Source organism: Stutzerimonas stutzeri (genome assembly GCF_013522825.1).
GTDB classification, from domain to species: Bacteria; Pseudomonadota; Gammaproteobacteria; order Pseudomonadales; family Pseudomonadaceae; genus Stutzerimonas; species Stutzerimonas stutzeri_AK.
In genome coordinates this window covers 1-113,695 of sequence record NZ_JAAMQZ010000005.1, presented here as the reverse complement: position 1 = coordinate 113,695, position 113,695 = coordinate 1, and the positions used below count along the sequence as shown (strand labels likewise).

The 113,695-nt window shown below is 63.4% G+C and carries 102 protein-coding genes and 1 tRNA gene (1 of these 103 cut by a window edge); 43 read left to right on the top strand and 60 right to left on the bottom strand.

Features of this window, described 5'->3' with window-relative positions:
- The 3 genes from G7020_RS05120 to G7020_RS05110 all read left to right on the top strand — a co-directional run.
- Nucleotides 1-343 carry the final stretch of a beta-ketoacyl-ACP synthase gene (locus G7020_RS05120; RefSeq protein WP_181082859.1) on the top strand. The gene continues 884 nt to the left of window position 1, outside the view, so only the last 343 of its 1,227 coding nucleotides appear in the window; the start codon falls outside the window, past its left edge; its stop codon occupies nucleotides 341-343.
- 143 nt (nucleotides 344-486) lie between these two features.
- Nucleotides 487-924, top strand: coding sequence for an excinuclease (locus G7020_RS05115; protein WP_181082858.1), 438 nt, complete (start codon nucleotides 487-489; stop codon nucleotides 922-924).
- Nucleotides 925-1,150: 226 nt separating this feature from the next.
- Nucleotides 1,151-1,447 (top strand): hypothetical protein, encoded by a 297-nt coding sequence (locus tag G7020_RS05110; RefSeq protein WP_181082857.1) that lies wholly within the window; start codon nucleotides 1,151-1,153, stop codon nucleotides 1,445-1,447.
- Between the two features lie 178 nt (nucleotides 1,448-1,625).
- Here the strand turns inward: G7020_RS05110 and hemE are convergent, their stop codons facing one another.
- The 11 genes from hemE to G7020_RS05055 all read right to left on the bottom strand — a co-directional run bounded on the left by hemE (nucleotide 1,626) and on the right by G7020_RS05055 (nucleotide 17,261).
- Nucleotides 1,626-2,693, bottom strand: a complete 1,068-nt coding sequence (gene hemE / locus G7020_RS05105; protein ID WP_181082856.1) for a uroporphyrinogen decarboxylase — start codon at nucleotides 2,691-2,693, stop codon at nucleotides 1,626-1,628.
- A 204-nt stretch (nucleotides 2,694-2,897) separates the two neighbouring features.
- On the bottom strand, nucleotides 2,898-4,316 hold the full coding sequence (locus G7020_RS05100) for an FAD-dependent oxidoreductase (RefSeq protein ID WP_181082855.1): 1,419 nt from the start codon (nucleotides 4,314-4,316) through the stop codon (nucleotides 2,898-2,900).
- Between the two features lie 122 nt (nucleotides 4,317-4,438).
- Entirely contained in the window at nucleotides 4,439-8,887 is a 4,449-nt protein-coding gene (gene gltB, locus G7020_RS05095) for a glutamate synthase large subunit (RefSeq protein ID WP_181082854.1), read from the bottom strand.
- Nucleotides 8,888-9,057: 170 nt separating this feature from the next.
- Complete coding sequence (locus G7020_RS05090; RefSeq protein WP_181082853.1) at nucleotides 9,058-10,587, bottom strand: SPOR domain-containing protein; 1,530 nt, start codon at nucleotides 10,585-10,587, stop codon at nucleotides 9,058-9,060.
- Between the two features lie 10 nt (nucleotides 10,588-10,597).
- Nucleotides 10,598-11,701 carry a 3-dehydroquinate synthase gene (gene aroB, locus G7020_RS05085; protein WP_181082852.1) on the bottom strand — a complete coding sequence of 368 codons (1,104 nt, stop codon included), beginning with the start codon at nucleotides 11,699-11,701 and terminating at the stop codon, nucleotides 10,598-10,600.
- Nucleotides 11,702-11,726: 25 nt separating this feature from the next.
- Nucleotides 11,727-12,272, bottom strand: a complete 546-nt coding sequence (gene aroK / locus G7020_RS05080; protein WP_181082851.1) for a shikimate kinase AroK — start codon at nucleotides 12,270-12,272, stop codon at nucleotides 11,727-11,729.
- Between the two features lie 7 nt (nucleotides 12,273-12,279).
- The gene (pilQ, locus tag G7020_RS05075) at nucleotides 12,280-14,430 is read right to left on the bottom strand and encodes a type IV pilus secretin PilQ (protein WP_181082850.1); all 2,151 of its coding nucleotides are present in this window, start codon (nucleotides 14,428-14,430) and stop codon (nucleotides 12,280-12,282) included.
- 53 nt (nucleotides 14,431-14,483) lie between these two features.
- Entirely contained in the window at nucleotides 14,484-15,011 is a 528-nt protein-coding gene (pilP, locus tag G7020_RS05070) for a type 4a pilus biogenesis lipoprotein PilP (RefSeq protein WP_181082849.1), read from the bottom strand.
- On the bottom strand, nucleotides 15,008-15,631 hold the full coding sequence (gene pilO / locus G7020_RS05065) for a type 4a pilus biogenesis protein PilO (protein WP_181082848.1): 624 nt from the start codon (nucleotides 15,629-15,631) through the stop codon (nucleotides 15,008-15,010). Before pilO ends, pilP begins: the two co-directional genes overlap by 4 nt.
- Nucleotides 15,628-16,197 carry a type 4a pilus biogenesis protein PilN gene (gene pilN, locus G7020_RS05060; RefSeq protein ID WP_181082847.1) on the bottom strand — a complete coding sequence of 190 codons (570 nt, stop codon included), beginning with the start codon at nucleotides 16,195-16,197 and terminating at the stop codon, nucleotides 15,628-15,630. Before pilN ends, pilO begins: the two co-directional genes overlap by 4 nt.
- Nucleotides 16,197-17,261, bottom strand: coding sequence for a type IV pilus assembly protein PilM (locus G7020_RS05055; protein ID WP_181082846.1), 1,065 nt, complete (start codon nucleotides 17,259-17,261; stop codon nucleotides 16,197-16,199). Before G7020_RS05055 ends, pilN begins: the two co-directional genes overlap by 1 nt.
- A 183-nt stretch (nucleotides 17,262-17,444) precedes the next feature.
- Between G7020_RS05055 and G7020_RS05050 the strand changes: the two genes are divergently transcribed.
- Nucleotides 17,445-19,883 (top strand): penicillin-binding protein 1A, encoded by a 2,439-nt coding sequence (locus G7020_RS05050; RefSeq protein WP_181082845.1) that lies wholly within the window; start codon nucleotides 17,445-17,447, stop codon nucleotides 19,881-19,883.
- A 203-nt stretch (nucleotides 19,884-20,086) separates the two neighbouring features.
- On the opposite strand, the gene G7020_RS05045 is transcribed toward G7020_RS05050, so the two are convergent.
- The 3 genes from G7020_RS05045 to rpmE all read right to left on the bottom strand — a co-directional run bounded on the left by G7020_RS05045 (nucleotide 20,087) and on the right by rpmE (nucleotide 22,562).
- Nucleotides 20,087-21,355 (bottom strand): malic enzyme-like NAD(P)-binding protein, encoded by a 1,269-nt coding sequence (locus G7020_RS05045; protein ID WP_181082844.1) that lies wholly within the window; start codon nucleotides 21,353-21,355, stop codon nucleotides 20,087-20,089.
- 173 nt (nucleotides 21,356-21,528) lie between these two features.
- Entirely contained in the window at nucleotides 21,529-22,326 is a 798-nt protein-coding gene (locus tag G7020_RS05040; protein WP_181082843.1) for a thermonuclease family protein, read from the bottom strand.
- A gap of 23 nt (nucleotides 22,327-22,349) precedes the next feature.
- Nucleotides 22,350-22,562, bottom strand: a complete 213-nt coding sequence (rpmE, locus tag G7020_RS05035) for a 50S ribosomal protein L31 (RefSeq protein ID WP_003283472.1) — start codon at nucleotides 22,560-22,562, stop codon at nucleotides 22,350-22,352.
- A gap of 220 nt (nucleotides 22,563-22,782) precedes the next feature.
- On the opposite strand from rpmE, the gene G7020_RS05030 reads away from it, so the two are divergent.
- The 3 genes from G7020_RS05030 to G7020_RS05020 all read left to right on the top strand — a co-directional run bounded on the left by G7020_RS05030 (nucleotide 22,783) and on the right by G7020_RS05020 (nucleotide 27,511).
- Nucleotides 22,783-25,002, top strand: a complete 2,220-nt coding sequence (locus tag G7020_RS05030) for a primosomal protein N' (RefSeq protein WP_181082842.1) — start codon at nucleotides 22,783-22,785, stop codon at nucleotides 25,000-25,002.
- Between the two features lie 103 nt (nucleotides 25,003-25,105).
- A complete protein-coding gene (gene argS, locus G7020_RS05025) occupies nucleotides 25,106-26,845 on the top strand; it encodes an arginine--tRNA ligase (protein ID WP_181082841.1) in 1,740 nt (579 codons plus the stop codon).
- Nucleotides 26,846-27,511 carry an SPOR domain-containing protein gene (locus G7020_RS05020; protein ID WP_181082840.1) on the top strand — a complete coding sequence of 222 codons (666 nt, stop codon included), beginning with the start codon at nucleotides 26,846-26,848 and terminating at the stop codon, nucleotides 27,509-27,511. It begins immediately after the preceding gene.
- A gap of 45 nt (nucleotides 27,512-27,556) precedes the next feature.
- Here G7020_RS05020 and G7020_RS05015 read toward each other — a convergent pair whose 3' ends face one another.
- The 4 genes from G7020_RS05015 to trxA form a co-directional block, all read right to left on the bottom strand.
- Complete coding sequence (locus G7020_RS05015) at nucleotides 27,557-28,528, bottom strand: CDP-6-deoxy-delta-3,4-glucoseen reductase (protein ID WP_181082839.1); 972 nt, start codon at nucleotides 28,526-28,528, stop codon at nucleotides 27,557-27,559.
- Nucleotides 28,529-28,642: 114 nt separating this feature from the next.
- Complete coding sequence (ubiD, locus tag G7020_RS05010; protein WP_181082838.1) at nucleotides 28,643-30,109, bottom strand: 4-hydroxy-3-polyprenylbenzoate decarboxylase; 1,467 nt, start codon at nucleotides 30,107-30,109, stop codon at nucleotides 28,643-28,645.
- Between the two features lie 100 nt (nucleotides 30,110-30,209).
- On the bottom strand, nucleotides 30,210-31,469 hold the full coding sequence (rho, locus tag G7020_RS05005) for a transcription termination factor Rho (RefSeq protein WP_181082837.1): 1,260 nt from the start codon (nucleotides 31,467-31,469) through the stop codon (nucleotides 30,210-30,212).
- Between the two features lie 218 nt (nucleotides 31,470-31,687).
- The gene (gene trxA, locus G7020_RS05000; RefSeq protein ID WP_181082836.1) at nucleotides 31,688-32,014 is read right to left on the bottom strand and encodes a thioredoxin TrxA; all 327 of its coding nucleotides are present in this window, start codon (nucleotides 32,012-32,014) and stop codon (nucleotides 31,688-31,690) included.
- 210 nt (nucleotides 32,015-32,224) lie between these two features.
- Here trxA and ppx point away from each other — a divergent pair, with 210 nt between their 5' ends.
- Nucleotides 32,225-33,724, top strand: a complete 1,500-nt coding sequence (gene ppx, locus G7020_RS04995; RefSeq protein WP_181082835.1) for an exopolyphosphatase — start codon at nucleotides 32,225-32,227, stop codon at nucleotides 33,722-33,724.
- Nucleotides 33,725-33,897: 173 nt separating this feature from the next.
- Here ppx and ppk1 read toward each other — a convergent pair whose 3' ends face one another.
- Together ppk1 and hemB are read right to left on the bottom strand one after the other, a co-directional pair.
- Nucleotides 33,898-36,114: a polyphosphate kinase 1 gene (gene ppk1 / locus G7020_RS04990; protein WP_181082834.1), complete on the bottom strand. Its 2,217-nt coding sequence runs from the start codon at nucleotides 36,112-36,114 to the stop codon at nucleotides 33,898-33,900.
- A gap of 18 nt (nucleotides 36,115-36,132) precedes the next feature.
- A complete protein-coding gene (hemB, locus tag G7020_RS04985) occupies nucleotides 36,133-37,146 on the bottom strand; it encodes a porphobilinogen synthase (RefSeq protein ID WP_181082833.1) in 1,014 nt (337 codons plus the stop codon).
- 290 nt (nucleotides 37,147-37,436) lie between these two features.
- Between hemB and elbB the strand changes: the two genes are divergently transcribed.
- Complete coding sequence (elbB, locus tag G7020_RS04980) at nucleotides 37,437-38,102, top strand: isoprenoid biosynthesis glyoxalase ElbB (protein WP_181082832.1); 666 nt, start codon at nucleotides 37,437-37,439, stop codon at nucleotides 38,100-38,102.
- 228 nt (nucleotides 38,103-38,330) lie between these two features.
- Here the strand turns inward: elbB and G7020_RS04975 are convergent, their stop codons facing one another.
- From G7020_RS04975 to G7020_RS04960, 4 genes are read right to left on the bottom strand one after another with little or no spacing between them, the layout of a single operon-like run.
- On the bottom strand, nucleotides 38,331-38,963 hold the full coding sequence (locus G7020_RS04975) for a LysE family transporter (RefSeq protein WP_181082831.1): 633 nt from the start codon (nucleotides 38,961-38,963) through the stop codon (nucleotides 38,331-38,333).
- A gap of 3 nt (nucleotides 38,964-38,966) precedes the next feature.
- Nucleotides 38,967-39,737 (bottom strand): TerC family protein, encoded by a 771-nt coding sequence (locus tag G7020_RS04970; protein ID WP_181082830.1) that lies wholly within the window; start codon nucleotides 39,735-39,737, stop codon nucleotides 38,967-38,969.
- A 6-nt stretch (nucleotides 39,738-39,743) separates the two neighbouring features.
- On the bottom strand, nucleotides 39,744-40,325 hold the full coding sequence (locus G7020_RS04965) for a mechanosensitive ion channel domain-containing protein (protein ID WP_181082829.1): 582 nt from the start codon (nucleotides 40,323-40,325) through the stop codon (nucleotides 39,744-39,746).
- On the bottom strand, nucleotides 40,322-42,232 hold the full coding sequence (locus G7020_RS04960; RefSeq protein ID WP_181082828.1) for an ATP-binding cassette domain-containing protein: 1,911 nt from the start codon (nucleotides 42,230-42,232) through the stop codon (nucleotides 40,322-40,324). Before G7020_RS04960 ends, G7020_RS04965 begins: the two co-directional genes overlap by 4 nt.
- 67 nt (nucleotides 42,233-42,299) lie before the next feature.
- Between G7020_RS04960 and G7020_RS04955 the strand changes: the two genes are divergently transcribed.
- Complete coding sequence (locus G7020_RS04955) at nucleotides 42,300-42,776, top strand: TIGR02444 family protein (RefSeq protein ID WP_181082827.1); 477 nt, start codon at nucleotides 42,300-42,302, stop codon at nucleotides 42,774-42,776.
- Nucleotides 42,777-42,778: 2 nt separating this feature from the next.
- Here G7020_RS04955 and G7020_RS04950 read toward each other — a convergent pair whose 3' ends face one another.
- From G7020_RS04950 to G7020_RS04910, 9 genes are all read right to left on the bottom strand, one after another.
- On the bottom strand, nucleotides 42,779-43,513 hold the full coding sequence (locus tag G7020_RS04950) for an AlgP family protein (RefSeq protein WP_181082826.1): 735 nt from the start codon (nucleotides 43,511-43,513) through the stop codon (nucleotides 42,779-42,781).
- Between the two features lie 227 nt (nucleotides 43,514-43,740).
- Nucleotides 43,741-44,208: a sigma D regulator gene (gene rsd, locus G7020_RS04945; RefSeq protein ID WP_181082825.1), complete on the bottom strand. Its 468-nt coding sequence runs from the start codon at nucleotides 44,206-44,208 to the stop codon at nucleotides 43,741-43,743.
- 249 nt (nucleotides 44,209-44,457) lie between these two features.
- Entirely contained in the window at nucleotides 44,458-44,949 is a 492-nt protein-coding gene (locus tag G7020_RS04940; RefSeq protein ID WP_181082824.1) for a disulfide bond formation protein B, read from the bottom strand.
- 279 nt (nucleotides 44,950-45,228) lie between these two features.
- Nucleotides 45,229-46,467: a heme biosynthesis HemY N-terminal domain-containing protein gene (locus G7020_RS04935; protein ID WP_181082823.1), complete on the bottom strand. Its 1,239-nt coding sequence runs from the start codon at nucleotides 46,465-46,467 to the stop codon at nucleotides 45,229-45,231.
- Nucleotides 46,464-47,639, bottom strand: coding sequence for a uroporphyrinogen-III C-methyltransferase (locus tag G7020_RS04930; RefSeq protein WP_181082822.1), 1,176 nt, complete (start codon nucleotides 47,637-47,639; stop codon nucleotides 46,464-46,466). Before G7020_RS04930 ends, G7020_RS04935 begins: the two co-directional genes overlap by 4 nt.
- Before the next feature lie 19 nt (nucleotides 47,640-47,658).
- Entirely contained in the window at nucleotides 47,659-48,429 is a 771-nt protein-coding gene (locus tag G7020_RS04925) for a uroporphyrinogen-III synthase (protein WP_181082821.1), read from the bottom strand.
- The gene (gene hemC, locus G7020_RS04920) at nucleotides 48,426-49,364 is read right to left on the bottom strand and encodes a hydroxymethylbilane synthase (RefSeq protein ID WP_181082820.1); all 939 of its coding nucleotides are present in this window, start codon (nucleotides 49,362-49,364) and stop codon (nucleotides 48,426-48,428) included. The genes G7020_RS04925 and hemC overlap by 4 nt, the downstream gene beginning before the upstream one ends.
- Nucleotides 49,365-49,462: 98 nt before the next feature.
- Nucleotides 49,463-50,209: a LytR/AlgR family response regulator transcription factor gene (locus G7020_RS04915; protein WP_181082819.1), complete on the bottom strand. Its 747-nt coding sequence runs from the start codon at nucleotides 50,207-50,209 to the stop codon at nucleotides 49,463-49,465.
- A gap of 5 nt (nucleotides 50,210-50,214) precedes the next feature.
- Nucleotides 50,215-51,288 carry a sensor histidine kinase gene (locus G7020_RS04910; protein WP_181082818.1) on the bottom strand — a complete coding sequence of 358 codons (1,074 nt, stop codon included), beginning with the start codon at nucleotides 51,286-51,288 and terminating at the stop codon, nucleotides 50,215-50,217.
- A 167-nt stretch (nucleotides 51,289-51,455) separates the two neighbouring features.
- Here G7020_RS04910 and argH point away from each other — a divergent pair, with 167 nt between their 5' ends.
- The 8 genes from argH to G7020_RS04870 all read left to right on the top strand — a co-directional run bounded on the left by argH (nucleotide 51,456) and on the right by G7020_RS04870 (nucleotide 59,465).
- Nucleotides 51,456-52,850, top strand: coding sequence for an argininosuccinate lyase (gene argH, locus G7020_RS04905; RefSeq protein ID WP_181082817.1), 1,395 nt, complete (start codon nucleotides 51,456-51,458; stop codon nucleotides 52,848-52,850).
- Nucleotides 52,847-53,392 carry a shikimate kinase gene (locus G7020_RS04900; RefSeq protein ID WP_181082816.1) on the top strand — a complete coding sequence of 182 codons (546 nt, stop codon included), beginning with the start codon at nucleotides 52,847-52,849 and terminating at the stop codon, nucleotides 53,390-53,392. The genes argH and G7020_RS04900 overlap by 4 nt, the downstream gene beginning before the upstream one ends.
- A gap of 18 nt (nucleotides 53,393-53,410) precedes the next feature.
- A complete protein-coding gene (locus G7020_RS04895; RefSeq protein WP_181082815.1) occupies nucleotides 53,411-53,890 on the top strand; it encodes a GNAT family N-acetyltransferase in 480 nt (159 codons plus the stop codon).
- Between the two features lie 35 nt (nucleotides 53,891-53,925).
- A complete protein-coding gene (locus tag G7020_RS04890; protein ID WP_181082814.1) occupies nucleotides 53,926-55,077 on the top strand; it encodes an NnrS family protein in 1,152 nt (383 codons plus the stop codon).
- Nucleotides 55,078-55,168: 91 nt separating this feature from the next.
- Nucleotides 55,169-55,696, top strand: a complete 528-nt coding sequence (locus tag G7020_RS04885) for a hypothetical protein (RefSeq protein ID WP_181082813.1) — start codon at nucleotides 55,169-55,171, stop codon at nucleotides 55,694-55,696.
- Between the two features lie 46 nt (nucleotides 55,697-55,742).
- On the top strand, nucleotides 55,743-56,162 hold the full coding sequence (locus tag G7020_RS04880) for a hypothetical protein (protein WP_181082812.1): 420 nt from the start codon (nucleotides 55,743-55,745) through the stop codon (nucleotides 56,160-56,162).
- Nucleotides 56,163-56,262: 100 nt separating this feature from the next.
- Entirely contained in the window at nucleotides 56,263-56,508 is a 246-nt protein-coding gene (locus G7020_RS04875) for a TIGR02647 family protein (RefSeq protein ID WP_181082811.1), read from the top strand.
- Nucleotides 56,509-56,612: 104 nt separating this feature from the next.
- On the top strand, nucleotides 56,613-59,465 hold the full coding sequence (locus tag G7020_RS04870) for a class I adenylate cyclase (RefSeq protein ID WP_258189247.1): 2,853 nt from the start codon (nucleotides 56,613-56,615) through the stop codon (nucleotides 59,463-59,465).
- Between the two features lie 21 nt (nucleotides 59,466-59,486).
- Here G7020_RS04870 and rnk read toward each other — a convergent pair whose 3' ends face one another.
- Both rnk and cyaY read right to left on the bottom strand, forming a co-directional pair.
- Nucleotides 59,487-59,894: a nucleoside diphosphate kinase regulator gene (rnk, locus tag G7020_RS04865; RefSeq protein WP_181082810.1), complete on the bottom strand. Its 408-nt coding sequence runs from the start codon at nucleotides 59,892-59,894 to the stop codon at nucleotides 59,487-59,489.
- Nucleotides 59,895-60,045: 151 nt separating this feature from the next.
- Complete coding sequence (cyaY, locus tag G7020_RS04860; protein WP_181082809.1) at nucleotides 60,046-60,378, bottom strand: iron donor protein CyaY; 333 nt, start codon at nucleotides 60,376-60,378, stop codon at nucleotides 60,046-60,048.
- Between the two features lie 149 nt (nucleotides 60,379-60,527).
- Here cyaY and lptM point away from each other — a divergent pair, with 149 nt between their 5' ends.
- The 6 genes from lptM (at nucleotide 60,528) to G7020_RS04830 (ending at nucleotide 65,220) form a co-directional block, all read left to right on the top strand.
- Entirely contained in the window at nucleotides 60,528-60,668 is a 141-nt protein-coding gene (gene lptM, locus G7020_RS04855; RefSeq protein ID WP_181082808.1) for an LPS translocon maturation chaperone LptM, read from the top strand.
- Between the two features lie 12 nt (nucleotides 60,669-60,680).
- Complete coding sequence (gene lysA / locus G7020_RS04850; RefSeq protein WP_181082807.1) at nucleotides 60,681-61,928, top strand: diaminopimelate decarboxylase; 1,248 nt, start codon at nucleotides 60,681-60,683, stop codon at nucleotides 61,926-61,928.
- Between the two features lie 10 nt (nucleotides 61,929-61,938).
- Nucleotides 61,939-62,769: a diaminopimelate epimerase gene (gene dapF / locus G7020_RS04845; protein WP_181082806.1), complete on the top strand. Its 831-nt coding sequence runs from the start codon at nucleotides 61,939-61,941 to the stop codon at nucleotides 62,767-62,769.
- Entirely contained in the window at nucleotides 62,766-63,461 is a 696-nt protein-coding gene (locus G7020_RS04840) for a DUF484 family protein (RefSeq protein ID WP_181082805.1), read from the top strand. The genes dapF and G7020_RS04840 overlap by 4 nt, the downstream gene beginning before the upstream one ends.
- A 161-nt stretch (nucleotides 63,462-63,622) precedes the next feature.
- On the top strand, nucleotides 63,623-64,522 hold the full coding sequence (gene xerC / locus G7020_RS04835; protein ID WP_181082804.1) for a tyrosine recombinase XerC: 900 nt from the start codon (nucleotides 63,623-63,625) through the stop codon (nucleotides 64,520-64,522).
- A complete protein-coding gene (locus tag G7020_RS04830; protein ID WP_181082803.1) occupies nucleotides 64,519-65,220 on the top strand; it encodes an HAD family hydrolase in 702 nt (233 codons plus the stop codon). The genes xerC and G7020_RS04830 overlap by 4 nt, the downstream gene beginning before the upstream one ends.
- 478 nt (nucleotides 65,221-65,698) lie before the next feature.
- On the opposite strand, the gene sutA is transcribed toward G7020_RS04830, so the two are convergent.
- The 5 genes from sutA to glnK form a co-directional block, all read right to left on the bottom strand.
- A complete protein-coding gene (gene sutA / locus G7020_RS04825) occupies nucleotides 65,699-66,031 on the bottom strand; it encodes a transcriptional regulator SutA (RefSeq protein ID WP_181082802.1) in 333 nt (110 codons plus the stop codon).
- A 74-nt stretch (nucleotides 66,032-66,105) separates the two neighbouring features.
- Nucleotides 66,106-66,531 (bottom strand): secondary thiamine-phosphate synthase enzyme YjbQ, encoded by a 426-nt coding sequence (locus tag G7020_RS04820; RefSeq protein ID WP_181082918.1) that lies wholly within the window; start codon nucleotides 66,529-66,531, stop codon nucleotides 66,106-66,108.
- Between the two features lie 94 nt (nucleotides 66,532-66,625).
- Entirely contained in the window at nucleotides 66,626-67,879 is a 1,254-nt protein-coding gene (locus G7020_RS04815) for an ammonium transporter (RefSeq protein ID WP_181082801.1), read from the bottom strand.
- Between the two features lie 155 nt (nucleotides 67,880-68,034).
- Nucleotides 68,035-68,265 (bottom strand): hypothetical protein, encoded by a 231-nt coding sequence (locus G7020_RS04810; protein ID WP_181082800.1) that lies wholly within the window; start codon nucleotides 68,263-68,265, stop codon nucleotides 68,035-68,037.
- A 75-nt stretch (nucleotides 68,266-68,340) separates the two neighbouring features.
- The gene (gene glnK, locus G7020_RS04805) at nucleotides 68,341-68,679 is read right to left on the bottom strand and encodes a P-II family nitrogen regulator (RefSeq protein ID WP_003096476.1); all 339 of its coding nucleotides are present in this window, start codon (nucleotides 68,677-68,679) and stop codon (nucleotides 68,341-68,343) included.
- Between the two features lie 379 nt (nucleotides 68,680-69,058).
- Here glnK and G7020_RS04800 point away from each other — a divergent pair, with 379 nt between their 5' ends.
- The 4 genes from G7020_RS04800 to rep all read left to right on the top strand — a co-directional run bounded on the left by G7020_RS04800 (nucleotide 69,059) and on the right by rep (nucleotide 75,205).
- Nucleotides 69,059-69,322 (top strand): accessory factor UbiK family protein, encoded by a 264-nt coding sequence (locus G7020_RS04800; protein WP_181082799.1) that lies wholly within the window; start codon nucleotides 69,059-69,061, stop codon nucleotides 69,320-69,322.
- 32 nt (nucleotides 69,323-69,354) lie between these two features.
- Nucleotides 69,355-70,854 carry a YifB family Mg chelatase-like AAA ATPase gene (locus tag G7020_RS04795; RefSeq protein ID WP_181082798.1) on the top strand — a complete coding sequence of 500 codons (1,500 nt, stop codon included), beginning with the start codon at nucleotides 69,355-69,357 and terminating at the stop codon, nucleotides 70,852-70,854.
- A gap of 160 nt (nucleotides 70,855-71,014) precedes the next feature.
- Nucleotides 71,015-72,988, top strand: a complete 1,974-nt coding sequence (locus tag G7020_RS04790; protein ID WP_181082797.1) for a BCCT family transporter — start codon at nucleotides 71,015-71,017, stop codon at nucleotides 72,986-72,988.
- A gap of 207 nt (nucleotides 72,989-73,195) precedes the next feature.
- Nucleotides 73,196-75,205 carry a DNA helicase Rep gene (gene rep / locus G7020_RS04785; protein ID WP_181082796.1) on the top strand — a complete coding sequence of 670 codons (2,010 nt, stop codon included), beginning with the start codon at nucleotides 73,196-73,198 and terminating at the stop codon, nucleotides 75,203-75,205.
- Nucleotides 75,206-75,476: 271 nt separating this feature from the next.
- Here rep and G7020_RS04780 read toward each other — a convergent pair whose 3' ends face one another.
- From G7020_RS04780 to gap, 4 genes are all read right to left on the bottom strand, one after another.
- Nucleotides 75,477-76,241: an IclR family transcriptional regulator gene (locus tag G7020_RS04780; protein WP_181082795.1), complete on the bottom strand. Its 765-nt coding sequence runs from the start codon at nucleotides 76,239-76,241 to the stop codon at nucleotides 75,477-75,479.
- A 154-nt stretch (nucleotides 76,242-76,395) separates the two neighbouring features.
- Complete coding sequence (locus G7020_RS04775) at nucleotides 76,396-77,898, bottom strand: CoA-acylating methylmalonate-semialdehyde dehydrogenase (protein WP_181082794.1); 1,503 nt, start codon at nucleotides 77,896-77,898, stop codon at nucleotides 76,396-76,398.
- Nucleotides 77,899-77,902: 4 nt separating this feature from the next.
- Complete coding sequence (locus G7020_RS04770) at nucleotides 77,903-79,069, bottom strand: iron-containing alcohol dehydrogenase (protein WP_181082793.1); 1,167 nt, start codon at nucleotides 79,067-79,069, stop codon at nucleotides 77,903-77,905.
- A 137-nt stretch (nucleotides 79,070-79,206) separates the two neighbouring features.
- Complete coding sequence (gene gap / locus G7020_RS04765; RefSeq protein WP_181082792.1) at nucleotides 79,207-80,220, bottom strand: type I glyceraldehyde-3-phosphate dehydrogenase; 1,014 nt, start codon at nucleotides 80,218-80,220, stop codon at nucleotides 79,207-79,209.
- A gap of 204 nt (nucleotides 80,221-80,424) precedes the next feature.
- Between gap and G7020_RS04760 the strand changes: the two genes are divergently transcribed.
- The 3 genes from G7020_RS04760 (at nucleotide 80,425) to xpt (ending at nucleotide 84,460) form a co-directional block, all read left to right on the top strand.
- On the top strand, nucleotides 80,425-81,960 hold the full coding sequence (locus G7020_RS04760) for an alpha-amylase family glycosyl hydrolase (RefSeq protein ID WP_181082791.1): 1,536 nt from the start codon (nucleotides 80,425-80,427) through the stop codon (nucleotides 81,958-81,960).
- A 1-nt stretch (nucleotide 81,961) separates the two neighbouring features.
- Entirely contained in the window at nucleotides 81,962-83,581 is a 1,620-nt protein-coding gene (locus G7020_RS04755; protein ID WP_181082790.1) for an alpha-amylase family protein, read from the top strand.
- A 306-nt stretch (nucleotides 83,582-83,887) separates the two neighbouring features.
- Entirely contained in the window at nucleotides 83,888-84,460 is a 573-nt protein-coding gene (gene xpt, locus G7020_RS04750; RefSeq protein WP_181082789.1) for a xanthine phosphoribosyltransferase, read from the top strand.
- Here xpt and G7020_RS04745 read toward each other — a convergent pair.
- The 5 genes from G7020_RS04745 to dadA all read right to left on the bottom strand — a co-directional run bounded on the left by G7020_RS04745 (nucleotide 84,450) and on the right by dadA (nucleotide 88,112).
- Nucleotides 84,450-84,983, bottom strand: coding sequence for a cupin domain-containing protein (locus tag G7020_RS04745; protein ID WP_181082788.1), 534 nt, complete (start codon nucleotides 84,981-84,983; stop codon nucleotides 84,450-84,452). The genes xpt and G7020_RS04745 overlap by 11 nt on opposite strands.
- A gap of 139 nt (nucleotides 84,984-85,122) precedes the next feature.
- Nucleotides 85,123-85,548 (bottom strand): c-type cytochrome, encoded by a 426-nt coding sequence (locus G7020_RS04740; RefSeq protein WP_058074302.1) that lies wholly within the window; start codon nucleotides 85,546-85,548, stop codon nucleotides 85,123-85,125.
- A 189-nt stretch (nucleotides 85,549-85,737) separates the two neighbouring features.
- Nucleotides 85,738-86,286 carry a cupin domain-containing protein gene (locus G7020_RS04735; RefSeq protein ID WP_181082787.1) on the bottom strand — a complete coding sequence of 183 codons (549 nt, stop codon included), beginning with the start codon at nucleotides 86,284-86,286 and terminating at the stop codon, nucleotides 85,738-85,740.
- Between the two features lie 181 nt (nucleotides 86,287-86,467).
- Nucleotides 86,468-86,839, bottom strand: a complete 372-nt coding sequence (locus tag G7020_RS04730; RefSeq protein ID WP_181082786.1) for a RidA family protein — start codon at nucleotides 86,837-86,839, stop codon at nucleotides 86,468-86,470.
- Nucleotides 86,814-88,112, bottom strand: coding sequence for a D-amino acid dehydrogenase (gene dadA, locus G7020_RS04725; protein ID WP_181082785.1), 1,299 nt, complete (start codon nucleotides 88,110-88,112; stop codon nucleotides 86,814-86,816). The genes G7020_RS04730 and dadA overlap by 26 nt, the downstream gene beginning before the upstream one ends.
- Before the next feature lie 148 nt (nucleotides 88,113-88,260).
- On the opposite strand from dadA, the gene G7020_RS04720 reads away from it, so the two are divergent.
- The 4 genes from G7020_RS04720 (at nucleotide 88,261) to G7020_RS04705 (ending at nucleotide 92,847) form a co-directional block, all read left to right on the top strand.
- Nucleotides 88,261-88,749 carry an Lrp/AsnC ligand binding domain-containing protein gene (locus G7020_RS04720; protein ID WP_014851363.1) on the top strand — a complete coding sequence of 163 codons (489 nt, stop codon included), beginning with the start codon at nucleotides 88,261-88,263 and terminating at the stop codon, nucleotides 88,747-88,749.
- Nucleotides 88,750-88,840: 91 nt separating this feature from the next.
- Nucleotides 88,841-90,151 carry an NAD(P)/FAD-dependent oxidoreductase gene (locus G7020_RS04715; RefSeq protein ID WP_181082784.1) on the top strand — a complete coding sequence of 437 codons (1,311 nt, stop codon included), beginning with the start codon at nucleotides 88,841-88,843 and terminating at the stop codon, nucleotides 90,149-90,151.
- 227 nt (nucleotides 90,152-90,378) lie between these two features.
- Nucleotides 90,379-91,929 carry a phospholipase D family protein gene (locus G7020_RS04710; protein WP_423835557.1) on the top strand — a complete coding sequence of 517 codons (1,551 nt, stop codon included), beginning with the start codon at nucleotides 90,379-90,381 and terminating at the stop codon, nucleotides 91,927-91,929.
- Nucleotides 91,930-92,100: 171 nt separating this feature from the next.
- Nucleotides 92,101-92,847, top strand: coding sequence for a hypothetical protein (locus tag G7020_RS04705; protein ID WP_181082782.1), 747 nt, complete (start codon nucleotides 92,101-92,103; stop codon nucleotides 92,845-92,847).
- 28 nt (nucleotides 92,848-92,875) lie between these two features.
- On the opposite strand, the gene G7020_RS04700 is transcribed toward G7020_RS04705, so the two are convergent.
- Nucleotides 92,876-94,441, bottom strand: a complete 1,566-nt coding sequence (locus G7020_RS04700) for a methyl-accepting chemotaxis protein (RefSeq protein ID WP_181082781.1) — start codon at nucleotides 94,439-94,441, stop codon at nucleotides 92,876-92,878.
- 112 nt (nucleotides 94,442-94,553) lie between these two features.
- Nucleotides 94,554-95,228 carry a RadC family protein gene (gene radC, locus G7020_RS04695; RefSeq protein WP_181082780.1) on the bottom strand — a complete coding sequence of 225 codons (675 nt, stop codon included), beginning with the start codon at nucleotides 95,226-95,228 and terminating at the stop codon, nucleotides 94,554-94,556.
- A 176-nt stretch (nucleotides 95,229-95,404) separates the two neighbouring features.
- On the opposite strand from radC, the gene coaBC reads away from it, so the two are divergent.
- From coaBC to argB, 4 genes are all read left to right on the top strand, one after another.
- Nucleotides 95,405-96,613, top strand: coding sequence for a bifunctional phosphopantothenoylcysteine decarboxylase/phosphopantothenate--cysteine ligase CoaBC (coaBC, locus tag G7020_RS04690; RefSeq protein ID WP_181082779.1), 1,209 nt, complete (start codon nucleotides 95,405-95,407; stop codon nucleotides 96,611-96,613).
- Between the two features lie 5 nt (nucleotides 96,614-96,618).
- Nucleotides 96,619-97,074, top strand: coding sequence for a dUTP diphosphatase (dut, locus tag G7020_RS04685; protein ID WP_181082778.1), 456 nt, complete (start codon nucleotides 96,619-96,621; stop codon nucleotides 97,072-97,074).
- A gap of 1,217 nt (nucleotides 97,075-98,291) precedes the next feature.
- Entirely contained in the window at nucleotides 98,292-99,683 is a 1,392-nt protein-coding gene (gene algC / locus G7020_RS23880; RefSeq protein ID WP_219852582.1) for a phosphomannomutase/phosphoglucomutase, read from the top strand.
- 15 nt (nucleotides 99,684-99,698) lie between these two features.
- Nucleotides 99,699-100,601: an acetylglutamate kinase gene (gene argB / locus G7020_RS04675; protein ID WP_181082776.1), complete on the top strand. Its 903-nt coding sequence runs from the start codon at nucleotides 99,699-99,701 to the stop codon at nucleotides 100,599-100,601.
- A gap of 45 nt (nucleotides 100,602-100,646) precedes the next feature.
- On the opposite strand, the gene G7020_RS04670 is transcribed toward argB, so the two are convergent.
- A complete protein-coding gene (locus G7020_RS04670) occupies nucleotides 100,647-102,140 on the bottom strand; it encodes an aldehyde dehydrogenase (RefSeq protein ID WP_181082775.1) in 1,494 nt (497 codons plus the stop codon).
- Between the two features lie 201 nt (nucleotides 102,141-102,341).
- Here G7020_RS04670 and G7020_RS04665 point away from each other — a divergent pair, with 201 nt between their 5' ends.
- Nucleotides 102,342-103,670, top strand: coding sequence for an aspartate aminotransferase family protein (locus tag G7020_RS04665; protein ID WP_258189246.1), 1,329 nt, complete (start codon nucleotides 102,342-102,344; stop codon nucleotides 103,668-103,670).
- 142 nt (nucleotides 103,671-103,812) lie between these two features.
- Here G7020_RS04665 and ltrA read toward each other — a convergent pair whose 3' ends face one another.
- The 5 genes from ltrA to G7020_RS04645 all read right to left on the bottom strand — a co-directional run bounded on the left by ltrA (nucleotide 103,813) and on the right by G7020_RS04645 (nucleotide 107,945).
- Entirely contained in the window at nucleotides 103,813-105,504 is a 1,692-nt protein-coding gene (gene ltrA, locus G7020_RS04660) for a group II intron reverse transcriptase/maturase (RefSeq protein ID WP_181082773.1), read from the bottom strand.
- An 839-nt stretch (nucleotides 105,505-106,343) separates the two neighbouring features.
- Nucleotides 106,344-106,472: a hypothetical protein gene (locus G7020_RS23980; RefSeq protein ID WP_258189245.1), complete on the bottom strand. Its 129-nt coding sequence runs from the start codon at nucleotides 106,470-106,472 to the stop codon at nucleotides 106,344-106,346.
- A 233-nt stretch (nucleotides 106,473-106,705) separates the two neighbouring features.
- Nucleotides 106,706-106,861, bottom strand: coding sequence for a 50S ribosomal protein L33 (gene rpmG, locus G7020_RS04655; RefSeq protein ID WP_014854577.1), 156 nt, complete (start codon nucleotides 106,859-106,861; stop codon nucleotides 106,706-106,708).
- 11 nt (nucleotides 106,862-106,872) lie between these two features.
- Nucleotides 106,873-107,109, bottom strand: coding sequence for a 50S ribosomal protein L28 (gene rpmB, locus G7020_RS04650; RefSeq protein ID WP_019339373.1), 237 nt, complete (start codon nucleotides 107,107-107,109; stop codon nucleotides 106,873-106,875).
- A gap of 257 nt (nucleotides 107,110-107,366) precedes the next feature.
- On the bottom strand, nucleotides 107,367-107,945 hold the full coding sequence (locus tag G7020_RS04645; protein ID WP_181082772.1) for a TetR/AcrR family transcriptional regulator: 579 nt from the start codon (nucleotides 107,943-107,945) through the stop codon (nucleotides 107,367-107,369).
- A 98-nt stretch (nucleotides 107,946-108,043) separates the two neighbouring features.
- Here G7020_RS04645 and G7020_RS04640 point away from each other — a divergent pair, with 98 nt between their 5' ends.
- Entirely contained in the window at nucleotides 108,044-108,931 is an 888-nt protein-coding gene (locus G7020_RS04640) for a serine aminopeptidase domain-containing protein (protein WP_181082771.1), read from the top strand.
- A 41-nt stretch (nucleotides 108,932-108,972) separates the two neighbouring features.
- Here G7020_RS04640 and G7020_RS04635 read toward each other — a convergent pair whose 3' ends face one another.
- Nucleotides 108,973-110,169: an HDOD domain-containing protein gene (locus G7020_RS04635; protein ID WP_181082770.1), complete on the bottom strand. Its 1,197-nt coding sequence runs from the start codon at nucleotides 110,167-110,169 to the stop codon at nucleotides 108,973-108,975.
- A 97-nt stretch (nucleotides 110,170-110,266) separates the two neighbouring features.
- Nucleotides 110,267-111,715, bottom strand: coding sequence for an NADP-dependent succinate-semialdehyde dehydrogenase (gene gabD / locus G7020_RS04630; protein ID WP_181082769.1), 1,449 nt, complete (start codon nucleotides 111,713-111,715; stop codon nucleotides 110,267-110,269).
- Nucleotides 111,716-112,044: 329 nt separating this feature from the next.
- Between gabD and G7020_RS04625 the strand changes: the two genes are divergently transcribed.
- Nucleotides 112,045-112,500 (top strand): c-type cytochrome, encoded by a 456-nt coding sequence (locus G7020_RS04625; RefSeq protein ID WP_181082917.1) that lies wholly within the window; start codon nucleotides 112,045-112,047, stop codon nucleotides 112,498-112,500.
- 42 nt (nucleotides 112,501-112,542) lie between these two features.
- Here G7020_RS04625 and G7020_RS04620 read toward each other — a convergent pair whose 3' ends face one another.
- Entirely contained in the window at nucleotides 112,543-113,238 is a 696-nt protein-coding gene (locus G7020_RS04620) for a cytochrome b/b6 domain-containing protein (protein ID WP_181082768.1), read from the bottom strand.
- A 202-nt stretch (nucleotides 113,239-113,440) separates the two neighbouring features.
- Between G7020_RS04620 and G7020_RS04615 the strand changes: the two genes are divergently transcribed.
- Nucleotides 113,441-113,517, top strand: a tRNA-Arg gene (locus G7020_RS04615).
- Nucleotides 113,518-113,695: the final 178 nt, after the last annotated feature.

Sequence of the window (113,695 nt, the reverse complement as noted above, 5' to 3'; positions counted from 1 at the left end):
CGGCTACGTCAACGGCCACGGCACCGCCACAGAACAGGGCGACATCGCCGAAACCCAGGCGACCCAGGCGCTGTTCGGCTCGCGCATGCCAATCAGCTCGCAGAAGAGTTACCTCGGTCACACCCTGGGCGCCTGTGGCGCGCTGGAATCCTGGTTCAGCATCGAGATGCTGAACCAGGATCGCTATATTCATACACTGAACCTCGACAGCATCGACCCGCGCTGTGGCGAGCTGGATTACCTGGTCGGCGCGCCGCGCAACATGCAGCATGAATACGTGATGAACAACAATTTCGCCTTTGGCGGGATCAATACCTCGCTGATCTTCCGCCGTTGGTCCTGATTGAAAACGTTGGCGAGGCAGGCAAGACAAGGCAAAAACGGCTGAAGAAGCGGAGTTTAGTTTCTAAATGAGCTTTCTGAGGCCGTTTTTAACGCAGTATTGCCAACGCAGGTAGTTTTCCAAACACCGCAAGGAGATGAACAATGAAAAAAACCACATGGATCAGCGCGGCACTCGTGCTCTGCGCCCTGCCCGGCATCAGCCAGGCGCGCGATACCACCCATTACCTGCCCTTCGATGAAGTCGTGGCCGAAGCCACCGCGGCGGGCCGGCTGGATGGCAGCGTGAAGTTCTACCTCGCCAAGCGTCCAGCGGGTGCGCAGATCGTGCGCAGCGGCGTGACCACCAGCAAGAAAACCAATGCCTTCAACAAGACTGACGAAGCCGCCTGCAGCTGGGCCCTGCAGTCCGCGCTGATCGGCCTGGAAAAATCAGCCAAGGCCGCTGGCGCAAACGCCGTAGTGGACATCGTCAGCAACTACAAACACGTCGAGTACAAGGACAGCAGCAAGTACGAGTGTCACGCCGGTGCAGTCATGGCGGGCGTCGCCCTCAAGGCGAACTTTGCCAAGGTGAAGTAAGCAGCGAAGCAGCTGTGCAGGGCGGATCGCGTTTCAGCGATCCACTGGCGCAGTCATGGTGGATGCAGGAGGCGGCATCCCCTATGACTGCTTTGCCAAATTAGAGTAAACGCCCTGCTCCTCGGCTCCCGACCGTCGGGCAGGCCCCTGGCAAGCCGACATCCCTCGAACGAACAAGTGGACCCGCGAGTCAACAGAGCAGAGCCCAATCCCTTTGGAGACTGCCATGTTCGGAACCAAACCGTCCCACAAGTTCGAAGTGAACTACATCTTCCAGAACGATCCGCGCTCGCAGATCATCGAATCGGACGGGGACAGCCTTTCCCAAGGCGAGGCGGCCCGGCGCCTGATCGAACACCACAACGCCGATGCCGAGAACAGCCTGGTCATGCCCGATGCACAAGCCGACGAAACCGAGCTGCTGCGCCAGGCCGAGGTCGTGGGAATCACCGACATCCGGGTGACCCAGCTGGTGCATGAGCATGAGGCCGGCACCACCCCAGGTCATTATCAGCAGCCTTAGCGAGGCTGGAGGCTGGAGGCTGGAGGCTGGAGGCTGGAGGCTGGAGGCTGGAGGCTGGAGGCTGGAGGCTGGAGGCTGGAGGCTGGAGGCGAATCAGTATGCAAACCGACTCCAAACGCCCATCAAGCCTTTTCGTCTAGCCTTCCAGCCTCCAGCGCTTCTATCGGCTTATCCCCTCTTATCGATGGTATTGCGCCGACAGTTCGTGCACTGCCCCGAAGAAGGCCTTGGCGTTTTCGGGATCGACTTCCGGCGTGATGCCGTGGCCCAGATTGAACACATGGCCGGCGCCATGGCCGTAGGCCGCCAAGATGCGTGCAACTTCAGCGCGGATCGCTGCGGGGCTGGAATAAAGCACCGCCGGGTCCATGTTGCCTTGCAGCGCCACCTTGCTACCCACCCGCGACCGGGCACTGCCGATGTTGCAGGTCCAGTCGAGGCCCAGCGCTTCGGCGCCGACATCGGCCATGGATTCGAGCCACAGGCCGCCACCCTTGGTGAAGAGAATCACCGGCACGCGGCGGCCTTCATGTTCACGGATCAGCCCATCGACGATCTTCTTCATATAGGCCAGCGAGAACTCGCCATAGGCCGCATCAGAGAGGCTGCCGCCCCAGGAATCGAAGATCTGCACCGCCTGTGCACCGGCCAGGATCTGACCATTGAGGTAGCTGGTCACCGACTGCGCCAGCTTGTCCAGCAAGGCATGCATGGCCTCGGGATCGTTGTAGAGCATGGCCTTGCTCTTGCGGAAGTCTTTCGACGAGCCACCCTCGACCATGTAGGTGGCCAGCGTCCACGGGCTGCCGGAGAAGCCGATCAGCGGCGCGCGACCATTGAGTTCGCGGCGGATGGTGCGCACGGCATCCATCACATAGCCCAGGTCCTTCTCCGGGTCCGGGATCGGCAGCGCCTCGATATCGGCCATGCCGCTGACGTTCTTTTTGAAGCGCGGGCCTTCACCGGTCTCGAAGTACAGCCCTTGGCCCATGGCATCGGGGATGGTGAGGATGTCGGAAAAGAGAATCGCCGCGTCGATCTGCGGATAGCGATCCAGCGGTTGCAAGGTAACCTCGCACGCCAACTCCGGATTCTTCATCAGACTCACGAAATCGCCGGCCTTGGCACGGGTGGCGCGGTATTCCGGCAGGTAACGCCCGGCCTGCCGCATCATCCACACCGGGGTGACGTCGACAGGCTGCTTGAGCAGGGCACGAAGGAAACGGTCGTTCTTCAAGGCAGTCATGTCTGGGTTCCAGCAAAAAAGTGCCGAGCATTGTCGCAAAGCCCATGACAAAAGGCACGGCGGGTGCCGTGCCTTTTATGATCACCTTGATTCAGGTCAGATAGGGCGGAGCTGCAAGCTGTCCTCGGCTTTTGTAGGTCGTGTTAGCCGCAGGCCTAACACGACATGCAAGACGTGGACTTTCGCAGTGCCTGGAAGTCTGCTCTACACCTCCAGGAAATCCAGAATTCCTTCCGCCGCCTGACGCCCCTCAAAGATCGCCGTGACCACCAGATCGGAACCGCGCACCATGTCGCCGCCGGCGAAGATCTTCGGGTTGCTGGTCTGGTGCTTGAACGTGCCCATTTCCGGCGCGATCACTCGCCCCTGAGCGTCGGTCTGGATGTCCTGAGCGCCGAACCAGTCGGCCGGGCTCGGGCGGAAGCCGAAGGCGATCAGCACCGCATCGGCCGGGATCACCTCTTCGGAGCCGGGAATCGGCTCCGGGCTGCGACGACCCTTTGCATCCGGTTCACCCAGGCGGGTCTCCACCACCCTGATGCCTTCCACCCGGCCTTCGCCAACGATGGCGATGGGCTGGCGGTTGAAGAGGAACTTCACCCCCTCTTCCTTGGCATTCTTTACCTCGCGACGCGAGCCGGGCATGTTCGCCGCATCGCGACGATAGGCGCAGGTCACGCTCTTGGCGCCCTGGCGGATGGAGGTGCGGTTGCAGTCCATCGCGGTGTCACCACCGCCGAGCACCACCACCCGCTTGCCTCTCATGTCGATGAAGTCTTCCGCGCTCTTCTCGAAGCCGAGGTTGCGGTTGACGCTGGCGATGAGGAAATCCAGCGCGTCGTGCACGCCCGGCAGGCCCTCGCCGGGGAAGCCGCCCTTCATGTAGGTGTAGGTGCCCATGCCCATGAACACGGCGTCGTAGTCGGCCAGCAGCTGTTCGATGCTGACGTCCTTGCCCACTTCGGTATTGAGGCGGAACTCGATGCCCATGCCGCTGAAGATTTCGCGACGGCGGCTGAGTACGCTCTTCTCCAGCTTGAACTCGGGAATGCCGAAGGTCAGCAGGCCGCCGATCTCCGGGTTGCGGTCGAACACCACCGGGGCCACGCCGTTGCGCACCAGCACGTCGGCACAACCCAGGCCGGCCGGGCCGGCGCCGATGATAGCGACACGCTTGCCGGTCGGCTTGACCTGGGACATGTCCGGCCGCCAGCCCATGGCGAAGGCGGTGTCGGCGATGTATTTCTCCACCGAGCCGATGGTCACCGCGCCGAAGCCGTCGTTCAGGGTGCAGGCGCCTTCGCACAGGCGATCCTGCGGACAGACGCGGCCGCAGACTTCCGGCAGGGTGTTGGTCTGGTGGGCCAGCTCGGCGGCGGCGAGGATGTTGCCCTCGGACACCAGCTTGAGCCAGTTGGGAATGTAGTTGTGGACCGGGCACTTCCACTCGCAGTACGGGTTGCCGCAACCCAGGCAGCGGTGTGCCTGCTCGCATGCCTGCTGCGGCTTGAAGGGTTCGTAGATCTCGACGAATTCCTTCTTGCGCTGGCGCAGCAGTTTCTTCTTCGGATCCTTGCGCCCGACCTCGATGAACTGGAAGTCGTTGTTCAGACGGTCAGTCATTTTCTTAAACCTCATAACAGCAGCGGCAAGCTTCAAGCTGTAAGCCGCAAGACGATCACGTTGGGTCGGCAAACCCGGAACTGCTTTTGCCTGCAGCTTGGGGCTTGCCGCTTGCAGCTGCCTTATTGCGGATTCGCGCGGGTGCTCGACAGCAGCGACGCCAGGTTGGCCGCCTTCGGCTTGACCAGCCAGAAGCGGCGCCAGTAGTCGTCCAGGTCTTCCAGCAGTTCGGCGCCCCATGCGCTGCCGGTCTCGGCCACGTATTCGCGTAACACGCCCTGCAGGTGGCTGCGGTAGGCCTCCATCGCCTCGCCGGTGATGCGCTGCAGGTTGACCAGCTCATTGTTCACCCGGTCGATGAAGCTGTTGTCCATGTCCAGCACGTAGGCGAAGCCGCCGGTCATGCCCGAGCCGAAGTTGTGCCCGGTCTTGCCCAGCACGCAGACGAAACCGCCGGTCATGTATTCGCAGCAGTGGTCGCCCGTGCCTTCCACCACGGTATGGGCGCCGGAGTTACGCACCGCGAAACGCTCACCCGCGGTGCCGGCGGCAAACAACTTGCCGCCGGTGGCGCCGTACAGGCAGGTATTGCCGATGATCGCCGAGTCCTTCGAGCGGAAGGCGCTGTCCTTCGGCGGCGTGACCACCAGCTTGCCGCCGGTCATGCCCTTGCCCACGTAGTCGTTGGCATCGCCTTCCAGATAGAGGTGGAGGCCGCCGGCATTCCAGACGCCGAAGCTCTGCCCGGCTGTGCCCTTGAAACAGAAGGTGATGGGTGCGTCCTTCATGCCCTGGTTGCCATGCACGCGGGCGATCTCGCCGGACACGCGGCCGCCGATGGAGCGGTCGCAGTTGCCGATCTGCAATTCGAATTCGCCGCCGCTCTTGGCGTCGATGGCTTCGCGCGCCAGGCTGACCATCTGCTCGGCCAGCAGGCCCTCGTCGAACGGCGGGTTCTTCTCCACTTGGCAGTATTGCGGCTTGTCGAGCGGAATCCGGTCGCTGCCCAGCAGGGGCGTGAGATCCAGATGTGCCTGCTTGGCGGATTCGCCGGGCAGGATTTCCAGCAGATCGGTACGCCCGATCAGCTCCTGCAGGCTGCGCACGCCGAGCCTGGCCAGCCACTCGCGGGTTTCCTCGGCGACGAAGGTGAAGAAATTCACCACCATGTCCACGGTGCCGATGAAGTGGTCCTTGCGCAACTGGTCGTTCTGGGTGGCGACGCCGGTGGCGCAGTTGTTCAGGTGGCAGATGCGCAGGTACTTGCAGCCCAGGGCGATCATCGGCGCGGTGCCGAAGCCGAAGCTCTCGGCGCCGAGGATCGCCGCCTTGACCACGTCGAGGCCGGTTTTCAGACCGCCGTCGGTCTGCACCCGGACCTTGCCGCGCAGGTCGTTGCCGCGCAGGGTCTGGTGGGTTTCGGCCAGGCCCAGCTCCCAGGGCGAACCGGCGTAACGGATCGAGCTCAGCGGCGAGGCGCCGGTGCCGCCGTCGTAACCGGAAATGGTGATCAGGTCGGCGTAAGCCTTGGCGACACCGGCGGCGATGGTGCCGACACCGGGTTCGGCCACCAGCTTCACCGACACCAGCGCCTTGGGGTTGACCTGCTTGAGGTCGAAGATCAGCTGCGCCAGATCCTCGATGGAGTAGATGTCATGGTGCGGCGGCGGCGAAATCAGCGTCACGCCCGGCACCGCGTAGCGCAGCCTGGCGATCAGGCCGTTGACCTTGCCGCCCGGCAGCTGCCCGCCCTCGCCCGGCTTGGCGCCCTGGGCCACCTTGATCTGCAGCACTTCGGCGTTGACCAGGTATTCCGGCGTGACCCCGAAACGACCCGTGGCCACCTGCTTGATCTTCGAACTGCGTGCGGTGCCGTAGCGGGCCGGGTCCTCGCCGCCCTCGCCGGAGTTGGAACGCCCGCCGATACGGTTCATGGCTTCGGCGATCGCTTCATGAGCCTCGGGTGACAGCGCGCCGAGGGAAATGCCGGCGGCGTCGAAACGCTTGAGAATCGCCTCCAGCGGTTCGACATCCTCCAGCGCCAGCGGCCGCTCGGCCACCTTCAGCTTGAGCAGATCGCGCAGCATGGACACCGGGCGCTGGTCGACCAGCGCCGTGTACTCCTTGAACAGTCCGTAGTTGCCGCTCTGCACCGCCTTCTGCAGCGCGCCGACCACGTCCGGGTTGTAGGCATGGTATTCGCCGCCATAGACGAACTTGAGCAGGCCACCCGGCTGGATCGGCTTGCGGTTGTTCCAGGCCTCGGCGGCCAGCGCCTGCTGCTCGGCTTCGAGATCGACGAAACGCGCACCCTTGATGCGGCTGGCAACGCCGCGGAAGCTGAGCGCGACCACTTCGTCGGCCAGGCCCACCGCTTCGAACAACTGGGCGCCACGATAGGAGGTGATGGTGGAGATGCCCATCTTCGAGATGATCTTCAGCAGGCCCTTGGAGATGCCCTTGCGGTAGTGCTTGAACACTTCGTAGAGATCGCCGAGCACTTCGCCGGTACGGATCAGGTCGCTGAGCACTTCATAGGCGAGGAAGGGATAGACCGCCGTCGCGCCGAAGCCGATCAGCACCGCGAAATGGTGCGGATCACGCGCGGTGGCGGTCTCCACCAGAATGTTGCAATCGCAGCGCAGACCGGTCTCGATCAGCCGGTGATGCACCGCCCCCACCGCCAGCGAGGCATGCACCGGCAGCTTGCCGGGCGCGATGTTGCGGTCGCTCAGCACCAGCAGCACCTTGCCGCCGCGCACGGCTTCCTCTGCCTGATCGGCGATATTGCGCACCGCGGCTTCGAGCCCGAGCGCTTCATCGTAGTTGAGGTCGATGACCAACCGCTCGAAGCCCGGTCGGTCGAGTTCCATGATGGTCCGCCACTTCGCCGGCGAGATCACCGGCGTGGTCAGGATCGCGCGGTTGGCGTGATCGGCGGTTTCCTCGAAGACGTTGCGCTCGGCGCCCAGGCAGGTTTCCAGGGACATCACGATGGCTTCTCGCAGCGGGTCGATCGGCGGGTTGGTGACCTGCGCGAACTGCTGGCGGAAATAGTCGTAGGGCGAACGCACCCGGCGCGACAGCACCGCCATCGGCGTGTCGTCGCCCATGGAGCCCACCGCTTCCTGGCCCTGCTCGGCCAGCGGGCGCAGCACCTGATCACGCTCCTCGAAGGTGACCTGGAACATCTTCATGTACTGCCTGAGCTGGTCGGCATCGTAGAAGGCCGAGCCATGATCGTTGTCGTCCAGGGTCGACTGGATGCGCAGCGCGTACTGGCGCAACCACTTCTTGTAGGGATGCTGGGATTTCAGCCGGTTGTCGATGTCGTCGGTGTGCAGCACCTGCCCGGTGTGAGTATCCACGGCCAGGATCTGGCCCGGGCCGACGCGGCCCTTGGCGATGACATCCTCGGGCTGGTAGTCCCAGACGCCGACTTCCGAGGCCAGGGTGATGTAGCCGTTGGTGGTGGTGACCCAGCGCGCCGGGCGCAGGCCGTTGCGATCGAGCAGGCAGATCGCGTGGCGTCCATCGGTGAGCACCACGCCGGCCGGACCGTCCCAGGCCTCCATGTGCATGGAGTTGTATTCGTAGAAGGCGCGCAGGTCCGGGTCCATGGTTTCCATGTTCTGCCAGGCCGGCGGAATGATCATGCGCAGACTGCGGAACAGGTCCATGCCGCCGGTGACCAGCAGCTCCAGCATGTTGTCCATGCTCGACGAGTCGGAACCGCTACGGTTGATCAGCGGATCGAGGCTTTGCAGATCCGGCAGTTGCTCGTTGGCGAACTTCAGGCGGCGCGCCTGGGCCCAGTTGCGGTTGCCGGTGATGGTGTTGATCTCGCCGTTGTGGGCGAGAAAGCGGAACGGCTGCGCCAGCGGCCATTGCGGCATGGTGTTGGTGGAGAAGCGCTGGTGGAAGACGCAGATGGCGGTGGCCAGGCGCTCGTCGCTGAGGTCCGGGAAGAACTGCGCCAGGTCCGCCGGCATCATCAGGCCTTTGTAGATGATGTCCTTGTCGGAGAAGCTGCAGACGTAGAACTGCTTGTCCTCGACCAGGGCCACTTCGGTCCGGCGACGGGCCATGAACAGTTTGATGCCGAACTCACGCTCGGACAGGCCTTCGGCACCGACGAATACCTGCTCGATACGCGGCAGCCGCTCCAGCGCCAAACGCCCCAGCACGCTGGTATCGACCGGCACCTCGCGCCAGCCGACCAGGTTCAGTCCTTGCGCGGCGATCTGCTCGTTGAAGCGCGCGCGGGCGGCATCGGCTTGGGTAATGTCCTGGCTGAGGAAGACCATGCCGACCGCGTAGAGGTCCGGCAGCTCGGCATCGAAGTGCTGGCGGGCCATGGCGCGCAGGAAAGCATCCGGCTTCTGCATCAGCAGCCCGCAGCCATCGCCGGTCTTGCCATCGGCGTTGATGCCACCGCGGTGAGTCATGCAGGTCAGTGATCGGATGGCTGTCTGGAGCAGGTGATGGCTCGCTTCGCCCTGCATGTGGGCAATCAGCCCGAAGCCACAGTTATCCTTGAACTCTTCAGGACGAAACAGACCTGCTCTCATAGGCGCTCCAGCTAAATACGTTGTAAATCAACCCCTTACCGGCCATACAGAGCGACGCCCCAAGATGGACGCGAGCAACGGGGGAGCAGTTTACAAAGCGAACTAGAACGAGACAAATATTTTTTGCAAGCCCCAAAAAGGTGCATTGCGCACTTTTTTGGGGCATTTATTTAACGTGCGCGGTCAATTTCCTGTTGCACACTGGAAAAGTTTCGTATCCAGGGTTTTCCTGCCTGCAAGGCCGGCGGCAACGTCTTGATCGCCTGGGTCGCCGCGTTGCGGCTGGAGAAGCTGCCATGCGTGACCACGTAGAGCGGCTTGCCTTCATGCAGCTTGGTGAAGTAGCGGTAGTCGTTGCCGTACTGCTGCACCAGTGCCTTGGCATTGCCTTCGTTGCGGGTGCCAAGAATCTGTACCAGGTAGTTGCCGGCAGGCTGGCTGCCATACCAGCCCGATGCCGCAGCGGGCGCGGGCCGCGCAGGCTCGCGCGGAGCTGGAGCTGGAGCTGGAGCTGGAGCTGGAGCTGGAGCTGGAGCTGGAGCGACAGGCTGGGGCGCAGGCGCGGGTGGCGCAACAGCACCTGCATTGCCCGCAGGTTGCCCGGCCTCACGAGGCTGTTCAGCAACTGGCGCGGGAGCAGTCGGCGGCGCGTCCTGTAGTGACAGGTCTTCGATATCCGCACTGCCGGCTGCGGCCAGGGGCTCCCGAACAAGCGGAGACTGCGGCTCCGAGCGGGGTGATGAAGCTTCAGGTTCGCTAGGCTCCGGCGTGCCTTGCCGAGGCGCAGGCTCCACAGCTCCGTTCCCGAGCGGCAGGCTTGTGCTGGCAGGCGCCACCGGCTGCTCGTCAGCCCCATCGCGCATGACGAACAAGGCAATCACGACGATACAGAGAACGGCCAGCAACGCCAGCAGGTGCTTCATCGGCAGCGGGAAACCCCATCCGCCCGACTTTTTTGCCCTGGAATGGTGCATCGCATCGATCAATTCTTCGCGCGCAGCCTCATTTATTCCACCCGGCCAGCCACCGGACTGCTCATGAATGCGCACAATCTGCTCTTCAGTGAGGCATTCCAGCCCACTGCCGGCACCTTCGAGGCGCAACGACAGGTATTCCCTGGTTTCATCTTCTTCATACGGTTGAAGTGCGATCGCGTGGAAGCGCTCTTCACCGTCCACCAGTGCGTCCAGCCGCGCCAGCAAGGACTCCTCACCGAACAGGAACACATGGGGCCGGCCTTCCGGGCTGCCTACCGCGAGGCGCAACAACGTCTCCACGGCGGCACCGGTCAGCCGCTCGGCATCATCGACCAGCAGATAGACCTCCTGTCCGGTCAGTGCCAGCTGGATGATCTGCGCCATGATCGAGTCGAAGTCGGCACGTGGACTGCCGAGCGCCTGGGCGACTTGCTGCAGGACGATATTCGAATCCATGGTGGTCTGCGGGGTGATCACCACGCTCTGGACCGACTGCTTGTTGCTGCTCGCGACCAGCGCCTGTCGCACCAGCGTCTTGCCGCTTCCTTCAGGCCCCGTCACCACCAGCAGCAGCTGGCTGTAACGTGCGAGGTGGTGCAACTGCCCCAGCACCGGCTTGCGCTGGGCAGGAAAGAACTTGAAACCGGGAACACGAGTGGCAAAGGGATCATGACTGAACCCGTAGTGGTTCAGAAGCGAATCGTCAGCAGACAAACTGGTCATGAAAAGCCTCTCAGGTTCTCGACTGTTGCGTCAGGGCGTCGTAATCGACGCGCAATGTGGCGTCCAGCACTTCGCGAGGGAAGTCGCCGGTCACCACGGCCTCGCCCAGCCGTTTCAGCAAGACCAGGCGCAACCGACCGTCGAGGACCTTCTTGTCGACCGCCATATGCTGCAGGAAATCCTCCGGCGTCATATCGCTCGGCGGCACCACGGGCAGGCCGGCACGCGCAAGCAGACGCACGCCGCGGTCCCGCTCATCAACGGAAATCCAGCCAAGCTGGCGTGACACTTCCAGCGCCATCACGGTGCCCGCCGCGACCGCTTCGCCATGCAGCCAGACGCCGTAGCCCTGGTGGGTTTCGATGGCATGACCGAAGGTATGGCCAAGATTGAGCGTGGCACGGATGCCCGACTCACGTTCGTCCGCGCCGACGACCGCCGCCTTGGCGGCACAGGAACGCCGTATGGCCTCGGTCAGCGCCGCCTGGTCGAGCGCCCGCAGCCTGTCGACATTGGCCTCGAGCCAGCCCAGGAAAGGTTCGTCGCAGATCAGCCCGTACTTGATGACCTCGGCCAGGCCCGCCGACAGCTCCCGTGCCGGCAGTGTCGCCAGCGTGGACGTATCGATCAGCACCAGCCGTGGCTGGTAGAAGGCGCCGATCATGTTCTTGCCCAGCGGATGATTGATGCCGGTCTTGCCGCCTACCGAAGAATCGACCTGGGACAGCAGGGTCGTGGGCATCTGGATGAAGTCGACACCACGCTGGTAGCTGGCCGCCGCGAAGCCGGCCATGTCGCCAACCACGCCACCGCCCAGGGCGATGACCGTGGTATTGCGGTCATGCCGGGCCGACAACAGGCCATCGAAGATCGTCTGCAGGGTTTCCCAGTTCTTGTAGGCCTCGCCGTCGGGCAGGACCACCGACGTAACGGCGTAGCCGGCAAGGCTCTGTATCAGGCGCTCAAGGTAAAGCGGGGCAACCGTGTCGTTGGTGACGATGGCCACCTGCTTGCCACGGATGTGGGGGGACAACAGCTCGCCGCGCTCGATGAGCTGCTCGCCTATAAGGATCGGATAGCTGCGCTCGCCAAGATCGACATCCAGAGTCTGCATATAGGCCCCCGTGAATTAAAGGGGCTTAGGATAGCGCAGATTCGTCGGGGCTTTCACGGGGCACAAGCGACCTGAGCTGTTCGAGGATTTCACCGACGACCAGACGCGGAGGACGCTCGTCGGTCTCGACGATGATGTCTGCGATTTCGCGGTACAGCGGGTCCCGCAAAGCCATCAGCTCGACCAGCACCTGCCGTGGATTGGGGGTCTGCAGCAAGGGGCGATTGCGGTCGCGCGCGGTGCGGTCAAGCTGCTGCTCGACCGAGGTACAGAGGTAGATGACCTGCCCGCCGTCACGTAACGCCTGACGGTTGTCCTGCCGCAACACCGCGCCACCACCAGTGGCCAGTACCACGCCCTGCAACTGACACAGATCGGCAATGGCGCTGTGTTCCCGCTCGCGAAAGCCCTGCTCACCCTCGACGTCGAATATCAACGGAATGCTGGCGCCCGTGCGCTTCTCGATTTCCTTGTCGGAATCACGAAACGCCAGACGCAGCTCCTTGGCAAGCAAGCGCCCGATGGTGCTCTTACCAGCACCCATCGGGCCTACGAGGATGATATTGGGCATTATTTACTTAGCGGCTGGCCTGAATCGCCTGATTATTCATGATCCGCGGCGTGATGAATACCAACAGCTCGGATTTTCGATCCTGGACCAGATCACGACGGAATACCCGTCCCACGAAAGGCAGGTCTCCCAGGAACGGCACCTTGTCCACCGATTTGCTCTGCGTATTGGAGAACACGCCGCCGATCACGATGGTTTCGCCGTCAGTAACCAGTACCTTGGCATTCACCTCATTCTTGCGAATCGCCGGGATACCGCCGGTACTCGCCGCCTGCGAGAAGTCAGGCTCATCCTTGGTGACCTTGACCTCCATGATGATGCGGTTGTCAGGCGTGATCTGCGGCGTCACCTCCAGCGACAGTGCCGCCTCCTTGAACGAGGTACTGGTTGCGCCGCTGGAGCTGGCTTCCTGATAAGGCACTTCCGAGCCCTTGAGGATCTTGGCTGTTTCCTTGTCCGCGGTGACGACCTTCGGTTGCGATACCACTTCGCCGTTACCGGTCTTTTCCATGGCGGAAAGCTGCAGATCGAGAATGGCGTTATTGGTTACGAAACCCAGTCCAATCCCTGAAGTTGCACCAATTGCACCCATATCAACGAATGGTGTATTCAACGGAGTTTCACGAATTCCCGGGAAACGACCCACTTGTCGTGAGGGTACATACCCCTCGTCTCCAGGGCTGCCACTTGCATCAGGATCGTCAGCCACACCCAGCTGACCATTCTTGCCCCAGGCATTCCACTTGTCGCCCGCCCACAGGTTTCCGCCCCAACGCACCCCCAGGCTCTTGTCGTAATCCACGTTGGCTTCGACGATGCGTGCCTCGATCATGACCTGGCGTACCGGGATATCCAGCTGTGCCACGATACGGCGCAGCTCGTCGAGTCGTTCCTGGGTCTGGTAGGCGATGATGTTGTTGGTGCGGTCGTCAACGGCGATGGAGCCACGATCCTCACTGGCACCATCCCTGTCGGTGACCGACTGGAACAGGCGGGCAATATCGGCGGCCTTGGCATAGTTGACCTGGACCACTTCGCGGCGCAGCGGCGCCAGCTCGGCAATCTGCCGCTGCGATTCCAGTTCCTGGCGTTCACGCGCGGCGATCTCGTCGGCAGGCGCCACCAGCAGGACGTTGCCGACCTGGCGCTTGTCGAGCCCCTTGGTCTTGAGTACCAGATCCAGCGCCTGATCCCAGGGCACATTCTGCAGGCGCAGGGTGATGTTGCCGCTTACCGTATCACTGGCCACCAGGTTGAGATCGGTGAAGTCGGCGATCAGCTGGAGCACCGAACGCACGTCGATATCCTGAAAATTCAACGACAGCTTTTCACCTGAGTAAGTGAAATGCTCGGCCTTGCGCTGCTCGGCCTCGGTTTCAGTCAGCGGCTTGATGCTGATGGTGAGCTTGTCGTCGGTCTGGTAGGCGAGGTAGTCGTAACGACCGGTTGGCTCGATGGCGATGGTTGCGCCAGCCGCCCCGCTGGTCGAGTCGACGAATTTGACCGGCGTGGCGAAGTCCTGCACATCGAGCCGCACACGCAGCGCTTCGGGCAGTTGCGTCTTGGCAAAGGAGACACGGATCTTGCCACCCTGCTCTTCGATATTCGGACTGATCGAAGGGTCCGACAATGTAATGACGACATTACCGGCGCCATCTTCACCACGGCGGAAGTCGATATTGCTGATGGACTTGCCCGCGACCACGCGTTCGACCGGAGCGGTACCGACCACAGGCTGTGCCGACGCTGGCGCGGGCGCAGCCACAGGAGCGGGCGCACTGCCTTCGCCCAGCAGAACGAACAGGTTATTGCCGTCTACGCGCGTCGAGTAAGGCATCAGGGCGGTGAGGTTGACGATCATCCGGGTGCGCCCCTGCGCCTCGACGACGGTCACGCTGCGCGCGTTGCCGACACCCAGCTCACGGTTCCTGGCACCAAGCTTGTTCGACACACCCGGCAGATCGAGAGCGATGCGTGCCGGCTGATCAAGGGTATAGCCGCGCGGCGCGGCCACGGGCTCGTCAAACCCCAGCTTGAGTTCGACCTTGTCGCCAGGGAGGGAGGCCACATCAATGGTATTGAGATTCGCAGCCAGCAACGCGGGCGAAATGAACGCCGCCAGCAGGGACAAGCCGAGGCGAGAGAGGGAGGTATTCATAAAAGGCTTCCGTTGTGCAGACCGGTATAGGTTTTCCATTTTTTGCCCCGCGCTCAGGAGCGCTCTTTCAAGGTCAGGCTACGCGGGCGCTCAAGCCACCCACCCTCTCCGTCAGGAACGATTTCAAGCACATCCACCTCGGCCTCACTGATCTCGACGATACGGCCATGGTTGCGCCCCAGATAGTCACCGACTTTGACTCGGTGAACCCCGTCACCACCTCTTATCAAGGCGTACATGCCTGCCTCATTGGTCAACGTACCGACCATGATGAAATTTTCGATGTTGAAGCCTTCCAGAAATTGCCTGGTGCGTGTCTCATCCGGCTGGATATCCTTCGAACCTTTCTGCCGCTGCATCAGATCGATTTTCATGGGCGGCTGGAAAGGATGACGCAAGGACGCCGCGCTATAGGTAAAGGCCTCATAAGGGAGGAATGCCGGCAGCGGTTCGATGGTTCCCTTGGGCTTGGCCCGAACCTCGTCCATATAGCGCCGCAGGTCGTCGAAGTCAGTGCTGACCCCACATCCGCCCAGCAATGCCAGGCTCAAGCCCAGCGCGACAAGTCGGGCTCCATTCATTTCTGCAGCCCCTTGTCGTTGTAGCGATAAGTCTTGGCCAGAATGCTCATGCGCAGCCTTGATGACGAATCCTTGCTGTCAGGCTTGATCTCGAAGTCATGCAGCGTGACGATCCGTGGCAGGCTCGATACGCCACTGACGAAAGTCGCAAGATCGTGATAGGCGCCGACGACCTTGATCTGGATCGGCAGCTCGATATAGAACTGCTGGATGACCTCCGGCTGCAATTTGATTTCCTCGAACTCCAGCCCGCTTCCCAGGCCGGTACGCGTGATGTCCTCAAGCAAACCCGGCACCTCGGTATCACTGGGCAACTGGCGCAGCAAGGCACCGAACGAGGCTTCCATCTCGATCATCTGCTCTTTATAGGCTTCCAGGTTCGCCGCCTGGAAAGCCTTCGAGGAAAACTGCTGTTTCAGCGTTTCCTCCTGCGCCCGTTGCTGTTCAAGACTGGCCTGCATATCGCTGAGGTAGAAGTAATAACCTCCGCCCAGCACCAGGGTCATCAGCACAATGCCAGCGATGACCTTGACCGCCGCCGGCCAGGAGCCGAGGTTGTTCATGTCGAGATCGGACAGGTCAACGCTGCGCAGACTTTCCAGGGAACTCGCCAGGCTCATGGCTTGCCTCCTTCGGCAGCAGCCGGCTGCGTTTGCTGCACCGTAAGCTGGAAGACATTCTCCTGATCCAAGGCACCGGCAGTGACGGCCTTCACTTCGTTCAGATTCGGCGCTTCAAGCCATTCCGAGCCATCCAGATTGCGCATAAGATTGGAAACCCGGTTGTTGGATTCCGCTGCGCCTACAATGGCGATGTTCTTGCCTGTCATTTTCAAGCCTGTGAAATACACACCGTCGGGCAGAGTTCTCACCAACTGATCGAACACTCGACCGATAATGGGTCGGTTACCCTGCAGGTCCTGGATGATCTTCATACGCTCAAGCAATTGCTGCCGACGCTCTCGCAATTCCTTGATTTCGGAAATGCGCGCATCCAGCACTGCAATTTCCTTGCGGACAAAATCATTGCGCGCATTCTGCTGCTCGATGGAGCTGGTCAGATATTGACCGGCAAGAAATACCAGCCCCCCACCCACGAGCAACACGCCCGCGAGAGAGACCAGAAAGCGCTGCTTGCGCTCTTCACGAAGCTGTTCGCGCCAGGGCAGAAGGTTGATCTGAGCCATCAGTCGAAACTCCTCAACGCCAGCCCGCAAGCAATCATCAGGGACGGCGCATCACTGGCCAGCGCGCCCGCGTTGACCTTGCTGCTCAGTGCCATGTCGGCAAAAGGATTGGCGACCAGGGTCTGCGTGCCGATTTTCTGCTGAATCAGGCGATCCAGCCCCGCTATGGAAGCAGTACCGCCAGCCAGAAGGATGTAATCGACATCGTGGAACTGCCCGGCAGCGAAGAAGAACTGCAGGGAGCGCGACACCTGCTGCACGACTGCATCCTTGAACGGCTGCAACACTTCGCTGTCGTAGTCATCTGGAAGACCACCCTGCTTCTTGGCCAGGCCAGCTTCTTCCATCGACAGGCCATAGCGACGCTGGATCTCCTCGGTGAGCTGGCGCCCGCCGAAAAGCTGCTCTCGCGTATAGATGGTGCGACCGTTGTGCAGAACGCTCAGCGTGGTCATGGTTGCGCCGATATCCACCAGCGCGACGGTCAGCTCGTCGTGCCCGCTGCCGAGCTGCGAGGCCAGCAATCCGTAGGAGCGTTCCAGAGCATAGGCTTCGACGTCGACAACCTTGGCGGTCAGCCCGGCGAGGGCAAGCGCCGCCTCGCGAATTTCCACATTTTCCTTGCGGCACGCTGCCAGCAGCACCTCGACACGCCCCGGCGAGCGCGCCGCCGGTCCTTGCACCTCGAAGTCGATGGCAACTTCTTCGAGCGGATAGGGAATGTACTGATCGGCCTCGATTTTCAGCTGGTTCTCCAGCTCATCATCGTTCAGCCCAGCTTCCATTTCGATGCTTTTAGTGATGACCGCAGAGCCGGAAACCGCAACAGCCGCAGACTTGACCCCGGTCTTGGCCTTGGCCAGCAAACGGCTCAGCGCCTGCCCCACGCCCTCCAGCTCCGCGATATTCTTCTCCACCACGGCATTGGGCGGCAAGGGTTCGACCGCATAGGACTCGACCCGATAGCGGGAGCCCGAACGGCTTAATTCGATGAGCTTGACGGATGTCGAACTGATGTCGATTCCAAGCAGCGTGTTCGCTTTCTTCGTGAAGAGCCCTAGCACGACCGATTTCCTATCTTATCCGCTACTTACGGATTAATTATATTCATCCACATTAGATAACAGCCTTGACAGGAGCGCAAATGGCTCCCCGACAGAAAAACCGCTTATAATGTGATCGGCTTTTCCTTTCAGCATCGTCTGCGGCTTACACCCATTTCCCCATCCTGGATTCAACGAACCCCGATGCGTTTTCTGAAGTTTTTCCTTTGGTCGTGCCTGGCTATTTTCTGCGGACTTCTGCTCAGTCTCAGCGGCGCCTTCCTCTACCTCAGCCCCAACCTGCCATCCGTCGACTCGCTACGCAGCATACAGCTGCAGATACCGCTGCGTATCTACAGCGGCGATGACAAACTGATCGCCGAATATGGCGAAATGCGCCGCTCCCCCATTGGCTTCAATGAAATACCCAAGGACTTCATCGAAGCCCTGCTGGCCGCCGAAGATGACAACTTCGCGAATCATTATGGCGTCGAAGTCTCCAGCCTGATGCGCGCTGCCACGCAATTATTGAAAACCGGCCAGATTCAGACTGGCGGCAGCACCATTACCATGCAGGTGGCGAAGAATTACTTCCTGACCAGCGAGCGAAGTTTCTCACGCAAGATCAACGAAATCCTTCTGGCCCTGCAGATCGAACGCGAGCTGAGCAAGGATGAGATTTTCGAGCTGTACGTCAACAAGATCTATCTTGGCCATCGGGCTTACGGCATCGAAGCGGCTGCCCATGTCTACTACGGAAAATCGATCAGCGAACTGAGCCTGGCGCAGATGGCCATGATTGCCGGGCTGCCAAAGGCCCCGTCGGCATTCAACCCGTTGACCAACCCTGCGCGCGCCAAGGAAAGACGCGACTGGATCCTGGGCCGCATGTACCGGCTCGGCGCCATCGATGAAGCCCGCTACCAGCAGGCGCTGGCAGAAGTCGTGGATGCCGCTTATCACGGCGCATCGCCAGAGCTTGACGCACCCTATATCGCCGAGATGGCGCGTGCCGAAATGGTCGGTCGCTTCGGCAGTGATGCTTACACCGAAGGCTTTCGCGTCTATACGACCGCAACCAGCAAGCGCCAGATCGCAGCCAACCAGGCCCTCGTTCAAGGCCTTGTCGAATATGACCAGCGCCACGGTTATCGCGGCCCCGAAGCCAGCCTGGCCGGCACCGGACGCGAAGGCTGGCTGCAGGAGCTGAACCGCTACCGGGGCCTGTCGGGGATGCTGCCCGCCGTTGTCAGCCAGGTGGGCAAGGATTCGATCAGGGTGATGCTGCGTGACGGCAGCGAACGCAGCGTCCACTGGGACAGCATGAAATGGGCGCGCCCCTTCATCAACACCAACAGCCTGGGACCACAGCCCAAGGGCCCCGCCGATGTAGTCGCAACCGGGGACATCATCCGCATCCGCTTCGTCGAGGGTGTCGCGCTGTTCAGCCAGGTGCCGCTGGCCCAGGCGGCGCTGGTATCGCTGGACCCCATCGACGGTTCCATCGAGGCGCTGGTCGGTGGCTTCTCCTTCGGGCAGAGCAATTACAACCGGGCCATCCAGGCGAAACGTCAGCCGGGCTCCAGCTTCAAGCCGTTCGTCTACAGCGCGGCGCTGGATGCAGGCTTTACCGCCGCGACGCTGGTCAATGACTCACCCATCGTCTTCGTCGAGGAAGGCATGGATCGCGTCTGGCGTCCGAAGAATGACAACAACACCTTTCTCGGGCCGATCCGCCTGCGTGAGGCCCTGTACAAATCGCGCAACCTGGTCTCGATTCGCCTGCTGCAAACCCTCGGCATGGGTTACACCATCGATTATATAGAGCGCTTCGGCTTCAAACGCGAAGACCTGCCGGCAAACCTGTCGCTGGCGCTTGGCACGGCGACCCTGACGCCGATGGAGATCACCGTCGGCTGGACTGCCTTCGCCAACGGCGGCTACAAGATCGAGCCCTATCTGATCGAACGCATCGAGGACAGGGACGGCAAGGTGGTGTTCACCGCCAACCCGCCACGAGTACCCGAAAACGACCAGCCATCGCCACTGAACGATGAAGCCGCCATCGAGACGTTCGCCCAGAACGACAAGCCGCTCGATAGCGACGCCGAGCCAGGGGAGCAGCCTCCGCTGTACGCCGAACGAATCATCGACGAGCGTACCGCCTACATCATGACCAGCATGTTGCAGGACGTCATCAAGCGCGGAACTGGCCGCAGAGCCCTGGCAATGGGGCGGGACGATATTGCCGGCAAGACCGGTACCACCAACGAATCCAAGGACAGCTGGTTTTCCGGCTACAACGCCGACATGGTGACGTCCGTCTGGGCGGGGTTCGATCAGCCGCAGACCCTCGGTCGACGTGAATACGGAAGCACCGTGGCTCTGCCGATCTGGATGGATTACATGAGCGCGGTACTCGAAGGCATGCCCGAGCATGCCCCCGCCGAGCCGGAAGGCATCCTCGCGCTACGCATCGATCCCGCCAGCGGTCGCGCCGCTCCTCCCGGCACCCCGGATGCCTACTTCGAATTGTTCCGCAGCGAAGATTCGCCACCGGACATGGGCGAACTGGAGCCTGGCAGCCCGGCTCCCGGCAGCCCGTTGCCAGCCACCGAAGCGGCGCCCATGGACCTGTTCTGACCGGCAGCCTTGTGACGCGCCGCAGTGGAACAAGAATTCACGGCCATGAAAATTGCTGGGAGCGATGCTTAACGTCGCGCCGCGACAGCCCGAGGGGCGGTCGCCATGGTTGGCAGACCATAAAAAACCCGAAGCTCCTGAGAGCTTCGGGTTTTTCTTTACGCTGCTTTGTGGCAACAAACGATGGTCGGTTGCCGTAGCAGTCAGCTGCCGAATACGTCCGCTACAGACTTGAGCGGATAGTTCGCAGGGTAAGGCAGGGTCGCCACGCCACTGTCGATCGCAGCCTTGGCCACCGCATCGGATACCAGCGTGATCAGGCGCGGGTCCATTGGCTTGGGAATGATGTACTCGCGACCGAACTCCAGACCACAAAGGCCATAGGCCGCACAGACTTCCTCGGGCACCGGCAGCTTGGCCAGATCGCGCAAGGCGTGTGCAGCGGCGATCTTCATCTCTTCATTGATGCGCGAAGCGCGAACATCCAGCGCCCCACGGAAAATGAAGGGAAAGCCCAGCACGTTGTTGACCTGGTTCGGGTAATCCGAGCGACCGGTGGCCATGATCACGTCGGAACGGGTTGCATGCGCCAGTTCCGGGCTGATCTCGGGATCGGGATTGGAGCAGGCGAATACAACCGGGTTCGGCGCCATGCGCTTGAGGCCTTCCGGCGTCAGCAGATTCGCACCGGAAAGACCAACGAACACGTCCGCGCCATCGAGCGCATCGTCCAGGGTGCGCTTGTCGGTTTCGTGAGCGAACACGGCCTTGTACTGGTTCAGATCGTCACGCCCGGCGTGGATTACGCCCTTGCGGTCGATCATGAAGATATTCTCGACCTGCGCACCCATGCTGATCAGCAACTTCATGCAGGAGGTGGCTGCCGCGCCGGCGCCCAGACAGACGATTTTCGCCTCTTCCAGAGTCTTGCCGGCAATCTCCAGCGCGTTGAGCATGCCTGCCGCAGTCACGATGGCGGTGCCGTGCTGGTCATCGTGGAATACCGGGATGTCGCATTGCTCGATCAGCGCCCGCTCGATCTCGAAACACTCCGGCGCCTTGATGTCTTCGAGGTTGATACCACCGAAGGTGATAGAGATGCGCTTGACCGTGTCGATAAAGGCCTGGGGGCTTTCCGCATCGACTTCGATGTCGAATACGTCAACACCGGCAAAGCGCTTGAACAGCACGCCCTTGCCTTCCATCACGGGCTTGGATGCCAGCGGCCCGAGGTTGCCCAGCCCGAGAATGGCAGTGCCATCGGAAATCACTGCCACCAGGTTGCCTTTACCGGTATAGCGGTAAGCCAGTTCGGGGTCGCGGCCAATTTCCCGTACCGGCTCGGCAACACCTGGGCTATAGGCCAGCGCCAGGTCGCGAGCGGTGGAAGTGGGCTTGGTCAGCTCGACACTCAGCTTTCCCGGACGGGGTTGCGAATGGTAGTCGAGCGCGGCGGTTTTCAGGTCAGTCATGGGGCTTTTCCGCTTGTTTTTACTAGGGACAGACAGGCGGTCGAGCATACGCCAAGACTGAGCGCCCTCACAAGTCGATGAGATCGCGGCCTGTCAAGAGCCCACCCTACGACTTTAAGCTGACATACAGGACGACCGCTGCCGCTTCGCCCCGAAGCATCCGGGATACCGCGTCAGGGCACAGGACCGAGCATTGCAGGATGGCTGATCTTCATCAGCCAACGCGCCTGGCGCGACATATCCGCACGCCCCTTGCGGTCGATCACCCAGCCCCGCGCCTCGATCTCCCGTCCGCGTAGACCGGCCAGCGAATTCTGATCGAAGCCTGCCACTGCTTGCCGGGGAATCTGCAGGACCAGCGGGCCTTCAAGCTCCAGCCAGACGCCACCGCGATTCGTCTCCAACCGCTCGACACGCGCCCTGACCACTGCGAAGCCACCACGACGCACCCGTTCTGCAGCAATGACTGGCGAGCGCTGCCAGAGCCCCCGCTTGGCAACGCGGGCCCGCTGCTCGGTACGCCGATGACAATCGGCCAATGCCGTGTTCGGCGCAATGGCCACGAAGTAGCCCAGGCCCTCGGCGAGCAATGCGGCTTCGAGATTCGAGCCCTGGCGATCGAAGGCATGGGCCAGCACCCGCCCGTAATGATCCCGTGCCTGCTGCCCGTGGAGAAGGCCAATGCGACCGTCGCTGGCATCGACCAGCGCCTGCAAACGTCGCTTCGCAGCCTGCGCAAAGGGTTCGGCACTGCGCCCCTTGCGGCCCATCTCGGGCGCATTCAGACCGATCAGACGCACGCTGCGACCGTCACGCAGGCGCAATGTGTCGCCATCGGTGACCGAGGCCACCTCCACCGGGGACAGCGGCCCCGCGACCGGGCACAACGCCTGAGCCTGCAGGCTGAACAGTGCGAAAACGAAAAAGGCGCCCACCAGGGACGCCTTTTTCAGATGTTCGGAAAACCGCATCGGGCTTCCGTCTCGGCAACCGCTTACTTGGCGCCGAACACACCGAAACGCTGCTTGAAGCGGTCGATACGGCCGCCGGTATCCAGCACTTTCTGCTTGCCGGTGTAGAACGGGTGGCACTCGGAGCAGACATCGATGCTCAGGTTCTTGGCCAGCGTGGAGCGAGTCTTGATGACATTGCCGCAGCTGCAGGTGGCTTCGATTTCAACGTAGTTTGGATGGATATCGGCTTTCATGGAAAATCCTCGGGGACTTGTGCCGCCACCCGACCCTATGTCGAGTACCGCACGGAAGGGCGCGAATAATACCAGAGCGCAAAGCTGATGCAAGCGCAAGCCGTCGCTTGTCAAGCACACGTCAGCTCATGCTGAAGCGACAGCCGATCGCACACACCTTAAACAGGCTTCCCGCTTGCTGGATCGTTTACCATCGCCTTTCGCCGTCAAGGACTTCCGCGTGTCTCTCATACTTCGCCTTGCGCTGCCTTCCCCCCTGCGCAGCCTCTTCGATTATCGACCGCCCTCCGGTGTGCCCCATTCGGCGCTGCAACCGGGAGCGCGGCTACGTGTACCCTTTGGCCGCCGCGAAGTGGTGGGCGTGCTGATTGAAGTCGCCTCGCACAGCGAAGTGCCGGAAGCAAAACTCAAGCCCGCGCTGGAATTGCTGGACAGCACGCCCCCGCTGCCACCTGCGCTGTTCAGGCTGTGCCTCTGGACCGCCCAGTACTATCAACACAGCCTTGGCGACACCTTCAGCTGGGCCTTGCCGGTGCTGTTGCGCCAGGGCGAGCCGGCCGAAGCCCGACAGGAACGCTTCTGGCATGCCGCCGCCGGCGCCCGAGCGGACGACCCTCGCCTGAACCGAGCCCCGCGCCAGCGTGAGGCACTGAAAACCATCGCTCAGCACCCTCATGGCGTCGCCCACTCACTGCTGAGCCAGTTGCAGCTGAGCAAGGACAGCCTCGATCAGCTGCTGCAAAAGGGCCTGCTGCGTATCGAGACGCGGCGCACTCACCAGGCCCGGCAGCATCAGGGCAGCTGGTTGCTGCAAGCGGAACTGCCGCTCAATCAGGAACAGCGCGCCGCCTTCGAAGCCATTCGCGCCGGCCTCGATGGCTTCCAGGCCTTCCTTCTCGCGGGCGTCACCGGCAGCGGCAAGACCGAGGTCTACCTGCAGCTGATCCACCAGGTACTCAAGGCCGGCAAGCAGGCGCTGGTGCTGATCCCCGAGATCAACCTCGGCCCGCAGACACTGGCGCGCTTCGAGAAGCGCTTCAATGCCCGCATCGCCCTGCTGCATTCCAACGTCAATGATCGTGAACGGCTCGACGCCTGGCTGGCTGCCCGTGACGGCGAAGCCGACATCATCATCGGGACGCGCTCGGCGCTCTTCACGCCGATGAAGAAGCCGGGGCTGATCATCCTCGACGAAGAACACGACGCCTCTTATAAACAGCAGGAAGGCCTGCGCTACCACGCCCGCGACCTGGCAATCGTCAGGGCGCGCCAGGAGAATCTGCCCGTTGTACTGGGTTCGGCGACGCCCTCGCTGGAAAGCCTGCACAACGCCCATATCGGTCGCTACGCGCTGCTCAGGCTGACGCAGCGTGCCGGTGGGGCGCAGGCTCCGCGATTCCTGCGGCTGGACGTGAAAAGCCGCCCGCTGGATTCGGGCATCTCGGGGCCGCTGCAACAGGCCATGGCGCAGACACTCGCCGCCGGTCAGCAGGTGCTGGTGTTTCTCAATCGTCGCGGCTTCGCGCCTTCCCTGCTCTGTCACGATTGCGGATGGCTCAGCCAGTGTCCGCGCTGCGATGCGCGCATGACCCTGCATCAGCGCCACAACGAGCTGCGCTGCCACCATTGCGGCCATGTCGAGCGCCCACCGCTGAACTGCCCGCAATGCAACAAAGTCGATCTGCGCCCCGTGGGGGCCGGCACCGAACGCGCCGAGGAGCGCCTGGGCATTCTCTTCCCGGATTTTCCGGTACTGCGCATCGACCGTGACAGCACGGCACGCAAGGGCTCGATGGAGCAGTTGCTGAGCATCATCAACCGAGGCGAGCCCTGCCTGCTGGTGGGCACCCAGATGCTCGCCAAGGGCCATCACTTTCCACGCGTCACGCTGGTGGCCATTCTCGACGCCGATGGCGGGCTGTTTTCGGCGGACTTCCGCGCCAGCGAACGCATGGCGCAGCTCATCGTGCAGGTCGCCGGGCGTGCCGGTCGTGCCGAAGAGCCCGGCAAGGTGATCATCCAGACCCACCTTGCCGACCATCCGCTGCTGGTACAGCTGACCGAACAGGGCTATTTCGCCTTCGCCGAGCAGGCCCTGAGCGAACGCCGCGCCGCCGGCCTGCCGCCGTTCAGCCACCTGGCATTGCTGCGCGCCGAGGCGCAGAAGCCAGGCCAGGCCGAAGACTTCCTCGATCAGGCCTGCGGCGAGGCGGAACAACTGCTGACAGAACTCGAACTGACCGGTATCGAACTGCTGGGGCCGGTCCCGGCACCCATGGAGCGCCGCGCCGGGCGATTTCGCGCGCAACTGCTGCTGCAAGGCAGTGCCCGCACACCGCTGCACCGCCTGATGAACGCCTGGCTGCCACGGGTCGAGCAGCTCCCCGGGAGTCGTTCGGTGCGCTGGTCGCTGGATGTCGACCCGATAGATCTGTTTTAGCCAGCTATCCCGCTCGTCAGCTCGGTGAAACGTGACCCGACCTGCCTGCTGCTCCTATAATGTGCGGTTTTCGACCAATGCCTCCGGGCCGACCGAGCAGACGATGAAAGACAGTATTCGCCACCTCATTCAGCAAGCCCTGATCCGTCTCACCGCCGAAGGTGTGTTGCCGGAAGGACTGACGCCCGCGATCCAGGTGGAGAACACGCGCGACAAGACCCACGGCGACTTCGCCAGCAACATAGCCATGATGCTGGCCAAGCCCGCCGGCATGAAGCCACGCGACCTGGCGCAGAAGCTCATCGAGGCGCTGCCGCAGGATGCGCAGGTCACCAAGGTCGAGATCGCCGGGCCGGGTTTCCTGAATTTCTTCCAGAACACCGATGCGCTAGCCGGACGCCTGGAGGCGGCGCTGGCCGATCCGCAGCTGTCGGTATGCAAGGCCGGCGCGGCGCAGCGCGTGGTGATCGACCTTTCCTCGCCGAACCTGGCCAAGGAAATGCACGTCGGCCACCTGCGCTCGACCATCATTGGCGATGCTGTGGGCCGCGTGCTGGAATTTCTTGGCGACACGGTGTTCCGTCAGAACCACGTCGGCGACTGGGGCACCCAGTTCGGCATGCTGCTGGCCTATCTCGAAGAAAAACCGGTCGCCGCGCAGACCGAGCTCTCCGATCTGGAGCAGTTCTACCGCGCGGCCAAGCAACGCTTCGACGAATCCAGCGAATTCGCCGACCGCGCCCGCGAGCTGGTGGTGAAGCTGCAGGCCGGCGATGCGGACTGCCTGCGTCTATGGACGCGCTTCAACGAGATTTCCCTGTCGCACTGCCAAAAGCTCTACGACCGGCTCAACGTCAAGCTGACCCCTATGGATGTCAAGGGCGAAAGCGCCTACAACGCCGAGCTGCCCGGCATCGTCGACGCCCTGCGTGACAAGGGCCTGCTGACCGAGGACAACGGCGCTCAATGCGTCTTCCTCGACGAATTCAAGAACGCCGAAGGCAATCCGCTGCCGGTGATCGTGCAGAAGGCCGGTGGCGGCTACCTCTACGCCACCACCGACCTGGCCGCCATGCGCTATCGCAGTCAGCAGTTGCAGGCGGACCGCGTGCTGTATTTCGTCGACCAGCGCCAGGCACTGCACTTTCAGATGGCTTTCGAAGTCGCACGCCGCGCCGGCTTCGTGCATGACGGCATGCAGCTGGAACACATGGGCTTCGGCACCATGAACGGCGCCGATGGCCGTCCGTTCAAGACTCGCGATGGCGGCACCGTAAAGCTGGTCGACCTGCTCGATGAAGCCGAACAGCGCGCCTACGCCCTGGTAAAAAGCAAGAACTCGGATCTGGATGAGGCTGAGCTTCGCACCATCGCCCGTTCCGTAGGCATCGGAGCGGTCAAGTACGCCGACCTGTCCAAGCACCGCACAAGCGACTACCGCTTCAACTTCGAGCTGATGCTGAGCTTTGAAGGCAATACCGCGCCCTATCTGCTGTACGCCTATACCCGTGTGGCCAGCGTGTTCCGCAAGCTGGGCAAAGGCATCGACGAAATCGCCGGACATATCCAACTGGATGCCGAGCAGGAGCTGACCCTGGCCGCCAGGCTCGCACAGTTCGGCGAAGTGCTGAACAGCGTCGGCGAAAAAGGTGAACCGCACTTGCTGTGCACGTATCTGTACGACCTGGCCGGCCTGTTCTCCAGTTTTTACGAGCACTGCCCGATCCTCGGCGCCGAGAGCGAAGCCGTGAAACAGAGCCGCCTGCGCCTGGCTGCCCTTACCGGCAAGACCCTCAAGCAGGGCCTGGAACTGCTCGGCCTGGAAACCCTGGAGCGCATGTAAGTGGCCGCCCGGAAAAAGCCCGCGCCCAAGCGTGGCGCCAGTCGCTACCAGGCCCCCGCGAAAAAGCCCGTTCCCGGCTGGATCTGGCTGGTCTGTGGCCTGGTGATTGGTGGCTTCATCATGTTCCTGATGAATCTGGAGCCGGGCGGTGAAGAGGTCAAGCGCAACAAGGAAACCCCCAAGCCGGTCCGCGAGCAACCCAAGCGCACCAGTCCGACGGAGCAGCCGCCGAAGCCCAAGTACGATTTCTATACGTTGCTGCCCGAATCGGAAGTGATTCTGCCGCCCGAGATCAAGCAACCCGAGCCGCCACCGAACAAGCCGGTGACACCGGAAGAGGCGGCGAAGATCGATGAAGCCCGCGCCCAGGCCGCGCTCAACGGCGAAGTACCGCCGCCACCACCGACCGTGGCCAAGGCACCGGTGGTCCAGTTCTTCCTGCAGGCCGGCTCGTTCCGCCAGCAGGCAGAGGCCGACCGCGTGCGAGCCCAGATCATCCTGCTCGGCCAGGACGTGCGCGTGGAAAGCGTGCGGGTACGCGACGAGCCCTGGTTCCGCGTGCTGGTCGGCCCCTACAACAGCCGCGAACAGTTGAATGCGGCGCAGAAGACTCTGGCCGCCAGTGGTTACAAGAATCTGCTACTGCAACAGCGGCAGGTGCGCTGAAACAAGAACGCCGGGCTAGCCCGGCGTTTTTCCTTCACGCTTTCCTCAGACTTCGCGCGGTGCATAAGCGAACACATCGGCACGCATCTGATGCGGGTCCATCCCAGCTCCCACCAGCGCATCCAGAGTGCCGTAAACCATGGCCGGCGAGCCACTGGCATAGACGTGCAGCGGCTTGAGGTCGGCAAAGTCCTCGCAGACCGCCTCGTGCAGCATGCCGCAGCGCCCCTCCCAGCCACAGACGTCGCTGACCACCCGATGCAGGTGCAGGTTGGGCATGCCCAACCATTCGCCCCAGTGCGGCAGCTGATAAAAATCCTCGGGGCGGCGCACGCCCCAGTACAGATGTACCGGATGCACGAAACCGGCCGCACGGCAATATTCGATCAGGCTATGCATCTGCGCCATACCGGTTCCTGCAGCGATCAGCACCAACGGCCCCTCGGGCAGCTCCGCCAGATGGGTATCACCGAATGGCAGCTGGATGCGGGCAAAACCTTGTCTGCGGATGAATGCCAGCAGCTCGATGACCGAATCCTCGCGCGCCAGCACATGCAGCTCCAGTTCACGACCAGAGCCCGGCGCAGAAGCCAGGGAAAACGCCGACCATTCACCATCCTCGCGCTGTAGCAGCAGGTACTGCCCCGCGTAATAGCGCGGCTGTCGCCCTGCAGGCAGCCTCAACACCAGACGCACCACATCGCCGCCCAGCTCCTGGCACTCCGCCAGCTGGCAACTCAGTTCCCGCGCAGGCAGCTCGCCCGGCGCCAGCACACCATCCCAGAGCACCACGCAATCCTCCAGCGGCTCGGCCACGCAGGCCAGCAGCTCGCCATGATCACGAATCTCGTCGCCTTGGCGCACGCGGCCTTCCACCAGAAGCGAGGCGCAGATATGGCAATTGCCGTTGCGACAGCTTTGCGGGCATTCGTAGCCCAGTCGCTTGGCAGCATCGAGAATGCGTTCGCCCGACCGGACATCGAGCACGGTGCCGGCAGGTTGCAAGGTTACTTTCATATGTACGTCATCCATTGAACGGGGCAGGCCCGCCAAGGCTCCGGACGAGTTCCAACAGACCATCGAAAACCATCTGCGCTTTCAACGGCCTGTTACTCGCCTCTTTCAGTTATGTCAGTCGATGCCCAGCTGCGACCAGAGTTCATCCACACGCCGCTTCACCGCCGGGTCCTGGACGATGGCGCGCCCCCATTCGCGGCTGGTCTCACCTGGCCACTTGTGTGTCGCATCGAGGCCCATCTTCGAACCCAGGCCGGAAATCGGCGAGGCGAAGTCGAGGTAATCGATCGGCGTATTGTCGATCAGCACTGTGTCGCGCTTGGGATCCATGCGCGTGGTAATGGCCCAGATCACATCGTTCCAGTCACGGGCGTTGATGTCATCGTCAGTGACGATGACGAACTTGGTGTACATGAACTGGCGCAGGAAGCTCCACACGCCGAGCATCACCCGCTTGGCATGGCCAGGGTACTGCTTCTTGATGGTCACCACCGCCATGCGATACGAGCAGCCTTCGGGCGGCAGGTAGAAGTCGACGATCTCCGGAAACTGCTTCTGCAGGATCGGCACGAACACTTCGTTCAGCGCCACGCCGAGAATCGCCGGCTCGTCCGGCGGGCGCCCGGTGTAGGTGCTGTGGTAGATCGGGTTCTTGCGGTGGGTGATGCGCTCGACGGTGAATACCGGGAAGCTGTCTACCTCGTTGTAGTAGCCGGTGTGGTCGCCATAGGGACCTTCGTCGGCCATCTCGCCGGGATAGATATGCCCTTCAAGCACGATTTCCGCTCCGGCCGGCACCTGCAGGTCGCTGCCGCGACATTTCACCAGTTCGGTGCGCGAACCGCGCAGCAGGCCGGCAAAGGCATATTCGGACAGCGAATCAGGTACTGGCGTGACCGCACCAAGGATGGTCGCCGGATCGGCACCGAGCGCCACCGCCACCGGATAGGGCCGGTCCGGGTACTTTTCACACCACTCGCGATAGTCCAGCGCACCGCCACGATGGCTGAGCCAGCGCATGATGACCTTGTTGCGGCCAATCACCTGCTGGCGGTAGATGCCCAGGTTCTGCCGCTCCTTGTTGGGACCCTTGGTGATGGTCAGGCCCCAGGTGATCAGCGGTGCCGCATCACCCGGCCAGCAGGTCTGCACCGGCAACGCGGACAGATCGACATCCTCACCTTCGACGATCACTTCCTGACAGGGTGCATCCTTGAGCACCTTGGGCGCCATACTGATGACCTTCTTGAAGATCGGCAGCTTGCTCCAGGCATCCTTGAGCCCCTTGGGTGGCTCCGGCTCCTTCAGATAGGCCAGCAACTTGCCGATCTCGCGCAACTCGCTCACCGAGTCAGCCCCCATACCCAGCGCAACACGTTCAGGCGTGCCGAACAGGTTACCCAGCACGGGCATGTCGAAGCCGGTCGGGTTCTCGAAGAGCAGCGCCGGCCCCTGCCTGCGCAACGTACGGTCGCAGATCTCGGTCATTTCCAGAACGGGGGAAACCGGCACGGCTATGCGCTTGAGCTCGCCGCGCTGTTCGAGGACGCGAATGAAATCGCGCAGGTCGGTGTATTTCATCAGGCTTCTCGATAAAAGCGCCGAAGGCCGGAGGCCGGACGAAAAACCAGGTCTCGTCCCGCCTCCAGCCTTCAGCCTCAGGCGGCTCGCCGCCTGTCGATCACTTACGCTTCATGGACATGAAGAATTCGTCGTTGGTCTTGGTGTCCTTGAGCTTGTCGAGGAGGAACTCGATGGCGGCACTTTCATCCATCGGGTGCAGCAGCTTGCGCAGAATCCAGATGCGCTGCAACTCTTCCTCGCTGGTCAGCAACTCTTCGCGGCGGGTGCCGGAGCGGTTGATGTTGATGGCCGGGAACACGCGCTTCTCGGCGATGCGGCGATCCAGCTGCAGCTCTAGGTTGCCGGTGCCCTTGAATTCCTCGTAGATCACCTCGTCCATCTTCGAGCCGGTTTCCACCAGCGCGGTAGCGAGGATGGTCAGGCTGCCGCCCTCCTCGATGTTGCGCGCGGCGCCGAAGAAGCGCTTGGGTTTTTCCAGCGCGTGGGCATCGACACCACCGGTGAGCACCTTGCCGGAGCTGGGAATCACGGTGTTGTAGGCACGCGCCAGACGGGTGATGGAGTCGAGCAGGATGACCACATCCTTCTTGTGCTCGACCAGGCGCTTGGCCTTCTCGATGACCATCTCGGCGACCTGAACGTGGCGGGTCGGCGGCTCGTCGAAAGTGGAAGCGACCACTTCGCCGCGCACGGTGCGCTGCATTTCGGTCACTTCTTCCGGGCGCTCGTCGATCAGCAGGACGATCAGATGGCACTCGGGGTTGTTGCGGGTGATGTTGCTGGCGATGTTCTGCAGCATGATGGTCTTGCCCGCCTTCGGCGGGGCGACGATCAGGCCGCGCTGGCCCTTGCCGATCGGCGCGCAGAGATCGATCACGCGACCGGTCAAGTCTTCGGTGGAGCCGTTGCCGGCTTCCATCTTCAGGCGCTCGTTGGGGAACAGCGGCGTGAGGTTCTCGAAGAGGATCTTGTTCTTGGCGTTTTCCGGACGATCGAAGTTGATCGAGTCGACCTTGAGCAGTGCGAAGTAACGCTCACCTTCCTTCGGTGGCCGAATCTTGCCGACGATGCTGTCGCCAGTACGCAGATTGAAGCGGCGGATCTGGCTGGGCGAGACGTAGATATCGTCAGGGCCGGCCAGGTAGGAAGAATCCGCGGAGCGCAGGAAGCCAAAGCCATCCTGGAGGATCTCCAGCACGCCGTCACCGGAGATTTCCTCGCCGCTTTTCGCGTGTTTCTTGAGCAGGGAAAAAATCACGTCCTGCTTGCGCGAACGGGCCATGTTGTCGATGCCCATCTGTTCGGCCATTTCCAGCAGATCGGTGATGGACTTTTGCTTGAGTTCGGTCAGATTCATAGGAAGAGATCAGGAAGGATGAAGCGATTAGCTTGAGAAGCCGCGCAGCAGAATACGAACGGGTCGTTGTGCGATATGAGGCTGAAGTGCGTCGGCGACGAATGCAGAGGGCGACGGAAGAATCGTCGCGAGGCCGAATTTAGCATCGCTCAGGCGAGGCGTCCACCCCGTTGCAGCAAAAAGCCCCCGCGATTGCAGGGGCCTTAGCGGAGCGAGGCTCAGATGTTGCTGTCGAGAAACGCTGCCAGCTGAGACTTGGAAAGTGCCCCAACCTTGGTGGCTTCGACGTTGCCGTTCTTGAACAGCATCAGGGTCGGAATACCACGCACGCCATACTTGGGCGGTGTTTCCTGGTTCTCGTCAATGTTCAGCTTGCAAACCTTGAGCTTGCCTTCGTACTCCTTGGCAATCTCGTCGAGTACCGGCGCGATCATTTTGCACGGGCCACACCACTCCGCCCAGTAATCGACCAGAACAGGACCGTCCGCCTGGAGCACATCCTGCTCGAAGCTGCTGTCGCTGACATTGTTGATGTGCTCGCTCATGGAATGTCTCCAGGGTGAAAACCGAAAGTGACGCCATGATAGCCCGGCTTGGTAAGGACCGAAAGTCGCAGTCCATCGCCAAGCCCATTGCCGCATGGCGGCCCACTAGACCACCAGACAGACCCCAACGGGAAGTATTGCAGGGTGTTGCGCGTTGGCGTATGCCGATGATCGTGTCAGGATGTCACGATTTTTCACAGAGATCAGCCCATGCGCCAACCAGCCGCCGAACCCTTTCCACTGATCGCCGGCCTCGATCTGGGATCGAACAGCTTCCACATGGTGCTGGCACGCATCAGCAATGGTGAAGTGCGCATCCTCGAACGGCTCGGCGAAAAGGTCCAGTTGGCCGCCGGCATCAACGAACAGCGCATGCTGGACGAGGATGCCATGGAACGCGGCCTCGACTGCCTGCGCCGCTTTGCTCAACTGGTCAATCATCTGCCCCAGGGGGCTGTGCGCGTGGTCGGCACCAACGCCTTGCGCGAAGCCCGCAACAGGGCGCTGTTCATCCGCCAGGCGGAAGCCATCGTCAATCATCAGGTCGAGGTCATTTCCGGACGCGAGGAAGCGCGCCTGATCTACCTGGGGGTCGCCCACACCTTCCCGAGCGCAGCCGGCAAGCGCCTGGTGGTCGATATCGGCGGCGGCAGTACCGAATTCATCATCGGCGAAGGCTTCGACTCACACCTGCGCGAAAGCCTGCAGATGGGCTGCGTGAGTTTCACCCAGCGTTTTTTCCGTGACGGCAAGATCACCCCGGCACGTTACGCCCAAGCCTACACGGCAGCTCGCCTGGAGTTGATGAGCATCGAGCATGGTCTGCGCCGACTCGGCTGGCAGGACGCGGTCGGTGCGTCCGGCACCATCCGCGCGGTCGGCCTGGGCATCAAGGGCGCCAGCCTGGGCAACGGCGAGGTCACCCGCGAAGGCATTGGCTGGCTCAAGCGCAAGCTGTTCAAACTCGGCGACGTGGAAAAGATCGACATCGAGGGCGTCAAACCGGATCGGCGCAGTATTTTCCCGGCGGGTCTGGCGATCCTCGAAGCCATCTTCGACGCTCTGGAACTGAACGCCATGGCCCATTCCGAAGGCGCCCTGCGCGAAGGCGTGCTCTACGACCTGATTGGCCGCCATCATCAGGAAGACATCCGTGACCGCACTCTGAGCTTCCTCATGGAACGCTACCACGTGGATACGGAACAGGCCGCGCGCGTCGAGAGCAAGGCGCTGGAAGCCTTCGATCAGGTCGCGACCGACTGGGGCCTGAATGAGGACTGGCACCGCGAACTGCTGGCCTGGGCCGCGCGCGTGCATGAGGTGGGCCTGGACATCGCCCACTATCACTACCACAAGCACGGCGCCTACCTGATCGAGCACTCGGACCTGCCGGGTTTTTCCCGCCAGGATCAACTCATGCTGGCCCTGCTGGTACGCGGCCATAGACGCAACATCCCGCAGGACAAGTTCAGCGAAACCGGCGCCGACGCCGATACCCTGGTACGCCTGTGCATCCTTCTGCGCTTCGCCATTCTGTTCCACCATATCCGCTGCCACACCGCTTCCGAGGTGCAACTGAAGCCGGCTGAGCGCAGCCTCGAACTGGTTTTCCCGGATGGCTGGCTGGAAGCCAACCCGCTGACCCGCGCCGACTTCGAAGCCGAAGCCGCTTGGCTGGCACGGGTCGGTTATGAACTGCGGGTGAAATAGGCTGCCGAGGCCCTGGAAAGCCAGGGCCTGCTGAAAAGCCGGGAAAGCTGCGTGACTGAAGTCACTCCCACAGGCAACGAACCTGTGGGAGCGGTCGGGCGGCGCTCCGCTTTATCCACGAATATCGCGGCTGAAGCCGCTCCCACAGAAGCCAGCATACTAGCTGATAGCGCTCAGCGCCCGCCGACCGGCGGGCTGGTCAGCCGCTCCAGCAGGGTGCCCTGAACGTTGCGTGGAAGCTGGTTGCCACTGGGGCTGTTACGCACGTAGCTGCCGTCGGGTTGCAGCAGCCAGCTCAGAGTGTTGTCGGTCAGGAACGCTTCCAGTTCCTTTTTCACCCGTGTCAGCAGTTTCTTGCCTTCCACCGGGAAGCAGGTTTCCACTCGCCGGTCGAGGTTGCGCTCCATCCAGTCGGCGCTGGACAGGTAGAGCTTCTCGTCGCCGCCGTTGAAGAAGTAGAACACCCGACTGTGTTCGAGGAAGCGGCCAATGATCGAGCGCACCTGGATATTGTGCGACACCCCGGCAATCCCCGGACGCAGGCAGCACATGCCGCGCACCACCAGATCGATGCGCACGCCCGTCTGACTGGCCTTGTACAGCGCCTTGATCATCTTCGGGTCGGTCAGTGAGTTGACCTTGAGCATGATGTGCGCAGGCTTGCCTTCGGCGGCATTCTGGGTTTCCTGGGCGATCAGGTCGAGCAGGGTCTTCTTCAGGGTGAAGGGCGCATGCAGGAGCTTCTTCATGCGCATGGTCTTGCCCATGCCGATCAGCTGGCTGAACAGTTTGGACACGTCCTCGCAGAGCGCATCATCGGAGGTCAGCATGCTGTAGTCGGTATACAGCCGCGCGTTACCGGCGTGGTAGTTGCCGGTGCCCAGGTGCGCGTAGCGACGCAGCTCGCCATTCTCGCGCCGCAGGATCAGCATCATCTTGGCGTGGGTCTTGTAGCCCACCACGCCATAGATGACCACCGCCCCGGCCTGCTGCAGGCGACTGGCCAGCTGCAGGTTGGATTCCTCGTCGAAGCGCGCCCGCAACTCGATCACCGCGGTGACTTCCTTGCCGTTGCGCGCCGCCTCGACCAGCGCATTGACGATTTCCGAGTTGGCCCCGGAACGATACAGCGTCTGCTTGACCGCCAGCACGCAGGGGTCCTTGGCGGCTTCGCGCAGGAGGTCGATCACCGGCGTGAAGGACTCATAGGGATGCAGCAGCAGGATGTCCTGCTTGCCGACCACGTTGAAGATGTTCTCGCTGTTCTGCAGCAGCTTCGGGATTGCCGGAGTGAACGGCGTGTATTGCAGCTCCGGGTGGCTGTCCAGACCGGTGACGCTGAACAGCCGGGTCAGGTTGACGGGGCCATTGACACGATACAGCTCGCTCTCGCCCAGGCCGAACTGCTTGAGCAGGAAGTCGGCAAGGTGCGCCGGGCAGGTATCGACGACCTCCAGACGCACCGCATCGCCATAGCGCCGCGACATCAGCTCGCCACGCAGCGCGCGGGCAAGATCCTCGACATCCTCGGTATCCACCGACAGGTCGGCGTTGCGGGTCAGGCGGAACTGGTAGCAGCCCTTGACCTTCATGCCATGGAACAGATCGTCGGCGTGGGCGTGAATCATCGACGAGAGGAACACATGGTTGGCGCCCGGCCCGCCCACTTCCTCGGGCACGCGGATGATGCGCGGCAGCAGTCGCGGCGCCGGAATGATCGCCAGGCCGGAGTCGCGGCCAAAGGCATCGATACCTTCCAGCTCGACGATGAAGTTCAGGCTCTTGTTCACCAGCAGCGGGAACGGGTGGGTCGGATCGAGGCCAATGGGGGTGATGATCGGTGCGATTTCCTCGCGGAAATAGCGCCGTACCCAGGTCTTGATCTTGGCCGTCCAGTGACGCCGGCGGATGAAACGCACCTGCTGCTTGGCCAGTTCGGGCAGCAATACCTCGTTGAGGATGCTGTACTGGCGGTCGACCTGCTCATGCACCAGCTCGGAAATACGCGCCAGCGCCTGATGCGGTTGCAGGCCATCGGCACCGGCCTGCTCGCGGGCGTAGGTGACCTGTTTCTTCAGGCCAGCGACACGGATCTCGAAGAACTCGTCGAGGTTGCTGGAGAAGATCAGCAGGAACTTCAACCGCTCCAGCAGCGGGCAGGATTCATCCAGCGCCTGTTCCAGCACGCGAATATTGAACTGCAGCTGCGACAGCTCGCGGTGGATATACAGGCTGCTGTCGTCCAGGTTCGGCACCGCAATCACCACCGCCGGTGCTTCCTCGACCACTTCGGGCTGCGTCACCAGCTCCGCCTCGGACACCGTCTGTTCCAGCACTTCACCGTTGACGATCTCCTGCAGGCCCTGCTCGCTGAGTTCTTGACTGTTCATCGCTCTGCCTCGGAGGGCTCACTGCCCTCGTTTCAACTGTTGTGCCGCCTGTTTGGCGAAATAGGTGAGAATGCCATCGGCTCCGGCACGCTTGAAGCCGACCAAAGACTCAAGGATCACCGCTTCGCTCAGCCAGCCATTCTGGATCGCCGCCATGTGCATGGCGTACTCGCCGCTGACCTGATAGACGAAAGTGGGCGCCTTGAAAGCCTCCTTGACCCGCCAGACGATATCCAGATAAGGCTGGCCCGGTTTGACCATCACCATATCCGCGCCTTCGGCCAGATCGGCGCCGACTTCGTGCAGCGCCTCGTCGCCGTTGGCCGGGTCCATCTGGTAGGTATTCTTGCTGCCCTTGCCCAGGTTCGCCGCCGAGCCCACCGCGTCGCGGAACGGCCCGTAGTAGGCGCTGGCGTACTTGGCCGAGTAGGCCATGATGCGCACGTTGTGATGTTCGGCCACTTCCAGCGCCTCGCGGATGGCCTGGATGCGACCGTCCATCATGTCCGACGGTGCCACCACCTGAGCACCGGCCTCGGCGTGGGACAGCGCCTGCCTGACCAGCGCATCGACGGTGACGTCGTTCTGTACGTAGCCGTCCGCGTCGAGGATGCCGTCCTGGCCATGGGTGGTGAAGGGGTCGAGCGCCACATCGGTGATGATTCCCAGTTCGGGGAAGCGCTCACGCAGCGCGCGGGTGGCGCGCTGGGCGATACCGTCTGGATTCCAGGCCTCAGCGGCGTCGAGCGATTTCTTCTCCAGCGGCGTGACCGGGAACAGCGCCAGCGCCGGGATACCCAGCGCCACCAGTTCCTCAGCCTCCTTTAGCAGCAGGTCGATGGACAGCCGCTCCACACCCGGCATCGAGGGCACCTGCTCGCGGCGGTTTTCGCCGTCGAGCACGAACACCGGCAGGATCAGGTCATCGACTGTCAGCACGTTCTCGCGCACCAGGCGCCGGGAAAAATCATCACGACGATTACGACGCAGACGAGTGGCGGGGAACAGCCGGCTGGCGGGAACGAGACTCACGACGAACTCCTGGCCCGCAGAACGGGCGAACATGACAGTTATAGGCCGCCCATATGACGAGAACATGACAGCGATATGGGCGCGACGCCAAAGCCCGACCATTGTCGCCAGCCATGCCGATGTCTGCCAGTGCTTTGAGCATTCAGCGCGCAGCAATGAACGCGCGCACCTGCAGCGAATCCAAGACTACAGAGCGGGATTTACCTTGATCCGCCCCAGGCAGTAGCATCGAATACATTCTGCAGCGCCCTGTCAGACCGGGCCGTTTGAACTTGACCAGGAGTACCACCATGAACAAGAAAGTCGCCGTGATTCTTTCCGGCTGTGGCGTCTACGACGGCTCGGAAATCTACGAGAGCGTCATCACTCTGCTGCGGCTGGATCAGCGCGGTGCCAAGGTGCAATGCTTCGCACCGAACATTGCGCAGCTGCACGTGATCAATCACCTCACCGGCGAGGAAATGCCCGAGTCTCGTAACGTACTGACCGAATCGGCGCGCCTGGCCCGTGGCGAGATCAAGGACCTGCGCGAGCTGGATGCCGTGGAGTTCGACGCCCTGATCATGCCGGGCGGTTTCGGCGCGGCGAAGAATCTGTCCGACTTCGCCAGTCAGGGTGCCGACTGCAAAGTTTTGCCGGATGTCCTCTCCGCCGCCCAGGCCTTTGCCCAGGCAGGCAAGCCCGTCGGAATGATGTGTATCGCACCGACCATGGCCGCACAGGTCTTCGGCCCCGGCGTGGTCTGCACCCTGGGCAATGATGATGATCCGGCAGCCGCTGCCGCGCGCACCATGGGCGCCGAACACCAGCCCTGCGAGGTCAGCGAGATCACCGAGGATTCGAAACACAAACTCATCACCACACCCGCCTATATGCTGGCGCAATCGATCAGCGAAGCAGCCTCGGGCATCTACAAGCTGGTGGACCGGGTGCTGGAGCTGACGGTCAGCAAATAAGGCTCACCGGGCCGGCAGCTACGGAGGTGGGTCACGCTGCTTCAACGGAAACCGTCACCCACCGCCGTAGGGCCGAACTTGTTCGGCCACCTGTCGCAAGAGGCCGAACAAGTTCGGCCCTATGGGATGTGAGCAGTTGTAGGTCGGATTAGCCAAAGGCGTAATCCGACGGTTGAACCCGAGGGAAGCCTCAACTCCGCTCGTCGGGTCGGTGAAGCGTGACCCGACCTACGCCGCCGCTTTTCGCACCGTCGCCAATAATGCCGCGGCAGCGGCGAACATCGTCGCGAAGCTGCGGTTGACCAGGCGCTGCTGGCGCGGGGTGCGCAGCAGCCGCAGGACCCTGGCGGCCAGGCCCGTATAGCCGGCCATCACCACCAGATCGACCATCACCATGGTCGCCGCCATTTCCACGTACTGCAGCACGAGCGGTCGTTGCGGGTCGAGAAACTGCGGCAGCACCGCCAGGATGAAGACGATCGCCTTGGGATTGCTGGCATTGATCAGAAAGCCCCGGAACACCAGTGCCAACGGACGCCCGATGGGCCGTGGCATGGCCGAATCGTCCAGCGCCTCGGGAATCGCCTGCCATTGCCGGAACGCGAGCCACAGCAGGTAGGCGACACCGAACCACTTGATCAGGCTGAACGCCAGCGACGAAGCCGCCAGCACCGCGCCCACCCCCGCCGCGACGACGGCAATCTGCAGCACCAGCGCCAGCTGCAGGCCAATGGCGTTCCAGTAGCCGCGCCAGAAGCCATAGCGCAACCCGCAGGACATCGAGGCGATGGCGCCGGCACCCGGCGACAGGCTGATCACCCAGCAGGCGACGAAGAAGGCAAGCCAGGTTTCAAGCGACATGGCTCAGTCCTTCAGATTGGGCATGTCCCGGCCCAGTTTCACCGGTTCCTTGAGCGGGCGTTTCATGGCCTTGCGCATGCGAATGTTCAGCGCCTCGACGCCCAGCGAGAAGGCCATGGCAAAGTAGACGTAGCCCTTGGGCACGTGCACATCGAACGCTTCGGCCACCAGCAGGGTGCCAACCACGATGAGGAATGACAGCGCCAGAATCTTCAGGGTCGGATGCTTGTCGATGAAGTCGCTGATGGTGCCGGCAGCCAGCATCATCACACCGACCGCGATGATGATCGCCGCCACCATCACTGGCACATTGTCCACCAGGCCAACCGCGGTGATCACCGAGTCCAGCGAGAAGATGATATCGATGACGGCGATCTGCAGGATGATGCTGACGAAACTCGCCTTCACCGCCCCGCCCGCAGCGGATTGCTCTTCCTCTTCGCCTTCCACGCTGTGCCAGATTTCCATGGTGCTCTTGAACAGCAGGAACAGGCCGCCGAAGAACAGGATCAGGTCGCGCCCGGAGACGCCTTCGCCCCAGACGGTGAACAGGTCCGCGGTCAGACGCATGACCCAGGTGATCGAGAGCAGCAGCAGGATTCGCGTACCCATGGCCAGCGACAGGCCGAAGAACCGTGCCTTGGGCTGCTGCGCCTTGGGCAGGCGGCTGACCAGAATGGAGATGAAGATGATGTTGTCGATGCCCAGGACGATTTCCAGGGCGGTCAGGGTCAGAAACGCGACCCAGATTTCCGGGCTGCTAAGCCATTCCATGAAAGGCTACTCGTTGGATGTAGATTTGATTGGTTGAATCTCGGCCCCGCGCCAGCGGCGCACGACCTTCTGGAAGAACAGACTGTTGGGCACCTGCACGGTCGCGCCGGTTCCGTCTTCGTTCACCTCTTGCAGCGTAGTGTAGAGCAGGTTGATATCCATCACCCGGCCCTTGACGATCGGCTTCTCGAAGCTCTCCACCAGCTCCACCAGGTCGCCGAGGCGAAAGGGGCCGACGGTCATGATCAGCACGGCGCAGAGCAGGTTCGACAGCACGCTCCAGATGGCGAAGAAGGCGATGGCCGCCACTGCCACGAAACCGGAAAAGGCCGTCCAGAGCACCGTTGCCGAAACGCCAAAACGCTCCAGCACCATGATCAGCGCACCGCCGATGATGAACCAGCGGATGCCGCCACGCAGCGGCAACAGCAGCTCGGGCGGCAGCGGATAACGACTGCCCAGTCGGGTCAGGCCGCGTACCACGAAGCGCTGCAGGATATAGGCGATCAGCAGGATCAACAGCACCTGCAAGCCCAGCAAGAGCTGATCACCCCATTCTTGCGAAAGAATCAGCAACTGTTCGTTCATGGGTTGGCCTCAAGTTGACCCTGCAGGGCTTCCAGCGCCTCGAGCGCCTCCATCCAGGCATCTTCCAGCGCGCTTTCGCACGCCTTCAACTCCGCCTGCCTGGCCAGCAGGTCACGCAGTTCGTCCTTGCGCGCCACTTCGTAGAGCGCGGTATCGGCGAGACGCGCCTCGACCTGGGCGAGCTTTTCATGCACGCCGGCCAGGTCCTTTTCATGCTTTTCCGCCTGCCGCTTCAGAGGCGCCAGTTGCTGGCGCAACGCCGCAGCCGCCTGGCGCAGCATGCGTTTGTCGGTCTTCTCGCCTGCCGAATCGGTCGTAGCGACGGGCTGCTGGCGAACACGGTATTCGGCCAGCCAGCGGGCATAGTCTTCAAGATCGCCCTCGAACCCGACGACCCGCCCCTCGGCCACCAGCAGAAATTCATCGGTGGTGCTTTTGAGCAGATGCCGATCATGCGAAACCACCAGCACCGCGCCCTCGAAATCCTGCAGGGCCAGCGTCAGCGCCAGGCGCATCTCCAGATCCAGGTGGTTGGTCGGTTCGTCCAGCAGCAGCAGGTTGGGCTTGCCCCAGGCGATCAGCGCCAGTGCCAGGCGCGCCTTCTCGCCACCGGAAAAGTTGAGCACCGGCTCATCACAGCGGTTGCCGCGAAAATCGAAGCCACCGAGGAAATCGCGCAACACCTGCTCGCGCTCGCCCGGGGCGATACGCTGCAAGTGCAGTAGCGGGCTGGCTTTGGCGTCGAGCGCATCGAGCTGGTGCTGGGCGAAATAGCCGATGACCAGGTTCTCGCCGCGCTGCAGGCGCCCGCCCAGGGGTTGCAGCTCATTGGCCAGGGTCTTGATCAGCGTCGATTTGCCCGCGCCGTTGGGGCCGAGCAGGCCGATGCGCGCGCCGGGCACCAGTTGCAGCTTGACCTTGTCCAGCACCCGTTTGCCGGGATAGCCGAGCGCGCCCTCGGTCAGGTCCAGCAGGGGGCTGGAGACCTTGTCCGCTTCGCGGAAGACGAAGTCGAATGGCGAATCGACATGCGCCGGCGCCAGTTCCTCGAGCTTTTCCAGCGCCTTGATCCGGCTCTGCGCCTGGCGCGCCTTGCTCGCCTTGGCCTTGAAGCGGCGGATGAAATCTTCCATGTGCTCGCGCTGCGCCTGCTGTTTCTCGAACGCCTGCTGCTGCTGCGCCAGGCGCTCGGCACGCGCCCGCTCGAAGGCGGAATAACCGCCGCGATAGAGAATCAGCTTGCGCTGATCGACATGCACCACGTTGCCGACCACCTCATCGAGGAAGTCGCGGTCATGAGAAATCAGCATCAGGGTGCCGGGATAGCTCTTCAGCCAGGCCTCCAGCCAGAGGATCGCATCGAGATCCAGGTGGTTGGTCGGCTCGTCGAGCAACAGCAGGTCGGAGGGACACATCAGCGCCTGCGCCAGGTTCAGGCGCATCCGCCAGCCGCCGGAAAAACTGCTCACCGGCAGCAGCATCTGCTCGTTGGCAAAGCCAAGGCCGGCGAGCAATTTGCGCGCGCGCGCGTCGGCGCTGTAGCCGTCGGCGTTGTCCAGCTCGGTGTGCAGCCGCGCCAGCGCGCTGCCGTCATGCCCGGCCTCGGCAGCCGCCAGCTCGGCCTGAATCCGCCGCAGTTGAACATCGCCATCGAGCACATAGTCCACGGCCAGGCGGTCGAGCGTATCGACTTCCTGGCGCATATGGGCGATGCGCCAGTCCGGCGGCAACTGGCAATCGCCGCCATCGGGGGTGAATTCACCGCGCAGCAGGGCGAACAGGCTGGATTTTCCGGCGCCATTGGCACCGACCAGCCCGACTTTCTGGCCGGGATGCAGGGTCAGCTCGGCGCCTTCCAGCAGACGCTGGGGGCCACGCTGTAGAGTCAGGTTCTGAAGTCGGATCATAATGGCGGCGGAGTTTATCAGTTCGCCTGGAATCCATCCGGGCGCCCATGAAAAAAAATCACCACCGATGAGCCACGACGATTTGCGCGATTTTGCTCTGACCTGCTACGCACAGCCTGGCGTGGAAAGCGCCTGTCTTGAGCTGCAGGCCGCCGGCGCGGATGTCTGCCTGTTGCTCGCGGGCGCCTGGCTGGAGCGCCGCGCCGTCGCCTGTACGGCAGAGCGCCTGCAACAGCTGAGGCGGCTTGGCGATGACTGGCAGTCTCAGGTGATCACGCCGCTACGCGGCCTGCGCCAGGCCTGGCGCCAACAGGCTGCGGCGGATGGCGCACTGAGCGCCTTGCGCGAGCGGGTCAAGCAGCTGGAGCTGGACGCTGAATATATCCAGCTCGACCGGCTGCAACAGGCAACGCAGCACTGGACGGAGGAGCTGGGATCAGTCGACTGGCTGAGCGCGCTTTGCCCTCTGAACACTGATACGCGTGCGCCGCTGGAAAAGCTGCGGCGCACGGCGATGGCTCTGCAAGCAGGCCAAGACAGCTGAGATCAGGACTCTATCGTCGGTTTCGTAGCCGGCTTGCGGGTAGCCGGCTTCTTTGCCGCCGCAGGCCTGGTTGCAGCGGGCTTTGGCGCAGCGGGGGCTCTGCTGCGGCTGGCGGCTGGGCGGGCAGCAGGCGCTTTCGTTGCAGTCGGTTTGTCTTCAACGGGCCGAGCGGCAGCAGCCGGTTTCGGCGCCGCAGCAGGCTTGCGGGCACGGGTAGCGGCTGCGGCTGAACGGGTCGAAGCTGCTGCAGGCTTGGCTGGAGCAGCCTTGGTTGCAGGCTTGGCAGTCCGAGCAGAAGGCCGTGCCGGTGCTTTCGCGACTGGCGCAGAAGCCTTGTCGCGCGCGGCCAGTGCCTGCACGGCAGCCTGCCCGACCTTGGTAACACCCTGGGCGAGCGTCAGACTCTTTTCAGCATCACGCTTGAGTTCGGCCAGATAACTCAGGGTTTCGTTTTGCCGCGCCTGCAGCAGCGCCAGCATGTCATCCAGTTCGGCCAGTTTCGAGCGCGCCTTGGCCTGCGCTTTCGACTTGCCAGCATTACCCGCCTCGTCGAGCCTGGCCCGAGCCTTGACCAGTTTTTCCTGAACCTTGCCACGCTGCTTTTCGAGCTTGGCAAGCAGCAGCTCCGGCTCTTTCTGCGCGTCGTCGCAGGCTTTCTGCAAATGTACCACCAGGCTGCGCGAGAGCTGCTCGAGCAGATGCAACGGAGTGGTAACCGACTTTTTCTTCGCGGGCATGAAGACGCCTCCTGGCGATATGGGTCCGGCCATATTAGCAGGCCGGTGAAAAGCTATGTCCCTGTTGGCTGCTGCCGATGGACGCCCCCCTGCGGAGCGGGCCATGCCCGCGAAGCTTTTACGCGCTGAATATTCGCGCGCATGACTCGGCGTCCCTGCCCTCTACGGACTTTCGGAACGCAGCCGCACTGCGAGCAACACGCTATCGGACAGAGCCGGCGTGCGACTCAGACGGTCGCAGCTGCGGCCTGCTTGTGCGCCATATGCAGAACTTCGATCAGGCAATCTTCAAGCTCGAAACGCTCGTGGAGCAACTGTCCGAGATGCTGCAATTCGTCATGCAGACCTGGGCTGTCCAGGCAGTCGCCCTTGTCACAACGATCGTTGAATGCCACGGCGACATCGGTAATGGCCTCGATGCGCGGGTATATCTGATGGGCCAGCTCAAGGCCACGTTTGTCGCCGAAGGCCTCGGCTTCCTGAAGCAGCTGTTCGTATATCTCGAAATGCCCCGCCGAGACATAGTCCAGCAGGATCTGACAAAAGCTCTGCAAAGCCGGACGGCTCAGCGCAGCCTCTGCGCCCTTCAGCTCATCGAATACCTTGATCAGTGCATGGCGCTCCTGCAGCCAGCGGTCGATCAGCAGGTGTACACCTCCCCAGCGTTCCTGGGCGTTCCGACAGCTCTCGAGCATGATGACCTCACTTCCCTAATCGATATTGTCTGTTACGCCTTCCGAGACATGTTTGTCTGGTGATATCGCCTTGGCCGAGTGATCGCGCAACGGCGGAATCAGACGCTGTCCGAGCAGACTAAGCTCCGGCGATCGAAGCTTCAAGCTGCGCGGACAATTGTTCGGCGCTCGAGCAGGCTAGCGGAACGCGCCGATCTGCAATCTTGACCACCCAGCGCAGCGATCATTCACGCGCGCAGACAAATTACCTCAATCGCGGCGCAGCAACTGCCAGACACAGAACAGCGACATGCCGATGAACGACAGCAGGGTCCATTCGGGAATGCTCATGCCGAGCAGGGTCCAGCTGACTTCGGCGCACTCGGCCGTGCCATGCAGCACCAGGCGGGCAATCTCCTGGAACGGCAGTGCATCCATCATGTATTCGAGGCTGGGCAGGCAACTGGGCAACTGGTCGGCAGGCAGGCCTTGCAGCCAGATTTGCCGAATGGCCGTCGCGCCACCCGCCAGCGCGAACAGCAGGGCCAGGATCGAATAGCCACGCCGTCCGGCCTTGCGCGGCCCGTGCAACGCGGCGACCAGGCAGACCAGGCCGAAGCCGATCACGCAGATCCGCTGCACGACACACAGCGGGCATGGCGCCAGGCCGACCACATGCTCCAGGTAGAGTGCGGCGATCATCATCAGCACGCAGCCGATGAATGCCAGAAGAAAGAGAGAACGAGGGCTGGCCAGGTTCATGATGGCTCCGCAGGCAGGAAAAGCTCGCTACGGTATTAGCCTGCGTGGCAAGCTGCAAGCGTGCTCATCGTGACAGCAGGGCGATCGCGCCATGCGCTCAAAGAGCCGAAAACAGCGCTGGAAAGCTGGAGGCTGAACGACAAGCGATCCAGGTTCGAGCGCACATGGCGTTTTTTCGTCCAGCCTCCAGCGCTTTTATCGAACGACCATCGCAGAATAACGCCATAGCGCAATCGCCCTGATCGTGACAACAGGCGCCCTTGAGCGCCTGTCCTATTGCTAACTGTTGCTGATTACCGGCAATCGGCTGTCGCTCGCCCCCTCGACCAACCCGAGCCCCTCCTGAAACAGCCGGTTGCTGCGTTCCTTGTCACCGAGTCGCGCCAGCAGCCGAGCCAGTTCGGCGCAGGTTTGCGGGCGGTGCTCCAGGCGCAGGCTGGCTTCGAAATAGTCGCGCGCCTTGCCCCAGAGTTCGTTGCGCAGGCTCAGCCGGGCCAGCGCCAGCAGCAGCTCGGCATTGCCGGGATGATCCTTCAGCCAGCCTTCGGCATGGTTCAGCTGCCGCGACGGCTCACGCCCCTGGACACGCCCATAGCGCTCGACCAGGCGATCATCGAACTGCCGCTTGAGCGCCGCATGCAGAACCTCCTCCGCCCTGGCCTCATCCCCGAGGCGCGCGAGGCCATCGGCATAGGCACGTACCAGCGCGGGCTCGTTGCGCAGGCCGTTCGGCACGCTCTGCCAGCGCTGCCCGAGCGCCTGCCGGGCTTCTTCGGCAGTTGCTTCGGGAAGCAGCACAGACTGTTCGATGGCCGCCGTCCACGCCAGCAGCTCCAGTTCGCTCAGGCGTGCCGGTGACAGTACACGGTGCTTGCGCAGCTCCGGAAGCAGGCGGCACAGGGCGGGCCAGTCGCGCAGCTGCACATAGAGCTGTTGCAGCAGGGTCAGCACCTGATGATGACGCGGATGCTCGTCATGCAACCCGTTCAGCGTTTCCCGCGCCTCGGCATACTGGCCCCTGGCGATCTGCAGCTGCGCCTGGGTCAGGCCGATAGCCAGGCCGGCTTCGGGTTCACGCTCGCGCGCACGGCGCAGCAGTTCGTCGCTCTGCTCATGCTCACCCAGCTCACTGGCTGCCCGGGCAGCGCCCAGATAATGCACCAGCGGCTGCCGGTCATGCTCGGCGGCGACCCGCAGATGAACGAGCGCGTTGCTCCACTGGCCTTCAGCCAGCTCGCGCAGCCCGCTACGCGATGCCTTGGCGATACGGCGCTCGCGATGACGGCGCGACCAGGGATTGACCAGCGCACCGGATGCCTGCAACAGGCCCAGCACCCAGTGCACCAGCACGCTCAGCAGCCAGAGGCAGGCCAGCAGCCCGAGCAGAACCCAGAGGCTCGACTCGTAGCGAAAGCGGTCATAGCTGATCAGGACATAGCCGGCGTCCTTCGACACGGCCCAGCCGACGGCGCCGACAATGGCCAGCAGAACGATAAGGAACAGGGCCAGCCGCTTCATGAGCGCACATCCTCTTCGCCTGCCTGTTCGGCCTCGCCGGCAGGCGCTTCGTCACTCTTGCCGGTCTGGCGTTTCTGCACATAGGCCTGCAGGGTCTGCAGCGCGGGAGCAAGATCCGGCAGGGTGACCGATACCTGCCGCGCGGACAGCGCTTCGATGCGGTCGCGCAGACCACGGCTCTGGCCGTTGTCCTCGTTGAAGTGATCCTCGATCAGGCGCACGGCCTGGGCCAACGACTGCCGATAGACCTCGGTGTTGCCGTTGAGCACGGCCCATTGCGCCTGCTCGATGGCCAGCGAAAGGGCCAGTCGCACCTGCGCCAGGCTTTGCCCGGCCAGCAGCGGCTTGACGTCGGTGCCCGCATTGAAATCGATCCGCACGTAGCGAGTCAGCTCGTCCAACCACTGCCGCCAGCGACTGTCGCCCTGGCTCTCGCGGGCCTGGCCAAGCTGGAACTCCGGCGCCAGGGCGCTCAGCTGGTTGGCCTGGCCGCCGAGGGCGCCAAGCTGCAGGAACAGGCCGGTACGGTCCAGTTCGGGCAGGCTGCGCAAGGCCTCCAGACCTTCCAGCAGCTTCTGCCGGGCGGCGTAGGCGCCCGGATCATCCTGCCGGCGCAGGATCAGGTCCGCCTCTTCGACCAGCGAAACGGCGCTGTTCACATCCTGCATGGCCGACAGACGCAGCATGGCCATGCGCAGCAGGTGCTCGGCTTCGGCAAGCTGCCATTGCTCGCGACTGGCGCCCAGCACCTGTTCGACACGCCCGGAAAGCCGTTGCTGATCGCTTTGCAATTCCGCCAGCAAACGCCGCTGCTCGCCCAGCTGCTCCGCCGTGGGCAATTGCTCCAGGCGTGTCAGGCGCGTGACCAGTTGCTGGCTGCGCTCGTTCACCTGGGCCGCCTGCTGACGGGCGGCCTGCAGGCTTTCGCTCCGCTGTTGCTCCTGGCCGGCCAGTTGCTGCATCTGCCAGAGGCTGTAGCTACCGGCGGCCAGACCGGCCAGCCCCACCAGCAAGGCCAGAGCGGCCAGCGTGCCGCGACCATTCGTGTTCTTGTGCGTGGTGCCGGTCTGCGTGGTGCCGGTCGCTGTGCTCGATGGATTTTCCCTGGCGGGGGTAACGGGTTCCGGCTTCGAGGGTTGCCGAGGCGTCTTGTCGGACTCTACTTCGCTCACATTTCCATCCTTTGCATCGTTAAGCGGGCTCGGGAGTTGCCCGCAGCGCCGCCAGCAAAGCCGCGATTCCGGCACCGCGGCAGTCCACTATTTTTTTCGCGCCCAGCGCTTCAGCCATTTTTGCAACGCGGGGACTGGGTACGAACAAGGGTAGCTCACAAAGTTCGGGCCAGTCCGAACCCGCCAGCGCGTGCAACGACTCCAGCCCCTGGCCGCTGCTGACCAGCAGTGCATTGAGTCGCTGCGAGCGCAGGGTTTCGATCAGCGTTCCGGGCGGATACTCCGGCAGGTAGCGCCGATAGAGTTCCAGTTTGTCTACCTGGACGCCCCGGCTGCAGAGGGTATCGGCCAGGTGCTCGCGACCGCCCTGACCACGCAGGATCAGCACCCTGGGGTCCGTTGCGGCCTCCAGCACCTCGTTGAAGCGCGGCAAGGCCAGCAGTGCTTCGCTATCGTCGCCGCTGACCGGCCAGCTGGCATCCAGACCAAAGTCTTCCAGCAGCGCGCCGGTGGCGCCGCCGACACTGAACCAGACCTGCGCGTGCGGCGGCTGTGGCCAGTAGCGATCCAGCAGCTCCAACCCCAGCCTGGCCGCAGGCTTGCTCACCACCACCACCGCGCAGTAGCGATCCAATTCGAGCATGGTCGCGCGCTGTTCGGGCGTTTCCGGCAGCCCTTCGATGGCGAGCAGCGGCAGGCTGCTACTCTGCACACCTTCTGCCGACAGCGCCGCCGACAGCGCGGCGCACTCCTCAGCCGGGCGCGTCAGCAGCAGACGCCAGCCGCTCACGCCTTGCCGGCCTCGCCGTAGATGTCCTGAAGGATTTTTCCCGCACCCTGCGCCAGCAGCTCTTCGGCGATGCGCACGCCCAGCACTTCGGCCTCGGTGGCGGGCGCCCGGCCCTCGGCACGCAGCAGCACCTCGCCATCCGGCTGGCCGACCAGGCCACGCAGCCAGAGCTGGTCGTCTTCGAGCACGGCATAGCAGGCGATGGGCACCTGGCAGCCGCCATTCAGATGACGGTTCAGCGCACGTTCGGCGGTGACGCGCAGCGCGGTTTCGGGGTGATTCAGACATTCCAGCAACTGATGCAGTTCGCTGTCGCCGGTACGGCATTCGATACCGACAGCGCCCTGCCCGCCTGCCGGCAGGCTGTCCTCGACGCTGATGCTGGAGCGGATGCGCTCACCGAAGCCAAGGCGGATCAGCCCGGCGGCGGCGAGGATGATGGCGTCATATTCACCGGCATCCAGTTTGGCCAGGCGGGTGTTGACGTTGCCACGCAGGAACTGGATTTTCAGGTCCGGACGCCGCGCCAGCAGCTGGGCCTGACGGCGCAGGCTGGAGGTGCCGACCACCGCGCCCGCCGGCAGCGCGGCGAAATCCTCGAAGCTGCTGGAGACGAAGGCATCGCGCGGGTCTTCCCGCTCGCAGATGCAGTACAGGCCGAGTCCCTCAGGGAACTCCATCGGCACGTCCTTCATGGAATGCACGGCGATATCGGCCTCGTTCTCCAGCAACGCGGTTTCCAGCTCCTTGACGAACAGGCCCTTGCCGCCGATCTTCGCCAGCGGCGCATCCAGCAGCTTGTCGCCACGGCTGACCATGGGCACCAGGCTGACCGTCACATGGGGGTGTTCGGCTTCGAGGCGCGCCTTGACGTATTCGGCCTGCCACAGGGCCAGGGCACTCTTGCGGGTGGCGATGCGGATTTCGCGAGACATGGACAATTCCAGAACAGTGAATTGCCGGTGATGATAACAGGCCCGGCCCTGTCACTGGTTTGGCAGGAATCAAGGAAGCAGCTTCAAGCCAGGAGCTGCTATAGCGTATTCATCAACTTACGCACACCCGCGACATGTCGGCGACTGACGGTCAGCGGCTCGCCTTCGAGTCCCTTGAGAAACAGCTGGAAATGGCCAAGCGGGGTGCGCTGCAGGCGCTCGATGCGGTCGCGGTAGACCAGCGCATTGCGGTGAACGCGCACGAAACGCTCGCCAAATTCATCTTCCAGCGCTTTCAGTGGCTCATCCAGCAGCACCTCGCCGTTCTCGTGCCGCAGGGTGACGTACTTGTGATCGGCAATGAAGTAGATCACCTGAGCCAGCGGAATCAGCTCGATGCCCTTGCGCGTGCGGGCGCTGATATGGCTGCGCGGGCCGCTGCCGGCAATCGCCGCGGGCCGGGTCAGCGCCGCGAGCTGGACGCGGTTCGGGCGCTCGGCCTTTTTCAGCGCCTCGGCCAGATGCTCCGGGCGTACCGGCTTGACCAGATAGCCGACCGCACTGACCTGGAACGCTTCAAGGGCAAATTCGTCATGGGCGGTACAGAAGATCACCGCCGGCGGCGCATCACGTTCGCACAGTTTCGCCGCGACCTGCAGGCCATCGAGGCCCGGCATGCGGATATCCAGCAGAACGATATCAGGCCGCAGCTCCTCGATCAGGGTGAGGGCTTCTTCGCCATTGCTGGCAGAAGGCTCCAGGACACGATAGCCGTCAAGTTCACCTACCAGGCGACCGAGGCGCTCGCGTGCCAGAGGTTCGTCATCGACAATCAGCACATTCATATGGATCAGGCTTCCTGCTTTTGTGTCGCACATGGATAGCGTAGACACGTGTAGTAACGGGCGTTACGCCACTCCACGCTGAGACTCGCCGCAGGGCCGAAAAGTGCCGTTAGTCGTGCGTCTATATTGTGCAGCGCCTGCCGGGTGCCCCGGGAAGGCTGTGCTTGAGCGGTCCCGTCGAAGGGATTGCTGACCTGCAAATGAAAAACGCCATCGGCATAATAGGCCGTCACGCCAACCGTACCGCCCTCGATGCGCGGCTGGATGCCGTGGATCAGCGCATTTTCCAGCAACGGTTGCAGGGTCAGTTGCGGAATGGGCAGGTCATCCGGCACGCCATCCACCTGCCACTCCACCTGTAACCGCTCACCGAGGCGGTAGTGTTCGATGGACAGGTAACGTCGCGACAACTCCAGCTCTTCGCGCCAGGGCACCAACGTACCGGGCCGGGCCAGACTGGCGCGAAACAGATCGGAAAGGTCCAGCACCGCCTGCTCGGCCTGTCGCGGATCGGTTGCCACCAGGCTGGCGATGCTGTTCAGGCTGTTGAACAGGAAGTGCGGGCGAATCCGCGCCTGCAGCGACTCGATGCGCGCGCGCAACTCGGCCTGTTCCTGACGTCGCCACTGGCTCTGCAGGTAGAAATAACGCAGCAGCAGGCCCGACATGATCAGGCCGATCAACGCATGGCGCAGATACAGGTTCACCTCGCCCTCGCGCGGCAGCGGCCCGCCCAGTTGATAGATATCGGCAACCGCCGTGCAGGCCAGCGTCAGGCCCACCACCAGCGCGCAGCAGGCGAGCCCGGCCAGCCAGGGCGACAGCCTGGCCAGCAGTGATCGCAGCCGGCAGGTAAGCCCGACCGAAAGCAGCATCACCCACTGCACGAACAGTGACGTCAGCGCCAGCCGTACCCAGTCGAAGCCCGGCTGCATCGGCTGGGCCAGCACCAGTACCAGCACCAGCAGCTCGGCCAGCAACACCAGGCCGAGCAGCGCCTCGGGCTGGCACAGCTCGGGCACGAAGAAATCATCCACCGCAGCCATCGGGCGCGCGGTTTTTTGCGGGATTGTTTGCATGCCGGCAGTGTCGGCGGGCCTCGGCACGACCGCAAGGCACCCGCGCACCGAGTTGACGACAAAGTTCGGAAATGCTGCGCAGCTCACTGTTCGCCGCGCCTCCGGGTCACCCGCCAACCCTGTTATCATCCGCGCTTTTACAGTTCCCGATTTCAGCGAGCGCATTCATGAGCACCGACAAGACCAACCAGTCCTGGGGCGGCCGTTTCAGCGAGCCCGTCGACGCCTTCGTCGCCCGATTCACCGCCTCCGTCGAGTTCGACAAGCGCCTGTACCGCCACGACATCATGGGCTCGATCGCCCACGCCACCATGCTGGAAAAGGCCGGCGTGCTGAGCAGCGATGAGCGCGACCAGATCATCGCCAATCTCAAGGACATCCAGGCCGAGATCGAGGCCGGCCGCTTCGACTGGCGCGTCGACCTGGAAGACGTGCACATGAACATCGAGGCGCGGCTGACCGACCGCATCGGCGTCACCGGCAAGAAGCTGCACACCGGGCGCTCGCGCAACGACCAGGTGGCCACCGACATCCGCCTGTGGCTGCGCGACGAAATCGACCTCATCCTCGGCGAAATCACCCGTCTGCAGCAGGGCCTGCTGGGCCTGGCAGAAGCGGAAGCCGACACCATCATGCCCGGCTTCACCCACCTGCAGACCGCGCAGCCGGTGACCTTCGGCCATCACCTGCTGGCCTGGTTCGAGATGCTCTCGCGCGACTACGAGCGCCTGGTCGACTGCCGCAAGCGCACCAACCGCATGCCGCTGGGCTCGGCGGCGCTGGCCGGCACCACCTACCCGATCCAGCGGGAGATCACCTGCGAACTGCTGGGTTTCGAAGCGATCTCCGGCAATTCCCTGGATGGCGTCTCGGATCGCGACTTCGCCATCGAATTCTGCGCCGCCGCCTCGCTGGCGATGATGCACCTGTCGCGCTTCTCCGAAGAGCTGGTGCTGTGGACCTCCGCGCAGTTCCAGTTCATCGACCTGCCCGACCGCTTCTGCACCGGCAGCTCGATCATGCCGCAGAAGAAGAACCCCGACGTACCCGAGCTGGTACGTGGCAAGACCGGTCGCGTGTTCGGCGCGCTGAGCGGCCTGCTGGTGCTGATGAAGGGCCAGCCGCTGGCCTACAACAAGGACAACCAGGAAGACAAGGAACCGCTGTTCGACGCCGCCGACACCCTGCGCGACTCGCTGCGCGCCTTCGCCGACATGGTTCCGGCGATCCGCCCGAAGCGCGAGATCATGCGCGAAGCGGCGCTGCGCGGCTTCTCCACCGCCACGGATCTGGCCGACTACCTGGTGCGCCGTGGCCTGCCGTTCCGTGACTGCCACGAGATCGTCGGCCATGCGGTGAAATATGGCGTGGACAGCGGTAAGGATCTGGCCGAAATGAGCCTGGACGAGTTGCGCCGCTTCAGCGACCAGATCGACGACGACGTGTTCGCCGTACTGACTCTGGAAGGCTCGGTGAACGCCCGCGACCATATCGGCGGCACCGCGCCAAATCAGGTGCGCGCCGCCGTCGAGCGTGGCAAAGCACTGCTCGCTTCGCGATGATCGCACCCGGTCGCCGTATCTCGGTGGTCGGCTGTTCGGGTGCCGGCAAGACCACGCTGTCACGCCGGCTGGCGCATCGGCTCGGTTATCGCCATATCGAGCTGGATGCGCTGTATCACCAGCCCGACTGGCAGCCACTGCCGACCGACGCCTTCCAGCAGGCCGTAGCCGAGGCCATCAAGAGCGATGGCTGGGTGGTCGAAGGCAACTACTCCGCCGTTCGCCCGCAGATTCTCGAACAGGCCGACATGGTGATCTGGCTGGACCTGCCGCGCCCCACCGTGATGCATCAGGTGCCGTGGCGCACGCTGCGGCGCCTGTTCAGGCGCCAGGTGCTGTGGAACGGCAACCGCGAGCGCTGGACCAATCTGTTCAGCCTCGAGCCCGAGCAGTCGATCCTGGCCTGGTCGTGGACGCGCCATGCCAAGTACCGCCAGCGTTATGGCGAGGAAATGCGCAACGCCCCGGCCCATCGCCATTACCTGCGTCTGGACTCGCGCCAGGCCATCGATGACTTCCTGGCCAGGCTGCCAGCCCGATAACTCTCAGGAACTCCTGCCATGTCGCTCAACATCCGCCCCGCGGTACGCGAAGACGCCGCACTGATCCTGCGTTTCATCACCGATCTGGCCATCTACGAAAAGGCCGAACACGAGGTCAGGACCGATGTCGCCGGTATCGAGAACAGCCTGTTCGCCGAAGGCGGTAGCGCCCATGGCTTGATCTGCGAACTGGACGGCGAACCCATCGGCTATGCGGTTTATTTCTTCAATTACTCGACCTGGCTGGGCAGACACGGCCTGTATCTGGAGGATCTGTACGTCGCCCCGCAGCAGCGCGGCGTCGGCGCCGGCAAGGCGCTGTTGCGCCACCTGGCCAGACTGGCGGTGGCGCGCGGCTGCGGTCGCTTCGAGTGGTCGGTGCTGGACTGGAATCAGCCGGCCATCGACTTCTACGATTCCATCGGCGCCAAACCCCAGAACGAGTGGATCGGCTACCGCCTTGCCGGCGACGCATTGACGGCGTTCGCTGCAGGTTGAGCAGCCGTTCAAGCGCGCCTGATTCGGGAGAGGCAATGCACCCGCGCAAACCGCGTCTGCCCTTCGCCAGCGCCTGGTTCTTCCCCGTGGCCGCGCTGTATGCGGCACTGCTGCTGCCTGCCTCGGTACTGACCATGCTCGGCCTGATCCCTGCTCTGCCGGGGCTGGCCACGCCCGCCGGGCATGCCCAGGAAATGCTCTTCGGCTTCGCCCTGGCGGTGATCGCCGGCTACCTGCTCGGCCCGCAGCCGCTGCGCCTGACGCTTGCGCTGCTGGGCTGCTGGGTGCTGGCGCGGCTCGGCTCGCTGTTCTGGCCCGGCTCCTGGCTGGCGCTCGGCGCTGGCCTGCTGTTCGCCGCCGGGCTCGCCTGGAAAGTGCTGCCGCGTTTTCTCGGCGCGGCGAAAAAGTGGCGCAACCAGTCCGTCGCGCCGGTGGTCGGCGGGCTCGCACTGCTCAGCGCCATCACCGCCAGCAGTCTCGATCAGGGTCTGGTTCGCCTGTTGCAGCACGAGGCGCTGCTGCTGCTCGCCGCCCTGATGTTCTTCATGGGCGGGCGGATCATCGCGCCGGCGCTCGCCGGCCATGCGCAGAACGAAGGGCGACGGCTGGAGGCCCGCGTACAGCCACAGCTGGAAGGCGCGGTGCTGATTCTGCTGGCCCTCGCGCTGCTGCTCACCCCGCTGCCGTGGCTGCTGCAGCGCTTGGCCGGCGCCATCCTGATTGCCGCCAGCGTGCTCACCGCCATTCGCCTGTTGCGCTGGCAGCCCTGGCATTGCCGCACGCGGATGGACCTGCTGATACTGCTGCTCGGCTATGCCTGGCTCACCCTCGGCCTGCTGCTGCTCGGCCTGAGCGCGCTGTTTCCAAGCCTGCCTGCGACCGCCACGCTGCATGCCCTGAGCATCGGCGCGCTGGGCAGCCTGACCTTCGCCGTGATGGCGCGTACACGGCTGGTGCAGCGCTTTCGCGACCCTGCCGCGCGGCGCTGGATTCACCCGCTGGCGCTGCTGATCAGCCTGGCGGCGCTGGCGCGTATCGTCCCGGCGTTGCTTGGATGGCAACAGACAGGCTGGCTGCTGCTCGCCGCCGGCTGCTGGGCGCTGGCCTATCTGGCGCTGGCCGTGCTGCTCTGGCAGTGCCGCGATACCCGGCCCGACAGCTCGCGTCACTTATCGGCAGACCGCTGAGCCCGGTGCCGGAACTCCAGAGCCAGGCACGGGACCTACAAGCATTGGCTGGCGAAATCCGCTTGTTCTATTGAACCTCACCGGAACCGGCATGACTGACCTTCGTACACTGTTGCTGAACCAGGACACCCAGGGTGGCGAGCTCTTCGAGTCGCCCAAGGAGCGCCTGGTCTTCTACCGCTCGGAAATCCACTTCGAATCATCTTTGCTGGCCGAACGAACCAGCGCCTACCTGTCCTCGCAGTCCTTCCTGATGATCGCCTTCGCGTCGACGATGGCCAACAGCAATCCGGACTGGGGCAACCTGTTCCGCCTGGTGGTTCCGGCGGTGCTGGCACTGCTGGGCCTGATCACCTCCCTGCATGCGATGCCGGGCATCAAGTCCAACTTCGAGGTCATCGAACGCTGGCACCAGAAGCAGGCTGAACTGCTGCAACGAGAGGGTCACGTCGGCATACTGCCGAACAATGAGTCGGCGTTGTTCGGCGAAGGCGACAGCCCCGCAGGCGGCAAGCGCTACAAGCGCACGCTGTTGTTTTCGCTACGCACGCCACTGATCTTCTCGCTGGTATGGTCGGTATTCGGTCTGCTGTGCCTGGTGCTGAGCTTTATCGACTGAAGTGCTGCGCGACGGCTCCGAAGACCATCACTCAAGGGAAACTGCCATGTCGAAACCGGACCGCCCACGCTTTCGCGTCGATGCCAATCGCCAGAGCGGCAATCGACGGGTACGCTACATCGAAACCAGCCGCCCGGATGACGGCAGCTGCACCCTTTGTCAGCTGGATGAAGAAAATCCCGCGCCACCCGAGAACCGCGCCATGTCCGAACCGCAAGATGACGAAGCCTTCGCCGAATCAACCCTGATCCAGGCCATCGAGAACCAGCTGCAAGCCGGTGAGCCAGCGGTGGCCCAGGCCACGCTGAACAAGCTGACGCTGGTCGGCTACGAGCGCGAGGAGAGCCTGCACATGATGGCGCTGGTGCTGGCGCAGGAGATCCGCCAGATGCTCGCCGATGATCGACCGTTCGACGCCCAGGCCTACGAAAGCATGCTGCGCAACCTGCCCGAGCTGCCTGAATAACCGAAGTCCCAACAGCCTGCCAGACGTGGATCAAGCCAGGGTTACCTTCTCCGATTACACTCAGCACACAGGGCCAGCGCCCACCACCCGAGGAACGAGCATGTCGTATACCCCCGAGCGAATCGCCGAACTGGACGTACTGTGCCAGTTCAACCTGGAAAATCTCCAGGAAGGCCTCAAGGTTCACCACAACGCCAGCCCATCCACCATCGCCGCCTTCGAACGCCTGCACCAGAAGGGGTTGACCAGCCAGCCCGACGGCGGCTATCTCACCAGCCTGGGTCGCGATGCGGCTGAGCAGGCACAGACGCTGCTGACCATCCTCGCCGAGACGGTAGAGGCCTGAACCGGTTCGTGGCGGCGCCGCGCCGTCGTCGCCACGATCCCTTGAGCCGCAGCAGCCTGAACACCACTCGTCGCACCGCCCTCAAGCGCGGCAATCACTAGCCGATGACGAGTGCAAGCCCCCGCGACCTGTACGAAATGATCCCTGAAATCCACCCGATTCTCGAAGACGGCATCGACCGCAAGGTGCTGGCGACGTTGCGCACGCGCTTTCTGACGATCAACCGGGGGCGCCTGGAGCGGGCACTGGAAATCCTGTCGCCACGCCAGCAGCCGGTACTCAAGCTGTTGCCGCTGCTGTTTCACGTCAACCATCCGATCCTTCCCGGCTATGTTTCCGCCAGCGTGCCTGCCGGGCTGGCAGAGTTCGAACCGGACGCCGAGATACTGGCCGAGGCACAGCGCCTGAGCCGCTCGTTCTCTCACAAGCCCCAGCGTGGCAAGCCATCCCAGCCGATTCAGGGCCTGTTCCTCATGGGCAGCCTGGGCACCATCGCCCAGGAAGAACAAAGCGATGTGGACGTCTGGGTCTGCCACGACCCGCAGCTGTCGCCGCAACAGCTCGACGAGCTGCGCAGGAAATGCGACATGCTGCAGGCCTGGGCCGCGAGCCTGGGCAGCGAAGCGCATTTCTTCCTGATCAACCCGGAGCGCTTCGTCCAGGGCCAGCGCGAGACAAGGCTGACCTCCGAGGATTGCGGCACCACCCAGCACTATCTGCTGCTGGACGAGTTCTACCGCACCGCCATCTGGCTCGGCGGGCGCACGCCGCTCTGGTGGCTGGTGCCCGACTACGAGGAGCATCGTTACGACGAGTACGTCCGCACCCTGCTCAGCAAGCGCTTCGTGCGCGCCGAGGAGGTGCTGGACCTGGGCAATCTCGGCAGCATTCCCGCGGGCGAATACCTCGGTGCGGGCCTGTGGCAGCTGTACAAGGCGCTCGAAGCCCCTTACAAGTCGCTGTTCAAACTGCTGCTGATCGAAGTCTATGCCAGCGAGCATCCGCAGCTGCGCTGCCTCAGCCTGGACTTCAAGCGGGCCGTCTACCGCGGGCATCTGGAACTGGACGAACTCGATCCCTATATCGCCGCCTACCGCCGCATCGAGGGCTATCTTGCCGAGCGCGGCGACCAGGAACGCCTGGCGCTGCTGCGCCGCTGCCTGTACCTGAAGATCAACAAGCCTCTGAGCCGGCCACCGACCCGGCACAGGAAAAGCTGGCAGCGCTGCCTGCTCGAACGCCTGAGTCGCGACTGGAGCTGGGACGAACGCCAGTTCCTCCAGCTGGATCGGCGCGGGCGCTGGAAGACCCGCCAGGTCGAGCAGGAACGGCGAGCGCTGGTCAACGAACTGACCTATGCCTACCGCTTTCTCAGCGAATTCGCCCGCTGTCAGCAGATCGCCAGCAGCATCGACGAACGCGACCTCGGCGTACTCGGCAGACGGCTGCAGGCGGCCATCGAGCGCAAGGCCGGCAAGATCGAAGCGATCAACCTGGGCATCTCGCCAGACATCGCCGAGGACCAGCTGACCCTGGCGCAGGGCTGCGACGCTGCCGGCGACCTGTCCTGGGCGCTTTACGAAGGCAGCCTGCATGCCAGGGAAATTGCCAACTTTTCACCCCTGAAACGCACCCGCGAGTTGATCTCCCTGCTGGGCTGGTGCCATCTCAATGGCATCATCGGCAGGGCCACGCATGTCTCCCTCCATCCGGGCGACAGCGGCATGTCCGAAACCGAGCTGTTCGCCCTGCTCAGCGGCCTGCGACAGGCGATGCCAATGCCGCCCCCTGCCGTCAGCGAAGAGACTCTACTCACCGCTGCCGTGCCCACCCAGGTGCTGCTGCTGATCAACGCCGGGGTCGACCCGTTCAAGCCGAAACACGCACCGGCATCGAGGGACGCAGTCCTGCCCGGCTACGATACGCCACGGGAAAACCTGGTCCTGAGCATCGACCAGCTCACGCTAAACAGCTGGAACGAACTGATCGTCAGCCATCACACCGGCCCGCTGGCACTGGCCAGCTGCCTGAGCAGCTATCTCGTCAGCCTGTCCGCAGGCAACCGCCCCGAACTGCAGGTTCGCTGCTTTTCCCCGCAGACCGGGCCCGCTATTGCGCGGCGGGTGGAAGACATTCTCCGCGATAGCCAACAGGCGCTCGGCGAGATGAATGACAGCCGCTACCTGCTGCAGGTCAGGCAACAGTTCCATGTGTTCGAACTGCTGTCGGGACAGATACGTCATATCGAGCTCAACGACGTCGGCGCACTGATCGAGTATCTGGGCGAAGCCCATCATCGTCACCGTCCACTGCATCTGGATCGCAACCTGCTGGCCGGCCATGATCTGCCGCTGGTCTTGGCACAGAGCGAAATGGATTGTTTGCAGATTTTCTACCGCATCGAAGGTGATCAGGCTGAGCTGAGCGTACTGGACGAGTACAACGCACTGTGGCGCCAGCGGCTGCCTTATCGTGACGAGCAGAGCCTGCTGACGCCGCTACGGCGCTTCCTGCAATCCATGGAGCATCGCCGCAGCGCACAGGGGGCGCTGGACGAAGCCGGTATCGCGACGATGGAAACACTCTTCTATCGAATCATGCCGGCCCTTGGCGAGCGCCCTGCCTGGGTAGAACGCCGCAACCCGCCGCGCATCGAGGTGAACGATCCGCTGCATGATGTGCAGGCGATCGTCGAACCCGGCGAGCGGAGCCGCTCGCAGGTCACCCTGTATTGCAATCATCAGGAGTTTTCCAGCCTGGAATACGGCAGCGGCCTGTTCGTCGCCGTGGCCCACTACATCCTGGCCCAGCGCCACATGGGCGAGCGCTATCCCTGCTACATCACCGATCTGGACCTTTCGGCGCTGCATGGCGGCGGGCGCTCGCAGACGGTGCAGTACCTGCGCTACAAGGCCCATCTTGAAGCGGCGCTCAATCAGGCCATGGCGGCCAGCTGATCTCTGGTGCCGTAGCGCTGCTTACAGATTGAGATCGCCAGCGGCCTCGGGCTGGTATTCGACTTCCAGCAGGGCCAGTTTGAGTACCTTGCCACCGGGCGTCGGCCAGTCGATATGCTGACCTACGGTCATGCCCAACAGTGCAGTACCGACCGGCGCCAGTACCGATACGGTGCCTTCCTTGCCGGCATCCTGAGGGAAAACCAGCGTCAGGTGGTAATCCTTGCCGCTACCTTCCTCGCGGCAATGCACACGGGAGTTCATCGACACCACACCGGCGGGCAGCTCGCTACGCTCGACCACCTGGGCACGGGACAACTCCTGCTCAAGCGCTTCGGCGGCCGGACCGTAATCATCCAGGCTATCGAGCAGCCGCTCCAGCCGCTGAAGATCGGGTTTGGTGATTATGATTGACGGTGCAGTGGTCATGGGTCCTGGCAAGCTCCAGCGTTAAGTCAGATGGGAAAAAGCAAAAACCCCGCCCGAAGGCGGGGTTTTTAAACCTGAACGAGACCCTATCACAGCCTATTAAATAAGCAAGTGGGACAAGGTCACAGCGCCTGCGCAGAAGGCGTCGCGTTCAGAGCTCCTCGAAGTCGAGCGCCTCGCCGCCCTGCTCCAGCACGACCCGGTTCAGCAGCTCGCCCAGACGCTCGTCATTGGCGTCGCAGATCCACAACGCAGCGGTTTCGTCATAGTCGAAATGGAAGCCGCCCGAGCGCGCGGCAACCCAGAGCTGGCGCAGCGGCGGCTGGCGACTGAAGATCAGCTGACTGCCGTTCTCGAAACGCACGGTCAGCACGCCACCGGAGTTCTCCAGATCGACATCCAGACCGCTGTGGTCGAACACATCTTCGATTTCTTCCTGTACCGCATCGACAAGGTCGTGGTAGCGCGCTTCGCTAAGGCTCATGGATCGTTTTCCTGCTGACTGAGAGGGCGGCCCGCAGCCGCAATACGCCGGCGAGCTTATCAGGCCTGTCGCTCATCTGCCGCTCACATAGGCAATCCACCGAGCGCTGGGTATACTCGCGGCATTCGTTTTTTCAAGGATTTCGCCCCATGAAGCGTCTGCTGCTTCCTCTTATCGCCCTTGCCGTGCTGAGTTCCGTACTCACCGGCTGCGGCCAGAAAGGCCCGCTGTACCTGCCGGATGACGAGGCCACCGTCAAAGAACGTTCCAAAGACCGATTCGAACTGTAAGGAGGCATCACCATGGAGGCCTTCTCGTACCGCGACGGTCAACTCTTCGCGGAGGGCGTGGCACTGTCCGCTCTCGCGCAACGCTTCGGCACCCCCACCTACGTCTATTCCCGCGCGCACATCGAAGCGCAGTACCGGGCCTATGCCGACGCACTGTCGGGCATGCCGCACCTGGTCTGCTTCGCGGTAAAAGCCAACTCCAATCTCGGCGTGCTCAACGTGCTGGCGCGCCTGGGCGCCGGCTTCGATATCGTCTCGCGCGGCGAACTGGAGCGCGTGCTGGCAGCCGGCGGCCAGCCGGAGCGCATCGTCTTCTCCGGCGTCGGCAAGACCCGCGACGACATGCGCCGCGCGCTGGAAGTGGGCGTGCACTGCTTCAACGTCGAATCCACCGACGAGCTCGAACGCCTGCAGCAGGTCGCCGCCGAACTCGATCTCGTCGCGCCGGTATCGCTGCGGGTCAACCCGGACGTGGATGCCGGCACCCATCCGTACATTTCCACCGGGCTCAAGGAAAACAAGTTCGGCATCGCCATCGCCGATGCCGAAGCAGTCTATGTCCGCGCCAACGAGCTGAGCAACCTGGAAGTGGTCGGCGTCGATTGCCATATCGGCTCGCAGCTGACCACCCTGCCGCCCTTCCTCGATGCGCTGGACCGGCTGCTGGGCCTGGTCGACCGTCTTGCCGGGCGCGGCATCCACATTCGTCACCTGGATCTGGGCGGCGGCCTCGGCGTGCGCTACCGCGACGAGCAGCCACCGCTGGCCGGCGACTACATTCAGGCCGTGCGCCAGCGCATCGAGGGCCGCGACCTGGCCCTGGTGTTCGAGCCGGGCCGCTCCATCGTCGCCAACGCCGGCGTGCTGCTGACCCGCGTGGAATACCTCAAGCACACCGAGCACAAGGATTTCGCCATCGTCGACGCGGCGATGAACGACCTGATCCGCCCGGCGCTGTACCAGGCCTGGATGGACGTGGTGCCGGTGCAACCGCGCGCAGGCGAAGGCCGTCCATACGACATCGTCGGGCCGATCTGCGAAACCGGGGATTTCCTCGCCAAGGACCGTGAACTGGCCCTGGCCGAAGGCGATCTGCTGGCCGTGCGTTCAGCCGGTGCCTATGGCTTCGTCATGAGCTCCAACTACAACACCCGCGGTCGTGCCGCCGAGGTGCTGGTGGACGGTGACCAGGCTTTCGAAGTGCGCCGCCGCGAAAGTGTGCAGGAGCTCTACGCCGGCGAAAGCCTGCTGCCCGCCTGAGGCCAAGACGATGCTTCTGCGCTTCACCAAGATGCACGGGCTGGGCAACGATTTCATGGTCATCGACCTGATCAGCCAGCACGCGCACATCCAGCCCAAGCACGCCCGGCAATGGGGCGACCGGCATACCGGCGTGGGCTTCGACCAGTTGCTGCTGGTCGAGCCGCCGCACGATCCCGATGTCGACTTCCGCTACCGCATCTTCAATGCCGACGGCTCGGAAGTGGAGCAGTGCGGCAACGGCGCGCGCTGCTTCGCCCGCTTCGTGCTGGACAAGCGCCTGACCACCAAGCGCCGGATACGCGTGGAAACCAAGGGCGGCATCATCGAGCTGAACCTGCGTGCCGACGGCCAGATCGGCGTCGACATGGGCCCGCCACGGCTGGTGCCGGGCGAGATTCCGTTTCAGGCGGACAGCGAAGCCCTGAGCTACCCGCTGAGCGTCGATGGCCAGACGCTGGAGATCGCCGCGATTTCCATGGGCAATCCCCATGCCGTGTTGCGCGTGAGCGACATCGACAGTGCCCCGGTGCATGAACTGGGGCCGAAGATCGAACATCACCCGCGCTTTCCGCAACGGGTCAATGCCGGCTTCCTGCAGGTCCTCGATCGTCAGCATGCGCGATTGCGCGTCTGGGAACGCGGCGCGGGCGAAACCCAGGCCTGCGGCACCGGCGCCTGCGCCGCTGCCGTCGCCGCGATTCGCCAGGGGTGGATGGATTCGCCGGTGCAGATCGACCTTCCCGGTGGCCGTCTGTCCATCGAATGGGCAGGCTCCGGACAGCCCGTTATCATGACCGGCCCCGCCGTTCGCGTTTACGAAGGACAGGTTCGCCTATGACCGAGCAGAACCCAGCCAAACCACAGTTGCCCGACGCCGAAGCCGTCGCCGCCTATCTGAGTGCTCACCCGGAGTTTTTCGTCGATCACGACGAGCTGATTCCCGAACTGCGCATTCCACATCTGCCGGGCGGCGCCGTGTCGCTGGTCGAACGCCAGGTGAAGCTGCTGCGCGAACGCAACATCGAGATGCGCCATCGCCTGTCGCAACTGATGGATGTAGCGCGCGACAACGACCGGCTGTTCGACAAGACCCGTCGCCTGGTGCTCGACCTGCTCGATGCAGGCAGCCTGGAGGACGTCATCGGTGCCGTGGATGAAAGCCTGCGTCATGAGTTCCAGGTGCCTTTCGTCAGCCTGATCCTGTTCAGCGAAACCCCGCTGTCGGTTGGCCGCAGCGTCAGCCAGGCCGAAGCGCAGCAGGCCATTGGCGGCCTGCTGGCCGGTGGCAAGACGATTTGCGGCGTGCTGCGTCCGCATGAACTGGCCTTCCTCTTCGGCGAAGAGGCCAGCAAGGAAATCGGCTCCGCCGCAGTGGTCGCGCTCGATCACCAGCAGGGCATCCTGGCCATCGGCAGCCGTGACCCGCAGCATTACAAGAGTTCGCTGGGCACCCTGTTCCTGGGCTATATCGCCGAGATACTGACCCGCGTCCTGCCGCGCTTCTCCGCGCCGCTGCGCTCGGTACGATAAAAGAGGCTGGAGGCTGGAGGCTGGAGGCTGGAGGCTGGAGGCTGGAGGCTGGAGGCTGGAGGCTGGAGGCTGGAGGCTGGACAGCGTGCCGACCAACACCGAAAGCGGTCAAGCTCTTCGTCCAGCCTTAAGCGCTTTTATCGGCTCCTGAGGCTTTAACCATGCAAATCGCCCTCGACACCTATTTCCAGCATCTGCGCAACGAGCGGCAGGTCTCGCCGCACACGCTGGATGGCTATCGGCGCGATCTGCTCAAGGTGGTCGATTATTGCGAGCGGCAATCGTTGCGGCAGTGGACCGAGCTGAAGGCCCACCACGTTCGCCAGTTGATTGCTGACCAGCATCGCCAGGGACTGTCCAGCCGCAGCCTGGCGCGGCTGCTGTCATCGCTGCGTGGGCTGTTCCGCTACCTGAATCAGGAAGGACTTTGTGCCCACGACCCGGCTGCCGGCATTTCCGCGCCTAAGGGCGAGAAGCGTCTGCCCCGGCTGCTCGACACCGACCGGGCCATGCAATTGCTCGATGGCGGCATCGAAGACGACTTCATCGGCCATCGCGACCAGGCCATGCTGGAACTGTTCTATTCGTCCGGTTTGCGCCTGTCGGAACTGGTCGGCCTGGATCTCGACCAGCTCGATCTGCCGGCCGGGCTGGTGCAGGTGCAAGGCAAGGGCAACAAGGCGCGTGTGCTGCCGGTCGGGCGCAAGGCACGCGAGGCCCTGCAGGCCTGGCTGCCGCTGCGCGCACTGAGCAATCCCGCCGATGGCGCGGTGTTCGTCAGCCAGCAGGGGCGCCGCCTGGGCGCGCGTGCGGTGCAGCTGCGGGTGCGCCAGGCCGGTGTGCGCGAGCTGGGCCAGCATCTGCACCCGCACATGCTCAGGCACAGCTTCGCCAGCCATATGCTCGAATCTTCGCAGGACCTGCGCTCGGTGCAGGATCTGCTCGGCCATGCCGACATAGGCACTACGCAGATCTACACCCACCTGGATTTCCAGCACCTGGCCAAGGTCTATGACCAGGCGCACCCGCGCGCCAAACGCAAGCAGGACAGTGAAACATGAGCATCCGACTGATCACCTTCGACCTCGACGACACGCTCTGGGACGTCCGCCCCGTTCTGCACAGCGCCGAGCTTACCCTGCGCGAGTGGCTGGCCCGGCACACACCCGATCTGAATGATTTCTCCGTCGAGGCGCTGGGCGCCATCCGCCGCACCCTGCTGGACGCGCAGCCGGAATTGCGTCATCGCATCAGCGAGCTGCGGCGGCGCATTCTCTGCCATGCGCTGGAGGAAGCCGGCTATCCGCGGGACGAAGCGTGCGAGCTGGCCGAGCAGGCCTTCCAGGTGTTTCTCGAAGCGCGGCATGCGGTGCAGCTGTTTCCCGAAGTGCACCCGACCCTGGAGCTGCTCGCCAACCACTACAGGCTCGGCGTGCTGACCAACGGCAACGCCGATGTGCGCCGCCTGGGGCTGGCCGATTACTTCGATTTCACGCTCTGCGCCGAAGAACTGGGCGTCGGCAAGCCCGATCCGCGCCCCTTCTGCGAAGCGCTCAAACGAGCCCGCGTCGAGGCGAACCATGCCGTGCATATCGGCGATCATCCGCGCGACGACATCGGCGGCGCCCAGCAAGCCGGCATGCGCGCGATCTGGTTCAATCCCGGCGGCATCCCGTGGCAGCACGACCACCAGCCGGACGCCGAGATCCGCAGCCTGGCGGCCCTGCCTGGGCTGCTCGACAGCTGGCGCAAGCCGTAGGGCCGAACTCGTTCGGCCTTTGTGTATCTATGGCCGAATAAATTGGCGATATGCCCGTTACGTGTTGCTGGAGCAATCCTGCTTTTGCGGGAGCGGTTTTCCAGACCAGAGCACTCGGCGAAATTCACGGCTGAAGCGGAACGCCGCCCGACCGCTCCCACAGGCGGTTCGTCACATCGGATAGGTCGGGTCACACTTCACCGACCCGACAAGCGAGCGGCCAGGGGCGTTAAAATGCTGGGCGGTCAGACATGGAGGGTCGCATTACACCTTCGGATCGTCGGATTACGCCTTCGGCTAATTCGACCTACAACAGCCTGCGCCTCGGATATTTGCGCCTGAAACCGATCCCAGGCCCTAATCGCACACGAAAAAGCCCAGCAACCGATCGGTGCTGGGCTTCATAGGAGGAAGTCTGGAGCGCTACCGGCGAAGCTTCCAGTGGCCTCGCCCGTCATCCGCCGCTGCACCGCTCCGATCAGATAGGCCGGCTGCCGTACTTGCTGTCCGGCTTCTTCGGCGGGTCGGCGACCACATTGGGTTCGACCTCCTGCACCCGGCCACCGCGCGCCAGGTATTCTTCCATGGCCCGCGCAAGCTCATCGCGTTCGCGCTGCTTGGCTTCCAGGCTGGGCAATTCCTCGGGCTCCGCCGCCTTGGCCTTGGCCTTTTTCGGCGTTGGCGTGGCGCGCTCGCTGTCGGTGCCTTCGTGGTCATCGCTGTCGTCGCCGTCATCGGCGGCGCCCAGCTCTTCGCCGTCATCCTCCTCGCCTACGTCCAGATCGTCTTGTTCTAATTCTTCTTCGCTCATGTTCCAACCTCATGCCTAGCCAGCGATAAGTTATAGCCCAGCGATGCGCGATCTCCGCCATCGCAAGAAAAAATTCAACTCGCCATCCCGTGCAACGTTGCGATTACCTGTCGCGGGCCGCCCTGGTCCCGGTGCTCACCGAGATAGATGCCCTGCCAGGTGCCCAGCGCCAATCTCCCTTGCGCCACCGGCACACTCAACTGACAGCCCAGCAGGCTGGCCTTGAAGTGTGCAGGCAAGTCGTCCGGCCCTTCGTAGTCATGCTCGTAACCGCCCACCCCCTGTGGCACCAGCCGATTGAAGAAGCGCTCGAAATCACGGCGGACCGCGGCGTCGGCGTTCTCGTTGACGGTCAACGAGGCCGAGGTGTGCCGCAGCCACAGGTGTAACAGACCAACCCGGCATTGCTGCAGTTCCGGCAGGGCCGCGAGCAGCTCATCGGTGATCAGGTGAAAGCCGCGTGCTCGCGGGCGCAACGTGATGGTCGTCTGCTGCCACATGCCGAAAGCGCCCTCGCAACTGAACGCGCGCATTCTAGCGCGGCGCCAGAAAAAACAAAGGGCGCCGAAAGGCGCCCTTGTCATGACTCAAAAATCACTTCTTGCTGGTGAACTCCGGGTAGGCTTCGAGGCCGCATTCAACGACATCCACACCTTCGTATTCCTCTTCTGCCGATACTCGCAGCCCCATGATGGCCTTGATGATGCTCCAGACGATCAGGCTGGCGATGAACACCCAGGCGAAGATGCAGGCCACACCCAGCAACTGCGCCGCGAAACTGGCGTCGGCATTGGTCGCCGGCACGATCAGCACGCCCCAGATACCGACCACGCCATGCACCGAGATGGCGCCGACCGGGTCGTCGATCTTCAGCTTGTCCATGCCGAGGATGCTGAACACCACCAGCACGCCACCCACCGCGCCGATCAGCACGGCCTGCAGCGCGGTCGGGGTCAGCGGCTCGGCGGTGATCGCGACCAGGCCAGCCAGGGCACCGTTGAGGATCATGGTCAGGTCGGATTTGCCGAACAGCAGGCGCGAGGCGATCAGCGCCGCCACCAGGCCGCCGGCGGCAGCCATGTTGGTGTTGGTGAAGACCTGGGCGACAGCGTTGGCGTCCTCGATGGTGCTCATGCGCAGTTGGGAGCCGCCGTTGAAGCCGAACCAGCCCATCCAGAGGATGAAAGTACCCAGGGTCGCCAGCGGCAGGTTGGCACCGGGAATGGCGTTGATCTGCCCGTCAGGGCCGTATTTGCCCTTGCGCGCGCCGAGCAGGATGACACCGGCCAGCGCAGCGCTGGCGCCGGCCATGTGGACGATGCCTGAGCCGGCGTAATCCATGTAGCCCGCCGCATCGAGGAAACCGCCGCCCCACTTCCAGAAGCCCTGCACCGGGTAGATGAACCCGGTCATCACCACCGCGAAGGCGATGAAGGCCCAGAGCTTCATGCGCTCGGCCACCGCACCGGACACCACCGACATGCAGGTCGCGGCGAAGACGATCTGGAAGAAGAAATCGGCGCGTGCGGAGTAGTACGGCGCATCCTCGCCACCGGCGGCCACGACATCCACTGCGTGTTCATCACCAATCAGGAAACCCAGGCTCGGCAGGATGCCGCCCTCGGGGCTCGAATACATGATGTAGTAGCCGATCAGCAGGTACATGATCGACGCCACCGAATACAGCACGATGTTCTTGGTGAGGATTTCCGCCGTGTTCTTCGCCCGCACCAGCCCGGATTCGAGCATGGCGAAACCGGCTGCCATCCACATCACCAGGGCGCCGCAAAGGACGAAGTAGAAAGTATCGAGCCCGTACTGGACGGGTATCAGAGCTGTGCTGTCCATGTGTCACCTCTTGCTGTCGCGCATCTCGCGCCGTTCGGTCGCCGCCCAGCCGCCTTTCTTGCGGCAAGCCGGCCCCAGACCCCGGTGCTGACTCCGGGGGTTCGTACTCTTGAAAATCGGATTTGCTGCCTGCCAGTGCGCCTGGCGTGGCTGCGCTACGTCGAGCCGCGGATGGGAATGTCGGTGCGGATATCAGGCAGGCGAGAGCGGCCACCGGCAGAGGCGCCATCCAGGGCCAGCCTGTGGCCAACCGTGCAGAGGACGCTCACCAGGCTGGGGATGGCCACGAACGGCAGCGGGCCGATGGCCGTGCGCCCCCGTGGCATGTCGCCTGAGTCGAGCGTTGTCGCCTGCGTCAGGCGCGAGCCTGGGATATGCGGGGACAAAAGGGCTCCTAGCCCTGCGATCTTTCGCAGAGTCATGGTGTTCACTCCTGGGGCGTGGGGTTCGGTGGGCCTGGCTTAGATCGCGTCGGTATCGGTTTCGCCGGTACGGATGCGGATGGCCTGCTCCAGGTTGACGACGAAGATCTTGCCGTCGCCGATCTTGCCGGTGTTGGCCGCCTTGGTGATCGCCTCGATCACGCGGTCGAGCTGATCGTCGGCAATCGCCACGTCGATCTTCACCTTCGGCAGGAAGTCGACGACATATTCCGCACCGCGATACAGCTCGGTGTGTCCCTTTTGCCGACCGAAGCCTTTGACTTCGGTAACGGTGATGCCCTGTACGCCGATTTCCGACAGCGACTCGCGGACATCGTCCAGCTTGAACGGCTTGATGATGGCAGTGACTAGTTTCATGAAAACTTCTCCCGTTTAGGTGGACTTGCCCCAGAAGTACGAACCCGGTGACAAGTCTAAGCTCAGTGTCCAGCTCTTGTAACGCGCCGCTGCAATCCGGCACCGTTCCGACACCTTTCGCCGCTCTGGCAAAACATCCCGAATCACCTGCGCCGCATCCCTGCGATGCGTGCGCTGCAACAGGCCAAGCAGAATCGATGCCAACTCCATGAAACCGCTGTTGCTGCGGCTTTGAAGGCTTCATCGATGCCTGCAAACAGAACCCATGCACCAGATCGAACCGCATGCCCGCAGCAGTGCCCGCTAATCGTGCATGGCCGCCAGAACCAGCCGCAGGCCGGCGTGTTACACTGCCCGCCGCTCAGAAACAGGTGAAACCATGTTCCCGCCCAAAGCCCTTCTCGACGCCATCGGCTCCCAGGCCTCGCGCCTGTTCAATGGCGAAACGCCCCTGCCGAACGCCGAAATCGAAACCCGCTTCAAGAGCATCGTGCAGAGTGCCCTGAGCAAGCTCGATGTGGTCAGCCGTGATGAGTTCGACGGCCAGATGCTGGTTCTGACCCGCACCCGCGCCCGCCTGGAAGCGCTTGAGGCCAAGGTCGCCGAGCTGGAAGAAAAACTTACGCCGCCTACTGCCGAGTAGCTGCAGCGGCGACACGATCAAGGAGTGATCGAATGTCCCTGGCCATCGTCCACAGCCGCGCCCAAGTGGGTGTGGAAGCGCCATCCGTCACGGTCGAGGCGCATCTCGCCAACGGTCTGCCGTCGCTGACCCTGGTCGGCCTGCCGGAAACCGCCGTGAAGGAAAGCAAGGACCGCGTGCGCAGCGCCATCCTGACGTCCGGCTTCGATTTTCCCGCGCGCCGCATCACGCTCAACCTCGCGCCCGCCGATCTGCCCAAGGACGGCGGGCGTTTCGACCTGTCCATCGCCCTGGGCATCCTCGCCGCCAGTGGCCAGATCCCCGCCGACAGCCTGAACGGCATCGAATGCCTGGGCGAGCTGGCGCTTTCCGGCGCGCTGCGTCCGGTGCAGGGCGTCTTGCCAGCAGCCCTGGCGGCCCGCACAGCCGGTCGCGCGCTGCTGGTGCCACGGGCCAATGCCGAGGAAGCCAGCCTGGCCTCGGGCCTGACCGTCTACGCCGCCGACCACCTGCTGGAAGTCGCCGCGCACCTCAGCGGCCAGACGCCTATCGCCGCCTACCAGGCCCAGGGCCTGCTGCGCCAGGTGTTGCCCTATCCCGATCTTGCCGACGTGCAGGGGCAGTTGTCGGCCAAGCGCGGCCTGCTGATCGCCGCGGCAGGCGCCCATAATCTAATTTTCAGCGGCCCCCCAGGCACCGGCAAGACGCTGCTGGCCAGCCGCCTGCCGGGCCTGCTGCCGCCGCTGGAGGAACAGGAGGCGCTGGAAGTGGCGGCGATCCAGTCGGTGGCCAGCCAGTCACCGCTGGAGCACTGGCCGCAGAGGCCGTTTCGCCAGCCCCATCACAGTGCATCGGGACCGGCGCTGGTGGGTGGCGGCAGCCGACCGCAGCCCGGCGAGATTACCCTGGCGCATCAGGGCGTGCTGTTTCTCGATGAGTTGCCGGAGTTCGATCGCAAGGTGCTGGAGGTTTTAAGGGAGCCTCTGGAAAGTGGCCATATCGTGATCGCCCGTGCGCGGGATCGGGTGCGTTTCCCCGCGCGTTTTCAACTGGTGGCGGCGATGAATCCCTGTCCCTGCGGTTATCTGGGCGACCCCGGCGGTCGCTGCCGCTGCACACCGGACCAGATCCAGCGCTACCGAAGCAAACTTTCCGGGCCACTGCTCGACCGCATCGACCTGCACCTGACCGTCGCCCGCGAAGCCACCTCGCTCAGCGCCACGCCCATTGCGAGTGAAAGCAGCGCAACGGTCGCCGCCGTCGTGGCGCATGCGCGGCGGATTCAACAGACGCGCCAGGGCTGCGCCAATGCCTTTCTCGACCTTGCCGGCTTGCGCAGCCACTGCGCGCTGGGCGGCGAAGATCAGCAATGGCTGGAACGTGCCTGTGAGCGACTGGGTCTATCGCTACGTGCCGCACATCGAATCCTCAAGGTTGCGCGAACCCTGGCCGACCTGGAAGAAAGCGCTGCCATCGGTCGCCGGCATCTGGCCGAAGCCCTGCAATATCGACCGGGAAGCCAGGCCGGCTGAAACCAGAAGAAGTTGGAATCCACAGCGGCGCTCGGTGTCCGAACGTCCGCTCAGTGAGTGGATACCGGCCCTTCGATTCGGACCTGAGCGGTCAGTGATGTTAAATTGCGCCCCTTCGCCACAGGCGGCCACTCCCCAATAAGCAATCAAGGAGCGCAGCATGGAGGCCAACAAGTCTTCCCCTTCCACCATCAATCCGCCGGTTTTCTACGGCTCGGCGGTATTGATTCTGGCGCTGGTACTGTACAGCGTCATCTTCCCTTCGCACGCGCAAGGACTGTTCGGCCAGGTGCAGGCCTGGATCATCTCCAACCTCAGCTGGCTGTACATCCTCACGGTGGCAATCATCCTGCTGATGGTGGTGCTGGTCGCCTTGAGCCGCTACGGCGATATCAAGCTCGGCCCCGATCATAGCGAACCCGACTACAGCAGCCTGACCTGGTTCGCCATGCTGTTTTCCGCCGGCATGGGCATCGGCCTGATGTTCTTCGGCGTCGCCGAGCCGGTGATGCATTTCATCTCGCCCCCCACCGGCGAAGGCGGCACCGTTGCCGCCGCGCGCGAGGCGATGAAGATCACCTTCTTCCACTGGGGCCTGCATGCCTGGGCGATCTACGCCATCGTGGCGATGATCCTGGCCTATTTCGCCTACCGCCATGGCCTGCCCCTGACCCTGCGTTCGGCGCTCTATCCGTTGATCGGCGAGCGCATCCACGGCCCCATCGGCCATTCGGTGGACATCTTCGCCATCATCGGCACAGTGCTCGGCGTTGCCACCTCGCTGGGGGTCGGCGTCACCCAGATCAACACCGGTCTCAATCATCTGTATGGCCTGCCCATCTCGGTGCCGGTGCAGATCGTGCTCATCATCGCCACCACGGCCCTGGCGACCATTTCGGTGGTCACCGGCCTGGACAAGGGCGTGCGGCGGCTTTCCGAGCTGAACCTGACCCTCGCCGTGCTGTTGATGCTGCTGGTACTGGTCGTCGGACCGACGGTGTTCATCCTGCAGACCTTCGTGCAGAACACCGGCAACTACCTCTCGCAGATCGTCACCGCCACCTTCAACCTCTACGCCTACGAACCGAACGACTGGATCGGCGGCTGGACGCTGTTCTACTGGGGCTGGTGGCTGGCCTGGTCGCCCTTCGTCGGCCTGTTCATCGCACGCATTTCCCGTGGCCGGACGATCCGCGAATTCGTCAGCGGCGTGTTGCTGGTGCCCACTGCCTTCACCCTGTTGTGGATGACGGTGTTCGGCGACACCGCCATCCACATGATCCTCTGGGAGCACGTGACCAGCCTGGGCGAAGCCATCGACCGCGACAGCTCGCTGGCGCTGTTCGCCTTCCTCGAACACTTTCCGTTCGCCTCCGTACTGTCGCTGGTGGCGATCATCATGGTGGTGGTGTTCTTCGTCACCTCGGCGGACTCCGGTGCGCTGGTGGTGGACATGCTCGCCTCCGGCGGCCAGGAAGGCACACCGGTCTGGCAGCGCATCTTCTGGGCCGGCTCGATGGGCGCCGTGGCCGTTGCACTGCTGCTGGCCGATGGCCTGACCGCGCTGCAGACCGCCACCATCGCCAGCGCCCTGCCCTTCACCATCGCGCTGCTGTGTTCGATGTGGGGCCTGCTCAAGGCGCTGCGCCTGGATGCCACCAAACAGACCCTGCGTTATCAGGCCATCACCACGTCGCCGGCCACGCCGCGAGCCTACAGCGACTGGCAGCGCCGCCTGCGCAACCTGATGATGTTCCCACGCCGCTCCCATGTGACGCGCTTCATTGCCGAAGTGGTCCGGCCAGCCTGCGAGGACGTCGCCGTGGAAATGCGCAAGCAGGGCTATGACGTGACGGTCAGCGAAGGCGAGGACCGCCGCATCCGCATCGAGATCGTCCATGAAGGCGAGCCCGACTTCATCTACGAGGTGCGTCCGCGCGCCTACGCCATGCCCAGCTTCGTACCCGGCAGCGACGAGGACGAACCGGGCGAGCGCAAGTACTTCCGCGCCGAAGTCCATCTCAAGGAAGGCGGCCAGGACTACGACGTCATGGGCTGGAGCCGCGAAGGCGTGATCGGCGACATCCTCGATCAATACGAGAAGCACATGCATTACCTGCATATGGTGAGGTAAAGCGGGCTGGAGGCGAAAAGCGCTGGAGGCTGGACGAAGGAGCAAAAGCGAATCCCCATGCTTTTTCGTTCAGCCTCCAGCCTCCAGCCTCCAGCCTCCAGCAACCATGCCGCACCTGACGACCGATTGCCGCTGCTGAATCCTCGCCCGGTATTGGCCGCGCAGCCCTGCTAAACTCCCGCCCCGCCTTCAACAACCCGAACGACCATGTCCCGACTCAATCCCCGGCAGCAGGAAGCCGTGAACTACGTCGGCGGCCCCATGCTGGTGCTCGCCGGCGCCGGCTCCGGCAAGACCAGCGTGATCACCCGCAAGATCGCCTACCTGATCCAGCAGTGCGGCATCCGCGCGCAATACATCGTCGCCGTGACCTTCACCAACAAGGCCGCGCGCGAGATGAAGGAGCGCGTCAGCAGCCTGCTGCGCGGCGGCGAAGGACGCGGGCTGACCGTCTCGACCTTCCACAACCTGGGCCTGAACATCATCCGCAAGGAGTACGCGAAACTCGGCTATAAGCCCGGTTTCTCGATCTTCGACGAAGGCGATATCAAGACCCTGCTGACCGACATCATGCAGAAGGAATACGCCGGCGATGATGGCGTGGACGAGATCAAGCACTACATCGGCAGCTGGAAGAACGACCTGATCACGCCCGAGCAGGCCCTGAGCGAAGCACGCAACCCCAAGGAGCAGACCGCCGCCATCGTCTACACCCACTACCAGCGCACGCTCAAGGCGTACAACGCGGTGGATTTCGACGACCTGATCATGCAGCCGGTGAAGCTCTTCCAGGACCACCCCGAGGTGCTGGAGAAGTGGCGCAACAAGGTCCGCTACATGCTGGTGGACGAATACCAGGACACCAACGCCAGCCAGTACCTGCTGGTCAAGCTGCTGGTGCAGGAGCGCGCGCACTTCACCGTGGTGGGCGACGATGACCAGTCGATCTACGCCTGGCGCGGCGCGCGGCCGGAAAACCTGATGCAGCTGAAGGAAGACTTCCCCTCGCTGAAGGTGGTAATGCTGGAGCAGAACTACCGCTCCACCAGCCGCATCCTCAAGTGCGCCAACGTGCTGATCGCCAACAACCCTCACGCCTTCGAGAAGCAGCTGTGGTCGGAAATGGGCCACGGCGACCCGATCCGCGTGATCCGCTGCCGCAACGAGGAAGCCGAGGCCGAGCGCGTGGCGATGGAAATCCTCACGCTGCACCTCAAGACCGAGCGGCCCTACAGCGATTTCGCCATCCTCTATCGCGGCAACTACCAGGCCAAGCTGATCGAGCTGAAGCTGCAGCACCACCAGATTCCCTATCGACTGTCCGGCGGCACCAGCTTCTTCGGTCGTCAGGAAGTGAAGGACCTGATGAGCTACTTCCGCCTGCTGGTCAACCCGGACGACGACAACGCCTTCCTGCGGGTGATCAACGTGCCGCGCCGGGAAATCGGCTCCACCACGCTGGAAAAGCTCGGCAACTACGCCACCGCACGCAAGATTTCCATGTACGCCGCCTGCGACGAGATCGGCCTCGGCGAGCTGATGGACAGCCGCTTCACCGACCGCCTGTCGCGCTTCAAGCGCTACATGGACAACCTGCGCCAGCAGTGCGCGCAGAACGATCCCATCGCCGCGTTGCGCAGCATGGTCATGGACATCGACTACGAGACCTGGGTGCGCTCGCAGACCTCCAGCGACAAGGCCGCGGACTTCCGCATGGGTAACGTCTGGTTCCTCATCGATGCGCTGAAGAACACCCTGGAGCGCGACGAAGAAGGCGAGATGACCATCGAGGAAGCCATCGCCAAGCTGGTGCTGCGCGACATGCTCGAACGCCAGCAGGAAGAGGAAGAAGGCGCCGAGGGCGTGCAGATGATGACCCTGCACGCGTCCAAGGGCCTGGAATTCCCCTACGTGTTCATCATGGGCGTGGAAGAGGAAATCCTCCCGCACCGCTCCAGCATCGAGGCCGACACCATTGAGGAAGAACGCCGCCTGGCCTACGTCGGCATCACCCGTGCGCGGCAGAACCTGGCCATGACCTTCGCCGCCAAGCGCAAGCAGTACGGCGAAATCATCGAATGCATGCCCAGCCGCTTCCTCGACGAGCTGCCGCCCGAAGACCTGGAGTGGGAAGGCCAGGAAGACGCGCCGGTGGAGGTCAAGGCGGCGCGTGGCAACGATGCGCTGGCGGCGATGCGGGCGATGCTCAAGCGCTGAAAGCTGAAAGCTGGAAGCTGGAAGCTGGAAGCTGAAAAGTTTCGACTCGCCACTAACCCAGTTGTAGGTCGGGTCACGCTGCACCGACCCGACAGGCGAGCAGCCAGGCGCGTTGAATGCCGAGCTGTCAGGCATGAATTATCGCATTACACCTTCAAATCGTCGGATTACGCCTTCGGCTAATCCGACCTACAACAGCCTGCACCTCGGATATTCGCGCCTCACAGTCGTAGGGGGGTGAAAACCGCTCTATATCTAGCGTGCCGCTACCCTATCCACCGACGATTTTTTCCAGCTCCTTAGCCGCCGCGCGCAGGCGTGGCGCGAAGCCCAGCAGGCGTTCCATCGAGCAGCGGATCACCGGCGCGTGGCTGAACAGGCAGGCCAGCAGCCGACCCTGGGCGTCGCGCACCGGCACCGCGCAGGCGACCATGCCGTCGATGAACTCTTCCGAATCGGTGCCCAGGTCTTCCTCGCGCACGCGGGCGAGGTCGTCACGCAGGGCGCTGAGGTCGGTGAGGGTGTTGCGCGCCAGTTGCTGGATCGGCAGGCGCGGCAGTACCCGCTCCAGCTGTTCGGGCGCCAGCGAGGCGAGGTAGAGTTTGCCACTGGCGGTACACCAGAGCGGGGTATGGCTGCCGATGGGCAGGTTGATCTGCAGCGGCCAGTTGGTCTGCACCCGGTCGAAATAGAGCATGTCCAGCCCTTCGGGCACGGACAGCCCGCAGGTCTCGCCGATTTCCTCGGACAGCTCGCGCAGAATCGCCTGGCGCAGCGCCTTGTGCCGGCCACTGTTGAGAATGTTCACCGCCGTCGCATGCAGACGCTCGCCCGGCAGCAGCCCGCCACGCAGGCCGAACTGCAGGAAGCCTTCGCTCTCCAGCGTCTGCACCAGCCGATGGGCGCTGGCCTTGGGGATATCCAGTTTTTCCGCCAGTGCGGTCGGCGTCAGCGGGTCCTTCGCGGCGGCCACTGCCTCGATGATTTCCAGCACACGGGTGATGGAAGAGCCTTTTTCTCTGGGGGTACTGCGCATGGATCGAAGCCCGGTTGCGGTTATGGAGCAAAAGGAGCCGCCCCAAAGGGCGGCGAAGTTTAAATGAAGCGCTGGAGCCAGACGTAACCCGATGCCAGCTGTTTCTACGTCCGGCCTTTCAGCTTCCAGCGCTTTTATCGGCTCTTCGCCGCAGTTACTTCATCGTCGGCATGGCGAACTCGGCACCGGCGCGGATGCCAGTGGGCCAGCGCCGGGTCACGGTCTTCATCCGGGTGAAGAAGCGCACGCCATCCGGGCCGTGCATGTTCAGCGGGCCGAAGATCGAGCGCTTCCAGCCGCCGAAGCAATGGAAGGCCATGGGCACCGGGATCGGTACGTTGACGCCGACCATACCGACCTGAACGTTTTCCTCGAACTGCCGCGCAGTATCGCCGTCGCGGGTGAAGATCGAGGTGCCGTTGCCGTATTCATGGTCATTGACCAGCTTCAGCGCCTCGTCGAACGAATCGACGCGGACCACAACCAGAACCGGACCGAAGATTTCCTCCTGGTAGATACGCATCTGCGGCGTCACGTGATCGAACAGCGTCGGGCCAACGTAGAAACCGTTCTCGTAGCCTTCGACCTCGATGCCGCGACCATCGCAGATCAGGGTCGCGCCCTCCTCCACGCCCAGGTCGATATAGCCGGACACCTTCTGCTGATGCTCGCGGGTGATCAGCGGCCCCATGTGCGGCTCGGGCTCGACGCCCAGGCCGGGGCCGGTGCGCATCTGGCCGATCTCGTCCCTGAGCATGCCGACCAGCTTGTCCGCCACCTCGTCGCCGACGCACACCGCCACCGAGATCGCCATGCAGCGCTCGCCCGCCGAGCCGTAGGCCGCACCCATCAGCGAGCTGACCACCTGCTGCGGGTCGGCGTCGGGCATGATCACCATATGGTTCTTCGCCCCGCCCAGGGCCTGGCAGCGCTTGCCGTTGGCCGAGGCGGTCTTGTAGATGTACTCGGCGATCGGCGTCGAGCCGACGAAACTCACCGACTGCACGCGCTCGTCAGTCAGCAGTACGTCCACCGCTTCCTTGTCGCCATTGACGATGTTCAGCACGCCAGCCGGCAACCCGGCTTCGGCCAGCAGTTCGCCGATCAGCATGGTCGCGCTCGGGTCCTTCTCCGACGGCTTGAGGACAAAGGTATTACCGCAGGCGATGGCCACCGGAACCATCCACAGCGGCACCATGGCCGGGAAGTTGAACGGGGTGATGCCGACGCAGACACCCAACGGCTGCATCAGCGAGTTGGAATCGATGTCGCGACCGACGTTGGAGGAAAACTCGCCCTTGAGCAGGTGCGGAATGCCGCAGGCGAACTCGACCACTTCCAGCCCGCGCGTGACCTCACCCTGAGCATCGGAGAAGACCTTGCCGTGCTCACTGGTGATCAGCCGGGCCACATCATCGCGACGCGCTTCGAGCAGCGCCTTGAAGCGGAACATGACCCGCGCGCGCACCAGCGGCGGGGTTTTCGCCCAGCCTTCGAACGCCGCCTGGGCGGCGGCAATGGCCTCGCGGGTGTCATCCGCCGAGGACAGCGAAACCTGCAGGCGCGGCTCGCCGGTGGCCGGGTTGTAGACGGTCGCGTGGCGCTCGGAACGGCCAGCGACGGCCTGGTTATCGATCAGGTTGCCGAGGGTCTGCATGGGGTCACTCCTGGTTCCAGACGGTTTCGTAGAGGTCGATGATTTCCGCTTCACTGGGCACGCGCGGGTTGTTGCCCGGCGAACCCGAGGCCAGGGCCTGCCTGGCCATGGTTTCGCGCAGCTCGAAGAAGCGTTCGCGGGTGATACCGAACTGCGCGGGGCTCGGCACCTGCAGCTCCTGGTTCAGCACGCGCAGCTCGCTCAGCAGCTTGTCGTTCGCCGTCTCGACACTGTCGCCCTCACCTGCCACGCCCATGGCGCGGGCACAATCGGCGTAGCGCTCCGGCGCCGCCGGAATGGAGAAGGCGGTGACCGCCGGCAGCAGCATGGCGTTGGACAGCCCGTGGGGCACATGGAAGAAAGCGCCGATGGGCCGGCTCATGCCGTGCACCAGTGCCACCGAGGCGTTGGAGAAGGCGATGCCGGCCAGGGTCGCGCCGAGCATCATCGCCTCGCGCGCGGCCAGGTTGCGCGGTTCGTGGAAGGCGCTGCGCAGGTTCGGCGCCAGCAGGCGCATCGCTTCCAGTGCCTGGGCGTCGCTGTAGAGGCTGGCCTTGCGGCTGACGTAGGCCTCGATGGCGTGGGTCAGGGCGTCGATGCCGGTGTCGGCGGTCACCCGTGGCGGCAGCGAGAGGGTCAGCTCGTAGTCGATCAACGCGGCGACGGGCATGAAGCCGAGGCCGGCGCAGAGCATTTTCTCGTCGCTGGTCTCGTCGGTGATGATGGTGAAGCGCGTCACCTCGGAACCAGTGCCGGCGGTGGTGGGGATGGCGATCAGCGGCAGCCCGGCGTCGCTGACGTCGCGCGGGAAGCGGTAGTCGCGCATCTCGCCGCCGAACATGCCGAGGATGCCGATGGCCTTGGCCGAGTCGATGGGGCTGCCGCCCCCGAGGGCGACGATGGAATCGAAATCGCCCTCGCGGACCATCCGCACGCCGGCTCGTATCGAAGCGGCGCTGGGCTCCGGCTCGGTATCGGCGAAGCACTGGCTGGCAATGCCCGCTTGCTCCAGCTGCTCGGCCAGGCGTGCGGCGTAACCGAGCTCGACCATCATACGGTCGGTGACGATCAAGGGTCGGTTGCAGCCCAGGTTGCGCAACACGACGGCGAGCTGCTGGCTGGCGCCGGCGCCCACTTCCATCAGACGCGGTAGAACGATGCGATGGCTCATTAAATCTCTCCGAAAAAGGCTGCCTGGTTCTTTTATCAAGGCGACAGCTTCTTGTTTTGAGACTTAAAGTCTCATTATCATTTTCGGAGAGTAGGATTACCTGAGAGTCTCGTCAACTCAAATCGAGACTTTTTATCTCATTCAGCCGTTCGCAGATCGTTCCAGCCCAGTAGCACGTCAAGCATGCGATTGGAAAACGCCCACTCGTTGTCATACCAGGCCAGCACCTTGATCAGATCGCCCTGTACCCGGGTATGGCTGAGATCGGCGACACAGGAGGCCGGATAACCGTTGAAGTCGCTGGAAACCAGCGGGCGGTCATTGCACTCCATCACGCCCAGCGGCAGCTTGCGCGCGCCCTCCACCAGCATCTGATTCAACGCTTCGACACTGGCGGGCGGTCGCTCAGCGGTGAAGGTCAGGTCCACCAGCGAGACGTTCGGCGTCGGCACCCGCACCGACAGGCCATCCAGCCGCCCGGCCAGTTCCGGCAGCACCAGGCCGATGGCCTTGGCCGCACCGGTGGTAGAGGGAATCATCGACAGCGCCGCGGCACGGGCGCGGTAGAGGTCCTTGTGCGCCTTGTCCAGCAGGTTCTGGTCATTGGTGTAGGCATGCACGGTGTTGAGCAAGCCCTGGCGAATACCCACCGACTCGTGCAGCACCTTGGCCAGCGGCGCCAGGCAGTTGGTGGTGCAGGAAGCATTGGAAACCACCCGCTGGCTGCCCAGCAGCTCATGGTTGACGCCATAGACCACGGTCAGGTCGGCGCCATCCAGCGGATGTGAAGCGAATACCCGGCTGGCGCCGGCCTGCAGGTGCTGCTCGGCCAGCGCGCGGGTCTTGAACTTGCCCGAGCACTCCAGCACCACGTCGACACCGAGCTGCTTCCAGGGCAATTGCGAGGGGTCGCGCTCCTGCAGCAGGCGGATCGACTGACCGCGGATCTGCAGCACATCCTCGTGCAGGTCGACCTGGCCATGGAAGCGTCCGAAGGTGCTGTCGAAGCGGGTCAGATGGGCCATCGCCGCCTGATCACTGAGGTCGTTGATCGCCTCGATACGAATCTGGTTTTCCAGATTGCGCTCGAACAGGGCGCGCAATACGGCTCGACCGATACGGCCATAACCATTGATAGCAATACGTAACATGGCGGTCTCCTGGGTTCGTGGCTGAGGTCCGCCGAGGCGCGCACCGCTTCGACCGACCCTGTCTTAGGCGGAGTATGGACCACGACGTTCACTTCGATCCGACGCGGATCAAGGAACTCGCGAACCTCCTCGCCTCGCTGCAAGTCACAAGGCAGACAGGCTGCACGCAGCGGCGCAGGCACATCGACGATACGGGAGCCCAGCATGCGCGACTCGAGCGATCATCCGTGGTGGAAAGGCGCGACCATCTACCAGATCTACCCGCGCTCCTTTGCCGACAGCAACGGCGACGGCATCGGCGATCTCAACGGCGTACTGCGCCACCTCGACCACTTGCAGAAGCTGGGCATCGACGCCGTCTGGCTGTCGCCGATCTTCCGCTCGCCGATGCTGGATGCCGGCTACGACATCAGCGATTACTGCGATGTCGACCCGCTGTTCGGCTCGCTGGACGACATCGACCGCCTGATCAGCGCGGTGCACGCACGCGGCATGCGCCTGCTGCTGGATTTCGTGCCCAACCACACCTCGGACCAGCATCCCTGGTTCCTCGAGTCGCGCAGCGCGCGCGACAACCCCAAACGCGACTGGTACGTCTGGCGCGACCAGCCGAACAACTGGCGCGCACAGCTGAACGCCGGCGGCGCCTGGACCTGGGACGAAGGCACCCAGCAGTACTACCTGCACCTGTTCCTGCCGCAGCAACCGGACCTGAACTGGCGCAACCCCGAAGTGATCGAGGCGATGCACGGCGTATTGCGTTTCTGGCTGGATCGCGGCGTGGATGGCTTTCGCATCGACGTCATCCACTGCACCGGCAAGGACCCGAGCTTCGCCGACGATCCGCGCTGCCTGGCCGGCGAACCGCTGGCCAACTTCAACGACCAGCCCTACAGCCACGAGGTGCTGCGCGGAATACGCCGGGTGGTCGACAGCTACCCCGGCGAACGCGTGCTGGTCGGTGAGGTGAACATCCGCTCCACCGAACGGGTGCTGCAGTACTACGGGGCCGGCGACGAGCTGCACATGTCGTTCAACTTCGCGCCGCTGGACGCGCCCTGGGAGCCGGTGATGTTTCGCACCTGCATCCGTGATGTCGAACTGCTGCTGGCGCCCGCCGGCGCCTGGCCCACCTGGGTGCTGTCCAACCATGACAACAGCCGCCAGCGCAGCCGCTACCACGGGTCGCTGCGCAGCGCCCGGGCCGCGGCCGTGATGCTGCTGACGCTGCGTGGCACGCCCTTCATCTACCAGGGCGAGGAACTGGGCCTGGAGGATGCGCAGATCGGCGCCGAAGACCGGGTCGACCCAGGCAACCGCGACGGCTGCCGGGCACCGCTGCCCTGGCTGGCCGAACCGCCCCACGGCTGGTCCGGCAAGGAACCCTGGCTGCCGTTCCCGCCGGATGCCGACGAGCTGGCCGCGGAACGCCAGGTGGGCGCCGCCAATTCGACCTTCGACCTCTACCGCCGGCTGATCGCCGCACGCAAGGCCAGCCCGGCGCTGACTCACGGCAGCTGGGAAGAACTGCGCTCACACCCCGAAGTGCTGGCCTACCGCCGCCGGCACGGCGCCGACGAGCGAATCGTCTGCATCAACTTCGCCGACAAGCCCCACGTCTGTCCGCTAAACGGCCACTGGCAGGTGCAGATCGCCAGCGATGGGGTCGGCGAAGAACAGCCCTACAGCGGCGAGCTCGGCGCCGGCCAGGCCGTCATTCTCTACTCACAGGAAGCCTGACATGCGCCCCTTCTGGTACCGCAACGCCGTGATCTACCAGATCGACCCGACCCTCTTCCGCGACCACGACGGCGACGGCTGCGGCGATCTGCGCGGCGTCACCGAGCGCCTGGACTACGTGCGCGGCCTCGGCGCCACCGCCATCTGGCTGATGCCCTTCTATCGCTCGCCCTTCGAGGACGCCGGCTACGACGTCAGCGATCACCTGCAGGTCCACCCGCGTTTCGGCGACCTGGCCGACGTGGTCAACCTGCTGGAAAAGGCCGAAGAGCTCGGCCTGCACGTGATCATCGAACTGGTGGTGCAGCACACCTCCATCGAGCATCGCTGGTTCCAAGAGGCGCGCCGCGACCGCCACTCACCCTTCCGCGACTACTACCTCTGGGCCGACGAGCCGGACGACAGCATCGAGCCGATCTTCCCCACCATCGAGGACAGCGTCTGGACCTGGGACGAGGAAGCCGGCCAGTACTACCGGCACCTGTTCTACAAGCACGAGCCGGACCTGAACCTGGCCAACCCGCGAGTGGTCGAGGAGATCGAGCGGATCATGGCGTTCTGGCTGCGCCTGGGGGTTTCCGGCTTCCGCGTCGATGCCGCCTCGCACCTGATCGAACAGGCCGGCGAAGGCGACAGCGCCAAGGGCTACTGGTTGCTCGAACATTTCCGCGACTTCGTCTCCCTGCGCCGCCCCGAAGCCGTGCTGCTGGGCGAGGTGGACGTGGAGCCGGAGCACTACGCCGACTACTTCGGCGATGGCGACCGGCTCACCCTGCTGCTGAACTTCTGGGCCAACAACCACTATTTCCTGGCGCTGGCCCGTAGCGACGCCAGCCCCCTGACGCGTTCGCTGACCGAACAGCCGACGCCGCCCCGCCGCGCGCAATACGCCACCTGGATACGCAACCATGACGAGCTGGACCTGGAGCGCCTGACCGAGGAAGAACGCGAGGAGGTGATGCAGGCCTTCGCGCCCGATCCCGACATGCGCGCCTACAACCGCGGCATTCGTCGGCGGCTGGCGCCCATGCTGGAAGGCGACGAACACCGCCTGGCGATGGCGCATGCGCTGCTGTTCTCCCTGCCCGGCACACCGATCATCCGCTACGGCGAGGAAATCGGCATGGGCGAGGACCTATCGCGGCCCGAGCGGCTGGCCGTGCGCACGCCGATGCAATGGTCCAACGAAGTGAACACCGGCTTTTCCTGCGCCGAAACCGCCAGACTGGTGGTCGAGCCGATCGACGAAGGTCCGTTCAGCTACCGCACGCTGAACGTCTACGCCCAGACCCTGCGCGATGATTCGCTGCTGGCCAAGACCGGCAACATGATCCGCAGCCGTATCGGCCTGCGCGAGATCGGCGAAGGCAAGGCCTGCCCGGTGGATGTGGGTGTGCCATCGGTGTTCGCCATTCGCCACGATGCCGATTCGACGGTACTGATGCTGGTGAACCTGGCGGACGAGGAAGTTACCGTGGAAATTCACGACAAGGACCTGGAGCAGCTGGTCGATATCCTCGCCGACAGCGATTACGAACAACCCGAGGGACATCCGCTGAGGCTGCGCCTGTCGGGTTACGGCTACCGCTGGCTGCGCTGCAAGCAGCAACTGTTCGGCTGACGATGCCGATAGTTCCGCCCGGGCGGCCCGCCAGCAGTGCGCCGATTCAACGGCGCCGGGTGCCCCTGACCGGGCGGCCGCTCGTCCGAACGGCGAAACGGACTGCAGCAGCCTTTGAATTTGGAGGGGAAATTGAGCGAGAATGCGCGGCTTTCCGGACTCACGGAAAGCTCCAACGCTCGCCATCACCATTTCACGGCAGCCTGCACGCCCCGTTTCCCGGCGCGTTGCCTGCCGCGTCACTGCGTATCGGGTCAAAGGGTTTCCGAAGTCTGTCCCGTGGGGTTCGCTTGAGGTAGCGCGTTCGTGGAACAGCTGAAACAGAAAATTCGCAGTGAAGGTGTCGTACTCTCCGACCGGGTACTCAAGGTCGACGCTTTCCTGAACCATCAGATCGACCCCCTGCTGATGAAGCTGATCGGTGAGGAGTTCGCCCGCCGCTTTCGCGACGAGGGCATCACCAAGATCGTCACCATCGAAGCCTCCGGTATCGCTCCGGCGATCATGGCCGGACTGGAACTGGGCGTGCCGGTGATCTTCGCCCGCAAGCACCAGTCGCTGACCATGACCGATCATCTGCTGACCGCCTCGGTGTATTCCTTCACCAAGCAGGTGGAAAGCACCATCGCGATCTCCACCAACCATCTTTCAGCCGATGACCGCGTGCTGATCATCGATGACTTCCTGGCCAACGGCAAAGCCGCCAAGGGCCTGATCGCCATCATCCAGCAGGCCGGCGCCAGCATCGCCGGGCTGGGTATCGTGATCGAAAAATCCTTCCAGGTCGGACGCCAGGAGCTGGAAGAAGCCGGCTTTCGCGTCGAGTCGCTGGCGCGGGTTCAATCGCTGCGCGACGGTCAGGTTCAGTTCATCGACTGACCGCGGCACCTTCACGCCAGAGCGCAACCAGCGCCCCTTGTGTGCCGGTCAGCGGATCGCTGATCGGTACACCAACCCGGGCAATGCGCTCACGCGCCGCGTCGTGGCTGCGTTCGTCTGGACGCAGCAAGTCGTAGCGCTGGTCTGGCGGATAGCCCGCCACGACCTGAAAATCGGCACTTGCCTGAGCGCCGCAGTGGCCGGTCCCGGCCGGTAGCACCAGGGCATCGCCCGCCCGCAGCTCGACTTCCCGCCCCTGCTCGCCACCCAGCACCAGCCGCGCCCAGCCGCTGGATACGCCGAGCACCTCATGGGCGGTGGAGTGGTAATGATGGTAGTCATAGACACTGCCTCGCCACTGCGCCGGCCATAAATGGCTGGCGAACAACCGCTCGAAGGCGGCGGCGAGGTCTGCATCGTTCAGTGGCAGCTGGCGATAGATCAGTACCGGGTGCGGACTATTGGGCGTGCGCCCGTCGCTGGTGAAATGCAGGTGTTCGGGTTGCAGCGCGGAACTGGACATGACGACCTCTCGTGACGGCGCAGACCACGGGTTCGGTGGCCACAGGCTTCGAGACATCGGACCGACAGGTCGCAGCTTTGCTCCCGCAGATACGACAAAGCCGCCCGAAGGCGGCTTTGCGATGACGCGGATTATCCGATCAGAGACCGGACATGTGCTGGATCGCGCTCTTCAGCTCGTCGTCCGAGCAGTCCGCGCAAGTGCCCTTCGGCGGCATGGCGTTGATACCGCTGATGGCGTGCTTGAGCAGGCCGTCCAGGCCGCCAGCCGCGTCCGCGCGACCTTTCCAGGCGGCGGCATCGCCGGTCTTGGGCGCATTGAGCAGCCCGCTGCCATGACATGCGGTACAGAACTTGCCATAGACCTCTTCGCCGCTACGGGCAGCGCCGCCAGCGGCAGCCACGGCACCGGCACCCGCCGCCGCGCATTCTTCGCCTTGAATACAGACTTCACCAACCGGCTTGAGACGCTCGGCGATGGCTTCATCGGTCGCAGCCTGAGCGCTCATTGCCCACAGGGCTACTACGGCAGTCTGCGCTACCAGGATCTTCTTAATCAGGTTCACCTTATCCCCTCATGTGGCTTGATACGCTCGCGGCCACGGTACGCGAGCGGCGGCTAGTATAGCGGCAAGCCGGGCCTGCCGAAACAGCCGGCTTCGGCACAGGTGCCAGCAGCGACCCTGTGTCGCATTCCGTCAATGCTCCGCCTTTGCTTGGCGGACTTTCAAGGCGCTGGCGGTCACCCTGCTCACTTAAAAATTTGCCGGAGTCGTGGCGCTGATCAGCCGGGCCGGCTCGTCGAAGGGATTGCGGAAACGGTGGGGTTTGCTGCTATCGAAGTAGTAGCTGTCGCCAGCTGCCAGAACGTGGACCTGGCCATTCACCGTCAGCTCCAGAGATCCGGCCACCAGCATGCCGGCCTCTTCACCCTGATGCACGAGCATCTCTTCCCCCGTGTCGCTGCCCGGCGGATAGGTCTCGTCGAGAAAGGCGATGGCACGGCTCGGGTGCGCCTTGCCCACCAGCCTCATGCTGACGGCGCCGTCGGAAATATCGATCAGCTCGCCGGCCCGGTAAACCACCTGGGTATCACCGTCCTGCTCGAAGTCTGGCGAAAAGAACTCCACCAGCGACATGGGAATGCCACCCAGGACCTTCTTCAACGAGCTGATCGAAGGGCTGACGCTGTTCTTCTCGATCATGGAAATGGTGCTGTTGGTGACGCCCGCACGCTTGGCGAGTTCACGCTGGGACAGGCCCTTGAGCTTGCGAATGGTTTGCAGTCGAACGCCGACGTCCAATACGGGAGCCCCCTTTCAAGAGCGAAGCGATGAGGGCGCTAATGATGGCAATGGCGTTCAGTATTTACAACACGCTGGTGCGATTTTCCGGGCACTCCGGATGGGCATGATGACGTAGGGTGGATAACGCCGCGTGCGGCTTATCCACCCTCACGGGTCCACCTATGCGGGACTGCGGCGCCTAGAGCACCGGGCCGGCCAGGTCGGACATGGCGGCCACCACGGTGATCTCCACACGCACTTGCGGCCGGTACATCAGTGCCTGCACCGCGGTGCGCGCCGGTGCGGCTCCCGCAGGGAGCCAGGCATCCCAGACTTCGTTCATCCCGGCGTAATCGGCCATGTCGCGCAGATGTATGGTCGCCGACAGCAGCCGCGACTTGTCGCTGCCGACCTCCGCCAGCAAGCGCTCGATGCTGGCGAGCGTCTCGCGGGTCTGCTGGTGGATGTCGCCCTCGAGATCATCGGCCAGTTGGCCGGACAGATAGACCGCGCCGGCGTGTATGACCGCCTCGCTGTAACGGGTTTCAGTGTGCAGACGCCGGATGGGCATGCTTGCCAGCCTCCTTGTGCTTGCCATAGCGGAAGATGTCCAGCCCCTCGGTGCTGATCTGCGGCCGCCTGGATAACAGCAGGTCGGCCAGCAGACGCCCCGAACCGCAGGCCATGGTCCAGCCAAGGGTACCGTGTCCGGTATTGAGAAACAGGTTGCGATAGGGTGTCGCGCCGACGATCGGCGTTCCGTCCGGAGTCGCCGGGCGCAGGCCGGTCCAGAGCTCCGCCGTGGCGGGATCGCCGCCCAGCGGGAACAGATCGCTGACCACCATGGCCAGGGTGGCGCGCCGACGCGGATCGAGCGACAGGTCATGGCCGGCGATCTCGGCCATGCCGCCGACACGGATGCGCTGGTCGAAGCGGGTGATGGCGACCTTGTAGGTCTCGTCCAGCACCGTGGACACCGGCGCCATCGCCGCATCGCTGATCGGCACCGTGAGCGAGTAGCCCTTGAGGGGGTACACCGGGGCGCGCAGGCCGAGCGGCTCGAGCATGTCGGCGCTGTAGCTGCCCAGCGCGAGCACGTAGCGATCGGCCTTTTCCAGCTTGCCGTCGATCCACACGCCGGAAAGGCGATCGCCGGCGTATTCGAGGCGCTGGATGTTCTGCTCGAAACGGAACTCGACGCCCAGCTCGCGCGCCATCCCGGCCAGGCGCGTGGTGAACATCTGGCAGTCGCCGGTCTGGTCGTTGGGCAGACGCAGAGCGCCGCTGAGTTTGTCCGAGACCCGCGCCAGCGCCGGTTCGGCACGGGCGATGCCGGCGCGATCGAGCAGCTCGTAGGGCACGCCCGAGGCCTCGAGCACGGCGATGTCCTTGGCTGCCGCATCCAGCTGTGCCTGGGTGCGGAACAATTGCGTGGTGCCCAGTTGGCGCCCCTCATAATCGATCCCGGTTTCGGCACGCAGCTCGTCGAGGCAGTCGCGGCTGTACTCGGACAGCCGCACCATGCGCTCCTTGTTCACCGCATAGCGCGCCGCCGTGCAGTTGCGCAGCATCTGTGCCATCCACAGGTATTGGCGGATGTCGCCGGTGAGCTTGATGGCCAGCGGCGCGTGCCGCTGCATCAGCCACTTGATGGCTTTCAACGGCACGCCCGGCGCGGCCCAGGGCGAGGCATAGCCGGGGGAAACCTGCCCGGCGTTGGCGAAGCTGGTTTCCATCGCCACGGCCGGCTGACGGTCCACCACCACCACTTCGAATCCGGCGCGGGCCAGATAGTAGGCACTGGTGGTGCCGATCACGCCACCACCGAGAATCAGTACACGCATTGCAACCTCCCACCCGTTCGACGAGCTTGTTCGGGACACGCTATTGAAAGGGAGTATAGGAAGGCACGCCTGGTGAAATTCACTATATAAGCAGCTATCCTTGCGCTTTATTCACGTCGATAACGCTTTTGCCGGAGGGAATACATCTATGCGAACCCGGCACCAGGTACGCCGCGAACTGGACAGGATCGACCGCCAGATCCTTCGTTTGCTGCAGGCCGAAGGGCGCATGCCATTCACCGAACTGGGCGAGCGCATCGGGCTGTCCACCACGCCCTGCACCGAGCGCGTGCGTCGCCTGGAGCGCGAAGGCATCATCATGGGCTATTCGGCGCGCCTGAATCCGCACCACCTCAAGGGCGGGCTGCTGGTATTCGTGGAAATCAGCCTGGCGTACAAGTCCGGCGATATCTTCGAGGAGTTCCGCCGCGCGGTGCTCAAACTGCCCCACGTCCTCGAATGTCACCTGGTCTCCGGCGATTTCGACTATCTGATCAAGGCGCGCATTTCGGAAATGGCCTCGTACCGCAAGCTGCTCGGCGACATCCTGCTCAAGTTGCCCCATGTGCGCGAATCCAAGAGCTATATCGTCATGGAAGAAGTCAAGGAATCGCTGGAAATGCCGGTACCGGATTAGGTCAACGCAAATCCGCCGGACGGGGCGCCCTTTGCCCCGCAACGAGCGACCGGTCTACCCTTCTGCCACGCCATTCATCCAGGAGCCTTTCATGCGCGCCCGCCAAGCCGCCATTCATAGCGAAGATCACCCGGCCTCCTATTACGCCGCCAGCGTCAACCGACCGCTCGAGCTGCCTCGCCTGGAGGGTAAGCAGACGGCCGATGTCTGCATCGTCGGCGGCGGTTTCACCGGGCTCAATACCGCGATCGAACTGGCCGAGCGCGGTCTGTCGGTGGTCCTGCTCGAGGCACGGCGTATCGGCTGGGGCGCCAGCGGTCGCAACGGCGGCCAGCTGATTCGCGGAGTGGGCCACGACGTCGAGCAGTTCGCCCCCGTGATCGGCGAAGACGGCGTGGACGCGCTCAAGCGCATGGGCTTCGAGGCCGTCGAGATCGTCCGCCAGCGCATCGAGCGCTACGGCATCGACTGCGACCTGACCTGGGGCTACTGCGATCTGGCGACCAAGCCGCGACACCTGGACAACTTCGAGGAGGAGTATGCCGACCTCCAGCGCCTCGGCTACCCCCATCGGTTGCGGCAGATCACCAAGGCCGACCTCCACGAAGTGATTGGCTCGGAGCGCTACCTGGGCGGGCTGTTCGACCCCGGCTCGGGCCATCTGCACCCACTCAACCTGGCCCTGGGCGAGGCCGCCGCGGCGCAGACGCTGGGCGTGCGTCTGTACGAACATTCCGCCGCCGAACGGATCGACTACGGCGCCGAGATTCGCGTCCGCACCGCAACCGGCACGGTCCGCGCCCGGCAGCTGGTGCTCGCCTGCAATGCCTATCTCGGCCAGTTGCATCCGCAGCTGGCGGGCAAGATACTGCCCGCCGGCAGCTACATCATCGCCACCGAACCGCTGCCCGAAACGCTCTGCCGGGAACTGCTGCCGCTGAACAGCGCCGTCTGCGATCAGCGCGTGGCGCTGGACTACTTCCGCCTCTCGGCAGGCCGCCGGCTGCTGTTCGGTGGCGCCTGCCACTACTCGGGACGCGACCCCAGCGACATCACCGCCTACATGCGACCGAAGATGCTCGAGGTGTTCCCGCAACTGGCGAGCGTCGGCATCGACTATCAATGGGGCGGGATGATCGGCATCGGCGCCAACCGCCTGCCGCAGATCGGCCGGCTCGCCGAACAGCCCAACGTCTACTTCGCCCAGGCCTACGCCGGCCATGGCCTGAACGCCACGCACCTGGCCGGTCGGCTGCTGGGCGAAGCCATCAGCGGGCAGCTCGACGGTCGCTTCGACCTGTTCGCCAGGGTGCCGCACCCAACCTTCCCCGGCGGTCGCCTGCTGCGCTCGCCGCTGCTGGCCCTCGGCATGCTCTGGCATCGACTCAGGGATCAGCTCTGAATTCCGCCGTCTCGCTGACGTCTAACAAGCCGCGAAGAAAACATCGACAACCGTAAGGGACTGACAGGCCGTTGAACATTGCAGGCAATCTCAGGCAAAGGCAGCCACAGAAGCACAGCCCGGTTGCCGCCCGTCAGCATCCGGCGTCCTTCGTGAAGCCTGCGGACCTTAACCAGGCATCCTCAACGCCAGGTTTGCGCGATGTTGTTCTTCAGTGGTCTGCCTGCCTGCGCAGGTGCCTGCCACTGACAGCAATGCTATTGCTGGCTGGCTGTGCCGGACAGGCCGCGCCACTGTCCCCGTCTTCCTCGCTGCCCAACCAGACATCCGAGCTGACACGAAGGGTCGAGACCATTGCCGCCGGCCAGCCAGCGGGGCATTCCGGCTTTCGCCTGCTGTCATCGAGCACCGAAGCCTTCGCCGCGCGGATGAAGATGATTCGCCACGCCGAAGTCAGCCTCGACGTGCAGTACTACATCGTCCACGACGGCCTCAGTACCCGCGCACTGGTCGGTGAACTCCTGCATGCCGCCGATCGCGGTGTACGCGTGCGGGTGCTGCTCGACGACACCACCAGCGACGGCAACGACTACCAGATCGCAACCCTGGCCGCGCATCCGAACATCTTCATCCACGTTTTCAATCCGCTGCATATAGGTCGCAGCAATTTCGTCACCCGCTCCCTGGGCCGCCTGCTGAACCTTTCACAGCAACACCGACGCATGCACAACAAACTGATACTCGCCGACAGCAGCCTGGCGATCGTCGGCGGACGCAACCTGGGCGACGAGTATTTCGAAATAGACAAGGGCCTCAACTTCACCGACCTCGACCTGCTCAGTGCCGGCCCGGTCGCCGAGCAACTGGCAACCAGCTTCGACCAATATTGGAACCACCCGCTCAGCGTGCCCATCCAGCAGTTTCTCCGCAGCCCGCCCACAACCACGGAACTGAGCGAGGCCCGCCAGCAGATCACCCTCTATCTACAGACCGAGCGCGGGAAGGATACGCCGCGCTACCAGCGCCTGATGACCGAACTGCAGGAACCGCAGTTGGAGCAATGGCTCGACGATCTGATCTGGGCACCCGGCGCGGCGCTTTGGGACCACCCCGAAAAGATCAATGCCTCAGGCATTCCCGACGCCCATCTGCTGCTGACCACCCAACTGCAGCCCAGCCTGGATTCGGTCAGCGATGAGATGACGCTGATCTCGGCCTATTTCGTGCCGACCGCAGACGGCGTGGCCTACCTCAGCCGGCACGCCGAAAACGGCGTCACCATTCGCATCCTCACCAATTCCCTGGAGGCCACTGATGTACCCGTCGTGCATGGCGGCTATGCACCCTACCGCATCCAGCTGCTGGAGGCCGGCGTGCAGCTGTTCGAGCTGCGTCGGCAACCGGACCAGGAGACGTCCATCAACCTGCTCGGCGAATCCGAATCCAGCCTGCACAGCAAGGCCGCCGTATTCGACCAGCGGGAAGTCTTCCTCGGCTCGCTGAACTTCGATCCACGCTCGGTGCTGTGGAATACCGAGGTCGGCGTGCTGATCGACAGTCCCGAACTGGCCAGCGCAGTCCATCGGCTGACGCTCGAAGGGACATCACCCACGGTGAGCTATGAAGTTCGTCTGGTCGATCACAAGGGCGCCAAACGGCTGGCCTGGATCGCCGAAGACGAGGGTCAGCAAAGGGTTCTCACCCGCGAGCCCGGCGGCACCTGGCGACGCATCAGTGCCTGGCTGAGCAGGATCATCGGCCTGGAGCGAATGCTCTAGGCAGGGCGCCACAACCAGCATTAATGGCATATCAGCCAAGTTCGCGCCTCAAACGGACGTCTCGCCCAAATCATTATCCAGTGTGACACCAGAATGCCACCAGCCCGACTAGGCTAGCGCGCTGAGGCCGCAGAGACGGCGCTTGCCTATAAAAATAAAAAGGAGCGCGATATGCACCCACGTAAATGGATCTGGCTGCTGGTTCTGCTGATCGGCTGGCTGCCAGCCCTGCTCAATCCCGCCCAGGCTCAAACCTTCACGGCCCTGGAAAGCATGCAGGTCCATGCCAACCGGGCAACCAGCAGCCTGTTGCTCTATCGCGGAGAGGGCTTCCAGCAGGCTCATCTGAAACGTCTGGAAAGCGATCTTTCCGACCTGAACACCGCCCTGAGAAACTATCCCGGCACGAACGACACGCTACGTGCACTGCATCAGGTCCTGCAAGACAGGCTTCGCGAAGGCGCCGGGTTCGGCCACGAGGAAGATGACGTGCCCTGGGGCTGGACCCTGCAGATGAGCAAGGCGCTACGCGACTTCCTGAGCGCCGTGCGCAACCAGCAGGGCGCCGATACCCAGGCCGAGTTGCCAGCCAAGGTGGAGTATCTGACGGTACAGTACCTGAGTCGCGCCTATGTCGGCTCCTTCGAGATCGCTCGCGAGCAACCGGAAACCTATCTGGGGCAGGACGAACGCCGGCTGGTACCCGCCATCGACGAGCAGCTCGCCGCACTGGACGACAAAGCCGATCCCGCCGTGGCCAGGCTGAAAACCCGCTGGAGCTTTCTCAAAACCGCGCTCGCAGACATGAACAGCGGCAACAACAGTTTCAATACCGCCTCGGGACGCGCATTCGCGCCGATCATGGTCGACCGTCACGCACGCAGCCTCAGCGACCAGTGGATGACACTCACCCACTGAAATCGCTGTGGCTGCCTCGTCCCAGGCCTCACGGCTCGGGACGATAGCCCAGACGCAAGCCGCCCCAGTGCCGTCCGCGCACCATGATCGGCACCGACAGATCATGCATCAGCTCACCGGTATCGCGGCTGTAGGTCTGTAGCAGCACCTTGCGCTGATGGCTGCCGCAGCGCCCGCCAGTGCGGTCATTGAACAGGCGCTTGCTGCGGCTCTTGACCCTGTCCACAACAGGATCACCTACCGGCGGCTGACTGAACGCCCGGTTGTGGGTCGGAACATAGCCGTCCGGGGTGATGGCAATGGCATAGACCAGTGCATCGTTGCGGTCGAGCAGCGGCTCCTGGATTGCCGGCAGCACTTCATCGGCATAGCGATCGAAACGGGTGTGGTAACGCGTCGGATCGGTACCCGGCTGCGCCTTGTAGTCACGGTCGAAGAGGTCCTCGACGCTCAGACGCCCGGCCTCAAGGTCTGCCTCGAAGCGCGCGCCGATGGTCGCCGCCCCTTCACGCGCCAGATCGAAGATACGCTGGTGATAGTCGTCTAGCTGCACTTCGGCGAGCTGTTCGCTGACCGCCTCGGCCTGGCCGACCAGCTTTTCCGCCGACTGTTCCAGCTGGCGGGTCTGTTTCTCGCTGTCGAGCGCGTCGGCACGCAACTGATCCACCGCGGTGAACAGGTGTGCGAGTCGCTCATGATTGCTGCCGGTCCCTGCCGTGATTTCCGCCACCTGGGTTTCAACGCTGGCCGCCAGCTCGGCAATATCCGTGAGCTGCACACCAGTGCCGGCAACCTGCGCAGCGGCCCCGTCGAGTTCGCTGGCCTGTTTCTGGATATGGCTGACCACCGCCTCGCTCTGGGCGCGGATATCACCGACCATCCGCCCGACTTCCTCGGTAGCGCTACTGGTGCGCCCGGCCAGGTTGCGTACCTCGTCGGCCACCACCGCAAAACCACGACCGGTCTCACCCGCACGCGCGGCCTCGATGGCGGCGTTGAGCGCGAGCAGATTGGTCTGACTGGCGATGGACTGGATCACCTCGGTGATCTGTCTGATCTCCTCGGTGCGTGTCGAGAGTCCGTCGAGCAGCTCACGACTAGCCTCGGTCTGCGCGCTGAGTCGCTGCATGCGTTCGATGGCCTGCTGCAGCTCGCTGCGACCGGTGTCACTGCTGCGTCGCACGGCTTCGGCGGCCTCCAGTGCCTGCTGGGCACGAGCGGCGCTGTCCTGTTCGGTGACGGTCATCGCCTCGGCGCCATTGGCTATCTCGCTGATCGCCGCCAGCTGCGAGTGCAGGCGTGCGGCCAGTTGCTCGGCACTGAAGGACACCTGGGCCGCCGACAAGGCGTTGTGACAGGTATGCCGCGAGAGGTTCTTGCTCAGCTCGGCAAAGCCCTGGCTTTCAACGGCGGCCTGCCCCTCGCCCGCCGGGGTACGCCAGGGTATCAGCCAGGGCCAGAGGCCGAGCAGCAACAGCAAGGGGGCCAGCAGCTGGAGCGGCAGTACCATCCAGCCATGAAGGATCAGTAATCCCAGCAATGTCATTGCATGCAACAGGCAAGCCTTGGGATGAAGGCGGAAAGCAGGGCTCATGACGGCCTCTTGTTCTGTTTGGTGTCAACCCTTGTACTCATCTCCGTCGTCAATGGGCAATCGTCCCTTGGTCGCAAATGGCCAGCAGAAAACAGGCTTTTCGCGCCCGGCCTCACATCCAGCCGTATTCGGCCATGGACAGCGGCTCGCCATCACCCACGATGAAATGATCGAGCACCCGCACATCGATCAGCGCCAGCGCATCGCTCAGTTTGCGCGTCAGCTGCCGGTCCGCCTGGCTCGGCTCGGCCACGCCGGAGGGATGATTGTGGGTGAGGATCACCGCCGCCGCATTCTGCGCCAGCGCACGCTTGACCACTTGCCTGGGGTAAACGCTGGCGCCGTCGATCGTGCCGTGAAACAGCACCTCGAAAGCCAGGACGCGGTGCTTGGAATCCAGGAAGAGACAGGCGAAAAGCTCGTGGGGCTCGTGACGCAGGCGCGCCTTGAGGTAATCGCGCACCGCCTGCGGACTTTCCAGTGCCGAGTCGCGGCGGATGCGTTCGGCCAGATGCCGCCGCCCCATCTCCAGCACCGCCTGCAACTGGGCGAACTTGGCCGGGCCCAGCCCCAGGTGCGCACTGAATTGTTCGAGATCGCTTTCCAGCAGTGTGCGCAGGCTGCCGAACTCGCCAAGCAGTTGGCGCGCCAGATCCACCGCGCTCTTGCCGGCCACGCCGGTACGCAGAAAGATCGCCAGCAATTCCGCATCGGACAAGGCAGCCGCGCCCTGCTCCAGAAGTTTTTCCCGCGGCCGTTCCGCCGCCGGCCAGTCACGAATGCTCATGTCACCTCCCTGTCGAGCGAGCGCCTATTGGGCACCTCTAAAAACTACCTGCGTTGTCATCGCCTACGTTTTTAGAAGTGCCCTATTCCCTGTAAACGCTGTGATATCGTGTCGACTTTTTATCGACTGCACCCGGCCTCTGCCGGAACCAGTTCACACCGTAACAAGGCAGGCCTATGCAGCGGCTTTATCGTAAACGCATCGTCCTCGGCGTGGGTGGCGGCATTGCCGCCTACAAGAGTGCCGAGCTGGTACGCCGGCTCCGTGATCAGGGTGCAGAAGTGCGGGTCGTGATGACCAGTGGCGGGCGCGAATTCATCACCCCGCTGACCCTGCAGGCGCTGTCCGGGCACCCGGTCCATCTCGACCTGCTCGACCCGGCGGCAGAAGCCGCCATGGGACATATCGAACTGGCGCGCTGGGCCGACCTGGTGCTGATCGCGCCGGCCACCGCCGACCTCATGGCGCGCCTGGCCCAGGGCGTGGCCAACGATCTGCTGACCACCCTGGTGCTGGCCACCCATGCGCCGGTCGCCCTGGCGCCGGCGATGAACCAGGCCATGTGGGCCGACCCGGCCACCCAGGCCAACCGCCAGTTGCTGGAACAGCGCGGCATCCGCCTGTTCGGCCCCGGCTCGGGCAGCCAGGCCTGCGGTGACGTCGGCATGGGGCGCATGCTCGAAGCCGATGAGCTGGCGCATGCCGCCGCCGACTGTTTCGACAATGGCCTGCTCACCGGCCTGCACCTGCTGATCAGCGCCGGACCGACCCAGGAAAACATCGACCCGGTGCGCTACATCACCAATCACAGCTCCGGCAAGATGGGTTTCGCCCTGGCCGAAGCGGCCGCCGAGGCCGGTGCGCGCGTGACGCTGGTCGCGGGGCCGGTCTTCCTGCCGACGCCCGACCGCGTGCAACGTATCGATGTGGTCAGCGCCCGTGACATGCTGGCCGCCTGCGAAGCGGCGATGCCCTGCGACCTGTTCATCGCCGCCGCTGCCGTTGCCGATTACCGACCGGAAGTGGTCGCACCGCACAAATTGAAGAAAGACCCCAGCAGTGGCGAGGGTATGCTCCTGCAGATGGTGCGCAATCCCGATATTCTCGCCACCCTGGCCGGACGCGAAGACCGCCCGTTCAGCGTCGGCTTCGCCGCTGAAACCGAGAACCTGCTGGAATACGCTACGCGCAAGTTGCGCGACAAGAACCTCGACCTGATCGTCGCCAACGATGTCGCCAACCCCGGCATCGGTTTCAACAGCGAAGAAAACGCCGTCACGATCATCGACCGCCAGCAGCACCAGACACGCTTCAGCCAGGCCAGCAAGGGGCATATCGCCCGCCAGTTGATCGCTTTTATCGCCGACCGTTTCCAGCAGGCCTGATCACCATGCACAAACTCCAAGCAAAAATTCTCGACCCTCGCCTTGGCCAGGATTTTCCCCTGCCCGAATACGCCACCAGCGGCTCCGCCGGCCTCGACCTGCGCGCGATGCTGCAGGCTGATACCACCCTGGAGCCGGGCCAGACCCTGCTGATCCCCACGGGGCTGTCGATCCATATCGCCGACCCCGCTCTGGCGGCGCTGGTGCTGCCGCGCTCGGGGCTGGGCCACAAGCACGGCATCGTGCTGGGTAATCTGGTCGGCCTGATCGATTCGGACTACCAGGGCGAGTTGATGGTGTCCTGCTGGAACCGCGGCCAGAGCGCCTTCAGCATCGCCATCGGCGAGCGTATTGCCCAGCTGGTGCTGGTTCCGGTGATCCAGGCGCAGTTCGAGCTGGTCACCGAGTTCGACAGCAGCGAGCGTGGCGCCGGCGGCTTCGGGCACTCCGGCAGCCACTGAGCAGACCCGCCCTTCAGGACGACCCGAGGAGCTCCATGAAACTCTTCAAGCGCACCGCCAAGGACACCGGCGTACTCAATCCCGCCGACGCGTCCTCGCCTTCGACCCGCCGTCCTCTGGGCCTTGGCGCCCTGACACCCGGCCTGCTCACGGGCCTGCTCGGGCTCGCGGCGGCCACCGCCCTGCTCTGGCTCGCCTACCAGGCCGGCCAGCGGCAACAGACCGCGCAACTGGCGCAGGCCTGGGGCCAGAGCCAGGCATCGGCCATCAGCCAGGCCCTGCGCCAGCTGGCCGATGACACCCGCAACGCCGCAAGCGATCCGCACGTGCTCGAAGCCCTGCTCAGCGGGCAGCCCGAGCGAGTGCGCGCCGCTGAACAGGCGCTGATCGGCCAGGACGGCATCGTCGATGCACATCTCAGTCAGCGCGGCCAGGCCCGGCAGAACCCGGATCGTCCCGGCCCGCTGAACTTTGCCGCGCTGGATATCCTGCAACGCGCCGAAAACGACCAGTCGCCGGCGCCCGAAGCCTTCCGCGTGGGCAATCAGTGGCTGGTCTACAGTGCCGTGGCGCTACGCTCAGACCCGCAGCAGCCGGCCCAGGGCACCCTGTTACGGGTGATCAGCCTCGATCGTCTGCTGGCCACGCTGCCGAACCTGCCAGCCGAAGCGGGGCAATTGCGCCTGATGCAGCAGTTCGCCAACGCCCCCGCACAGTTGCTGATGCAACGCGGCGGTGCGGGCCTGGACGCTCAGGCGATCAGCCTGCCGAGCGGCAATCCGAACTGGACACTCAGCTTTCTGCCCGCGGCGCAAACCGGCGCCATGCCACTCTCCCCCGCACTGCTGCTGGGCGCTGCGCTGGCCGCACTCTGCGGTCTGCTGCTGGGCCTGCAGCTGGTACTGGGCGCGCAGCAGCGGCGGCTGCGTGAAGATGTCGCGCACCTGGGGCAGATGCTGCAGGAACTCTCCCATGGCAAGGCCATCAAACCTCCGACCTTGAGCCTTCCGGCGCTTGATGCGCTGGCCAGGAATCTGGCTCGCCTGCCACTGCGCAGCGCGGCAGTGGCAGCCCCCATAGCCAACGCCGCAGCGCGTCAGGCCCCATCCACCGAGTACATCGACCCTCTGTTTCAGAACACCGATATTCTCGACATCGACATTCTCGACGAAGACCAGGATTGGCTGGGTCTCGATACGAAGGAGCGAGAAACCGCAATGAGCATCCCGAAAGCCCCGCAATTACCCGCCAGCATTTTCCGTGCCTACGACATCCGTGGCGTGGTCGGCGACAGCCTGACCACGGAAACCGCGTACTGGGTAGGCCGCGCAGTCGGCTCCGAAAGCCTTGCCAGAGGCGAACCTGACGTATCGGTTGGCCGCGATGGCCGGCTGTCCGGCCCCGAGCTGGTCGAACACCTGATCCAGGGCCTGGTGGACAGCGGCTGCAGCGTCAGCGACGTCGGCATGGTGCCGACCCCGGTGCTCTACTACGCCGCCAACGTGCTGGCCGGCAAATCAGGGGTGATGCTTACCGGCAGCCACAATCCGCCGGACTACAACGGTTTCAAGATCGTCATCGCCGGCGACACCCTGGCCAACGAACAGATCCAGGCCCTGCGCCTGCGCATCGAGAACAACGACCTGGCCGAAGGGGTCGGCCAGGTCGAGCAGGTCGATGTGCTGGCCAGCTACTTCAAGCGCATCCGCGAGGACATCGCGCTGGCCAAACCGATGAAGGTGGTGGTCGACTGCGGCAACGGCGTCGCTGGCGTGATCGCCCCGCAACTGATCGAAGCCTTGGGCTGCAAGGTGATTCCGCTGTTCTGTGAGGTGGACGGCAACTTCCCCAATCACCATCCGGACCCGGGCAAGCTGGAGAACCTCGAAGACCTGATTGCCAGGGTCAAGTCAGAGAATGCCGACCTGGGCCTGGCCTTCGACGGCGACGGCGACCGCGTCGGCGTGGTGACCAACACCGGCACCGTGGTCTATCCCGACCGCCTGCTGATGCTGTTCGCCAAGGACGTGGTCTCGCGCAACCCGGGCGCCGACATCATCTTCGACGTCAAGTGCACGCGCCGCCTGACGCCGCTGATCAGCGGCTACGGCGGCCGTCCGGTGATGTGGAAGACCGGGCATTCGCTGATCAAGAAGAAAATGAAGGAAACCGGCGCCCTGCTGGCCGGCGAGATGAGCGGCCATATCTTCTTCAGGGAGCGTTGGTACGGCTTCGATGACGGTATCTACAGCGCCGCGCGACTGCTGGAAATTCTCAGCCAGGACAAGCGCACGGCTGAACAGGTGTTCGCCGCCTTCCCCAACGACCTGTCGACACCGGAAATCAACATCACCGTCACCGAAGAGAGCAAGTTCGCCATCATCGAAGCCCTGCAACGCAAGGCCGAGTGGGGCGAAGCCAGCGTCACCACGCTAGACGGCCTGCGGGTCGATTACCCGAAAGGCTGGGGCCTGGTGCGCGCCTCCAACACCACACCGGTGCTGGTGCTGCGTTTCGAGGCCGAAAGCGAGGGCGAGCTCAAGCGTATACAGGACGTCTTCCGCGCCCAGCTTTATACTGTCGCGCCTGATCTCAAACTGCCGTTCTGACTCGCGGAGCCCTGCATGACCCTCAGCCGTGAAGCTGCCACCCAATTCGCCCAGGTCCTGTCCGAGGCGCTGCCCTACATTCGCCGCTTCGTCGGCAAGACGCTGGTCATCAAGTACGGCGGCAACGCCATGGAAAGCGAAGAGCTGAAAACCGGCTTCGCCCGCGACATCGTGCTGATGAAGGCCGTCGGCATCAACCCGGTGGTGGTGCACGGTGGTGGCCCGCAGATCGGCGATCTGCTCAAGCGCCTGAACATCGAAAGTCACTTCATCGACGGCATGCGCGTGACCGACAGCCAGACCATGGACGTGGTGGAAATGGTCCTCGGCGGCCAGGTCAACAAGAGCATCGTCAGCCTGATCAACCAGCACGGCGGCAGCGCCATCGGCCTGACCGGCAAGGACGCGGGCCTGATCCGCGCCAAGAAGCTCAAGGCCAGCCGCAAGACGCCGGAAATGACCCAGCCGGAAATCATCGACATCGGCCACGTCGGCGAGGTCACCGGCATCAACACCGAGTTGCTGGACATGCTGGTGCATGGCGACTTCATCCCGGTCATCGCGCCCATCGGCGTCGGCGAGCATGGCGAGTCGTACAACATCAACGCCGACCTGGTGGCCGGCAAGGTGGCCGAGGCGCTGAAGGCCGAAAAGCTGATGCTGCTGACCAACATCGCCGGCCTGATGGACAAGCAGGGCCAGGTCCTGACCGGCCTGTCCACCACCCAGGTCGATGCCCTCATCGCCGACGGCACCATCTACGGCGGCATGCTGCCGAAGATCCGCTGCGCCCTGGAAGCCGTACAGGGCGGCGTGCACAGCGCCCACATCATCGATGGCCGGGTGCCCAACGCGGTGTTGCTGGAAATCTTCACCGACATCGGCGTCGGCACCCTGATCACCAACAACCAGCGCTGATCTCGCGGCCTTCGAGAAACGACGAAGGGGAGCCGAGGCTCTCCTTCAGAGTTTTATCCAGGTCGCCTTCAGCTCGGTGTACTTGTCGAAGGCATGCAGCGACTTGTCGCGACCGTTGCCCGACTGCTTGAAACCGCCGAAGGGCGCGGTCATGTCGCCACCATCGTACTGGTTGACCCACACGCTGCCGGCGCGCAACGCGCGGGCGGTACGATGGGCCTTGGACAGGTCCGAGGTCCAGAGCGCGGCAGCCAGGCCATAGGGCGTGTCGTTGGCAATCGCGACCGCCTCCTCGACGCTGTCGAAGGTGATCACCGAGAGCACCGGACCGAAGATTTCCTCTTGGGCGATCTTCATGGCGTTGCTGACGCCATCGAAGATGGTCGGCTCGACATACAATCCGCCAGTCTCTTCGAGAGTGCGCTGACCGCCGATCAGCACCTGCGCGCCCGCCTCGCGCCCGGCGTCGATATAGCCAAGCACGGTATCGAGCTGCTGTGTATCGACCAGCGCGCCGACATTGGTCGCCGGGTCCAGCGGATTGCCCGGCTGCCAGCCCTTGAGCGCTTCGACCACCATGGGCAGGAAGCGCGCCTTCACCGCCCCCTCCACCAGCAGCCGCGAGCCGGCGGTGCAGACCTCGCCCTGGTTGAAGGCGATGGCGCCCGCAGCCGCTCTGGCCGCGGCCTGAAGGTCCGGCGCATCGGCGAAAACGATGTTCGGGCTCTTGCCGCCGGCTTCCAGCCAGACGCGCTTCATGTTCGACTCGCCGGCATGGATCATCAGTTGCTTGGCGACCCGCGTGGAGCCGGTGAATACCAGCGTATCGACGTCCATGTGCAGCGCCAGCGCCTTGCCCACGGTATGTCCGTAGCCCGGCAGCACGTTGAGCACGCCCGCCGGGATACCGGCTTCGATGGCCAGCTGCGCCATGCGGATGGCGCTCAGCGGCGACTTTTCGGAGGGTTTGAGCACCACCGAGTTGCCGGTGGCCAGCGCCGGGCCGAGCTTCCAGCAGGCCATCATCAACGGGAAATTCCACGGCACGATGGCCGCCACGACGCCAACCGGCTCGCGCGTGACCAGCCCCAACTGGTCATGCGGCGTGGGCGCCACCTCGTCGTAGATCTTGTCGATGGCCTCGCCGGACCAGCGCAGCGCCCGTGCCGCGCCGGGTACGTCCACCGCCAGCGAATCGCTGATCGGCTTGCCCATGTCGAGGGTTTCCAGCAATGCCAGTTCCTCGGCGTGTGCCTCCAGCAAGTCGGCGAAACGGATCATCACCGCCTTGCGTTTGGCCGGCGCCAACCGCGACCAGACGCCGGACTCGAAGGCCGTGCGCGCACTGAGCACCGCCCGCTCGGCATCGGCAGCATCGCAGCTGGCCACCTGCGCCAGCACCCGGCCATCGATGGGGCTGATGCAGTCGAACGTGGCCCCGGCAACGGAGGCGGTGCATTCACCCTGGATAAAAGCCCGGCCTTCGATATGCAAATCGCGGGCGCGCTGTTGCCAGTCGGCGAAAGTCAGGGTGGTCATGGTGCGTCCTCTGTTGATCGTCAAGTAATCAGAAACGGAACCCTAAACCAGCGGCGCCAGACCTATCAATATTTTTTACGAATACAGGGCTTTCCGCCTTGTTTTGTGCGTTTTATTAAACATAGACTCGGTCATCCGCTGTACGAGCGGTAGTTTGTACGCATCAGCATAGCCCCCAAACGCTGCATGACCGGAGCTACCATGGCCAACGATCCGCGCTCCAGCGCAACCGCTGAACATTTCTGGATGCCCTTTACCGCCAACCGCCAGTTCAAGGCGAACCCGCGCCTGCTGGAGAGCGCCGAAGGGATGTACTACGCCGATACCGACGGACGCCAGGTGATCGACGGCACCGCCGGGCTCTGGTGCTGCAACGCCGGTCATGGCCGGCGGGAAATCACCGAGGCGGTGAGCCGGCAGATCGCCAAGATGGATTTCGCGCCGACCTTCCAGATGGGCCACCCGCTGCCCTTCGAGCTGGCCGAGCGCCTGGCGCAGATCGCTCCGCCCGGCCTGAACCGGGTGTTCTTCACCAACTCCGGCTCCGAATCAGCCGATACCGCACTGAAAGTGGCCCTGGCCTATCAGCGAGCCATTGGCCAGGGCAGCCGCACCCGCCTGATCGGACGTGAGCTGGCCTATCACGGCGTCGGCTTCGGCGGCATCTCGGTGGGCGGCATGGGCAACAACCGCAAGGCCTTCGGCAGCGCGCTGCTGCCGGGCGTCGATCACCTGCCGCACACCCTCGACCTTTCGCGCAACGCCTTCAGCAGAGGCCTGCCGCCCCACGGCGCGGAAAAGGCCGATGAGCTGGAACGGCTGGTTACCCTGCACGGTGCGGAAAACATCGCCGCGGTGATCGTCGAGCCCATGTCCGGCTCGGCGGGGGTGATACTGCCGCCGCAGGGCTATCTGCAGCGCCTGCGCGAAATCACCGCGAAACACGGCATCCTGCTGATCTTCGATGAGGTGATCACCGGTTTCGGGCGCGTCGGCAAGGCCTTCGCCGCGCAGCGCTGGGGCGTCACGCCGGATATCCTCACCTGCGCCAAGGGCCTGACCAACGGCGCAATTCCCATGGGTGCGGTGATGGTCTCCGAGCAGATCCACGAGGCCTTCATGCACGGCCCGGACAGCGCCATCGAATTCTTCCACGGCTACACCTACTCGGGGCATCCGGTGGCCTGCGCCGCCGCCCTGGCGACCCTGGAGATCTACCAGCGCGAGCAGCTGTTCGAGAAAGCCGTCGAGCTGGAAGATTACTGGCAGGACGCCCTGTTCAGCCTGCAGGACCTGCCGAACGTGACCGACATCCGTACCATCGGGCTGGTCGCCGGCATCCAGTTCGCCCCTCATGCTGATGGCGTCGGCAAGCGCGGCTACGAGGTGTTCCGCCAGAGCTTCGAGGACGGCCTGCTGGTGCGCGCCAGCGGCGATACCATCGCCCTGTCGCCGGCGCTGATCGTCGAGAAGGCGCATATCGACGCCATCATCGAACGCTTCGCCGATGCCATTCGCAAAACGGCCTGAGCACAGCAAAACCACAGGCCAGAACGAAAAAACCCGCCGGAGAGGCGGGTTTTTTCTTCAAGGGCCGATGTCGGGTAGAGATGAGCCATTGCTGGCCCACCTCCCCCTAAGAACCGTACGTGCGCCTTTCAGCGCATACGGCTCAAGCCTTTAGCAAAGCCCCCGCAGGAGCCGGCTTACTCACTGTCAGGCCACGGCTATGTAGCTGCTGATGGCAGACCCGGTTGACCAGTGCACCACTGCCGCCTTGCGAGCGGTGAATGATGTGATGATCGTGCCATCCCGTTTCCTTGGATATCGGTTCTCCACAAAGCACACACCGGCCTTTCTGGCTTACGTATAGGCTGGTGATCTGCTTCCGATACTTCAGCTTTTTCAGCATCCGGTCCATCCGCAGCTTCTCGCCCATTGCTTCCATCGAGGGATCAAAGGGGTTGTATTCCCCGTTGATCTTGATGTGCCGCTCTATTGGTGTCTCCGACAGGGTATACAGCAGAAAATCCTTTTTGCCCCCTTGCTCGGTAAGTGCCGTGGCAGCAAACACCCAGTTCTTACTCTCGCTCGTCCGGAAATATTTCTTCCGTATCCACTCGAGACTCTTCCTTGGGTGCCTCCGTTTTGCCCAACGCCATACAGCCTGAAAAAGCAGGAAGTCCATGCGACTAAACGCTTGCTTGGCAACGACGGGCTGGTGATACAACGCCCAGCCCTTCAACATCGGATTAAGCAGGCGAATCAAGTTTTCCTGCCTCATCGTCTTGTTGCTGCTGATCGCCTCCTTCACCTTGCGATAGAACGCTTGCACGTTTTTCTTGCTCGGTTTGATCAGGAGCTTCCCGTCGTATTTGCGGAAGTTCCATCCCAAGAAGTCGAAGCCTTGATCGATGTGAACGATCTGCGTTTTCTCGGGTGACAACCGCAGTCCACGCACGGCTAAGAACTGCTCTACCCAAGGCTTGACCTCGTTCGCCAGCACCTCTGGAGAGTCGCCGGTGATCACGAAATCATCCGCATAACGCACCACATGTATCTTCAGCCTCTTTGCCTTCGCCCGTCCCAAATACTGCTTGAGACCTGACTCCAGCCCGTCCAGCACCATATTTGCCAAGGTCGGCGAGATGATCCCGCCTTGTGGCGTACCGGCATCCGTTGCCTGTAGCTGGCCTTTGTGTATTACACCAGCCTTCAACCATTTCCAGAGAACCGCTTTATCCGTGGGGATATTCGCGACCAACCAGTGGTGATTGATGTGGTCGAAGCAGCCTTCGATATCCGCCTCCAGTACCCATCGAGCCGAGGCTTTCTGGGACAAACAGGTGAATAGCTGACTCATTGCATCCGCCGTCGAGCGCTCGATCCTAAAGCCGTAGCTGTTTGGATCTCCCGTGGTTTCCGCAATGGGTGCCAGCGCCAGCAGGTACAACGCCTGCATGGCCCTGTCGGTCATGGTCGGGATGCCCAGAGGGCGCTCCTTCCCATTCGACTTCGGAATGAACACACGCCGTAAAGGCCGTGGTTGGTATCCGCGCCGCTTCAATCCATTTGCCGCTTTCCATTTGGCGTCAGGTGTATCCCAGAGCACGCGGTCGACTCCCGCCGTGCGCTTACCCTGATTTTCAGTGACTCGTCGTACAGCCAAGTATCTGGCCGACTTCGAGCGGGTCAGCATCCGTTGCAGGGCTTTCACCCTGCGCCATTTGCCTTCCCGACAAGCCTTCGCAATCCGTATCTGCATTCCCCGGACATTCCGCTGAACCCGACACCAATTAATGTCGTGCCAATGCTGCGGAGTGCCGGAAAGCGCAGACCCGGCCTGTTGGCTGAGCTCTATCATGCTGCTTTCCTCTCAAGATGGTTGAACCACCCCGAGCGGAAGACACACGCCGGCCCCTGACGGGAAGCGTATATCCCGCCAGGGTTGGTTTGGTAGGGCTCGATGAAGCCGAGCCTGAAATTCATGAGACAGGGTCAGCCAGACGTCATGCGACGAAAGACCACGCAGAAGTCTGCCCGGTTTCCCGTGGGGTAATGTTCCAACCCCTATCCGGACCATTACAGCCCGGCATTCGCTTTCTCTGCGATCCCATACCCGCACTGCTAACAGTTCGCCTTGCGGCTCACCTGCCACGAGGGCAGCAATACGGGCTTACCACGTTCCCTATCTGTCACACGACTGGTTTAGGACCTGCCTATTCGCCGGTGGTACTGAGACGACGTATCCCCATAATCGACAGGGATAACCGACCACGCACCTTTTGGTTATTGCCTAACAGCAGTTTTGGCAATTTGATCATAACGACGTTTATCAGCAGTTCACTTACGTTGCCCATGCCAGCCAGCCTAGCGCCTCAACCCGGTACTGCTCCGAGCATCCACGGCTTGCCTCACGGCAGAACCGCACCCTCGCGGGGGCTACATTGTCGGGAAAGCTTCACACCCCACCGTTACCAGTGACGCATGTTTCCCTAGGCTGTCGTTGGTCGTACAACGAGTCCGCTACCGTTCCATACAGGCAATGGCTGGACAATGACAGACAGAACTTTCGCTCATGTCTCCGGTTGATGTGAACAAGGACTGGTGACCAGCTTGCTCAAGGTGATTGCCTCTCGTTTTCTAGGCGAGAGGAGCCCCAGCGGGGGCTCGCCCCGCGTGGGTATAGGTACTACAGCCGAACTAGATGTGCTTATGCCTGAGTCTTTTCATCTTGCGCTTGATATCAGGCAACAAGGCATAAAGCCCTGTCCCGCCCATTACGACAACAATCATGGCAAGAATGATCAAACCGGACGTTTGCTGATCCATTTCGACCTCCTACAAGTAGGCATCCATCATCAATTACGATGACCGCTCATTCTTCCGAATGCTAAATGAGCTTAGGTTAAGTCAGCCGCCGCTGCGACCCATAGCTTTCAGACTCGGCTACGTGGGTATGTTTTGTTTCTTAGAGCAACGCTCTAAGCATTGGATTCCTTGCAGAAATCCCCCAAGATGACATGACACCTCGGTTCGGAGACACGCTACGCGTGTCGCACCAATTACTTGATCTTGGCTTCCTTGTAGATCACATGCTTGCGCACGACAGGATCGTACTTCTTGATTTCGATCTTGTCGGGCGTGGTGCGCTTGTTCTTGTCGGTGGTGTAGAAGTGGCCGGTACCGGCGCTGGACACCAAACGGATCAGGTCACGCATGATAGTTCTCCTTAAACCTTTTCGCCGCGAGCGCGGAGTTCAGCCAGAACGGCGTCGATGCCACGCTTGTCGATCACGCGCATGCCCTTGGCGGTCAGGCGCAGACGAACGAAACGGTTCTCGGACTCGACCCAGAAGCGATGATGCTGCAGGTTCGGCAGGAAACGACGACGGGTTTTGTTGTTCGCGTGGGAAATGTTGTTCCCGGTTACCGGACCCTTACCGGTAACTTGACAGACTCTCGACATGCCTCAGCCCTCTAAAACCACATGCCCAACCCGGCATGGGTTGGCCGCTTGAATTCAACTTTCTTTTTTGGCGCTCAGCGCCACGTTTCATTGGGGTCTTACCGGCTACGCCGCACACGAACAAAGCGTGCCCCTAGAAAAGAGCGCTGCTTTATATCAGAAGCCCCCCAACGCATCAACCAAAAGTTGACAGCCAACCTACCGTCAACCTGCAGTCAACCGCCAGTATGCGCCCCGTCCCGACCGTTCGCAGCGGCTCAGGCCCGCACGCTGTCCCAGGCAATCTGCGCCAGCAGGTCGCGATATTCAACCAGCGGTTGCTTGCCACGCCCGGCCAGCCAGTTGCGCGCCATGTCCTGCGTCGGGCCGATCACCACCGAGACGAAGCACTCGCCGGGAATCGCCTTGAATGCACCCACTTCGCGATGCCGCCGCAGGATCGCCGCAATGCGGCTACCGTGCGCCTGATTGAACTCGCGCAGACGCTCGCCCCCCTCGCCCGCCTCCACCCGCCCCCGGTTGTGCAGGATGAAGCGCGCCCAGTCGGCGTTGGCCACTACCCAGTCGACGTAGCAGGTGACGAACAGTTTCACGCAGGCCTCGGCTCCCAGCGTGTCCACCAAGCCGGCTTCCAGCAACGCCGCGTATTCGCCGATACCTTCCAGATAGAGCGCGGCGATGATCCGCTCGCGGTTGCCGAAGTGGTGATAGAGGCTGCCGATGCTGGCGCCCGAGCGGTCGCGGATCATCTCGATGGTGGTGGCGTCCACGCCCTGCTCGGTGAAGCAGGCAAGCGCGGCCTGGAGGATGTCCTGTTTGCGTGTCGAGCGGGCCATCAAGCCTCCAATGATCTAGAATATTTTTCTAGAAATTTGTTCTGGTGATCGTATACTCGCCCATCGAACCTGTCCGGGAAAGTGCGGAGAACAAGAAAATGGCAACCCTACAGCCCGAGCTGCGCTGGATCGACAACGGCAACGGCCAGCAGCTGGCCAGCCAGTGGTACACACCTGCGGAGCAACCTCGCGGCGCCGTATTGATCGCGCCGGCAATCGGCGTCAAGCAACGTTTCTACAGCGATTTCGCCACCTGGCTGGCCACCGAGGGTTATCTGGCGGTGACCTTCGACTATGCAGGCATCGGTCAGTCGCGCCGCAGCTCTCTGCGCAAGCTGAAGGTCGATATTCTCGACTGGGCCAGATACGACGGCAGCACCATGCTTGGCCAGCTCGCCAGCGCGGCGCAAGGTGCGCCGCTGTACTGGATCGGCCACAGCCTGGGCGCGCAGGTGCTGCCGATGGTCAGAGGACATGAGCGCCTGACACGCATCATCACCATCGCCGCCGGCAGCGGCTACTGGCGCGAGAACAGCCCGCAGATCCGCAAACAGGCCTGGCTGCTCTGGCACGGCATGGCGCCACTGCTCACCGCCGTGGCCGGCTACTTCCCCGGCGAGCGCCTCGGCGCGGTGGGCGACCTGCCAGCCGGGGTGATCCGCCAGTGGCGGCGCTGGTGCCTGCACCCGGACTACCTGATCGGCGTCGAAGGCGAGCCCATACAGCGCGCCTTCGACGCGGTGAAAACGCCGCTGGTATCGCTCTCCTTCAGCGACGACGAAATGATGTCGGCGCGCAATACCGAGTCGCTGCATGGTTTCTATAGCTCGGCGCCGAAAACCATGCACCGCATCGCCCCGAATGAAATCGGCGTGGAGCGCATCGGCCACTTCGGCTTCTTCCGCAAGCACTTGCAGACCCGCCTGTGGGAACCCCATCTGCTGCCAGAGCTGCGGCTGGCGCCTGAGGGTGGATTCACTCGATAAGCACGCGGATCGCGCTGGCGGAAAGATTTCCGCCCTACGGCTCATGACTTCAGCGGCGCACTACTCAGGAGCTGCGGATCGAGGCGCAGCAGGCGCACGGAACGCGCATCGGCCAGACTGGCAAGGGGGGCATCAGTCGGCAGGGCGAGCAGCAGACCGGTCAGGTTCAGCACCAGCGCTTCGCGGGTGAACACCTCGGAGCCCAGACCGTAGTAGGCGGCAATCGCCTGGCGCAACCCAAGCGGCAGGCGCCACTGGATGCGCAGCGAGGAACCGAAACCTGCCGCACGCTCCTGTAGCAGCGTCGGCAGTTCCTCATCCCGTAGCTCACCGCCACTGTCGAGCCAGTTCTGCAGGCTGCGCAGCAGCGCCAACTCGCCGAGGTTGTGCAACAGGCCGGCGGTGTAGCAGAGATTGATATCCAGCTTGAGCCGGCGCGCCAGCCAGCCGGCGAGCCTGGCCGCACGCAGGGCTTGCTCGCTGATGCCGAGGGCCAGTTGCGCCAGACGCGGGTCGGCCAGTTGCGCGTTACGCTGCACAGTCATTTCCAGCACCAGATCGAGCGTGCGCCTGACACCCAGCCGCGGCAGCGCCTGGGCCAGCGTCTGGCTGGTAGTACCCTGATGCTGACCAGCGCTGTTGGCCACGCTGATCAGCCGCGCGGTGATTTGCGGGTCGCGGGAAAACTGCTCCTCCAACATACCCAGATTCCTGTCGGCGGCATTCAGGCATTCGCTGATCGCCACCTGCACCGACTCCAGCAAGGGCGCCCCAGGATTGCTCTTGCGCATGCGCTCAAGAAAGGTGGCCAGCGTATCGGTCGGAGACGCGTGCGCAGAACGGCCTCCTGCCGACTGCGGCAACAGCTTGTCCAGCCGCTGGCGCAGGTCGTCGAGATCACAAGGCTTGCCGAGGTACGCCGCAAGCCCGAGCGGTAATGCCGCGCGGACGCTGGCCCTGTCCATGCGCTCGCTGATCAGAATGCACGCCAGCCGCTGCGTCGGAACCCGGCGGCGCAGCTCGCGCAGCAAGGCACGGCCATCCAGGCCAACCAGCTCGCCATCGGCAATCAGCAACCGGGGCAGTTCGCGCTTGCACGCGGCCAGGGCAGCATAACCATCGTGAACCTGGACGATGCGCAATCCCGGACGCAGGCTAGCGACCAGCTGGCCGAGCTGATCGGTACGCCAGGGCTCGCTGAAGGCGATCAAGACAAATGAGGGGGCCGGAGTGGGCACAGCGTTCCAGATAAAAGCGCAACGTAGGGCCTTATTCTGGGCTGCACAGGGCAAAAGAGCCAGACCCGAGCAGGGCTGGCCCCTCACGCACTACCTGCTACAAACCCAGGCAGAGGTATTTGATTTCCAGATAATCCTCGATGCCGTAACGGGATCCCTCGCGCCCGAGACCAGAAGATTTCACCCCGCCAAACGGCGCAACCTCGGTGGAAATCATCCCGGTATTGACCCCGACCATGCCTGACTCCAGCGCCTCGGCCACGCGAAACACGCGGCCCAGGTCACGCGCATAGAAGTACGCCGCCAGGCCGAACTCGGTATCGTTGGCCAGGGCGATGGCTTCGGCCTCGTCCTTGAAGCGGAACAGCGGCGCCAGCGGACCGAAGGTTTCTTCCTTGGCCACCTTGGCCGTGTGCGGCACGTTGATCATCAGGGTCGGTTCGAAATAGCTGCCGCCCAGGCTGTGCGCCTTGCCGCCGGTGACCACCTGGGCGCCGTTGGCCACGGCGTCCTCGATATGCTCCTTGACCTTGGCCGCGGCACGATCGTCGATCAGCGGGCCGACATCAACGCCATCGTCCAGGCCGTTGCCGATCTTCAGGTTCTCCACCGCCGCCTGGAATTTCTGCGCGAAGGCGTCGTACACGCCGTCCTGCACGTAGATACGGTTGACGCACACACAGGTCTGCCCGGCGTTGCGGTACTTGGACTGCATGGCGCCCTTCACCGCCTCGTCCAGGTCGGCATCGTCGAACACCAGGAAGGGCGCGTTGCCGCCCAGCTCCAGCGAGACCTTCTTGATGCCCGGCGCGCATTGCGCCATCAACTTGGCGCCGACTTCGGTGGAACCGGTGAAGGTGATCTTGCGCACGATGGGGTTGGCGGTCAGCTCGTTGCCGATCTCGCCCGCCGAGCCGGTCACCACGCTGAACACGCCCTTGGGAATGCCCGCGCGCCCGGCCAGCTCGGCCAGCGCCAGGGCGGAGAAAGGTGTCTGCGAAGCCGGCTTGACCACCATGGTGCAGCCCGCCGCCAGCGCCGGGCCGGCCTTGCGGGTGATCATCGCCGAAGGAAAGTTCCACGGCGTGATCGCCGCCGTAACGCCGATCGGCTGCTTGATGACGATGATGCGCTTGTCCTTCTGATGCCCCGGAATGGTGTCGCCGTAAATGCGCTTGGCTTCCTCGGCGAACCATTCGATGAAGGATGCCGCATAGGCGATCTCGCCACGGGATTCGGTCAGCGGCTTGCCCTGCTCCAGGGTCATCAGCCGGGCCAGGTCTTCCTGATTTTCGAGGATCAGCTCGAACCAGCGGCGCAACGTCTGCGAACGCTCCTTGGCGGTCAGCTCGAGCCAGGCCGGCAGCGCACGCTCGGCGGCCTCGATGGCGCGGCGGGTTTCGGCAGCACCCATCTTCGGCACGGTGCCCAGAATGTCGCCGCTGGCCGGATTGTTCACCTTGAGCGTCAGCCCCTCGTCGGCATCGAGCCAGGCACCATCGATATAGGCCTGCTGGCGGAACAGGGAAGGATCTTTCAATTGCATGGTGCTCTCCTGAAGACTTGCTGCTGTGCCCGAAACAGGCGACGCGCGCCAATGGAAATGTGCTTGCACGACGACTATCCGAACCCTCGGACACGGCCCGGTTCAACCGCCTGCAGATGACAAGCGATCATCCTATGGTCGCCATCGGCAGCCGGGCAAGCTCATGTCGCCAGACAGTGTTGAAGCATAGATCGCCCTGACAGGCATTCTGTTAAGCCTTGTTACGCATCACCACCGAGGCGTACGGGGCAGGGTATAGTTTCGCGCGGCGGCTTAGAGGCTGCCGTCCCTGTTTAATGGATTGTTGAGGAACTACCGTGAAAGCACTGTTGATGGGCGCCATGGCGGCAGCCTTGCTGGCAAGCACTGCCGCGCACGCGCAAATGAAGCCCGAGGAAATGGTCGAAGCCCGCAAGGCCGGCTACCAGTTCATGGCCTGGAACATGGGCAAGATCAAGGCACAGGTCATCGACGGCAAGGAGCCTTTCGACCAGGCCAAGGTCGCCGCCGCCGCCAATGTCATCGGCGCCATCGCCAACTCCGGCATGGGCGCGCTGTACAGCCCGGAAACCACCACCGATCAACTGGGCAACAAGACCCGCCTGAAGCCCGAATTCTTCCAGAACCTGGAGAAGGCCGGCCAGATCGGTCGCGAATTCACGGCTGCAGCCAACCAGCTCGCCAGCGTCGCCGCCGACGGCGATCAGGCCGCAATCAAGAAGGCCTTCGGTGACGTCGGCGGTTCGTGCAAATCCTGCCACGACAACTTCCGCGCCGAGCGATAAGCCGAACGCGAATGCCGGTCGGCCCGCGCCGCCCGGCTTCGGCTACCAGTCCAGCGTGGGTGCCGCAGCCGCGGGCGGCGGCGCCACCCAGCCGGCAACCGACTGCACCGCCCATACCGCACCCAGCGCCAGCGCCACGACCAGCACCGCCATTACCAACGAACCACCCTGCGCGTCCTGTTGGGCCGGGTACTCACGCCTTGCGCGCCCCTTGATCATCGCGCCAACCAGCGGCTTGCGCCGGACCAGTGTGTACCAGGCAATCGCCACCAGATGCAGGCCGATAAAGCCCACCAGCAGCCACTTCGCCTGCCGATGCAGCCCCGTCAGCCAGTTGCCGGTATCACTGGAGACCAGCGCATACAGCGGCCCCTTGAAGGCGATATCGTCAGTCGACATTAAGCCACTCACCACCTGAAACCCCACCAAACCCAGCATGGCGAGCACCGACAACGCTCCCAGCGGATTATGGCCCGCTTCCCGCCAGTTGCCTTGCAGATACGTTCTGACGCCAAACGCCGCGCCCAGAATGCGCAACCAGCGCGCGTAGGTGGAACCGACGAATCCCCACAACAGGCGAAACACCAGCAACCCCAGCACCAGCAGCCCCAACCGCCCGTGCCAGACCATCAGGCCACCACCCAGCCAACCAGTGGCGATGGCCGCAACCACCGCAACGGCAAAGGTCCAGTGAAAGATGCGCAGCGGCGCGTCCCAGAGCTTGATATGGCTCGACATTCCCTACCCCCGATAACGTCCCGACTTCGGCCAAAGGCCATCGTAACGATCAAGGTTAACAGCCGGACCCGCTCCTGGCAGCCCATGCCAGAGCCTTTACAGGCACAGCAGTCCATCACCGCAGCCACTTCGGAAGCACTCTCGAACCTCCTCGCCAGCATGGACGCCCCCGACGGACATGCGTATGATTGCCCCCCGCAACGCACCAGTAGCTCAGCTGGATAGAGTACTGCCCTCCGAAGGCAGGGGTCGTGGGTTCGAATCCCGCCTGGTGCGCCATCTTCATAGCAAAAAGCCCCGGATGAAAATCCGGGGCTTTTTCGTTTGGCGTGTCCCGTCCTGAATAAGGTTTACACCTTTCCCCCGAGAACCTGGAGACCTCGATGGATCAAGGTGTTAAGCGAACCCAGCGTGATTACTCACTGACTTTTAAATTGGCTGTGGTCGACCAGATCGA

What these genes read in the sequence shown, in the direction of transcription:
- G7020_RS05115 (WP_181082858.1), top strand. Translation starts at nt 487, where the DNA reads ATGAAAAAAACCACATGGATCAGCGCGGCACTCGTGCTCTGCGCCCTG.
- G7020_RS05110 (WP_181082857.1), top strand. Translation starts at nt 1,151, where the DNA reads ATGTTCGGAACCAAACCGTCCCACAAGTTCGAAGTGAACTACATCTTC.
- hemE (WP_181082856.1), bottom strand. Translation starts at nt 2,693, where the DNA reads ATGACTGCCTTGAAGAACGACCGTTTCCTTCGTGCCCTGCTCAAGCAG.
- G7020_RS05100 (WP_181082855.1), bottom strand. Translation starts at nt 4,316, where the DNA reads ATGACTGACCGTCTGAACAACGACTTCCAGTTCATCGAGGTCGGGCGC.
- gltB (WP_181082854.1), bottom strand. Translation starts at nt 8,887, where the DNA reads ATGAGAGCAGGTCTGTTTCGTCCTGAAGAGTTCAAGGATAACTGTGGC.
- G7020_RS05090 (WP_181082853.1), bottom strand. Translation starts at nt 10,587, where the DNA reads ATGACCAGTTTGTCTGCTGACGATTCGCTTCTGAACCACTACGGGTTC.
- aroB (WP_181082852.1), bottom strand. Translation starts at nt 11,701, where the DNA reads ATGCAGACTCTGGATGTCGATCTTGGCGAGCGCAGCTATCCGATCCTT.
- aroK (WP_181082851.1), bottom strand. Translation starts at nt 12,272, where the DNA reads ATGCCCAATATCATCCTCGTAGGCCCGATGGGTGCTGGTAAGAGCACC.
- pilQ (WP_181082850.1), bottom strand. Translation starts at nt 14,430, where the DNA reads ATGAATACCTCCCTCTCTCGCCTCGGCTTGTCCCTGCTGGCGGCGTTC.
- pilP (WP_181082849.1), bottom strand. Translation starts at nt 15,011, where the DNA reads ATGAATGGAGCCCGACTTGTCGCGCTGGGCTTGAGCCTGGCATTGCTG.
- pilO (WP_181082848.1), bottom strand. Translation starts at nt 15,631, where the DNA reads ATGAGCCTGGCGAGTTCCCTGGAAAGTCTGCGCAGCGTTGACCTGTCC.
- pilN (WP_181082847.1), bottom strand. Translation starts at nt 16,197, where the DNA reads ATGGCTCAGATCAACCTTCTGCCCTGGCGCGAACAGCTTCGTGAAGAG.
- G7020_RS05050 (WP_181082845.1), top strand. Translation starts at nt 17,445, where the DNA reads ATGCGTTTTCTGAAGTTTTTCCTTTGGTCGTGCCTGGCTATTTTCTGC.
- G7020_RS05045 (WP_181082844.1), bottom strand. Translation starts at nt 21,355, where the DNA reads ATGACTGACCTGAAAACCGCCGCGCTCGACTACCATTCGCAACCCCGT.
- G7020_RS05040 (WP_181082843.1), bottom strand. Translation starts at nt 22,326, where the DNA reads ATGCGGTTTTCCGAACATCTGAAAAAGGCGTCCCTGGTGGGCGCCTTT.
- rpmE (WP_003283472.1), bottom strand. Translation starts at nt 22,562, where the DNA reads ATGAAAGCCGATATCCATCCAAACTACGTTGAAATCGAAGCCACCTGC.
- argS (WP_181082841.1), top strand. Translation starts at nt 25,106, where the DNA reads ATGAAAGACAGTATTCGCCACCTCATTCAGCAAGCCCTGATCCGTCTC.
- G7020_RS05015 (WP_181082839.1), bottom strand. Translation starts at nt 28,528, where the DNA reads ATGAAAGTAACCTTGCAACCTGCCGGCACCGTGCTCGATGTCCGGTCG.
- ubiD (WP_181082838.1), bottom strand. Translation starts at nt 30,109, where the DNA reads ATGAAATACACCGACCTGCGCGATTTCATTCGCGTCCTCGAACAGCGC.
- rho (WP_181082837.1), bottom strand. Translation starts at nt 31,469, where the DNA reads ATGAATCTGACCGAACTCAAGCAAAAGTCCATCACCGATCTGCTGGAA.
- trxA (WP_181082836.1), bottom strand. Translation starts at nt 32,014, where the DNA reads ATGAGCGAGCACATCAACAATGTCAGCGACAGCAGCTTCGAGCAGGAT.
- ppx (WP_181082835.1), top strand. Translation starts at nt 32,225, where the DNA reads ATGCGCCAACCAGCCGCCGAACCCTTTCCACTGATCGCCGGCCTCGAT.
- ppk1 (WP_181082834.1), bottom strand. Translation starts at nt 36,114, where the DNA reads ATGAACAGTCAAGAACTCAGCGAGCAGGGCCTGCAGGAGATCGTCAAC.
- elbB (WP_181082832.1), top strand. Translation starts at nt 37,437, where the DNA reads ATGAACAAGAAAGTCGCCGTGATTCTTTCCGGCTGTGGCGTCTACGAC.
- G7020_RS04975 (WP_181082831.1), bottom strand. Translation starts at nt 38,963, where the DNA reads ATGTCGCTTGAAACCTGGCTTGCCTTCTTCGTCGCCTGCTGGGTGATC.
- G7020_RS04970 (WP_181082830.1), bottom strand. Translation starts at nt 39,737, where the DNA reads ATGGAATGGCTTAGCAGCCCGGAAATCTGGGTCGCGTTTCTGACCCTG.
- G7020_RS04965 (WP_181082829.1), bottom strand. Translation starts at nt 40,325, where the DNA reads ATGAACGAACAGTTGCTGATTCTTTCGCAAGAATGGGGTGATCAGCTC.
- G7020_RS04960 (WP_181082828.1), bottom strand. Translation starts at nt 42,232, where the DNA reads ATGATCCGACTTCAGAACCTGACTCTACAGCGTGGCCCCCAGCGTCTG.
- G7020_RS04955 (WP_181082827.1), top strand. Translation starts at nt 42,300, where the DNA reads ATGAGCCACGACGATTTGCGCGATTTTGCTCTGACCTGCTACGCACAG.
- G7020_RS04950 (WP_181082826.1), bottom strand. Translation starts at nt 43,513, where the DNA reads ATGCCCGCGAAGAAAAAGTCGGTTACCACTCCGTTGCATCTGCTCGAG.
- rsd (WP_181082825.1), bottom strand. Translation starts at nt 44,208, where the DNA reads ATGCTCGAGAGCTGTCGGAACGCCCAGGAACGCTGGGGAGGTGTACAC.
- G7020_RS04940 (WP_181082824.1), bottom strand. Translation starts at nt 44,949, where the DNA reads ATGAACCTGGCCAGCCCTCGTTCTCTCTTTCTTCTGGCATTCATCGGC.
- G7020_RS04935 (WP_181082823.1), bottom strand. Translation starts at nt 46,467, where the DNA reads ATGAAGCGGCTGGCCCTGTTCCTTATCGTTCTGCTGGCCATTGTCGGC.
- hemC (WP_181082820.1), bottom strand. Translation starts at nt 49,364, where the DNA reads ATGTCTCGCGAAATCCGCATCGCCACCCGCAAGAGTGCCCTGGCCCTG.
- G7020_RS04915 (WP_181082819.1), bottom strand. Translation starts at nt 50,209, where the DNA reads ATGAATGTGCTGATTGTCGATGACGAACCTCTGGCACGCGAGCGCCTC.
- G7020_RS04910 (WP_181082818.1), bottom strand. Translation starts at nt 51,288, where the DNA reads ATGCAAACAATCCCGCAAAAAACCGCGCGCCCGATGGCTGCGGTGGAT.
- argH (WP_181082817.1), top strand. Translation starts at nt 51,456, where the DNA reads ATGAGCACCGACAAGACCAACCAGTCCTGGGGCGGCCGTTTCAGCGAG.
- G7020_RS04900 (WP_181082816.1), top strand. Translation starts at nt 52,847, where the DNA reads ATGATCGCACCCGGTCGCCGTATCTCGGTGGTCGGCTGTTCGGGTGCC.
- G7020_RS04895 (WP_181082815.1), top strand. Translation starts at nt 53,411, where the DNA reads ATGTCGCTCAACATCCGCCCCGCGGTACGCGAAGACGCCGCACTGATC.
- G7020_RS04890 (WP_181082814.1), top strand. Translation starts at nt 53,926, where the DNA reads ATGCACCCGCGCAAACCGCGTCTGCCCTTCGCCAGCGCCTGGTTCTTC.
- G7020_RS04885 (WP_181082813.1), top strand. Translation starts at nt 55,169, where the DNA reads ATGACTGACCTTCGTACACTGTTGCTGAACCAGGACACCCAGGGTGGC.
- G7020_RS04880 (WP_181082812.1), top strand. Translation starts at nt 55,743, where the DNA reads ATGTCGAAACCGGACCGCCCACGCTTTCGCGTCGATGCCAATCGCCAG.
- G7020_RS04875 (WP_181082811.1), top strand. Translation starts at nt 56,263, where the DNA reads ATGTCGTATACCCCCGAGCGAATCGCCGAACTGGACGTACTGTGCCAG.
- G7020_RS04870 (WP_258189247.1), top strand. Translation starts at nt 56,613, where the DNA reads ATGACGAGTGCAAGCCCCCGCGACCTGTACGAAATGATCCCTGAAATC.
- rnk (WP_181082810.1), bottom strand. Translation starts at nt 59,894, where the DNA reads ATGACCACTGCACCGTCAATCATAATCACCAAACCCGATCTTCAGCGG.
- cyaY (WP_181082809.1), bottom strand. Translation starts at nt 60,378, where the DNA reads ATGAGCCTTAGCGAAGCGCGCTACCACGACCTTGTCGATGCGGTACAG.
- lptM (WP_181082808.1), top strand. Translation starts at nt 60,528, where the DNA reads ATGAAGCGTCTGCTGCTTCCTCTTATCGCCCTTGCCGTGCTGAGTTCC.
- lysA (WP_181082807.1), top strand. Translation starts at nt 60,681, where the DNA reads ATGGAGGCCTTCTCGTACCGCGACGGTCAACTCTTCGCGGAGGGCGTG.
- dapF (WP_181082806.1), top strand. Translation starts at nt 61,939, where the DNA reads ATGCTTCTGCGCTTCACCAAGATGCACGGGCTGGGCAACGATTTCATG.
- G7020_RS04840 (WP_181082805.1), top strand. Translation starts at nt 62,766, where the DNA reads ATGACCGAGCAGAACCCAGCCAAACCACAGTTGCCCGACGCCGAAGCC.
- xerC (WP_181082804.1), top strand. Translation starts at nt 63,623, where the DNA reads ATGCAAATCGCCCTCGACACCTATTTCCAGCATCTGCGCAACGAGCGG.
- G7020_RS04830 (WP_181082803.1), top strand. Translation starts at nt 64,519, where the DNA reads ATGAGCATCCGACTGATCACCTTCGACCTCGACGACACGCTCTGGGAC.
- sutA (WP_181082802.1), bottom strand. Translation starts at nt 66,031, where the DNA reads ATGAGCGAAGAAGAATTAGAACAAGACGATCTGGACGTAGGCGAGGAG.
- G7020_RS04820 (WP_181082918.1), bottom strand. Translation starts at nt 66,531, where the DNA reads ATGTGGCAGCAGACGACCATCACGTTGCGCCCGCGAGCACGCGGCTTT.
- G7020_RS04815 (WP_181082801.1), bottom strand. Translation starts at nt 67,879, where the DNA reads ATGGACAGCACAGCTCTGATACCCGTCCAGTACGGGCTCGATACTTTC.
- glnK (WP_003096476.1), bottom strand. Translation starts at nt 68,679, where the DNA reads ATGAAACTAGTCACTGCCATCATCAAGCCGTTCAAGCTGGACGATGTC.
- G7020_RS04800 (WP_181082799.1), top strand. Translation starts at nt 69,059, where the DNA reads ATGTTCCCGCCCAAAGCCCTTCTCGACGCCATCGGCTCCCAGGCCTCG.
- G7020_RS04795 (WP_181082798.1), top strand. Translation starts at nt 69,355, where the DNA reads ATGTCCCTGGCCATCGTCCACAGCCGCGCCCAAGTGGGTGTGGAAGCG.
- G7020_RS04790 (WP_181082797.1), top strand. Translation starts at nt 71,015, where the DNA reads ATGGAGGCCAACAAGTCTTCCCCTTCCACCATCAATCCGCCGGTTTTC.
- rep (WP_181082796.1), top strand. Translation starts at nt 73,196, where the DNA reads ATGTCCCGACTCAATCCCCGGCAGCAGGAAGCCGTGAACTACGTCGGC.
- G7020_RS04780 (WP_181082795.1), bottom strand. Translation starts at nt 76,241, where the DNA reads ATGCGCAGTACCCCCAGAGAAAAAGGCTCTTCCATCACCCGTGTGCTG.
- G7020_RS04775 (WP_181082794.1), bottom strand. Translation starts at nt 77,898, where the DNA reads ATGCAGACCCTCGGCAACCTGATCGATAACCAGGCCGTCGCTGGCCGT.
- G7020_RS04770 (WP_181082793.1), bottom strand. Translation starts at nt 79,069, where the DNA reads ATGAGCCATCGCATCGTTCTACCGCGTCTGATGGAAGTGGGCGCCGGC.
- gap (WP_181082792.1), bottom strand. Translation starts at nt 80,220, where the DNA reads ATGTTACGTATTGCTATCAATGGTTATGGCCGTATCGGTCGAGCCGTA.
- G7020_RS04760 (WP_181082791.1), top strand. Translation starts at nt 80,425, where the DNA reads ATGCGCGACTCGAGCGATCATCCGTGGTGGAAAGGCGCGACCATCTAC.
- G7020_RS04755 (WP_181082790.1), top strand. Translation starts at nt 81,962, where the DNA reads ATGCGCCCCTTCTGGTACCGCAACGCCGTGATCTACCAGATCGACCCG.
- G7020_RS04745 (WP_181082788.1), bottom strand. Translation starts at nt 84,983, where the DNA reads ATGTCCAGTTCCGCGCTGCAACCCGAACACCTGCATTTCACCAGCGAC.
- G7020_RS04730 (WP_181082786.1), bottom strand. Translation starts at nt 86,839, where the DNA reads ATGCCCATCCGGCGTCTGCACACTGAAACCCGTTACAGCGAGGCGGTC.
- dadA (WP_181082785.1), bottom strand. Translation starts at nt 88,112, where the DNA reads ATGCGTGTACTGATTCTCGGTGGTGGCGTGATCGGCACCACCAGTGCC.
- G7020_RS04720 (WP_014851363.1), top strand. Translation starts at nt 88,261, where the DNA reads ATGCGAACCCGGCACCAGGTACGCCGCGAACTGGACAGGATCGACCGC.
- G7020_RS04715 (WP_181082784.1), top strand. Translation starts at nt 88,841, where the DNA reads ATGCGCGCCCGCCAAGCCGCCATTCATAGCGAAGATCACCCGGCCTCC.
- G7020_RS04705 (WP_181082782.1), top strand. Translation starts at nt 92,101, where the DNA reads ATGCACCCACGTAAATGGATCTGGCTGCTGGTTCTGCTGATCGGCTGG.
- G7020_RS04700 (WP_181082781.1), bottom strand. Translation starts at nt 94,441, where the DNA reads ATGAGCCCTGCTTTCCGCCTTCATCCCAAGGCTTGCCTGTTGCATGCA.
- radC (WP_181082780.1), bottom strand. Translation starts at nt 95,228, where the DNA reads ATGAGCATTCGTGACTGGCCGGCGGCGGAACGGCCGCGGGAAAAACTT.
- coaBC (WP_181082779.1), top strand. Translation starts at nt 95,405, where the DNA reads ATGCAGCGGCTTTATCGTAAACGCATCGTCCTCGGCGTGGGTGGCGGC.
- dut (WP_181082778.1), top strand. Translation starts at nt 96,619, where the DNA reads ATGCACAAACTCCAAGCAAAAATTCTCGACCCTCGCCTTGGCCAGGAT.
- algC (WP_219852582.1), top strand. Translation starts at nt 98,292, where the DNA reads ATGAGCATCCCGAAAGCCCCGCAATTACCCGCCAGCATTTTCCGTGCC.
- argB (WP_181082776.1), top strand. Translation starts at nt 99,699, where the DNA reads ATGACCCTCAGCCGTGAAGCTGCCACCCAATTCGCCCAGGTCCTGTCC.
- G7020_RS04670 (WP_181082775.1), bottom strand. Translation starts at nt 102,140, where the DNA reads ATGACCACCCTGACTTTCGCCGACTGGCAACAGCGCGCCCGCGATTTG.
- G7020_RS04665 (WP_258189246.1), top strand. Translation starts at nt 102,342, where the DNA reads ATGGCCAACGATCCGCGCTCCAGCGCAACCGCTGAACATTTCTGGATG.
- ltrA (WP_181082773.1), bottom strand. Translation starts at nt 105,504, where the DNA reads ATGATAGAGCTCAGCCAACAGGCCGGGTCTGCGCTTTCCGGCACTCCG.
- G7020_RS23980 (WP_258189245.1), bottom strand. Translation starts at nt 106,472, where the DNA reads ATGGATCAGCAAACGTCCGGTTTGATCATTCTTGCCATGATTGTTGTC.
- rpmG (WP_014854577.1), bottom strand. Translation starts at nt 106,861, where the DNA reads ATGCGTGACCTGATCCGTTTGGTGTCCAGCGCCGGTACCGGCCACTTC.
- rpmB (WP_019339373.1), bottom strand. Translation starts at nt 107,109, where the DNA reads ATGTCGAGAGTCTGTCAAGTTACCGGTAAGGGTCCGGTAACCGGGAAC.
- G7020_RS04645 (WP_181082772.1), bottom strand. Translation starts at nt 107,945, where the DNA reads ATGGCCCGCTCGACACGCAAACAGGACATCCTCCAGGCCGCGCTTGCC.
- G7020_RS04640 (WP_181082771.1), top strand. Translation starts at nt 108,044, where the DNA reads ATGGCAACCCTACAGCCCGAGCTGCGCTGGATCGACAACGGCAACGGC.
- gabD (WP_181082769.1), bottom strand. Translation starts at nt 111,715, where the DNA reads ATGCAATTGAAAGATCCTTCCCTGTTCCGCCAGCAGGCCTATATCGAT.
- G7020_RS04620 (WP_181082768.1), bottom strand. Translation starts at nt 113,238, where the DNA reads ATGTCGAGCCATATCAAGCTCTGGGACGCGCCGCTGCGCATCTTTCAC.